116 protein-coding genes (1 of these 116 running past the window's edge) are annotated in these 115,343 nt (G+C 46.0%); 83 read left to right on the forward strand and 33 right to left on the reverse strand.

Features of this window, described 5'->3' with window-relative positions; all coding sequences use genetic code 11:
- The first annotated feature begins 537 nt into the window (after positions 1-537).
- Positions 538-1,587: a DNA polymerase IV gene (gene dinB, locus AK965_RS11165; protein ID WP_099079685.1), complete on the forward strand. Its 1,050-nt coding sequence runs from the start codon at positions 538-540 to the stop codon at positions 1,585-1,587.
- A gap of 183 nt (positions 1,588-1,770) precedes the next feature.
- On the forward strand, positions 1,771-2,772 hold the full coding sequence (dinB, locus tag AK965_RS11170; protein ID WP_172438129.1) for a DNA polymerase IV: 1,002 nt from the start codon (positions 1,771-1,773) through the stop codon (positions 2,770-2,772).
- Here the strand turns inward: dinB (AK965_RS11170) and AK965_RS11175 are convergent.
- Entirely contained in the window at positions 2,769-4,694 is a 1,926-nt protein-coding gene (locus tag AK965_RS11175; RefSeq protein ID WP_172438130.1) for an ATP-dependent DNA helicase RecQ, read from the reverse strand. The genes dinB (AK965_RS11170) and AK965_RS11175 overlap by 4 nt on opposite strands.
- Before the next feature lie 76 nt (positions 4,695-4,770).
- On the opposite strand from AK965_RS11175, the gene AK965_RS11180 reads away from it, so the two are divergent.
- The 3 genes from AK965_RS11180 to AK965_RS11190 all read left to right on the forward strand — a co-directional run bounded on the left by AK965_RS11180 (position 4,771) and on the right by AK965_RS11190 (position 7,652).
- On the forward strand, positions 4,771-5,250 hold the full coding sequence (locus tag AK965_RS11180; protein ID WP_172438133.1) for a GreA/GreB family elongation factor: 480 nt from the start codon (positions 4,771-4,773) through the stop codon (positions 5,248-5,250).
- Positions 5,251-5,310: 60 nt separating this feature from the next.
- Positions 5,311-6,054, forward strand: a complete 744-nt coding sequence (locus AK965_RS11185) for a YggN family protein (RefSeq protein ID WP_099079806.1) — start codon at positions 5,311-5,313, stop codon at positions 6,052-6,054.
- A gap of 233 nt (positions 6,055-6,287) precedes the next feature.
- Positions 6,288-7,652, forward strand: coding sequence for a sodium-dependent transporter (locus AK965_RS11190; protein WP_099079689.1), 1,365 nt, complete (start codon positions 6,288-6,290; stop codon positions 7,650-7,652).
- Between the two features lie 93 nt (positions 7,653-7,745).
- Here the strand turns inward: AK965_RS11190 and AK965_RS11195 are convergent, their stop codons facing one another.
- From AK965_RS11195 to tsaA, 5 genes are all read right to left on the reverse strand, one after another.
- A complete protein-coding gene (locus tag AK965_RS11195) occupies positions 7,746-7,937 on the reverse strand; it encodes a DUF4250 domain-containing protein (protein ID WP_099079690.1) in 192 nt (63 codons plus the stop codon).
- Positions 7,934-8,143: a YaeP family protein gene (locus tag AK965_RS11200; RefSeq protein WP_099079691.1), complete on the reverse strand. Its 210-nt coding sequence runs from the start codon at positions 8,141-8,143 to the stop codon at positions 7,934-7,936. Before AK965_RS11200 ends, AK965_RS11195 begins: the two co-directional genes overlap by 4 nt.
- 113 nt (positions 8,144-8,256) lie before the next feature.
- Positions 8,257-8,925 carry a tellurite resistance TerB family protein gene (locus AK965_RS11205; protein ID WP_099079692.1) on the reverse strand — a complete coding sequence of 223 codons (669 nt, stop codon included), beginning with the start codon at positions 8,923-8,925 and terminating at the stop codon, positions 8,257-8,259.
- A gap of 146 nt (positions 8,926-9,071) precedes the next feature.
- On the reverse strand, positions 9,072-10,787 hold the full coding sequence (locus tag AK965_RS11210; protein WP_099079693.1) for a proline--tRNA ligase: 1,716 nt from the start codon (positions 10,785-10,787) through the stop codon (positions 9,072-9,074).
- A gap of 111 nt (positions 10,788-10,898) precedes the next feature.
- Entirely contained in the window at positions 10,899-11,594 is a 696-nt protein-coding gene (gene tsaA / locus AK965_RS11215) for a tRNA (N6-threonylcarbamoyladenosine(37)-N6)-methyltransferase TrmO (RefSeq protein ID WP_099079694.1), read from the reverse strand.
- A gap of 424 nt (positions 11,595-12,018) precedes the next feature.
- Between tsaA and AK965_RS11220 the strand changes: the two genes are divergently transcribed.
- Positions 12,019-13,605, forward strand: coding sequence for an AbgT family transporter (locus AK965_RS11220; protein ID WP_099079695.1), 1,587 nt, complete (start codon positions 12,019-12,021; stop codon positions 13,603-13,605).
- Between the two features lie 65 nt (positions 13,606-13,670).
- On the opposite strand, the gene AK965_RS11225 is transcribed toward AK965_RS11220, so the two are convergent.
- A complete protein-coding gene (locus AK965_RS11225; RefSeq protein ID WP_099079807.1) occupies positions 13,671-14,114 on the reverse strand; it encodes a YaiI/YqxD family protein in 444 nt (147 codons plus the stop codon).
- A complete protein-coding gene (locus AK965_RS11230) occupies positions 14,111-14,404 on the reverse strand; it encodes a hypothetical protein (protein WP_099079696.1) in 294 nt (97 codons plus the stop codon). The genes AK965_RS11225 and AK965_RS11230 overlap by 4 nt, the downstream gene beginning before the upstream one ends.
- 902 nt (positions 14,405-15,306) lie before the next feature.
- Between AK965_RS11230 and AK965_RS11240 the strand changes: the two genes are divergently transcribed.
- A complete protein-coding gene (locus AK965_RS11240; RefSeq protein WP_172438134.1) occupies positions 15,307-15,792 on the forward strand; it encodes a GNAT family N-acetyltransferase in 486 nt (161 codons plus the stop codon).
- Here the strand turns inward: AK965_RS11240 and AK965_RS11245 are convergent.
- A complete protein-coding gene (locus AK965_RS11245; RefSeq protein ID WP_099079699.1) occupies positions 15,752-16,051 on the reverse strand; it encodes a DUF3301 domain-containing protein in 300 nt (99 codons plus the stop codon). The genes AK965_RS11240 and AK965_RS11245 overlap by 41 nt on opposite strands.
- 13 nt (positions 16,052-16,064) lie before the next feature.
- A complete protein-coding gene (locus AK965_RS11250) occupies positions 16,065-17,102 on the reverse strand; it encodes a DUF3549 family protein (RefSeq protein WP_099079700.1) in 1,038 nt (345 codons plus the stop codon).
- A gap of 76 nt (positions 17,103-17,178) precedes the next feature.
- Here AK965_RS11250 and AK965_RS11255 point away from each other — a divergent pair, with 76 nt between their 5' ends.
- Positions 17,179-17,493: a YqcC family protein gene (locus AK965_RS11255; protein ID WP_099079701.1), complete on the forward strand. Its 315-nt coding sequence runs from the start codon at positions 17,179-17,181 to the stop codon at positions 17,491-17,493.
- A gap of 5 nt (positions 17,494-17,498) precedes the next feature.
- Positions 17,499-18,263: a tRNA pseudouridine(65) synthase TruC gene (gene truC / locus AK965_RS11260; protein ID WP_099079702.1), complete on the forward strand. Its 765-nt coding sequence runs from the start codon at positions 17,499-17,501 to the stop codon at positions 18,261-18,263.
- A 92-nt stretch (positions 18,264-18,355) separates the two neighbouring features.
- On the opposite strand, the gene AK965_RS11265 is transcribed toward truC, so the two are convergent.
- From AK965_RS11265 to map, 3 genes are all read right to left on the reverse strand, one after another.
- A complete protein-coding gene (locus AK965_RS11265; RefSeq protein ID WP_099079703.1) occupies positions 18,356-18,739 on the reverse strand; it encodes a DUF3461 family protein in 384 nt (127 codons plus the stop codon).
- Positions 18,740-18,887: 148 nt separating this feature from the next.
- Positions 18,888-21,512 (reverse strand): bifunctional uridylyltransferase/uridylyl-removing protein GlnD, encoded by a 2,625-nt coding sequence (gene glnD, locus AK965_RS11270; RefSeq protein ID WP_099079704.1) that lies wholly within the window; start codon positions 21,510-21,512, stop codon positions 18,888-18,890.
- 100 nt (positions 21,513-21,612) lie between these two features.
- Positions 21,613-22,491 (reverse strand): type I methionyl aminopeptidase, encoded by an 879-nt coding sequence (map, locus tag AK965_RS11275; protein WP_099079705.1) that lies wholly within the window; start codon positions 22,489-22,491, stop codon positions 21,613-21,615.
- Positions 22,492-22,881: 390 nt separating this feature from the next.
- On the opposite strand from map, the gene rpsB reads away from it, so the two are divergent.
- From rpsB to AK965_RS11380, 21 genes are all read left to right on the forward strand, one after another.
- Positions 22,882-23,610: a 30S ribosomal protein S2 gene (rpsB, locus tag AK965_RS11280; RefSeq protein WP_099079706.1), complete on the forward strand. Its 729-nt coding sequence runs from the start codon at positions 22,882-22,884 to the stop codon at positions 23,608-23,610.
- Between the two features lie 131 nt (positions 23,611-23,741).
- A complete protein-coding gene (tsf, locus tag AK965_RS11285; RefSeq protein ID WP_099079707.1) occupies positions 23,742-24,587 on the forward strand; it encodes a translation elongation factor Ts in 846 nt (281 codons plus the stop codon).
- 149 nt (positions 24,588-24,736) lie between these two features.
- Positions 24,737-25,468, forward strand: coding sequence for a UMP kinase (pyrH, locus tag AK965_RS11290; RefSeq protein WP_099079708.1), 732 nt, complete (start codon positions 24,737-24,739; stop codon positions 25,466-25,468).
- Between the two features lie 97 nt (positions 25,469-25,565).
- A complete protein-coding gene (gene frr, locus AK965_RS11295) occupies positions 25,566-26,123 on the forward strand; it encodes a ribosome recycling factor (protein ID WP_099079709.1) in 558 nt (185 codons plus the stop codon).
- Between the two features lie 96 nt (positions 26,124-26,219).
- A complete protein-coding gene (locus AK965_RS11300; protein WP_099079710.1) occupies positions 26,220-26,975 on the forward strand; it encodes an isoprenyl transferase in 756 nt (251 codons plus the stop codon).
- A 12-nt stretch (positions 26,976-26,987) separates the two neighbouring features.
- Positions 26,988-27,830 (forward strand): phosphatidate cytidylyltransferase, encoded by an 843-nt coding sequence (locus AK965_RS11305; protein ID WP_099079711.1) that lies wholly within the window; start codon positions 26,988-26,990, stop codon positions 27,828-27,830.
- A 54-nt stretch (positions 27,831-27,884) separates the two neighbouring features.
- A complete protein-coding gene (gene ispC, locus AK965_RS11310; RefSeq protein ID WP_099079712.1) occupies positions 27,885-29,090 on the forward strand; it encodes a 1-deoxy-D-xylulose-5-phosphate reductoisomerase in 1,206 nt (401 codons plus the stop codon).
- The gene (gene rseP, locus AK965_RS11315; protein ID WP_099079713.1) at positions 29,090-30,448 is read left to right on the forward strand and encodes a sigma E protease regulator RseP; all 1,359 of its coding nucleotides are present in this window, start codon (positions 29,090-29,092) and stop codon (positions 30,446-30,448) included. Before ispC ends, rseP begins: the two co-directional genes overlap by 1 nt.
- Before the next feature lie 43 nt (positions 30,449-30,491).
- On the forward strand, positions 30,492-32,906 hold the full coding sequence (bamA, locus tag AK965_RS11320) for an outer membrane protein assembly factor BamA (protein WP_099079714.1): 2,415 nt from the start codon (positions 30,492-30,494) through the stop codon (positions 32,904-32,906).
- Positions 32,907-32,919: 13 nt separating this feature from the next.
- Positions 32,920-33,429: an OmpH family outer membrane protein gene (locus AK965_RS11325; protein ID WP_172438131.1), complete on the forward strand. Its 510-nt coding sequence runs from the start codon at positions 32,920-32,922 to the stop codon at positions 33,427-33,429.
- A 6-nt stretch (positions 33,430-33,435) separates the two neighbouring features.
- Positions 33,436-34,467, forward strand: coding sequence for a UDP-3-O-(3-hydroxymyristoyl)glucosamine N-acyltransferase (lpxD, locus tag AK965_RS11330; RefSeq protein ID WP_099079715.1), 1,032 nt, complete (start codon positions 33,436-33,438; stop codon positions 34,465-34,467).
- A gap of 173 nt (positions 34,468-34,640) precedes the next feature.
- Positions 34,641-35,093, forward strand: a complete 453-nt coding sequence (gene fabZ, locus AK965_RS11335) for a 3-hydroxyacyl-ACP dehydratase FabZ (RefSeq protein WP_009707417.1) — start codon at positions 34,641-34,643, stop codon at positions 35,091-35,093.
- 1 nt (position 35,094) lies between these two features.
- Entirely contained in the window at positions 35,095-35,883 is a 789-nt protein-coding gene (lpxA, locus tag AK965_RS11340; protein WP_099079716.1) for an acyl-ACP--UDP-N-acetylglucosamine O-acyltransferase, read from the forward strand.
- 118 nt (positions 35,884-36,001) lie between these two features.
- Positions 36,002-37,141 carry a lipid-A-disaccharide synthase gene (gene lpxB, locus AK965_RS11345; protein ID WP_099079717.1) on the forward strand — a complete coding sequence of 380 codons (1,140 nt, stop codon included), beginning with the start codon at positions 36,002-36,004 and terminating at the stop codon, positions 37,139-37,141.
- Between the two features lie 9 nt (positions 37,142-37,150).
- Positions 37,151-37,789 carry a ribonuclease HII gene (rnhB, locus tag AK965_RS11350; RefSeq protein ID WP_099079718.1) on the forward strand — a complete coding sequence of 213 codons (639 nt, stop codon included), beginning with the start codon at positions 37,151-37,153 and terminating at the stop codon, positions 37,787-37,789.
- 92 nt (positions 37,790-37,881) lie between these two features.
- The gene (gene dnaE, locus AK965_RS11355; RefSeq protein ID WP_099079719.1) at positions 37,882-41,361 is read left to right on the forward strand and encodes a DNA polymerase III subunit alpha; all 3,480 of its coding nucleotides are present in this window, start codon (positions 37,882-37,884) and stop codon (positions 41,359-41,361) included.
- A gap of 46 nt (positions 41,362-41,407) precedes the next feature.
- Positions 41,408-42,367, forward strand: coding sequence for an acetyl-CoA carboxylase carboxyl transferase subunit alpha (accA, locus tag AK965_RS11360; RefSeq protein WP_099079720.1), 960 nt, complete (start codon positions 41,408-41,410; stop codon positions 42,365-42,367).
- A gap of 76 nt (positions 42,368-42,443) precedes the next feature.
- On the forward strand, positions 42,444-43,760 hold the full coding sequence (tilS, locus tag AK965_RS11365; protein WP_099079721.1) for a tRNA lysidine(34) synthetase TilS: 1,317 nt from the start codon (positions 42,444-42,446) through the stop codon (positions 43,758-43,760).
- Positions 43,761-43,807: 47 nt separating this feature from the next.
- Positions 43,808-44,122: a cytochrome c gene (locus tag AK965_RS11370; RefSeq protein WP_099079722.1), complete on the forward strand. Its 315-nt coding sequence runs from the start codon at positions 43,808-43,810 to the stop codon at positions 44,120-44,122.
- Between the two features lie 139 nt (positions 44,123-44,261).
- Positions 44,262-44,600 carry a nitrogen regulatory protein P-II gene (gene glnB / locus AK965_RS11375; RefSeq protein ID WP_172438132.1) on the forward strand — a complete coding sequence of 113 codons (339 nt, stop codon included), beginning with the start codon at positions 44,262-44,264 and terminating at the stop codon, positions 44,598-44,600.
- 133 nt (positions 44,601-44,733) lie between these two features.
- Positions 44,734-45,579, forward strand: a complete 846-nt coding sequence (locus AK965_RS11380; RefSeq protein WP_099079724.1) for an endonuclease/exonuclease/phosphatase family protein — start codon at positions 44,734-44,736, stop codon at positions 45,577-45,579.
- An 18-nt stretch (positions 45,580-45,597) separates the two neighbouring features.
- Here AK965_RS11380 and AK965_RS11385 read toward each other — a convergent pair whose 3' ends face one another.
- The 3 genes from AK965_RS11385 to gloB form a co-directional block, all read right to left on the reverse strand.
- A complete protein-coding gene (locus tag AK965_RS11385; RefSeq protein ID WP_099079725.1) occupies positions 45,598-46,284 on the reverse strand; it encodes a YIP1 family protein in 687 nt (228 codons plus the stop codon).
- On the reverse strand, positions 46,281-47,867 hold the full coding sequence (locus AK965_RS11390) for a LysM peptidoglycan-binding domain-containing protein (RefSeq protein ID WP_099079726.1): 1,587 nt from the start codon (positions 47,865-47,867) through the stop codon (positions 46,281-46,283). The genes AK965_RS11385 and AK965_RS11390 overlap by 4 nt, the downstream gene beginning before the upstream one ends.
- 237 nt (positions 47,868-48,104) lie before the next feature.
- The gene (gene gloB / locus AK965_RS11395) at positions 48,105-48,863 is read right to left on the reverse strand and encodes a hydroxyacylglutathione hydrolase (protein ID WP_099079727.1); all 759 of its coding nucleotides are present in this window, start codon (positions 48,861-48,863) and stop codon (positions 48,105-48,107) included.
- A 35-nt stretch (positions 48,864-48,898) separates the two neighbouring features.
- Here gloB and AK965_RS11400 point away from each other — a divergent pair, with 35 nt between their 5' ends.
- The gene (locus AK965_RS11400; RefSeq protein ID WP_099079728.1) at positions 48,899-49,666 is read left to right on the forward strand and encodes a class I SAM-dependent methyltransferase; all 768 of its coding nucleotides are present in this window, start codon (positions 48,899-48,901) and stop codon (positions 49,664-49,666) included.
- Here AK965_RS11400 and rnhA read toward each other — a convergent pair.
- A complete protein-coding gene (gene rnhA / locus AK965_RS11405; protein ID WP_099079729.1) occupies positions 49,663-50,127 on the reverse strand; it encodes a ribonuclease HI in 465 nt (154 codons plus the stop codon). The genes AK965_RS11400 and rnhA overlap by 4 nt on opposite strands.
- A gap of 58 nt (positions 50,128-50,185) precedes the next feature.
- Between rnhA and dnaQ the strand changes: the two genes are divergently transcribed.
- From dnaQ to AK965_RS11420, 3 genes are all read left to right on the forward strand, one after another.
- Positions 50,186-50,908 carry a DNA polymerase III subunit epsilon gene (gene dnaQ, locus AK965_RS11410; protein WP_099079730.1) on the forward strand — a complete coding sequence of 241 codons (723 nt, stop codon included), beginning with the start codon at positions 50,186-50,188 and terminating at the stop codon, positions 50,906-50,908.
- Between the two features lie 8 nt (positions 50,909-50,916).
- Positions 50,917-52,167, forward strand: coding sequence for a TIGR03503 family protein (locus tag AK965_RS11415; RefSeq protein WP_099079731.1), 1,251 nt, complete (start codon positions 50,917-50,919; stop codon positions 52,165-52,167).
- Positions 52,168-52,957: 790 nt separating this feature from the next.
- Complete coding sequence (locus AK965_RS11420; RefSeq protein WP_099079732.1) at positions 52,958-53,221, forward strand: DNA polymerase III subunit epsilon; 264 nt, start codon at positions 52,958-52,960, stop codon at positions 53,219-53,221.
- A gap of 106 nt (positions 53,222-53,327) precedes the next feature.
- Here the strand turns inward: AK965_RS11420 and fadE are convergent, their stop codons facing one another.
- Entirely contained in the window at positions 53,328-55,772 is a 2,445-nt protein-coding gene (gene fadE / locus AK965_RS11425; protein ID WP_099079733.1) for an acyl-CoA dehydrogenase FadE, read from the reverse strand.
- Between the two features lie 358 nt (positions 55,773-56,130).
- On the opposite strand from fadE, the gene lpcA reads away from it, so the two are divergent.
- Positions 56,131-56,706, forward strand: a complete 576-nt coding sequence (lpcA, locus tag AK965_RS11430) for a D-sedoheptulose 7-phosphate isomerase (protein WP_005436835.1) — start codon at positions 56,131-56,133, stop codon at positions 56,704-56,706.
- Between the two features lie 62 nt (positions 56,707-56,768).
- The gene (locus tag AK965_RS11435; protein WP_099079734.1) at positions 56,769-57,614 is read left to right on the forward strand and encodes a class II glutamine amidotransferase; all 846 of its coding nucleotides are present in this window, start codon (positions 56,769-56,771) and stop codon (positions 57,612-57,614) included.
- 87 nt (positions 57,615-57,701) lie between these two features.
- Here the strand turns inward: AK965_RS11435 and purN are convergent, their stop codons facing one another.
- Positions 57,702-58,340 carry a phosphoribosylglycinamide formyltransferase gene (purN, locus tag AK965_RS11440; protein ID WP_099079735.1) on the reverse strand — a complete coding sequence of 213 codons (639 nt, stop codon included), beginning with the start codon at positions 58,338-58,340 and terminating at the stop codon, positions 57,702-57,704.
- Between the two features lie 142 nt (positions 58,341-58,482).
- Complete coding sequence (purM, locus tag AK965_RS11445; RefSeq protein WP_099079736.1) at positions 58,483-59,523, reverse strand: phosphoribosylformylglycinamidine cyclo-ligase; 1,041 nt, start codon at positions 59,521-59,523, stop codon at positions 58,483-58,485.
- 178 nt (positions 59,524-59,701) lie between these two features.
- Here purM and upp point away from each other — a divergent pair, with 178 nt between their 5' ends.
- Positions 59,702-60,328, forward strand: coding sequence for a uracil phosphoribosyltransferase (gene upp, locus AK965_RS11450; RefSeq protein ID WP_005445324.1), 627 nt, complete (start codon positions 59,702-59,704; stop codon positions 60,326-60,328).
- A 183-nt stretch (positions 60,329-60,511) separates the two neighbouring features.
- Here upp and AK965_RS11455 read toward each other — a convergent pair whose 3' ends face one another.
- A complete protein-coding gene (locus AK965_RS11455) occupies positions 60,512-61,765 on the reverse strand; it encodes a uracil-xanthine permease family protein (RefSeq protein ID WP_099079737.1) in 1,254 nt (417 codons plus the stop codon).
- A 234-nt stretch (positions 61,766-61,999) separates the two neighbouring features.
- Between AK965_RS11455 and AK965_RS11460 the strand changes: the two genes are divergently transcribed.
- Entirely contained in the window at positions 62,000-63,286 is a 1,287-nt protein-coding gene (locus AK965_RS11460) for a DUF2066 domain-containing protein (protein ID WP_099079809.1), read from the forward strand.
- A gap of 242 nt (positions 63,287-63,528) precedes the next feature.
- Here AK965_RS11460 and AK965_RS11465 read toward each other — a convergent pair whose 3' ends face one another.
- From AK965_RS11465 to AK965_RS11480, 4 genes are read right to left on the reverse strand one after another with little or no spacing between them, the layout of a single operon-like run.
- Positions 63,529-63,969, reverse strand: a complete 441-nt coding sequence (locus AK965_RS11465) for a DUF2069 domain-containing protein (RefSeq protein ID WP_099079738.1) — start codon at positions 63,967-63,969, stop codon at positions 63,529-63,531.
- A gap of 20 nt (positions 63,970-63,989) precedes the next feature.
- The gene (gene wrbA / locus AK965_RS11470; protein ID WP_099079739.1) at positions 63,990-64,562 is read right to left on the reverse strand and encodes an NAD(P)H:quinone oxidoreductase; all 573 of its coding nucleotides are present in this window, start codon (positions 64,560-64,562) and stop codon (positions 63,990-63,992) included.
- Complete coding sequence (gene arsC, locus AK965_RS11475; RefSeq protein ID WP_099079740.1) at positions 64,563-64,913, reverse strand: arsenate reductase (glutaredoxin); 351 nt, start codon at positions 64,911-64,913, stop codon at positions 64,563-64,565.
- A 16-nt stretch (positions 64,914-64,929) separates the two neighbouring features.
- On the reverse strand, positions 64,930-66,381 hold the full coding sequence (locus AK965_RS11480) for a M48 family metallopeptidase (protein WP_099079741.1): 1,452 nt from the start codon (positions 66,379-66,381) through the stop codon (positions 64,930-64,932).
- 277 nt (positions 66,382-66,658) lie between these two features.
- On the opposite strand from AK965_RS11480, the gene AK965_RS11485 reads away from it, so the two are divergent.
- Both AK965_RS11485 and AK965_RS11490 read left to right on the forward strand, forming a co-directional pair.
- Positions 66,659-66,895: a sulfurtransferase TusA family protein gene (locus tag AK965_RS11485; protein ID WP_172438135.1), complete on the forward strand. Its 237-nt coding sequence runs from the start codon at positions 66,659-66,661 to the stop codon at positions 66,893-66,895.
- A 1-nt stretch (position 66,896) separates the two neighbouring features.
- Positions 66,897-67,967 carry an AI-2E family transporter gene (locus tag AK965_RS11490; RefSeq protein ID WP_099079743.1) on the forward strand — a complete coding sequence of 357 codons (1,071 nt, stop codon included), beginning with the start codon at positions 66,897-66,899 and terminating at the stop codon, positions 67,965-67,967.
- 69 nt (positions 67,968-68,036) lie between these two features.
- On the opposite strand, the gene bcp is transcribed toward AK965_RS11490, so the two are convergent.
- Both bcp and AK965_RS11500 read right to left on the reverse strand, forming a co-directional pair.
- Complete coding sequence (gene bcp, locus AK965_RS11495) at positions 68,037-68,507, reverse strand: thioredoxin-dependent thiol peroxidase (protein ID WP_099079744.1); 471 nt, start codon at positions 68,505-68,507, stop codon at positions 68,037-68,039.
- Positions 68,508-68,522: 15 nt separating this feature from the next.
- Entirely contained in the window at positions 68,523-69,065 is a 543-nt protein-coding gene (locus AK965_RS11500) for a glycine cleavage system protein R (protein ID WP_099079745.1), read from the reverse strand.
- 409 nt (positions 69,066-69,474) lie between these two features.
- Here AK965_RS11500 and dapA point away from each other — a divergent pair, with 409 nt between their 5' ends.
- Both dapA and bamC read left to right on the forward strand, forming a co-directional pair.
- Positions 69,475-70,353 (forward strand): 4-hydroxy-tetrahydrodipicolinate synthase, encoded by an 879-nt coding sequence (gene dapA / locus AK965_RS11505; protein ID WP_099079746.1) that lies wholly within the window; start codon positions 69,475-69,477, stop codon positions 70,351-70,353.
- Positions 70,354-70,418: 65 nt separating this feature from the next.
- Positions 70,419-71,441, forward strand: coding sequence for an outer membrane protein assembly factor BamC (bamC, locus tag AK965_RS11510; RefSeq protein ID WP_099079747.1), 1,023 nt, complete (start codon positions 70,419-70,421; stop codon positions 71,439-71,441).
- Positions 71,442-71,590: 149 nt separating this feature from the next.
- On the opposite strand, the gene AK965_RS11515 is transcribed toward bamC, so the two are convergent.
- From AK965_RS11515 to AK965_RS11530, 4 genes are read right to left on the reverse strand one after another with little or no spacing between them, the layout of a single operon-like run.
- Positions 71,591-71,803: a DUF2897 family protein gene (locus AK965_RS11515; RefSeq protein WP_099079748.1), complete on the reverse strand. Its 213-nt coding sequence runs from the start codon at positions 71,801-71,803 to the stop codon at positions 71,591-71,593.
- Positions 71,797-72,498, reverse strand: a complete 702-nt coding sequence (locus AK965_RS11520; protein WP_099079749.1) for a M15 family metallopeptidase — start codon at positions 72,496-72,498, stop codon at positions 71,797-71,799. The genes AK965_RS11515 and AK965_RS11520 overlap by 7 nt, the downstream gene beginning before the upstream one ends.
- 35 nt (positions 72,499-72,533) lie before the next feature.
- Complete coding sequence (dapE, locus tag AK965_RS11525; RefSeq protein WP_099079750.1) at positions 72,534-73,670, reverse strand: succinyl-diaminopimelate desuccinylase; 1,137 nt, start codon at positions 73,668-73,670, stop codon at positions 72,534-72,536.
- Between the two features lie 18 nt (positions 73,671-73,688).
- Complete coding sequence (locus tag AK965_RS11530; RefSeq protein WP_099079751.1) at positions 73,689-74,039, reverse strand: ArsC family reductase; 351 nt, start codon at positions 74,037-74,039, stop codon at positions 73,689-73,691.
- Positions 74,040-74,340: 301 nt separating this feature from the next.
- Between AK965_RS11530 and AK965_RS11540 the strand changes: the two genes are divergently transcribed.
- A complete protein-coding gene (locus AK965_RS11540; protein ID WP_005445349.1) occupies positions 74,341-74,628 on the forward strand; it encodes a helix-turn-helix domain-containing protein in 288 nt (95 codons plus the stop codon).
- A gap of 37 nt (positions 74,629-74,665) precedes the next feature.
- Here the strand turns inward: AK965_RS11540 and AK965_RS11545 are convergent, their stop codons facing one another.
- A complete protein-coding gene (locus tag AK965_RS11545) occupies positions 74,666-74,998 on the reverse strand; it encodes a DUF4156 domain-containing protein (protein WP_099079752.1) in 333 nt (110 codons plus the stop codon).
- A 1-nt stretch (position 74,999) separates the two neighbouring features.
- Positions 75,000-75,353, reverse strand: a complete 354-nt coding sequence (locus tag AK965_RS11550) for a DUF2956 domain-containing protein (RefSeq protein WP_099079810.1) — start codon at positions 75,351-75,353, stop codon at positions 75,000-75,002.
- A gap of 144 nt (positions 75,354-75,497) precedes the next feature.
- On the opposite strand from AK965_RS11550, the gene AK965_RS11555 reads away from it, so the two are divergent.
- The 40 genes from AK965_RS11555 to ccmA form a co-directional block, all read left to right on the forward strand.
- Entirely contained in the window at positions 75,498-75,983 is a 486-nt protein-coding gene (locus AK965_RS11555; RefSeq protein WP_099079753.1) for a DUF2919 domain-containing protein, read from the forward strand.
- Positions 75,984-76,025: 42 nt separating this feature from the next.
- Positions 76,026-76,928: a Dyp-type peroxidase gene (locus AK965_RS11560; protein WP_099079754.1), complete on the forward strand. Its 903-nt coding sequence runs from the start codon at positions 76,026-76,028 to the stop codon at positions 76,926-76,928.
- 145 nt (positions 76,929-77,073) lie between these two features.
- Positions 77,074-78,207 carry a flagellin gene (locus tag AK965_RS11565; protein ID WP_099079755.1) on the forward strand — a complete coding sequence of 378 codons (1,134 nt, stop codon included), beginning with the start codon at positions 77,074-77,076 and terminating at the stop codon, positions 78,205-78,207.
- Between the two features lie 262 nt (positions 78,208-78,469).
- Positions 78,470-79,603 (forward strand): flagellin, encoded by a 1,134-nt coding sequence (locus tag AK965_RS11575; protein ID WP_099079756.1) that lies wholly within the window; start codon positions 78,470-78,472, stop codon positions 79,601-79,603.
- 289 nt (positions 79,604-79,892) lie between these two features.
- Complete coding sequence (locus AK965_RS11580) at positions 79,893-81,023, forward strand: flagellin (protein ID WP_099079757.1); 1,131 nt, start codon at positions 79,893-79,895, stop codon at positions 81,021-81,023.
- Between the two features lie 81 nt (positions 81,024-81,104).
- Positions 81,105-81,539, forward strand: coding sequence for a flagellar protein FlaG (flaG, locus tag AK965_RS11585; protein WP_099079758.1), 435 nt, complete (start codon positions 81,105-81,107; stop codon positions 81,537-81,539).
- A gap of 20 nt (positions 81,540-81,559) precedes the next feature.
- On the forward strand, positions 81,560-83,545 hold the full coding sequence (fliD, locus tag AK965_RS11590) for a flagellar filament capping protein FliD (protein ID WP_099079759.1): 1,986 nt from the start codon (positions 81,560-81,562) through the stop codon (positions 83,543-83,545).
- 3 nt (positions 83,546-83,548) lie between these two features.
- On the forward strand, positions 83,549-83,854 hold the full coding sequence (locus AK965_RS11595; protein WP_099079760.1) for a flagellar protein FliT: 306 nt from the start codon (positions 83,549-83,551) through the stop codon (positions 83,852-83,854).
- Between the two features lie 12 nt (positions 83,855-83,866).
- Entirely contained in the window at positions 83,867-84,277 is a 411-nt protein-coding gene (gene fliS, locus AK965_RS11600) for a flagellar export chaperone FliS (protein WP_099079761.1), read from the forward strand.
- Between the two features lie 270 nt (positions 84,278-84,547).
- Complete coding sequence (locus tag AK965_RS11605) at positions 84,548-86,014, forward strand: sigma-54 dependent transcriptional regulator (protein WP_099079762.1); 1,467 nt, start codon at positions 84,548-84,550, stop codon at positions 86,012-86,014.
- A gap of 192 nt (positions 86,015-86,206) precedes the next feature.
- The gene (locus AK965_RS11610; protein WP_099079763.1) at positions 86,207-87,244 is read left to right on the forward strand and encodes a PAS domain-containing sensor histidine kinase; all 1,038 of its coding nucleotides are present in this window, start codon (positions 86,207-86,209) and stop codon (positions 87,242-87,244) included.
- A complete protein-coding gene (locus AK965_RS11615; RefSeq protein ID WP_099079764.1) occupies positions 87,244-88,656 on the forward strand; it encodes a sigma-54 dependent transcriptional regulator in 1,413 nt (470 codons plus the stop codon). The genes AK965_RS11610 and AK965_RS11615 overlap by 1 nt, the downstream gene beginning before the upstream one ends.
- Positions 88,657-88,781: 125 nt before the next feature.
- Positions 88,782-89,093 carry a flagellar hook-basal body complex protein FliE gene (gene fliE, locus AK965_RS11620; protein ID WP_099079765.1) on the forward strand — a complete coding sequence of 104 codons (312 nt, stop codon included), beginning with the start codon at positions 88,782-88,784 and terminating at the stop codon, positions 89,091-89,093.
- A 14-nt stretch (positions 89,094-89,107) separates the two neighbouring features.
- Positions 89,108-90,850, forward strand: a complete 1,743-nt coding sequence (gene fliF, locus AK965_RS11625) for a flagellar basal-body MS-ring/collar protein FliF (protein WP_099079766.1) — start codon at positions 89,108-89,110, stop codon at positions 90,848-90,850.
- Positions 90,843-91,898 carry a flagellar motor switch protein FliG gene (fliG, locus tag AK965_RS11630; protein ID WP_099079767.1) on the forward strand — a complete coding sequence of 352 codons (1,056 nt, stop codon included), beginning with the start codon at positions 90,843-90,845 and terminating at the stop codon, positions 91,896-91,898. Before fliF ends, fliG begins: the two co-directional genes overlap by 8 nt.
- 75 nt (positions 91,899-91,973) lie before the next feature.
- The gene (fliH, locus tag AK965_RS11635; RefSeq protein ID WP_099079768.1) at positions 91,974-92,774 is read left to right on the forward strand and encodes a flagellar assembly protein FliH; all 801 of its coding nucleotides are present in this window, start codon (positions 91,974-91,976) and stop codon (positions 92,772-92,774) included.
- 3 nt (positions 92,775-92,777) lie between these two features.
- Positions 92,778-94,097 carry a flagellar protein export ATPase FliI gene (gene fliI / locus AK965_RS11640; RefSeq protein WP_099079769.1) on the forward strand — a complete coding sequence of 440 codons (1,320 nt, stop codon included), beginning with the start codon at positions 92,778-92,780 and terminating at the stop codon, positions 94,095-94,097.
- A 6-nt stretch (positions 94,098-94,103) separates the two neighbouring features.
- The gene (fliJ, locus tag AK965_RS11645; RefSeq protein ID WP_099079770.1) at positions 94,104-94,547 is read left to right on the forward strand and encodes a flagellar export protein FliJ; all 444 of its coding nucleotides are present in this window, start codon (positions 94,104-94,106) and stop codon (positions 94,545-94,547) included.
- A gap of 162 nt (positions 94,548-94,709) precedes the next feature.
- Positions 94,710-96,422, forward strand: coding sequence for a flagellar hook-length control protein FliK (locus AK965_RS11650; RefSeq protein ID WP_099079771.1), 1,713 nt, complete (start codon positions 94,710-94,712; stop codon positions 96,420-96,422).
- Positions 96,423-96,488: 66 nt separating this feature from the next.
- On the forward strand, positions 96,489-96,989 hold the full coding sequence (gene fliL / locus AK965_RS11655; RefSeq protein WP_099079772.1) for a flagellar basal body-associated protein FliL: 501 nt from the start codon (positions 96,489-96,491) through the stop codon (positions 96,987-96,989).
- A gap of 7 nt (positions 96,990-96,996) precedes the next feature.
- Positions 96,997-98,043 (forward strand): flagellar motor switch protein FliM, encoded by a 1,047-nt coding sequence (gene fliM, locus AK965_RS11660; protein ID WP_099079773.1) that lies wholly within the window; start codon positions 96,997-96,999, stop codon positions 98,041-98,043.
- 89 nt (positions 98,044-98,132) lie between these two features.
- Positions 98,133-98,543 (forward strand): flagellar motor switch protein FliN, encoded by a 411-nt coding sequence (gene fliN / locus AK965_RS11665; protein WP_099079774.1) that lies wholly within the window; start codon positions 98,133-98,135, stop codon positions 98,541-98,543.
- A 1-nt stretch (position 98,544) separates the two neighbouring features.
- Positions 98,545-98,958 (forward strand): flagellar biosynthetic protein FliO, encoded by a 414-nt coding sequence (fliO, locus tag AK965_RS11670; RefSeq protein ID WP_099079775.1) that lies wholly within the window; start codon positions 98,545-98,547, stop codon positions 98,956-98,958.
- Positions 98,945-99,814: a flagellar type III secretion system pore protein FliP gene (fliP, locus tag AK965_RS11675; protein WP_099079776.1), complete on the forward strand. Its 870-nt coding sequence runs from the start codon at positions 98,945-98,947 to the stop codon at positions 99,812-99,814. The genes fliO and fliP overlap by 14 nt, the downstream gene beginning before the upstream one ends.
- Positions 99,815-99,840: 26 nt before the next feature.
- Positions 99,841-100,110, forward strand: coding sequence for a flagellar biosynthesis protein FliQ (gene fliQ / locus AK965_RS11680; protein WP_099079777.1), 270 nt, complete (start codon positions 99,841-99,843; stop codon positions 100,108-100,110).
- An 8-nt stretch (positions 100,111-100,118) separates the two neighbouring features.
- On the forward strand, positions 100,119-100,901 hold the full coding sequence (gene fliR, locus AK965_RS11685; protein ID WP_099079778.1) for a flagellar biosynthetic protein FliR: 783 nt from the start codon (positions 100,119-100,121) through the stop codon (positions 100,899-100,901).
- A 9-nt stretch (positions 100,902-100,910) separates the two neighbouring features.
- Positions 100,911-102,041: a flagellar biosynthesis protein FlhB gene (gene flhB, locus AK965_RS11690; protein WP_099079779.1), complete on the forward strand. Its 1,131-nt coding sequence runs from the start codon at positions 100,911-100,913 to the stop codon at positions 102,039-102,041.
- Positions 102,042-102,286: 245 nt separating this feature from the next.
- Positions 102,287-104,386, forward strand: coding sequence for a flagellar biosynthesis protein FlhA (gene flhA / locus AK965_RS11695; protein WP_099079780.1), 2,100 nt, complete (start codon positions 102,287-102,289; stop codon positions 104,384-104,386).
- 28 nt (positions 104,387-104,414) lie between these two features.
- Positions 104,415-105,926, forward strand: coding sequence for a flagellar biosynthesis protein FlhF (gene flhF / locus AK965_RS11700; protein ID WP_099079781.1), 1,512 nt, complete (start codon positions 104,415-104,417; stop codon positions 105,924-105,926).
- Positions 105,927-105,940: 14 nt separating this feature from the next.
- A complete protein-coding gene (locus AK965_RS11705; protein WP_099079782.1) occupies positions 105,941-106,828 on the forward strand; it encodes a MinD/ParA family protein in 888 nt (295 codons plus the stop codon).
- Positions 106,821-107,555 (forward strand): RNA polymerase sigma factor FliA, encoded by a 735-nt coding sequence (locus AK965_RS11710; RefSeq protein WP_099079783.1) that lies wholly within the window; start codon positions 106,821-106,823, stop codon positions 107,553-107,555. Before AK965_RS11705 ends, AK965_RS11710 begins: the two co-directional genes overlap by 8 nt.
- A gap of 45 nt (positions 107,556-107,600) precedes the next feature.
- Positions 107,601-107,969, forward strand: a complete 369-nt coding sequence (cheY, locus tag AK965_RS11715; RefSeq protein WP_099079784.1) for a chemotaxis response regulator CheY — start codon at positions 107,601-107,603, stop codon at positions 107,967-107,969.
- 110 nt (positions 107,970-108,079) lie between these two features.
- The gene (locus tag AK965_RS11720; protein ID WP_099079785.1) at positions 108,080-108,820 is read left to right on the forward strand and encodes a protein phosphatase CheZ; all 741 of its coding nucleotides are present in this window, start codon (positions 108,080-108,082) and stop codon (positions 108,818-108,820) included.
- Positions 108,821-108,829: 9 nt separating this feature from the next.
- Entirely contained in the window at positions 108,830-111,052 is a 2,223-nt protein-coding gene (locus AK965_RS11725; RefSeq protein ID WP_099079786.1) for a chemotaxis protein CheA, read from the forward strand.
- 29 nt (positions 111,053-111,081) lie between these two features.
- Positions 111,082-112,209 (forward strand): chemotaxis response regulator protein-glutamate methylesterase, encoded by a 1,128-nt coding sequence (locus AK965_RS11730; RefSeq protein WP_099079787.1) that lies wholly within the window; start codon positions 111,082-111,084, stop codon positions 112,207-112,209.
- Positions 112,206-112,982, forward strand: coding sequence for a ParA family protein (locus tag AK965_RS11735; protein ID WP_099079788.1), 777 nt, complete (start codon positions 112,206-112,208; stop codon positions 112,980-112,982). The genes AK965_RS11730 and AK965_RS11735 overlap by 4 nt, the downstream gene beginning before the upstream one ends.
- Positions 112,975-114,012 (forward strand): chemotaxis protein CheW, encoded by a 1,038-nt coding sequence (locus AK965_RS11740; RefSeq protein ID WP_099079789.1) that lies wholly within the window; start codon positions 112,975-112,977, stop codon positions 114,010-114,012. Before AK965_RS11735 ends, AK965_RS11740 begins: the two co-directional genes overlap by 8 nt.
- Positions 114,013-114,046: 34 nt before the next feature.
- Positions 114,047-114,541, forward strand: a complete 495-nt coding sequence (locus AK965_RS11745; RefSeq protein ID WP_099079790.1) for a chemotaxis protein CheW — start codon at positions 114,047-114,049, stop codon at positions 114,539-114,541.
- A 14-nt stretch (positions 114,542-114,555) separates the two neighbouring features.
- A complete protein-coding gene (locus tag AK965_RS11750) occupies positions 114,556-115,047 on the forward strand; it encodes a DUF2802 domain-containing protein (RefSeq protein WP_099079791.1) in 492 nt (163 codons plus the stop codon).
- 200 nt (positions 115,048-115,247) lie between these two features.
- Positions 115,248-115,343 carry the 5' end (the start) of a cytochrome c biogenesis heme-transporting ATPase CcmA gene (gene ccmA, locus AK965_RS11755; protein WP_099079792.1) on the forward strand. 522 nt of this gene lie beyond the right edge of the window, so the window shows 96 of its 618 coding nt (coding positions 1-96); the start codon lies at positions 115,248-115,250; its stop codon lies beyond the right edge, outside the window.

Consider the following 115,343-nt stretch of genomic DNA (forward strand, 5'->3'; position numbering starts at 1 on the left):
CAGTGTTGTGGATGAGTTGATTTGGCCAAAGGATAAGAGGATTTGTCATATCTTTGATTATCCGTTAAATACTAATTTAGCAAAATCACTGACTCACTTTTGTCCAAAAGCTTGCTAGCACTCGGTTAATGAATATTGTGATCACCAAGCGATTCTGTCGTACCTTAATTACCAAGCGAGTAGGTCACAATTAATAAACTTCTATGGCCGCCGCAGGCGGTATAAGCAACCCACTGAATTAATTGGGATGATCAGAATTCAAATTGCGGAAACTGCTGAACTAAAGCGGGTCACTGACCCTCTTTTTCTTTCTTGCAAGACCAGGGGGCTTATAGCAGGTTCGGACGTCAGATCGGATTTGCGCAGCAAATCTAGCGGAGTCGTGCGATACTGAAGCGATCAATTTTAAATTTTGTAAGTGACTTGCAAAAAAAATCGAATGATATCAGGCGGTAACAGCTCAGTTTCAACACATGCAAATTTAACCAACTGGTTCAATCAATTTATAAATGACTAGCGAGTAGTGAGCTTTCGTTAATGAAAAAGATAATCCATATAGATCTCGACAGTTACTATGCTTCTGTTGAAGTCAGAGACAATCCTGAATTGCGAGGAATACCTCTTGCTGTTGGGGGGAAAAATGGACGTGGGGTGATTTCAACGTGTAGTTATGAAGCAAGGGCTTTTGGTGTTCGTTCTGCCATGTCTACCGCCAAAGCCTTACAGCTTTGCCCTCAACTAACGGTTGTTTCTGGAAATATGGAAAAATATCGCTCGGTTTCTAAACAAATTCATGAGATTTTTAGTCGCTATACCGACATAATAGAGCCACTATCTTTAGATGAAGCTTACCTAGATGTGACTGATTCCCCGTTATTTAAAGGTTCTGCAACTTTAATAGCTCAAGATATTAGGAAGTCCATTAAAACTGAGTTACATCTTACTGCTTCAGCAGGTGTTTCTCCGTTAAAGTTCGTTTCAAAAGTTGCATCGGATGTGAATAAGCCAAATGGTATTTGCGTTGTTACGCCTGATGAAGTTCAATCATTTATTGATAATTTGGATTTAGGCAAGATAAATGGTGTGGGCAAAGTTACTTTAGAAAAACTTAATAAGCTTGGTTTGTTTAAAGGTAAAGATGTCAAAGAAGCCGATAGGAATATTCTGATTAGTCATTTGGGTAAATTCGGTAATACTCTATGGGATAGGTGTCACGGAATAGATGATAGACCTGTTGTTGTTGAGAGGGTAAGAAAGTCAGTAGGGGTCGAAAGAACTTACTTAAATGATATTGATAACTTAGAGCAATGCCTTTTAGCAATTGATCCCTTGTTTTTAGAATTGGAAAAAAGATTGCAGAAAGCGCTTGAAGGGAAGTTTATTTCAAAGCTTGGTGTGAAGATTAAATTTAATGACTTTCAACAAACAACAGTTGAGCATAAGCATGATACTTTTGATAAGCAGTTTTTTATTAAGTTATGTGAAGAAGCATTTAATAGAAGAGAGGGCCGAAGTGTTCGTTTGCTTGGTCTAAGTGTTGGTGTTGAACCAAAACTATCTACAGGCCAGTTAGACCTCGCTTTGTGATTTTTTTGTAAGTGGATTTGTGGTTAAATCGCTACTCTTTTTTATGAAAAATCAAAATATTTATGTAAGGGGCTTTCGTTAGTGGGTTTTCCCTTGTAAGTCACTATATAAAAACGTTTTTTACTCACTCACTCACTCACACTTACATTTTTTACCTCAGAGTTGTAATCTGCCGCAGTGGAAATGCGCGACAACCCGAAATTCCGGGGAGTGCCACTTGCTGTGGGTGGTCATGAAAAGCAACGTGGAGTAATTAGTACCTGTAATTATGAAGCGCGAAAATTTGGCATTCGAAGTGCGATGCCAACGGCGCGTGCACTCCAACTTTGTCCTAATTTGCTCGTTGTTCCTGGGCGGATGCATGTATATAAGCAAGTCTCTCAACAAATCCGTGCTATTTTCGAGCGTTATACCCAGACCATAGAGCCATTGTCTCTCGACGAGGCGTATCTGGATGTGACCAACGCGACGGTATGTCGAGGCTCTGCGACCTTAATTGCAGAATCGATTCGTAATGATATCTACAATGAACTTGGCCTAACTGCCTCTGCAGGTATCGCGCCGATTAAGTTTCTTGCCAAAGTTGCGTCTGATATGAATAAGCCGAATGGCCAGTTTGTTATTCCACCTGATAAGGTTCAAGAGGTGGTGGATAAACTACCTTTAGAAAAGATACCGGGAGTGGGTAAGGTCAGTTTAGAGAAATTACACCAGGCTGGCTTTTATCTTTGCGAAGACATTAAGAATAGCGACTACCGCGAACTGTTACGCCAGTTCGGCCGCCAGGGCGCTTCGCTGTGGAAACGCAGCCACGGTATTGATGATCGAGAAGTTGTGGTTGAGCGAGAACGTAAGTCGGTGGGGGTCGAGCGTACCTTTAGCCAGAATATTTCAACTTATGATGAATGCTGGAAGGTGATTGAAGATAAGCTTTACCCTGAGCTAGAGAAACGTTTGGAGAAAGCCAGTCCGGATAAATCGATCATCAAGCAGGGCATCAAACTTAAGTTTGCCGATTTTCAGCTTACGACGATTGAGCATATCCACCCTCAGCTTGAGTTAGAAGACTTCAAAGAGCTTCTAAGAGATATCCTTAAACGACAAAATGGCAGAGAAATACGTTTACTGGGCCTGAGTGTGATGCTCAAGCCCGAACAGCAAGCGCGTCAATTAAGCTTCTTTTAGGCTCGCAGCGCTTCAACTTGTTTTAACACTTGCTCGAAAGAGACATTCGCCAGAGCGCCATACCCTCTTAGTTTACTTGCTTTCAGCTGAGTGATGATTGGCGTGCTGATCCCACATAGGAATCGTGCCACCGCAGCATTGCTAACGACAGTTGGTGAAAGTTGAACAAATTCATCAACCCAAGCGGATAAATGAGTGAACTCTGGTTGTTCATGTTGCGGGCGAGAGAAAGTGGCGATTTTCCCACGGCAAACCGAACAGTGGCCGCATTGAGTTGGAGCATTATGGTCTGCAAAGTAATGCGCCAGTTGATGGCTTAAGCAATCGGACGATTGGAACAGATTCAGCATCGTATGGATGCGCTCAATATCCTTGCGCTCTTTGGATTGGAACAGTTCAACCAAATGCTGAGAGAGATCCTCTTGGTTTTGAGTGGCAGGAAGAACCGAATACACATCTGTTAGCTGTTTGCTCTCTAATTCAATCCAACCGTTCTGGTGGAAGTAGTCAAGCGCCGCGACCACACGAGCACGCTCTGATTGATAGTTCATCCATAGTGCTTCTAAGTCCACTTGGCACCAAATTTTGGCTTTGGTTGAACACGTGAAAATTGCCTCGACAAACTGACGACGCTCACCTTGGAACTGGTTGAGGATAAACTGCTTATCTTGCAAAAACTTGAATCGATATTCAGCAAAGTAACTGTACTTAGCTTTAATCACGTTGGCTAATTCAAGATAAACGAGCAAGGTCTTGAGTGGTAACTGGCGAATATTACTGTCACGAGATAAACGCAGTGCCATCACTTCCCATTGCGGAGTGTTCTCGCGGATTTGTTCCAGTACATAATCGATAGAACTTGGCTCAGGTGTATCACCGTAAATAAAGTTCTCGAGTACAGTTAAGCCAGAAGTATTGCCTAGTAGAATACACTCCGAACGCTGACCATCTCGTCCGGCACGCCCAATTTCCTGTGCGTAGTTTTCGATAGATTTCGGCAAGTCGAAGTGAAGCACGCGGCGGATATCAGATTTGTCTACCCCCATGCCAAAGGCAATGGTTGCCACAATACAATCTATTTGGCTATCCATGAATTGCTGTTGAATTTGTTCGCGGATATCACTTTTTAAGCCCGCATGGTAAGCGTGCGCATTGACGCCAAGGTGGATCAGTGCCTTTGCGACCTGTACGGCAGTTTGTTGTTGTGTTACGTAGACAATGGTTGGAAGCTTTGGTGAAGCCGCAATGATGTCATTGAGTTGAGCCAATTTGTCTGGTTCTTCACATGGCATGACTGAAATGTCGAGGTTAGATCGGTAGAAACCGGTTACCGTAATATGTTCACTGGCGATGTTAAACTTGTGCTGCATGTCCTCAATAACCGGGGGCGTAGCTGTCGCAGTCAGTAGTAATGATTGGGGGATATTCAGTTCACGCTGGTATTGAGGCAGTTTAAGATAATCTGGTCGGAAGTTATGCCCCCATTCTGATATACAGTGCGCTTCATCGACCACCATCAAAGAGATTGGGATTTGACGGATGAATTCACGAAAGCGTTCATTCTTTAGTCTTTCTACCGAGATCATCAATATTTTTATCTGACCGTTCTTAACGCCAGCCATAACTTGTTGGGCGTCTTCTCGGCTTTGACTGCTATCAATCGAGGCGGCAGCAATGCCTTTGCTTTGTAAAAAGGTGAGCTGATCTTTCATCAGTGCAAGCAAGGGAGAGATCACCAAGGTAAGATTCGGTAATTGCGTTGCGGGAAGCTGATAACAGAGTGACTTTCCCGAGCCTGTAGGAAAGATTGCCGCTGCAGAGTAACCATTCATTACGGCCTCAATGACAGGTTGTTGACCGGCTCTTAAGCAATCAAAGCCAAACACGGATTGAAGGGTTTGCTGAAGTGGGCCACTTTGCATAATGGGGAAACCTTTCTTTGATGATAAACTAGAGCACATTACCATATCCTTAGTGCTCAATGCGCGCCTTAAAAGTATGAACAAAGCAGAGCTAGTCCAAATTATCATTACGCAATTGGAAGACAAACTTCACATTGCCCATGCATCGACTCAACGAGCTATCGATGCCGCCACCGATGAACAGACGGTGCCCGAGCACAAATATGACACCTTAGCGTTAGAAGCGTCTTATCTTGCTCATGGGCAGGCAATGCGAGTACAAGAGAGTGAAGAGGAGCTACGTCAATATCGTGCACTGGTTATTCGTGACTTTACTGAATCTCCGATTGCTGTCGGTGCATACGTTGAACTGCAGGATGAGAATGATATTGAGAGATCATTTTTCATCGGCCCATGTTCAGGTGGGTTAACGGTGGAGTGGCAAGATAAGGAAGTATTTGTTCTTACTTCCAAATCTCCGCTTGGTCGTGCTTTAATGGGCAAAGAAGATGGCGAAGAGATAGAAGTTAAAATTCACGATAAAACGAAGTGTTATGAGGTTGTGACGGTCTACTGACATCCAACCGATCATTCACTGTTATAGTTGATAGAAATCACCATGACAAAAGAGAAAGTAATGAAAAAACTGTTCACACTCTCATTGCTGATGGTCAGCGCAACTGGCTATGCAGCGCAATGTCGTGTCGACATCAATAATGAAGTTCGGATGGATGGTCAGAACTTAGAAATTTTACACGCCAACGGTGAAAAAGCGGTGGTGGATGAAGATAATAACCTTTTCATAAAAGGCGAATTGATCACTCTCAATGCGGATCAAAAGGCCGCGATTGAAGATTATCGTGAAAAGATGAATGCGTATATTCCGCAAGCAAAGCAATTGGCAAGCGACGGTCTGGCGCTAGCAAACGACATCATTGATGATATCGCAGTGAGCTTAGACGCGCCGGATTCATTTGATAATGTGAAAGTTGCCGTGAAAGCGTTCTTTGCGGATGTTGAGGCTCGTTACTACAAAGATGGCGATTTTATTCTACCTGCTGAGAGCTTCGAGTCTATGAGTGAATCTTGGACCGCGGACTTTGAAAAAGCCCAGGAGATTTTTAACAAAGAGTTCATCGCGAGCGCGTTTGATGCACTCTCAGCGAAGATGAAAGAAGAGGGTGGTTTAAATTTAACAGCATTGTCGGAAAGCATGACGGAATTGGCTGCGAAAGTAGAACAGCGTTTAGCTGAGCATTCAAAAGAGGTTGAGCAGCAAGCGGAAGGCTTGTGTGAGTCACTGGATGAAATGGCTGATCAAGAACAAGAACTATTGAAGAAGATCCCGGCACTAAGAGACTACCAAGTGTTTACGATCTAAATTGGTTTTTTTAGTTACGCCAAGATACAGGCCGTTGAGTGTTCTCAGCGGCCTTTATTATATCGATTTTCGAATGCATTCCTCGTCGGTGTGGGATGTATGCGGAAATTTACCAATTGAATGATGGCGAATGAATTTGATTGCCGAGTAATTAACCTAATTGCTCTTGTTTAATAGATGACATTGCTATAGTGTACTAGCTCACTAGTTCGTTGATATTTCGTGTGAGTAGTATGACACAACAAACCTCTTCTCAATCCCGTGAGCATTTTAGCTCTCGTCTTGGGTTCATTTTAGCGGCGGCAGGGGCGGCTGTGGGCCTAGGTAATATTTGGGGGTTTCCTACTCAAGCGGCAAGCAATGGCGGTGGTGCCTTTTTGCTGGTTTACTTAGTGATGATTCTTATCGTCGCTTTCCCTATGCTAGTGGTTGAGATGGCGATTGGTCGCCATGGCCAAGCTAACCCAGTAGATAGCATGCGTTCATTAACGGACAACCCAGTCGGCAAGAAGTTAGGTGGCATTGTTGGTTGGATTGGCTTGAGTGTGCCAAGTGCTGTACTGGCGTTTTACTCTATCGTTGGCGGTTGGTTGATCTGTTTTATGCTCGGTGCAATCAGCGACATCATGGGCATGGAAGCGGCGACACAATGGTTGAAGGGCTTCAGCGTTGAACGCAATCTTTTCGGTACGATTACCTTTTATGTATTAACTATTTTGATTGTACAAGGTGGCGTAAAACAAGGTATTGAGAAGTGGTCGACACGCCTAATGCCTGCATTGTTTGTTCTGTTTGGTTTGCTGTTCATCTACATCATGACACAAAATGGCGCGATGGAAGGTTTGAAGCACTACTTAGTACCGGACTTTGATAAAGTATGGGATCGCAAGCTTATCCTTGCAGCAATGGGACAGGGCTTCTTCTCACTGACCATTGGTGGCTGTTCGATGCTGATCTACGGCTCTTACTTAAGCAAGAAAGAGAATTTACCTAAGATGGCCATGAACGTAACCATGGTCGATACCGCCGTTGCCTTTATCGCAGGTTTGGTTGTCATGCCTGCTATGTTTGTTGCGATGCAAAAAGGTGTGCAAATCTACGCGGAAGATGGCTCGCTACTGAGCTCAGACACCTTGGTATTCACGGTACTACCGTTGATGTTTGATAGCCTTGGTTTGTTAGGACAGTTATTCTCAATTGCTTTTTTCTTATTGCTCACCATTGCTGCGTTGACGTCATCGATTTCTATGTTGGAGTGTCCAGTTGCGTTAGTTGGCGAGCGTTTTAATACTAAGCGCAGCACAACCAGTTGGGTGTTAGGTGGTTTGATAGCGCTATTTAGTGTGGTGATCGTATTTAACTTTGGTGCCTTATTTGGCATGGTCGCAACGCTTGCGACGCAATATCTACAACCAATGGCAGCGTTGTTGTTCTGTCTATTCGGTGGCTGGGTATGGAACCGCCACTCGAAAATTAAAGAACTTGAGCAAGGTTGCCCTGAGTTTACACAAGGCTGGTTTGGTAAGTTGTGGCCTGCGTATGTGAAGTTCGTTTGTCCGATTCTCGTGGCGACGGTTATCTGGGCTTCATTCGGTTAATGAGCTGACACAATGCAGAAATGAAAAGGGCTTGATGAATGCATCAAGCCCTTTTATCTATTCGTTGTTTACGTTGTCCGTCGTGATTAACGATTAACGGAACTGTCCGGCGTCAGGCAAAAAGTCAAAACCTGCAGACGCCAGCTTTGCTTCAAGCGCGGCACGGTCAATCTCAAAAAAAGCCACGAGTTTATCGAGATCACCACCGAAGTCGTCACGCAGCTTCATGTTGACGATGCTCATCAGCATTATTGGATCCATCGATTCAAAGTTCGCCAAGTTCATTGCTTATCCTCGAAATCAGAGATCAGTAGGTTTGCCGCAGCAAATGCCGCTTTTTCACGAACGTCTTTAGGTAGAGACTCGTCAGCCGCAACGTCGTTCAGTGCTCTTACTGCACATGAGATTGCTTGAGGGATGTAAGCTTGATCGCCACTACCAATTTGAGCGTAAAGCTCACGAACCAAATCACAACAGCCGTATACTTGCATGGCTAAATCCTTAATAAATGATAACTGCTCTCAAATATACACATAGCCGTTTTGAAACTCAAAGCAGAGAATTGTTTTGGCTCAAATTCACAGACAACTTGAGCAAATATTCATCACTGTAATTGTACTTCCAGTTGATGTGTGACCTCTGGAGAAAGGTTGAGCTGTTTCGCAAGCTCTTGTAAGTAAGCTTTTTCCATAAAGTTTTGCTCATCTGCCACAATCAGTGATGCGAGATAAATTTCTGATGCTTGCTGGGGTGATGTCGCAAGTCGCGCGATTTCGGCAGGATCGAGTGGCTTGTGCAGTTCTTGGTGAACTAATTGCCTTACTTGCTCGTCTGCGCCCATTTCAGTTAGTGCTTGTTCAATACGAACCATCTCTTCTTTGTCCACATGGCCATCAGCTTTTGCTGCGCCAATCATGGCTTTGAGAATCAGCTTTGCGTGCTTGTTGTCATTCGGGTCGAAAGTTTCATTAATGCCTTGCGCATCTTGTTTGGCTTGCCAATCGTTGTAGACTTTGTAAGCCAGTGCGCCTAGTGCAGCAGCACCGCCGACCTTAAGTGCACCTGTGCCCATTTTCTTCGCCATCTTTTTGCTTTTTTTCGAGCCCATTAGCATGCCAATGAGGCTGCCACCAATTGCGCCTGCGCCAAGTGTTTTCAGTTGGCTAGATCTGGATGATGATTTGATATTGCTCGTTTGTTTGCTGAGCGCATCGGTACCTTGTTTAAGTAGGTCTGATTTGAGTGCTTGGTTAAGAAGACTTTTTAGATCCATGAGTAACCTCCTTACTAGATTGAATCCAGTTTAAGGTGATAAATCTGAACCAAAGATTAACAACACAAATAATAGGGGGCTTTCTACAGACATAAAAAAGGGCTGACCGAAGCCAACCCTTTTTATCGCTATGTATTCAGAACAGATTATTGTAGCTGAGCTTTAATGTGCTCAACGATATCAGCCATCGCTACCGCTGTTTTCTCACCGCTACGACGGTTCTTGTATTCGAAGTTACCTTCGTCCATGCTGCGGTCACCAATCACGATAGTGTGAGGGATACCGATCAGTTCCATATCAGAGAACATAACACCTGGGCGTTCTTTACGGTCATCGAATAGCACTTCGATGCCCATATCTGTCAGTTCAGTGTATAGCTTCTCTGCTGCTTCTTGAACGCGTTCAGATTTGTGCATGTTCATTGGTACGATAGCAACTTGGAAAGGCGCGAGTGCGTCTGGCCAGATGATGCCGTACTTGTCGTGGTTCTGTTCAATAGCAGAAGCGACAACACGTGATACACCGATACCGTAACAACCCATCTCTAGGATCACGTTCTTACCGTTAGAATCTAGAACACCACAGTTCATCGCTTCAGAGTAAACATTACCTAGTTGGAAGATGTGACCGACTTCGATACCACGCTTAAGCATGATAGTACCTTGGCCACATGGGCTTGGATCGCCTTCTACCACGTTGCGTAGATCAGCGATTTGGCCTAGTTCAACATCACGGCCCCAGTTAATACCGAAGTAGTGTTTGCCGTCGATGTTTGCGCCCGCACCAAAGTCACTCATTACTGCGACTGAGCGGTCAACGATAAATGGTAGCTCAAGACCAACAGGGCCTAGTGAACCTGCGCCAGCGCCGATTAGCTCACGCATTTCTTCTTCGGTTGCCATCTCTAGAGGAGAAGCAACTTCAGCTAGGTTTTCTGCTTTGATTTCGTTCAGCTCGTGGTCACCACGGATGATCAGGGCAACGATAGGTGCATCGATTTCATCTGAAGCTTTCACGAACAGAGTTTTAACGGTTTTCTCGATTGATAGACCGTGTTGCTCAACCAATTCCGTGATAGTTTTCGCGTTAGGTGTATCAACTAGCGTCATTTCCTGAGTTGGCGCAGGACGTTCAATCGCAGGCGCAACCGCTTCTGCTTTTTCGATGTTTGCTGCGTAATCAGATTCAGTCGAGAAGGCGATCAAATCTTCGCCGCTTTCCGCTAGAACGTGGAATTCTTGAGAACCATTACCACCGATAGCACCAGAGTCAGCCAGTACAGGACGGTATTCTAGGCCCATGCGGTCAAACGCTTTACAGTAAGCGTCGTGCATTGCTTGATAAGATTTCTCTAGACCAGCTTTGTCGATATCAAAGCTGTATGCATCCATCATGCAGAATTCGCGTGCGCGCATTACGCCAAAGCGTGGACGACGCTCATCACGGAATTTAGTTTGGATCTGGTAAAGGTTGATCGGAAGTTGCTTGTAAGAGCTGACTTCGTTACGAACCAATGCAGTGATCACTTCTTCTGCTGTTGGGCTAAGTACAAACGGACGAATATGGCGGTCAGTAAAGCGAAGCAGTTCAGGACCCATTTTCTCAGAGCGACCTGTTTCTTCCCATAGTTCAAACGGCTGAACAACGGGCATCAAAGTTTCGATTGCACCTGCATTGTCGATTTCTTGACGAACGATGTTTTCGACTTTACGCAGTACACGTAGACCAGTAGGCAGCCAGGTGTAAAGACCTGAAGCCAGCTTACGGATCATACCCGCACGTAGCATGAGCTGATGGCTCACTACTTCTGCGTCGTTTGGAGTCTCCTTCAGAGTAGAAAGAAGATAATTACTGGTACGCATTAAATTTATCCGTTTATTAAAGTTAAATACTCTCGCCAAAGTGGGCTAGAGTACGAAGGCCCCATGATGGGAAAATGGTTAGCCACCTATAATATCAGCCAAATGACTTTGTCAAAAGCTTTCGATCGCAGTAACTGATATTAAGTTTTCGTTGACAGTAAACTTCACGTTTAGATCGAACAAATTTACCGCATATTCCTTGCTGTCAGGTTTATTTTTCTTATAAGCCGGGCGAGGATCCTGTGCGAGAACTTGTTCAATAACAGTGGTCACATATTCAGTATCGTTGCGTTTTTCTAACATCGCCAATGCATCGGATGAGAAGGCGACAGAAGATTTATCTGGTGCGCCTTCCGCATACCCACCAACCGCTTCTGGAATGGAATCTGAGTAGGGGATATAAGGTTTGATATCGATAATGGGCGTGCCATCGACTAAGTCTACGCTGCCTAGTTCCAAATAGTTTTGGTCGCCTTTCTTAGTGACGCCTTTTACTTCAACTGCTGACATCCCAATACCATTGGGTCTGAAGGTTGAGCGTGAAGCAAACACACCAATACGCTCGTTGCCACCTAAGCGCGGTGGCCTTACCGTAGGCTTCCATCCCGCTTCCAGATTTTGATCAAATAAAAACAGTAACCAGACATGAGAGAACTGATCTAAACCTCTTACGGCTTCAGGGCTGTTTGCGTCCCCCACGAGTTTGACTCGAGACCTTGCCGCAGGTACCAAACGAGGTTGACGTGGAACGGCAAACTTCTCTTTATATGGGCTTTCAATAATGCCTATTGGTTCAATGGAATACATAGATAGTGATTTCAATTAAGGTTTGAAACGAAAATACCATAAATTTGGTTGGTTTTTGTTGTGGTTTTTAAATCTTAAGGGAAGAACCTTGTAGAGGGCGTCTCATGCGAATTGCTGCATTATAAAAGTCGGTAATCCATCGAGCAGAAATTCCGGCTAAAAGGAATGTATAAGTTCAACACGTGATGAAGAAATAGCCACAAGTATCTTAGCGTTTATAGCTGTGGCTAATGCATAGTTCTGAGTTATTTTATCTATGTGGATGATGTAACTGCCTTCTGGGTAATTTATGGTTAAAATATCGGCCTTTATTTACAAATTGTAACGTATTGAACTTTAACTTAACTCTCGTGTCGAGTAACCTGCGCAAGCTTTGTGACATTTGTGTCACATATGCGCAGGAATAACTACAAGGAGGAAACAGATGAGTTCATCTGCTTCGATTAAACAAAACTCGCCAAAAAAGCCGTTATTTACGCGCTTCCTCGATACTGTTGAATATTTGGGGAACCTTTTACCCCACCCAATTACGCTTTTTGCTATCTTCTGTGTGGCCATTTTAGTGACGTCAGGCATCGCTGGATATTTCGAAGTATCTGTCATGGATCCCCGTCCAGAAGGAGCCAAAGGCCGTGCTGCTGATGGCATGATCTACGTAGTAAGCTTGCTCAATGCAGAAGGCTTGCAGCTCATTGTGACTAACTTAGTGAAGAACTTCGTTGGCTTCGCGCCGTTGGGTACGGTGCTTGTTGCAATGCTTGGTGTTGCGATTGCTGAACACTCAGGTCTATTGTCTGCAGCAATGCGTGGCATGGTGATGGGTGCATCTAAGCGTATGGTCACTTTTACCGTCGTGTTTGCTGGTATCATTTCAAATACAGCATCTGAACTTGGCTACGTGGTATTAATTCCACTGGCAGCGATGTTGTTCCACTCTTTAGGTCGTCACCCATTAGCTGGTCTTGCTGCGGCATTTGCTGGTGTCTCTGGTGGCTACTCAGCAAACCTTCTGATCGGTACGGTTGATCCACTGCTTTCAGGTATTACAGAAACAGCCGCGCAGATGATTGACCCAACTTACACCGTTGGTCCTGAAGTAAACTGGTACTTCATGTTTGTATCTACCTTCTTTATTGCGATTACCGGTGCATTCGTTACTGAGAAAATCGTTGAGCCAAAACTTGGCAAATACAACGATGAAGAAGCGTCAGAAGACCTATCAAATGACTCGATGGGTAAGCTAACAGATCTTGAGAAGAAAGGTCTTAAGCTAGCGGGTCTTGCCGTTCTTGCTGTATCAGCACTCCTTGCTTGGACGATTGTGCCAGCTGACGGTGTTCTGCGTTCGGCAACAGGTACCGTTGCAGGTTCTCCATTCCTGAAAAGTATCGTAGCGTTTATCTTCGTATTCTTCGCAATCCCGGGTTTCGTCTACGGTAAAGTGACAGGTTCAATGAAGACTGACCGCGACGTGATTGACGCAATGGCGAAGTCTATGTCTTCGATGGGCATGTACATTGTACTTGTATTCTTTGCTGCTCAGTTTGTTGCTTTCTTTAAATGGACGAACTTCGGTCAAGTATTCGCAGTAGCGGGTGCGAGCTTCCTACAAGAAATTGGTCTAACAGGTCCAATGTTGTTCTTCGCATTCATCCTAATGTGTGGCTTCATTAACCTAATGATTGGTTCAGCTTCTGCGCAGTGGGCGGTAACGGCACCTATCTTTGTACCAATGCTAATGCTTGTGGGTTACGCTCCGGAAACGATTCAGGCGGCGTACCGTATCGGTGACTCAACCACCAACATCATTACTCCAATGATGAGCTACTTCGGGTTAATTTTAGCGGTAGCGAGTCGTTACATGAAGAACTTAGGCATCGGTACGCTGATCGCAACAATGCTACCTTACTCGATCTGCTTCATCGTGGGTTGGAGTGTGTTGTTCTACCTATGGGTATTCGTATTTGGTCTACCTGTAGGCCCAGGAGCGGCAACGTATTACACGCCTTAGCGAGTACGCGTTTAGTCGTTCTATTGCAAAGCCTGCGATGTCGCAGGCTTTTTTGTTGCCTTCGCTTAGCGTTTTGCAAGGATTCTATCGAGGTGATTAGCGAACTCACGACGTTCAGTTTGTGACAGTGCCGCCGGACCACCAGTTTGGATGCCGCTTGAACGCATGGTATCCATAAAATCACGGATATTGAGACGTGCTTTAATGGTGTCTTTGGTGTAGAGCTCTCCGCGAGAACTCAGTGCTAACGCGCCTTTGCTGATCACTTCATCTGCAAGTGGGATATCAGAGGTAATCACTAAGTCATTGGCCTCCACGCGTCGAACGATTTCGTTGTCTGCAATATCAAATCCAGCAGGCACTTGAAGCGAATGAATATTGGCACGCTTTGGTACTGGCACGATATGGTTGGCGATAAATGTACAGTCAACGCCGGTGCGTTCTGCCGCGCGAACGATGGTTTCACGAATCACTTTCGGACATGCATCCGCATCTACCCATAGTCTCATGATGTTTTCTCGCATAATTTGGCTTCTAATTCTTTAATACGCACGACCAACTTCGCCACGGTATTTTCTAGGGCAGTGATGCGATCGTCTTCACTCGGTGTTTGTACTGCTACTTCCACCTTAGGAATTCGACTTGCGCTCTTCCAACTCTTGATGGCTGCGATCAGCGCAGGCATCGGTACAGGCGTTTTCATACGAGTTTTGACTAGTGCAACAGTTGGTTGTTTGCCTTGTTGTTGCAGTTGGTCCATCACGGCTTCCAGCTCTTTAGTGACGTCTTGAGTTAACATATTTTGTCCCTACTAAAATGACTTTTATCATCATACTTTGAGCTGCTGAATTTGGCGAATGGCAATTTCGGTAGTACCTTGTGCGAGATCTCTCACACGGCGTGTGAGAAAAAACGATTTCGTCATCATTAAACTAGACAGATATAATTTTAAGTATTTGAATGATAACAAGTTAACATATCATTAACGAGATTTTTTCAGCAAAAGATTTTTTAGGTGGATTGCGATTTTACGGGAAAAGCGTAAATTAAACCTTGTCAGCAGGAAGCAGACATGGAACAGGAAAGCACCAGGGATTTGGTTATCGTCAGGACGACGATTTGGTCATTCAGGATGTGTGATCAAGCATGGAGCGAAGGACATTGTAAGGACACAATCATCAATAGGATGTTGATGACTAAGGATAGGCAATGGACCCCTCATAGGATTGAGGTAAGGACAGCATCAGGACGATGCAAGGGACACCGCTCAAGGAACAAGTGATGTGCGCTAACGAGGAATGTTAGTTATCAGGATGATAAGGACACCGCTAGGACGGCGACGTAAGGATTAGGCGAACGGAATCAGCCACTATTATGGATGATGCATGGAGCACGAATAGTAGCCGGACTGCTGCGAGTAAGACCATGGCCCCGATACCTTTGTGTCGGGGCCTTTCTTATTTTTGCACTTTTACAACGTTAGGTAATTGAAAGTGTCAACATCACAGAATTTATAAAATCCGCGCGTCACCGAATAAAAAACAACCCAGATCAATATTCTTTCCACCCAGTTGGTTTAACTTTCGGCTTCTCAAATTAAAGGCGTTATGTACTGCAGATTCTTAGCCTATATGGTTTTTTCTGTAGATAAATTAAGTTTGTTGTAATCAAGGAATAGATGTGACCATAGTAACCAGAAGAATGCTTCTTCTACCCTACAATGAGTCGTTGCAACTAGAGTTCGTGATGTTGAATTGCTGTGCTCAAAATCGCGCAGAAATGAACGGGCCGTATACGGTATCTTCGGCAAAGCAATTGTTTGAAAAGATACTGGATGATGAGAATGTCTATAGCATGGCTGTGTTAGAAAGTACCAACCGTGACTACATGGGACACGTGTTCATTTCTCATCTTGATGACGAACCTGAGCTAGGGTTTATCTTTGATAAAGCTTATTGGGGTAAAGGGTTAGCGACAGAAGCGCTAAAGGCGTTTTTGCCGAAGGCATGTCGTGAACTAGGGCTGCACAAAGTAAAAGCAGGTGTGAATAGCCACCATGAAGCACCCATGGCTGTACTGGAAAAACTTGGATTTATAAAGAAAAGAGAAAGCAAGGACCTATACGGCCCTTACTTTGAGATGGAATTTACAAGCGATGTGGCGGTAGGTGAAAGTTCAGCGGCCTAAATCCTATCATCGTCAGTTGTCCTTGGTAGCAATCATCACCAAGAGATGAAAACTCAAACTCATACACGGTATGCCAACGCCAGACTCCCTCTGGCGTTTTCAGTTTATGGGCACCAAAAGCGATGCTGACTAATTGCAGGTCCAGTTGCTCGCATTTACGTGCAATAGCGACTTTCGCCAATTCCGATTGGCGTCGTTGTTGCCAAAATAGAAAGCAAAAAAAGCACAGTGCCAAAATTGCGATTAGGTCATCAATCATCCTTAACCCTTTCTTATCCTTTGGTAGCTTGCTGTAATTTAATCAGCGCCATTGCGAGCTCTTCCGATGGGCTCGAGTGTAGTAGGGGCAGCAGCACCATTCTTAGCTCCGGTAGCATAACCAAATCGGCAAACAATTGATTAAATAGTGCTTGGTTACCGGTTTGTGCGAGGCGCAGTAAAAATAGTTCTGCGGTATTTGCGTCAGCCAATAGGTGCCAAGTACGGCCAGCAATACCAATCAGTACCTCTTGATGGCTCAAACGTGGACTTTGCAAAATTGCTTGTAGCACTGGTAGAGATACTTCAGCTTGAGCACCAGATAGTGCTCGAATCAATGCTGATAGCAAGAATAGGTCTGGCTCATTGCTTTCCACCTCTTGTTGCGCTTTTACAGCGATACGCTCGGCTAAGCGTTGTTGAAGATCGACATGCTCTAGTGCCCCAAGTAGGGCGTAGAGTGGTTCGTTTGGGAGATGGTTAAGGGCTTTACGAAAGATCACGGCATTTTGTTCTTTACCTAGGCGAGCTGCCATATCGGTAATGCCTTGCAGGCCGACGGTTTGCCAGTTTTCCCAACCTAATCCCCCAGTGAAGTAGTGCTGAGTATGTTCGTAGTATTGGCTGGTGGGTAAATCCAAGTTTGCACGCACTTGGCTATGGAATACGGCCATCTTCTCTTCAGCAGGTTTGAAAGTGTATGGGTTATTGGCAAGCTTTTGTTGCTGCTCTTCAGACATTTCTTCACTTAGACGAGTGCCCATTGCTTCCACAACGTATTTAATGAAGTTGCCGATATCTGCTTGCTTTAACAAGCCTCTTTCGTCTAATTCAAACTTAAGGAACCAAATCCAAGGTTGCTTTTGTTCATTCCAGTAAGCGATCGCTAAATGCGCTTTGCGCTGCATTGGAAATGGGTAAGGGCATTGACCTTTCTCTACATCAGCAAACATTTGTGGATCGATAGTTTTAATACGACGGCCAAGGTCGAAAATTTGATATTCACAATTGCTGTTGCGAAGTAGCTGAGTGAGGGTTTGAATATTTTCCATTAAACACGACATCCTAACGTTCTTTTCACAAGAAATGGTATCATTCTTGGCTAATTCAAGGTTCGAGATGGAATTAATGGTAACAAACACACAATTGGTCGACTTACTTCACCAACTTGAAGCGCAACTCCAACAGCATGAACTGTGGCAGCAAACCATGCCATCGCCGCAAGCTTTGCAAAGTGTGGAACCATTTGCGATTGATACACTACATCCACATGAATGGCTGCAGTGGGTTTTTATTGCTCGAATGCGCGCTTTAGTGGAAAGTAACCAACCATTGCCTAGAGGCTTTTCTATTGAGCCGTACTTTGCCGAAGCGTGGAAACATGAGCCGCAGTATGCAGAGCTATTGGTTACCATCCGAACTATCGACCTACTATGTAAGTAATCTCAATGTCAGAACAAGAAACATCACAAGTTGTTGCTCCAGTGGAACTGGAGATCGTTTATCAGGACGAATACTTTGTCGCAGTGAACAAACCTGCGGGTATGTTAGTGCATCGTAGTTGGTTAGATAGACACGAAACTCAGTTCGTCATGCAAACCCTACGAGACCAAATTGGTCAGCATGTATTCCCGTTACACCGTTTGGATCGTCCGACATCAGGCGTATTAGTGTTTGCTTTGTCGAGTGAAATCGCATCACAAGTAATGCCGATGTTTGCTGAGCATAAGATGGAGAAAACCTATCATGCGATCGTGCGTGGCTGGATTGAAGAAGAGGGTATTTTGGATTATGCACTCAAAGTCGAGCTGGATAAGATTGCTGATAAGTTTGCGTCTCAAGAAAAGAATGCACAAGAGGCCGTTACCGCATACAAGCCTTTAGCTAAAGTAGAAGTGCCGTACTCGACCGGTAAGTTCCCTACGACGCGTTACTGTTTGATGGAAATGAAGCCGAAGACAGGGCGTAAGCACCAATTGCGTCGTCATATGGCGCACCTGCGTCATCCGATTGTGGGTGATACCACCCATGGTGACGGCAAGCATAACAAGTTGTATCGCACAGAATTTGACTCGCACCGTTTGTTACTGCATGCATCAGAGCTGAGTTTTGTACATCCGTTTACCGGCGATCATGTTGTGATGAAGGCAAGTATCGATGAGACTTGGCTGCAGTTGTTTACTCGATTTGAGTGGAATGAATCGCTCGTTTAATAAAGAATGACCTCTGTGAGTGCCAGAGCACTCGCTGAATTTAAAAGGGTTGGCATGCGCCAGTCCTTTTAAATTCTTATCAATTCATAGGGTTACTTAAGCTTCTCTAAATCCGCTTCGATCTCGGCGATCTTGCTGGAAACCACTTTTTCAAGATGGCGAAGGTCAGAAAGAATTTTTTCTTTTACATCCACATCAGCAATTTTTGCTGGCTTGGTTATTTTGTTTAACTCATCGATTACTAACGTAAGATTGCGATTGATTTCGGTGACTTCTTTGTATTTGTGGCTACCGCTATCGACCAGAACACTTTTTATTTGGCGTGGATACTTGAACTTAACGCTTTTTGCAAAGAACTCGCCTTTCTGTTTGTGGAAGTAGATTTTGAGGACGTCTTTGTGTGCTTCTTGGCGCAGGGAGTAACGTTCAATCTGTTTTGGGTCGTGAATGCCCAATCCAGTGAGGTGTGGATACATAGGCTACCTCTGTGTATTGAATGAAATATCAGTGTACTTGACTCACTGTAGCAGCCTATACGTGAGCTAGGTAGTTGATATTTAGTAAATTGCTCAACTTGTGGGCAAGATCGCTATCGTTCTTACCCACATGGATTATTAGCCTTGCTTAACTTGATGCGTTGTCAGACAACTTCTCAATGAGTTTTTCGCGCAACTCTTCTTGTTGCTCTTCACTTAGCCTGCCACCAGTTTCACTGGTGAGAATGAACAAGTCTTCCGCGCGTTCACCAATGGTGGTGATTTTTGCTGCGTGTAGGTTAATGCCTAAGTCAGCAAAGGTTCGACCAACTTTAGCCAGAAGCCCTGGTGTATCTAAAGCGACAAACTCCATCAACGTGCGTTTCTTGCTCTTAGTTGGTAAGAAGTCGACTTTGGTTTTCACGTTAAAGTGTTGAAGCTTATTCGGTGTACGACGTGTTTTAATCTTCGTCGGGCGGCCGTCTTCGAGCACGTGAGTAATGTGTTTGGTCACCGCTGCGTGGCGACCTTCTTCAATGGCTTTACCATGTTGGTCAAGCACCATAAAGGTATCGAGCACGAAGCCATCTTTACTGGTCATGATTTGAGCGTCGTGTACGTTGAAGTTACGACGGTCAAGCTCCGCAACAACGGTAGCAAATAACGCGGGTTGATCTGGACTATAAACGAACACTTCGGTACCGCCACGGGTGGCTTTTTTACTGATAAGCACCAACGGCTTAGTTGGGTCTTCCATGCGTAGTAAATTTTCACAGTGCCAAGCGATTTGTTTATGGGTGTGACGTAAGAAGTAATCGGCTTTAAAGCGTTGCCACAGCACTTCGATTTCACGGGCCGAAAAGCCTTCTTTACGTAACAATGCTGACGCCATTTGCTGGTTATGACGAATTCGTTCACGTACATCAACCGGATTCTCTAAACCACGGCGCAGCGCTCGTTGAGTGGAGTAGAAAAGCTCGGCAAGCAATGTACGTTTCCAGCTATTCCACAGCTCTGGATTGGTTGCACAAATATCGGCAACGGTCAGGCATACTAAGTACTCAAGACGTTCTTCATCGCGAACTTGCTTAGCAAACTCGGTAATAACATCAGGATCATAGATGTCACGGCGTTGGGCGGTGACGGACATCAGTAGGTGATGCCTGACCAGCCAACTGACTAATTTAGCCTCTGGGTTGGATAAGCCGTGTTCGATACAGAAGTCGTAGGCTTCACCCTCTCCAATGACGGAGTGATCACCGCCACGTCCCTTTCCGATGTCATGGAAAATTGCTGCGAGGATCAGCAATTCTTTTTTTTGAATCCGAGGGTAGACTTCACAACAAATAGGGTGCTTACTGTGGTTTTCTGCGTAGCTAAACGTGTTGATGTGTTTGAGCAAGCGGATACTGTGTTCATCTACTGTGTACACATGGAACAAGTCAAACTGCATTTGCCCAACAATGCGACTCCATTGTGGAAGGTACGCCGCTAAAACGCCGAGTTTGTGCATTAAACTGAATGCTTTGTGTAGTGCATTTGGGTGGCGACACAGCGCCATGAATTTTTCTCGCGCCTGAGGAATAGTATGCAGGAATTTATTCAATCGACGACGCGCAGTACGCAGTTGGCGCAATGTTGGAGGGCTGACTCCTTCAATACTGGAATCATTGGCAATATGTAAGAACATATCTAAGATTGTTTCTGGGCGAGCTTGGAATAATGCGGGTTTTCGCGCCTCAATTAATGCCCCACGGCGTTGGAAATCGTCATCTATGATCTCTGCATCTTCTGATGCACCACCGTTAATGATCGCTTGGTCAAACAATTTTAATAGCATTTTGTTCAACTCAGCGACGCGGCGAAGGGTACGGTAGAACTCCTTCATCATCATTTCTACGCCGCGATTACCTTCCCCGACATAGCCAAGGTGCTCGGCAACCTGAGCTTGATGAGCGAAGGTGAGTCGGTTGTCGTAACGGCGTAGTTCAATATGCAGAGCGAAACGCACACGCCATAAAAAATCTTGGCACTCGACAAGCTCACGGTACTCTGCATCCGTTAAGAACCCATAGCGGCTCATTTCGAGTAGGGAAGTTGCACCAAAATGTCGGCGTGCAACCCAGCTAAGGGTATGAATATCGCGCAATCCGCCTGGCGTGGATTTGATATCTGGTTCTAAGTTGTAGGTGGTATCGTGGTAGCGGGTATGGCGTTCGCGCTGCTCTTGGATTTTCGCGCGGTAGAAGGTTTCGCTCGGCCAGAAAGAGTCTGACAGCACCACCTTCTTCAGCGCTTGGAAAGTATTTTCACTACCGCATAGCAGACGAGCTTCTTGAAGGTTTGTTGCGACCGTTAAATCACTGCGGCCGATTTCCGCACACTCTTCGACACTACGTACCGCATGTCCAACTTCGAGCTTTAAATCCCAAAGTAAGGTAATAAACTCACTGATTTTTGCTTCGAGTGCGGTGGGTAGGCGATGGTTTGACAGAATGAGAATATCAATATCTGAAAGTGGGTGGAGTTCACCACGGCCGTAACCGCCTACGGCGATCAAAGAGATATTGTGGATATCATTGAAGCCAAAGTGTTGCCAGAGGCGGTTAAGGAATAAATCCATGTATTCAGCGCGTGACAAAACGAGATTGGTCACTGGGTGGTGACTAAAAAACTCTTGTTTTTGGTATGCGCTGAACTTCTCGAGTTCTTGTTTTAGTTCACTGATCTTGATTTGTTCGTCGGTAAACGTAAGAGGAGACTGAAGGGTCATATTTGCTATCCGTGCACCTATCTAATCAAAGCAATGTATCAAATTTGATGCTGATAAAAAATATCCCCGCAAGAGCAGGGATATGGAAAGTTATTTGGTGTTACGCATTTTTCATTAGACGAGGAATCGTATCGTCGTTACGAAGTGTTAACACTTCACAGCCATCATTGGTTACGACAATCGTGTGTTCCCATTGCGCTGAATTTTTGCCGTCACCCGTGTACACTGTCCAGTCATCTTGTGCGTCAACGGTACAACCGTACTTACCTGCATTGATCATTGGTTCAATGGTGAAACACATGCCTTCTCTTAGCACGCGGCGATCTTTGTTCTTATAGTGTACTACTTGTGGTTCTTCATGGAACTCATCACCGATGCCATGACCGCAGAAATCTTTAACAATAGAGAACTTGTTGCGTGGGTTATTCTTATTGTTGTCTTTGATGTATTTCTCGATAGCAGTACCGATATCACCAACCGTTGCTCCAGGCTTAACTTGACGCATACCGATGTAAAGCGCTTCTTGAGCGACCATACATAGGCGTTTGTTTGCAGGTGTTACGTCACCGACGAGGAACATCTTAGACGTATCACCATGGTAGCCCTGTGGGCGTACACTTAAGTCTGCGTTTTCATCGTTCGGGATGATCACGGTTATATCTACGTTGATGATGTCGCCATCTTTTAATACGGCTGGTTTGATTTGGCCGTTTGCACCTTTCTCGTCTTCAGTCGATGGGATGCCGTGACAAACAATGTGGTTGATAGACGTACAAATTGATTTAGGGAAACCATGGTAATCAAGTGGTGCAGAGTAGGCGCCTCTTTCAAGTGCGTAATCGTGACAGATTTGGTTTAGTTCTTCCGTTGTAGTACCAGCCTTAATATGTGGCTCGATCATTTCCAGAACTTCTGCGGCTAGCTTGCCCGCAATGCGCATGCGTTCGATTTCTTCAGCAGTTTTAATCTTGATTGACATTAGTTTTCTCTACTTATTCGTAAGCACGTAAACGTGCGAATGGACACATTCTATCAGACAACTTGCTATGAACCCAAGCCAGTTAAGAATATGAGTCATTCTTACTTGAATAGCTTGAATAATTCCGCGAATTCCCAAATCGCCTATTAGAAGTATCACGGGTTAGAAACAATTTTTTCTAGCCATGATGGGCTAAAATATGGTATAAAGCGCGCCGGAATCGGGGACTGTTCTCTTCACTTTTCGTAAGACGAGTGGCGAAGCAAGCTTCTTCCAAAAACTTTATATCTTTAAATCACACACATTCCGTCACGTATTCCGGGGTGCTGAGCAGAAGCTTGGTCGGAATTATGGGGGATGTGGAGGCCTAACCCCATAGAGGATTTTAAAATGGCAACTGTATCAATGCGCGATATGCTGAAAGCTGGTGTTCACTTCGGTCACCAAACTCGTTACTGGAACCCAAAAATGAAGCCATTCATCTTTGGTGCTCGTAACCGCGTTCACATCATCAACCTAGAAAAAACTGTACCAATGTTCAACGAAGCTCTAGCTGAACTAGCTAAAGTTGGCGAGAAGAAAGGTAAAGTTCTATTCGTAGGTACTAAGCGTGCTGCATCTGAAGCTGTTAAAGAAGCTGCTATCGCAAGCAACCAATACTACGTAAACAACCGTTGGTTGGGCGGCATGCTAACGAACTACAAAACAGTTCGTCAATCTATCAAGCGTCTAAAAGAATTCGAAGCACAGTCTCAAGACGGTACTTTCGACAAACTAACTAAGAAAGAAGCTCTAATGCGTACTCGTGAAATGGAGAAGCTAGAGAAATCTCTTGGTGGTATCAAAGATATGGGCGGCCTACCAGACGCTCTATTCGTAATCGACGCTGATCACGAGCACATTGCAATTAAAGAAGCTAACAACCTAGGTATTCCAGTATACGCTGTGGTAGATACTAACTCTAACCCAGACGGCGTTGACTACATCATCCCAGGTAACGACGACGCGATCCGCGCAGTACAACTATACCTAAACGCTGCAGCTTCTGCAGTGACTGAAGGTCGCAACAAAGACGTTGCAGCAGTTGCTGAAAAAGACGGTTTCGTAGAAGCTGAATAATAACGGCTCTGTGTCACACTTAGTCTATGCGCAACCTTTTTGTCGTATAGATTGAGTTATAGTTAGCATCAGGGGCCGATAATGTAGGCCCCTGTTTTTTACCTTATTTCGAATCAAACGAGGAATAGAGAATGGCAACTGTAACTGCTGCTCTAGTTAAAGAACTTCGCGAGCGCACTGGCGCTGGCATGATGGAATGTAAAAAAGCGCTTGTAGAAGCAAACGCTGACATCGAACTAGCAATTGAAAACATGCGTAAATCAGGCGCAGCGAAAGCAGCTAAGAAAGCTGGTAACGTTGCTGCTGAAGGCGCAATCATCATCAAAGAAGAAAACGGTGTTGCTGTTCTTCTTGAAGTTAACTGCCAAACTGACTTCGTTGCTAAAGACGGTAACTTCACTGCATTCGCAGAAGAAGTTGCAGCTGCAGCTCTAGCTTCTAAAGCTTCTGTTGAAGAACTACAAGCTCAATTCGAAGAAGCTCGCGTTACTCTAGTAGCTAAGATCGGTGAGAACATCACTATCCGTCGCGTACAGTACGTTGAAGGTGCATCTATCGCTTCTTACCGTCACGGCGAGAAAATCGGTGTAGTTGTTGCTGGTGAAGGCGACGCTGAAACGCTTAAGCACGTAGCAATGCACGTTGCTGCATCTCGTCCTGAGTACGTAAACCCAGAAGACGTACCTGCAGACGTAGTGGCGAAAGAGCGTGAAGTTCAAGTAGAAATCGCTATGAACGAAGGCAAGCCAAAAGAGATCGCAGAGAAAATGGTTGAAGGCCGCATGAAGAAATTCACTGGCGAAGTTTCTCTAACTGGTCAAGCTTTCATCATGGAACCTAAGAAATCTGTAGGCGAAATGCTGAAAGAAAAAGGTGCTTCAGTTTCAACATTCGTTCGCCTAGAAGTTGGTGAAGGTATCGAGAAAGCAGAAGGCCTAAGCTTCGCTGAAGAAGTAGCACTAGCGCAAAAAGGTTAATCCTTAGCGAACTGTGTAAATATTAGACCGTGGCCTAGGCTGCGGTCTTTTTATGAGCAGAGAACGATTTGCCGTGATTGATGTAGGTTTTACGTAAAGCCTTTATCCATGACTGTTAATCAACAACTCTCTTTTGGAAGGTAAACTCCATGACTACGAACCCTAAACCAGCGTATCAACGTATTCTATTAAAACTAAGTGGTGAAGCTCTTCAAGGCGAAGAAGGTTTTGGTATTGACCCTGCTGTTCTTGAACGTATGGCGCAAGAAGTAAAAGAGCTGGTTGAACTGGGTGTTCAAGTGGGTGTCGTTATCGGTGGTGGTAACTTGTTCCGCGGAGCTGGCCTAGCGGAAGCGGGCATGAACCGAGTAGTGGGCGATCACATGGGGATGCTTGCAACGGTAATGAATGGCCTAGCAATGCGTGACGCGCTTCACCGTGCATACGTAAACGCACGTGTAATGTCTGCAATTCCTCTTAACGGCGTATGTGACGACTATAATTGGGCAGATGCGATCCGTGAACTGCGCCAAGGTCGCGTGGTGATCTTCTCTGCAGGTACTGGCAACCCATTCTTTACAACGGATTCTGCTGCATGTCTACGCGGTATCGAAATTGAAGCTGATTTAGTTCTGAAAGCAACGAAAGTTGATGGTGTATTTACGGCTGACCCAGTAGCAAACCCAGACGCAGAGCTGTATGATAAGCTAACTTACGCAGAAGTTCTGGATAAAGAGCTGAAAGTGATGGATTTGGCAGCGTTTACATTGGCGCGTGACCACAAAATGCCAATTCGCGTATTTAACATGAACAAGCCAGGCGCACTACGCCGCGTGGTGATGGGCGAAACGGAAGGCACGCTAATCAGCGATAACGCTTAATTCCAAGACGCCATTCAATGCTTTTTGAATGGCGTTTCGCTTTACTCAATCCTTTTAAGCTTTCTTCAGGAAAGATGACATTTTTTAAGGTGAAATTGTGATTAACGAAATTAAAAAAGACGCTCAAGAGCGCATGGATAAAAGCGTAGAAGCGCTGAAAAACAACCTTTCTAAAGTTCGTACAGGTCGTGCGCACCCAAGCTTACTGTCTGGTATCTCAGTAGAATACTACGGAGCAGCAACACCTCTTAACCAGGTAGCAAACGTTGTTGCCGAAGATGCACGTACTCTAGCAATCACAGTTTTCGACAAAGAGTTAACTCAAAAAGTAGAAAAAGCGATCATGATGTCTGACCTTGGTCTAAACCCAATGTCTGCTGGCACGATCATCCGCGTTCCACTACCTCCGCTAACTGAAGAGCGTCGTAAAGACCTTGTTAAAATCGTTCGTGGTGAAGCAGAAGGTGCTCGTGTTGCGGTACGTAACATCCGTCGTGACGCAAACAGTGATCTTAAAGGTCTTCTCAAAGATAAAGAAATTTCTGAAGATGAAGATCGTAAAGCACAAGAAGAAATTCAAAAACTAACAGACGTTGCAGTGAAGAAAGTCGATGACGTTCTTGCTGCGAAAGAAAAAGAGTTGATGGAAGTTTAATTATCCCATCCACATCACTGTTGGAAAACGCTGTGCTCACAGCTCAGCGTTTTTTTATGTTAGTCTATCCAACTGATGGAACTCACTTAACACCCTATGCAAAATTCTCAAGCCTTCTCTGACTCCCTTCCTAAACATATCGCCATCATTATGGACGGTAATGGTCGCTGGGCTAAGTCCAAAGGAAAACCTCGCGTATTCGGCCATAAAAAAGGTGTGAATGCCGTTCGTAAGACCGTTGCTGCGGCTTCTAAACTTGGTATTCAAGCCGTGACTTTGTTTGCTTTCAGTAGCGAAAATTGGCGTCGTCCAGAAGAAGAAGTCGGCCTTTTAATGGAGCTGTTCATTTCTGTTCTATCGAGCGAAGTGAAAAAGCTACACAAAAATAACTTACGCCTACGTGTTATTGGTGATACCAGTCGTTTTAGTGAGCGCTTACAAGGTAAAATTGCAGAAGCAGAAACATTAACAGCGAACAATACAGGAATGGTGATCAACATTGCGGCTAACTATGGCGGCAAATGGGACATCACAGAGGCGGCAAAATCGTTGGCACTGAAAGCGCGTAACGGTGAGATCCGTATAGAGGATATCAATGAGCAGCTAATTACCCAGCATCTGACCATGGCTGATTTACCTGAGGTCGATCTTTTGATTCGTACCAGTGGTGAATGCCGGATCAGTAACTTTATGCTGTGGCAAATGGCTTATGCTGAAATGTACTTTACTGAAGAGTACTGGCCTGATTTTGATGAAGACAGTTTGGTTAACGCCGTGACTTGGTTTATTAACCGAGAGCGCCGTTTTGGCTGCACTGGCGAGCAAATTAAGGCATTAATGGCTGCTCAATAAGGACTAGTTAGTTTGAAACAGAGAATAATAACAGCACTAATTTTAGCTCCCCTGGTTATTTTAGGTATTTTTAAATTACCGCTGATGGGCTTTATCCTCGCATTGACGGCGATAACCCTGTTAGGTTTTTGGGAGTGGACGAAATTCACGGAAAGCACATCACGTATGGCTGCATTTATTCCAGCAGTTATGGCTACAGGACTTAGCTTTCTATTTATTTCGCCAGATGCGACCAGTCTTAACTTCCTTGCGACTCCGCACTACACCATTTTAGTACTTGGTTTCCTTTGGTGGATTGTCGCTAGCGCAATGGCGATTACTTACCCTAAAACGACGAAATTTTGGCAAAACAGCAAATTGCTTCGTCATGTGTTTGGTTTTCTGACGTTAATTCCTTTCCTTTGGAGTGTGATCATTCTTAGGGCATCGGATATTTCAGTCGATCCTTATCACGGTGCAAAACTTGTGCTCTTTGTGTGCTTCTTAGTATGGGCAGCAGATAGCGGCGCTTACTTTGCTGGAAAAAGTATGGGCAAACGAAAAATGGCACCGAATGTTAGCCCAAATAAGACCATAGAAGGCCTAATTGGTGGCATCATCGCGGCACTGATTGTTGGTTGGTTGTTTACTGGTTGGTTTGAGATTCAGTTTACTAGCCCAATTCATATGGTGCTCATCACACTCGTTACCGTGGTGATTTCTGTACTTGGTGACTTAGTAGAAAGCATGTTCAAGCGTGTCTCTGGTATCAAAGACAGCAGTAACATCATTCCAGGGCATGGTGGCATTCTTGATCGTATCGATAGTCTTACCGCCGCATTTCCAGTATTTGCCCTTCTTTACTACGTATTCTAATTTATCGGGAGCGCCATTGTTGTCGCTCCTGAGACTTTCAAACGGTCTTACATCATGCAAAAGTTAACGATTCTTGGTGCAACAGGCTCAATTGGTGCAAGCACATTAAAAGTGGTTGAACAAAACCCTGAGCTGTTTTCTGTGGTCGCCTTGGCGGCAAGCACGAACGTTGAAAAGATGGTCGCACTTTGCCATAAATGGCAACCTAAATATGCCGTTATGGCAGATAAGGTCGCGGCTTTAGCTGTGCAATCTGAGCTAGTTTCAATCTCACCTAACACTGAAGTGTTGGGTGGCGTTGATGCACTTTGCCATATTGCTTCTTTAGAAGAAGTAGACAGCGTGATGGCGGCGATTGTAGGGGCCGCGGGCTTGTTGCCAACCATGGCCGCAGTTAAGGCAGGTAAACGAGTTCTGCTAGCAAATAAAGAAGCATTGGTGATGTCAGGGCAACTGTTTATCGATGCCGTTGCAGAACATGGCGCAGAATTGCTTCCTGTCGACAGTGAGCACAACGCTATCTTCCAGTGTCTTCCACAGCAAGTTCAGACCAACTTAGGTCGTTGCAACCTTGAAGAGCATGGTGTTTCTTCTATTCTGCTTACTGGTTCGGGCGGTCCGTTCCGTTATGCCGACATCGCAGAATTAGACACAGTGACACCAGCACAAGCGATCGCCCATCCAAATTGGTCAATGGGGCCGAAAATTTCGGTTGATTCCGCGACCATGATGAATAAAGGCCTTGAGTACATTGAAGCTAAATGGCTATTCAATGCGGCTCGCGAGCAACTAAAGGTGATCATTCACCCACAATCTGTTATCCATTCGATGGTGCAATACCGTGATGGTTCAGTATTGGCACAGATGGGTGAGCCTGACATGGCAACACCGATTGCTCTTACGATGTCTTACCCTTCACGTGTCGATGCTGGTGTTAAGCCACTCGACTTTACCCAAGTAGGTGAGCTAACGTTTTTGCAACCGGATTTCGCTCGCTATCCATGTTTGAAGCTGGCAATTGATGCGTGTTATGAAGGACAGCATTTAACGACAGCACTCAACGCTGCAAATGAAATCGCGGTAGATGCCTTTTTGAATAACCGAGTAGGATTCACTGATATTGCTCGTATTAATGACTTCGTTGTGAATAAAATCGCAGCAAGCCATCGCGCGGAAACGGTGAATAGCTTGGAAAGCCTGCTAGAGCTAGATAGAATAGCACGAACTATCGCCTTAGAATTTTTACGCGAGCGTAGCTAATGACTGGTATCTTGTGGAATCTGGTTTCTTTTATCGTAGCATTGGGCATCTTGGTGGCCGTGCACGAATTTGGCCACTTTTGGGTTGCTCGCCGTTGTGGCGTCAAAGTTGAAAAGTTTTCGATCGGCTTTGGTCAGTCTATCTGGAGCAAGGTAGGTAAGGACGGCACCGAATACAGCATTTCGATGATCCCTCTAGGTGGCTACGTCAAGATGGTGGATAGCCGAGTCGACGAGGTGCCTGAAAATGAAAAGCACGTGGCATTTGATCAAAAGCCGCTATGGAAACGCACTTCCATTGTTGCCGCTGGCCCTATCTTTAACTTTCTATTTGCTATCTTTGCCTACTGGCTGGTTTTCCTTATTGGTGTACCAGCAGTCAAACCGGTAATTGGTGAAGTGACGCCCAATTCAATCATTGCTCAAGCAGGAATTGAATCAGGGATGGAACTAAAGTCTATCTCAGGTATCAAAACTCCGGATTGGGAGTCAGTCAACATGGGATTAATCTCTCATATTGGCGACGATTCAATGACAGTGACGCTTACTTCAGCGAATGAAGTCGGCTCTGAAGTGACAAAAACGCTTGATATCCGTAATTGGCATTTTGATCCAGAAACCCAATCTGCGATGCATTCATTAGGCTTTACGCCATTTACTCCAGAAATTTATACGGAGTTAGCGCAAGTTGGTGAAGGCTCTGCTGGTGAAAAAGCGGGTTTACGTGCGGGTGATAAAATTGTCGCCATGGGCGGTAAAAATATATCTAATTGGAATGAAGTGGTTGAAGCCATTCGTTCTAACCCAGAAACGCCAATTGAAATGACGGTGTTGCGTCAAGGTGATGAGCAATCATTAACATTGACTCCGAGTAGCCGTGAGCTAGCTAACAAACAAGTGGTCGGCTTTGCAGGTATTGCACCTGAAGTCGCAGAATGGCCAGAAAGTTATCGCTTCGAATTACAGTTTGGTGTATTCGATTCTGTAGGCAAGGCGATTGATAAAACGGGGCAAGTAATTGGGTTGACCATCAGTATGCTTAAGAAGCTGATTGTCGGAGATGTTGGTCTAAACAATCTGAGTGGACCAATTTCAATTGCAAAAGGTGCAGGGGCGACAGCGGACTACGGCCTGGTCTACTTTTTAGGTTTTCTGGCGTTAATTAGTGTTAACCTAGGTATTATTAACCTCGTTCCTTTACCAATGTTGGATGGTGGGCATCTGCTGTTTTTCGCAATCGAAGCGATCATCCGACGTCCAGTACCGGAAAAAGTACAGGAAATGGGCTATCGAATTGGAGGGGCGATTATCTTCTCGCTCATGGCGTTAGCGCTATTTAATGATTTTACTCGTCTGTGATGGTTCAGAGACAAAGCAGTAGCAAGGAATAATTAGAACAAGTATGGCGATTAAGCGAATTCTATTTGCAAGTTTACTGGCGACCAGTGTATCTGCAAATGGAGCAGAGAACTTTGTAGTTCAAGATATTGAAATCGATGGATTGCAGCGTGTTGCACTAGGTGCGGCGCTGCTGAAAATGCCCGTACGCGTTGGTGATACGGTTGATCAAGGTGATGTTGCAGAGATCATTCGTGCATTATACGCATCAGGTAACTTCGAAGACGTAAAAGTACTGCGTGACGGCGGTGTTCTGGTTGTTCAAGTTAAAGAACGTCCAACTATTGCTGGCATCTCGTTCTCGGGTAACAAAGCAATCAAGGATGAACAGCTACAAGAAAACCTGAATGCTTCTGGTGTTCGCGAAGGTGAAGCGCTTGACCGCACTACACTAAGTAATATTGAAAAAGGCTTGGAAGATTTTTACTACAGTGTTGGTAAATACAACGCGACAGTAAAAGCCGTTGTTACTCCATTGCCTCGTAACCGTTCTGATCTAAAGTTTGTCTTCACCGAAGGGGTATCGGCAAAGATTCAGCAGATCAACTTTATCGGTAATGAAGTCTTTTCTGACGAAGACCTTCTTTCTCGCTTCAACCTAAACGTCGATGTTCCATGGTGGAACTTCCTAGCGGACGAAAAATACCAAAAGCAAGTTCTTGCGGGTGATATTGAAGCACTGAAGTCTTACTACCTTGACCGTGGTTATCTTAAATTTAACGTTGATTCGACACAAGTGGCGATTTCTCCTGACAAAAAAGGCGTATACATTACGCTTGGCTTGGAAGAGGGGGATGTGTATACCGTTAAGGATGTGAAATTCCGCGGTAACTTGATTGGTGAAGAAGCAACATTCGAAAAACTCATTCCATTTGAAGACAATGAGACCTATAACGGCTCTCGCGTGACGTCGATGGAAGAAGGCATCAAGCGTGTGCTTGGTGAATCGGGTTACGCTTATCCACAAGTAAATACCATACCTGAGTTTGACGACGAGAATAAACAAGTTTCTCTTGTTGTTAGCGTAGACCCTGGCAGCCGTATCTATGTCCGTGATATCCGCTTTACGGGTAACAACTCGACTAAAGATGAAGTCTTGCGCCGTGAAATGCGTCAGATGGAAGGCAGTTGGTTGAACTCGAAATCCATCGAAACGGGTAAAACGCGCTTAAACCGTCTTGGCTATTTTGAGAATGTTGAAGTCCAAACTGTACGTGTACCGGGTAGTGACGATCAAGTTGACCTTGTCTACACTGTGAAGGAGGCCAACTCCGGTAGCGTTAACTTTGGTGTTGGCTACGGAACAGAATCAGGTATTAGCTTCCAAGTTGGTTTACAACAGGATAACTTCCTAGGTAGTGGTAATCGCGTAGGTATTAACGCGATGATGAATGACTACCAGAAAAACGTAAGTTTGGATTACCGTGACCCTTACTGGAACCTTGATGGAGTTAGCTTAGGCGGTAGAATATTTTACGATGAGTTTGAAGCCTCTGAAGCGGGTATCGTTGACTATACCAATGAAAGCTATGGTGCGAGCCTGACATGGGGCTTCCCATTCGACGAACTCAACCGTTTTGAGTTCGGCGTTGGATTTACCCACAACCGAATTGGTAACTTGTCACCTTACCTACAGGTAGAACAGTTCCTACAAGCGCAAGCAGACAATATTGATTCTAGCGGAGCGTTGAATACTAATGACTTTGATTTCAACATGTCTTGGACGCGCAATAATCTAAACCGCGGTTACTTCCCAACAGCAGGTAACCACCAACGCGCGTTCTACAAGATGACCGTACCTGGCTCAGACGTACAGTACTTCAAAATGCAGTACGATGTTCGTCAATATATTCCACTAACGAAGAAGCATGAATTCACGCTCCTATTCCGTGGTCGCCTAGGCTATGGTAATGGTTACGGTCAAACGGATGGTAACGATAACTTGTTCCCATTCTACGAAAACTACTACGCGGGTGGTTTTACAACACTACGTGGATTTGGCTCGAACTCTGTGGGTCCAAAAGCGGTTTACCGTGATTACTCAGGCTCAAACAATGGTGCAGATACCGCAACGAATGATTCGGTTGGTGGTAACGCAGTTGCACTGGCAAGTCTTGAGCTGATTGTACCGACTCCATTTGCGTCGGATGAAGTCCGTAACCAAATTCGTACCAGTATCTTCTTCGACATGGCAAGTATTTGGGATACCGAGTTTGACTACCGTAGCTCAGGCGCTGAATATGGCGATAAGTACTACTACGATTACTCAGATCCAACGAACTACCGTTCATCGTATGGTGCTGCGTTGCAATGGATGTCTCCAATGGGGCCACTAGTATTCTCACTAGCGAAACCAATTAAGAAATTTGATGGCGATGATGAAGAGTTCTTCACATTCACTATCGGTAGAACCTTCTAAAGAGGAAAATATTTTGAATAAAATGATCAAAGCGGCTGGGATTGGCCTTGTTGTACTGAGTTCTTCAATGTTCGCCAATGCGGCAGAAGCGGCTCAAAAAATCGCGTACGTTAACACAGCTCAGGTATTCCAAGCGCTTCCTCAGCGTGAAGTCGTTCTACAGAAAATGCAGAAAGACTTCAAAAGCAAAGCAGATGAGCTGAAATCGATTCAAGCTCAAGCGAAAACGAAAATCGAGAAGCTACAGCGTGATGGCGAGCTACTAGGTCAAGACGAAGTGGAGAAACTACGTATTGACATCGGCAAGCTAGACAGTGAATACAAAGTGAAAGCACAAGCACTAGAGAAAGCAAGTGCTCGCCGCGAAGCGGAAGAAAAAGCGAAGCTATTCAAAACGATTCAAGATGCAGTGAAAAAAGTGGCAGATAAAAAAGGTTACGACCTAGTTATCGACATCTCTTCACTTCAATACGGTAAGCCAGAGTACAACATCTCTGAAGACGTAATTAAAGCTCTAAAATAAGAAGTTATGAAGACATTGACATTAGCCGAGTTGGCAACAATTACCGGGGGTGAGCTATTTGGTGACGAGTCACTCGTTGTTAGCCGCGTAGCTCCAATGGATAAAGCACAAGAGGGTGATGTGACCTTCTTGTCTAACCCAAAATACGCAAAGCACCTTTCTGAGTGTCAAGCGACTGTAGTTATGGTTAAGCCCGAGCATAAAGACCAATGCACTGGTCATGCGCTCGTGGTGGCAGATCCTTACGTTGCGTTTGCTCGTGTGGTTCAAGCGCTAGATACGACCCCAAAACCAGCTGAAAATGTTGCACCAAGTGCGGTTATCGCAGCTGACGTTAAGATGGGGGCAAACGTAGCAGTCGGTGCAAATGCAGTGATTGAGACGGGTGTAGAGCTTGGTGACAACGTGATCGTTGGCGCAGGTTGCTTTATTGGTAAAAATGCAAAGTTAGGTAATAACACCAAGCTTTGGGCTAATGTTACGATCTATCATGAAGTATCACTGGGCGATGACTGTCTGATTCAATCGGGTACAGTCATTGGCTCTGACGGTTTCGGCTACGCAAATGAAAAAGGCGAGTGGATTAAGATCCCTCAACTTGGCTCCGTGCGCATTGGGAACCGTGTTGAGATTGGTGCATGTACCACCATCGACCGTGGTGCGTTAGACGATACCATCATCGAAGACAACGTGATTCTTGATAACCAGCTTCAAATCGCTCATAACGTGCAGATCGGATATGGTACGGTGATGCCAGGTGGTACTATTGTTGCTGGCAGTACGACAATTGGTAAATACTGCCAGATTGGCGGCGCGTCGGTTCTTAATGGGCACATCACTATCGCAGATGGTGTTGCTATCACCGGTATGAGCATGGTCATGCGCAGTATCGAAGAGAAAGGTTTATATTCATCGGGAATTCCCCTGCAGACGAATCGAGAGTGGCGTAAAACCGCAACTCGAGTTCATCGCATCGATGAGATGAACAAACGCCTGAAAGCGGTTGAAAAACGGCTGGAACCGAAAGAAGAATCTTAGTTCCATATTCTGAACAAAGACTCGCGAAATGCGAGTCTTTTTCTTATATAATAACGCGCTATAAGTAGATTTATCACCGAGCTGGTATACACTTCGCGGGCATTATTTAAAATGCGGCCTTTTGCCGCTGCCTTGCCAACTTGGTTGTTGAGAATTGATATAGGAATACGACTTTGACTACTGAAAAGAAAACGATGAACATCTCTGAAATTCAAGAGCTACTTCCTCATCGCTACCCATTCTTATTGATCGACCGAGTGATTGATTTCCAAGAAGAGAAGTATCTTCACGCTATCAAAAATGTGTCGGTTAACGAACCTCAGTTCACAGGTCACTTTCCACAATTGCCAGTATTTCCAGGCGTTTTGATCCTGGAAGCGATGGCACAGGCTACAGGCCTACTTGCTTTTAAATCGTTTGGTGCGCCAACAGAAAACGAACTGTACTACTTCGCAAGCGTTGATGGAGCTAAGTTCCGTAAACCTGTAGTACCAGGTGACCAAATGATTATTGAAGTGGAATTTTTGAAAGAACGTCGCGGCATTGCTGCATTCAAAGGTGTAGCGAAAGTTGACGGTGAAGTAGTATGTTCAGCTGAGCTAAAATGTGCTCGTCGAGAGTTTTAATATGATTCATGAAACCGCTAAAATCCACCCAGCGGCGGTGGTAGAAGAAGGCGCAAAAATTGGCGCTAACGTGACCGTTGGTCCATTCACTTATATCACCTCAACGGTAGAGATCGGTGAAGGCACGGAAGTGATGTCGCATGTCGTGATCAAAGGTCATACCAAAATTGGTAAAGACAACCGCATTTTTCCACACGCTGTGATTGGTGAAGAAAACCAAGATAAAAAGTATGGTGGCGAAGAGACAACGGTGGTTATCGGTGATCGTAACGTGATTCGCGAAGCGGTTCAGGTTCACCGTGGGACGGTTCAAGACAAAGCAACCACAGTGATTGGCGACGACAACCTTCTGTGTGTAAACGCACACATCGCACACGATGTTATCGTTGGAAACCACACTCATATTGGCAACAATTCGATTCTTGGTGGCCACGTAACGGTCGAAGATCATGCAGGCGTGATGGCGCTTTCTGCGATTCACCCATTCTGTACCGTTGGTGCTTACGCCTATGTTGGCGGTTGTTCTGCGGTTGTTCAGGACGTTCCTGCTTATGTACTTGCACAAGGTAACCACGCGACACCATTTGGTTTGAACTTGGTTGGCTTAAAGCGCAATGGTTTTGAAAAACCAGAAATTCGCGCATTACAAAAAGCGTACAAAGAAATCTACCGTTCAGGTAAGACTCTAGAAGAAGTGAAACCTATCTTGGCTGAAATGGCGCAAGAGTGGCCAGCTGTGAAACGTTTCAGTGATATTCTGGAAGCGACGGAACGTGGCATCATTCGTTAATTGACGAGTGAATGAGTTATTTATAAAAGATCGCGCCTAGATTAGGCTGCGATCTTTTTGTGTTTTATGGATAAGGTGCTCCCTTATCCATAGTGCATAGGACACAATCGGAATGAACATGGAAAAACCATTACGTATTGGCATCATTGCCGGAGAACTATCAGGCGATACGCTTGGTGAAGGTTTTATCAAAGCGGTGAAAGAGCAGTACCCAAATGCGGAATTTGTTGGTATTGGCGGACCGAAAATGATCGCCCAAGGCTGTGAATCTCTTTTTGATATGGAAGAGCTCGCCGTCATGGGGTTGGTTGAGGTCTTAGGCCGTTTGCCAAGATTGCTAAAGGTTAAAGCTGAGTTGGTTAAGTACTTCACTCAAAATCCGCCAGATGTTTTTGTTGGTATTGATGCGCCGGATTTTAATTTACGTGTTGAGCTAGATTTGAAGAAAGCGGGTATCAAAACCGTGCATTACGTTAGCCCTTCCGTTTGGGCTTGGCGTCAAAAGCGTATCTTTAAGATTGAAGCAGCGACCAACTTAGTATTGGCTTTTCTACCATTTGAAAAAGCGTTTTACGACAAATTCAATGTGCCTTGTGAGTTTATTGGCCACACGTTGGCAGATGCGATTCCATTGCAGTCAGAAAAAGCGCCCGCTCGTGAATTATTGGGCTTAGAGCAAGATAAAAAATGGCTGGCCGTGTTACCTGGCAGTCGTGGTAGTGAACTGAAAATGTTGTCTGAGCCATTTATCGAAACTTGTCGACGACTGCATCAGACATTTCCCGAACTGGGGTTTGTGGTTGCGCTTGTTAACCCAAAACGTCGTGAGCAGTTTGAGCAAGCCTGGAAAGTTCTCGCACCAGAGCTAGATTTCAGACTGGTGGATGATACGGCCCGTAACGTGATTACGGCTTCTGATGTCGTCATGTTGGCGTCAGGCACGGTTGCGCTAGAATGTATGTTGCTGAAGCGTCCGATGGTGGTTGGCTACCGTGTGAATGCTGTTACTGCTTTCCTCGCCAAACGTCTGCTAAAAACAAAATACGTATCGTTACCTAACATCTTGTCTGATAGCGAACTGGTAAAAGAGTATTTGCAAGAAGACTGCACACCAGAAAACTTATTCAACGAAGTGTCTCGTTTACTAGAGAGCGATAACCAAAGAATGTTGGATAAGTTCACCGAAATGCACCACTGGATCCAAAAAAATGCGGATCAACAAGCCGCAAATGCGGTATTAACACTGATAGAGAAATAGAGATTTACCATGGCTGTGAAGGCAAAAACCACAAAAGCGAAAGTTGAGCTCCCACCGTTTGAATACCCACAAGGTTACCAATTGGTTGCTGGTGTGGATGAAGTAGGGCGTGGCCCTCTGGTTGGTGATGTGGTTACCGCTGCGGTCATTTTGGACCCGAATAATCCAATTGAAGGATTGAACGATTCAAAAAAACTCAGTGAGAAAAAGCGCTTGGCTTTGCTTCCAGAAATCAAAGAGAAGGCATTAGCCTGGTCTGTTGGCCGTTGTTCACCTGAAGAGATTGATGAACTGAACATCCTACAAGCGACCATGGTGGCGATGCAGCGTGCGATTGCCGGTTTGAAAGTTCAGCCAGATTTGGCGCTTATCGATGGAAACCGCTGTCCTGCGCTGCCAATGGACGCTCAAGCAGTGGTGAAAGGCGACTTACGCGTGGCAGAAATCAGTGCAGCATCCATCATTGCTAAAGTCGTACGTGACCAAGAAATGGAAGAGCTGGATAAACAATACCCGCAATTTGGCTTTGCGAAGCACAAAGGTTACCCAACCAAAGCGCACTTTGAAGCCATCGAACAGCACGGTGTGATCAACGAACATCGCAAGAGCTTTAAGCCAGTAAAGAAAGCCCTGGGCATCGAAGAGTAGACCAAATTCGGGATTGGCGTATAACGAGGTTATAATCCACGTCCCCTTTAGGTTAGAATTCCATAAAAGATTTAGTTACACGGTACCTGCTAATGTCAGATCCCAAGTTCATTCACCTTCGTGTCCATAGTGATTACTCGATGGTGGATGGTATCAACAAAGTTCCACCGCTAGTTAAGAAAGTCGCCGAGCTCGGCATGCCAGCAATGGCACTGACCGATTTCACCAACTTATGTGGTTTGGTGAAATACTACGGCACAGCACACGGTTGCGGTGTGAAGCCGATCATTGGTGCAGATTTCAAAATGCAGTCCGATGAATTTGGTGAGGAGCTGACACAATTAACCGTACTCGCAGCAGACAACACGGGTTATAAGCACTTAACGCTGCTGATCTCGAAAGCGTACTTACGTGGTCATGTCCAACATCAACCTGTCATTGATAAAGCTTGGCTTGCTGAGCTATCAGAAGGGCTTATTGTCCTTTCTGGTGCAAAAAACGGTGAGATAGGTAAAGCATTACTTAAAGGCAACCGCAAGCTTGTCCAGGATTGTGTTGAGTTTTATCGACAACACTTCGCCGATCGCTTTTATCTGGAGTTGGTTCGTACTGGCCGTCCAGATGAAGAGACCTATTTGCACTTTGCTGTTGAACTGGCAGAGCAAGAAGACCTGCCAGTGGTAGCAACCAACGAAGTGGTGTTCATCAGCGAAGATCTGTTTGATGCGCACGAAATTCGCGTGGCGATCCATGATGGCTATACCTTAGAAGATCCACGTCGTCCAAAAAATTACAGCCCAGAGCAGTACTTACGCACTGAAGAAGAAATGTGTGAGCTGTTTGCGGACATTCCAGAAGCATTGGAAAACAGTGTTGAGATTGCCAAGCGTTGTAACGTCACCGTACGTTTAGGTGAATACTTCCTGCCAGCCTTCCCAACAGAAGGGATGAAAGAGACCGAATTTTTGGTCATGAAGTCACGCGAAGGTTTGGAAGAACGTTTAGAATTCCTATTCCCAGATGAGAAAGAGCGCTTAACGCGTCGTCCAGAATATGACGAGCGCTTACAAATCGAACTCGACGTAATCAACCAAATGGGCTTCCCGGGTTATTTCCTGATCGTAATGGAGTTCATTCAATGGTCAAAAGACAATGATATTCCAGTAGGTCCGGGGCGTGGTTCTGGTGCGGGCTCGTTAGTGGCATATGCCCTGAAAATCACCGATCTTGATCCGTTGGAATACGATCTGCTCTTCGAACGTTTTTTGAACCCAGAGCGTGTCTCCATGCCCGATTTCGACGTCGATTTCTGTATGGATAAACGTGATCAAGTTATAGACCACGTAGCCGAAATGTATGGCCGTGACGCGGTGTCGCAGATCATCACCTTTGGTACCATGGCAGCGAAAGCGGTTATCCGCGACGTAGGCCGTGTACTTGGTCACCCATTTGGTTTCGTTGACCGCATCTCGAAGTTGATCCCGCCTGATCCGGGCATGACGTTGGAGAAAGCGTTCAAAGCTGAACCGGCGTTACCTGAGTTGTATGACGCGGATGAAGAAGTCAAAGAGCTCATCGATAAGTGTCGTATTCTAGAAGGTTGTACCCGAAATGCCGGTAAGCATGCGGGTGGTGTGGTTATTTCACCAACGACCATTACGGATTTTGCACCGATCTATGCGGACTCGGAAGGTCACTTCCCAGTGACTCAATTTGATAAAAATGACGTTGAAACCGCTGGCTTGGTTAAGTTCGACTTCTTGGGTTTACGAACTCTAACCATCATCGATTGGGCGCTTGGTCTGATTAATCCGCGCCTAGAGCAAGAGGGTAAAGAGCCCGTTCGTATCGAGTCAATACCTCTTGCGGATCCAGCCTCTTTCCGTTTGTTACAGAACTCAGAAACCACCGCGGTATTCCAGCTGGAATCGCGTGGTATGAAAGAACTGATCAAACGTCTTCAGCCTGACTGTTTCGAAGACATCATCGCACTGGTAGCACTGTTCCGTCCAGGACCGCTGCAATCAGGCATGGTAGATAACTTTATCGACCGTAAACATGGCCGAGAAGCGATCTCTTACCCAGATGAAAAGTGGCAACACGAATCACTAAAAGAGATCCTCGATCCGACTTACGGCATCATTCTGTACCAAGAGCAGGTTATGCAGATCGCGCAGGTTCTGTCCGGTTACACCCTTGGTGGTGCGGATATGCTTCGCCGAGCAATGGGTAAGAAAAAGCCAGAAGAGATGGCTAAGCAGCGTGCGACTTTTGAAGACGGTGCGATAAAGAATGGCGTCGACGGCGAGTTGGCGATGAAAATCTTCGACTTGGTAGAAAAGTTTGCGGGTTACGGCTTTAACAAATCGCACTCGGCCGCTTATGCACTGGTTTCTTATCAGACGCTTTGGCTGAAGACCCACTATCCGGCAGAATTCATGGCGGCGGTAATGACGGCCGATATGGATAACACGGAAAAAGTCGTTGGCTTAGTAGACGAATGTTTGCGAATGAAGCTCACCGTTCTACCGCCAGATATTAACTCAGGGTTGTACCGTTTTAACGTGGATGAAAACGGCGCGATTGTTTACGGTATTGGCGCGATTAAAGGGGTGGGTGAAGGTCCGATTGATGCGATTTTAGCTGCTCGCAAAAAAGGCGGATACTTTAAAGATCTGTTCGATTTCTGTGCGCGTATTGATCTGAAGAAAGTTAATAAGCGTGTGATTGAAAAATTGATTTACGCGGGCGCACTGGATCGATTAGGCCCTCATCGCGCCGCACTCATGGCCTCTTTGGATGATGCCGTAAAAGCGGCGAGTCAACACCATCAAGCCGAAGCGTTTGGTCAGGCCGATATGTTTGGCGTGCTGACGGATGCACCAGAAGAAGTGGAGCATAAGTACACACAAGTGCCAGCTTGGCCTGAAAAAATATGGCTAGAGGGTGAGCGTGAAACGCTCGGTTTATATTTGACCGGGCACCCAATTAACGCCTATCTGAAGGAACTGAACAAATACACCAGTTGTCGACTTAAAGACGCAACGCCGACACGTCGTGATCAATCGGTGACCATTGCTGGTCTCGTGATTGCCGCGCGTGTGATGACCACAAAGCGCGGAACCCGCATCGGTATCATGACGCTGGATGATCGAAGTGGTCGAATGGAGGTGATGCTATTTTCAGATGCACTTGATCGGTATGCAGAACTTCTCGAAAAAGATAAAATTTTGGTCGTATCGGGACAGGTCAGCTTTGATGATTTCAACGGTGGGCTTAAAATGTCAGCGCGTGAAGTGATGGATCTCGGCAGTGCACGTGAAAAATACGCCCGTGGTTTGTCAGTATCGATTGATGCAAACCAAATCAATGACAAGTTCTTCGAGCAATTTAGTCGTATTTTAGAACCGCATAAAGCCGGAACTGTCCCTATCAATGTATACTACCAACGTGCCGACGCCAGAGCGCGGTTAACATTGGGCACAGAATGGCGCGTGACGCCAAGTGATACATTACTAGAAGATTTACAACAGTTACTTGGTAAAGGCCAGGTAGAACTCGAATTTAACTAAAAAATTCAGCGCGATACGTAAGACGCTGAGTCAAAAGGATTCATAGATGAGCCTAAACTTTCTTGAATTTGAAAAGCCAATCGCAGAGCTAGAAGCAAAAATCGAAGCGCTACGCGATGTTTCCCGCCACGGTGGGGATTCTGCGATTGACCTGGATAAAGAAATCGAACAGCTTGAGAAAAAGAGCCTAGAACTGAAGAAAAAAACATTCAGTAATTTAGGTGCATGGGAAACAGCTCAACTGGCTCGTCACCCTCTACGTCCATACACGCTTGATTACATTCAGCATGTATTTGAAGAATTTGACGAGCTTGCGGGTGATCGCGCATTCGCTGATGATAAAGCGATTGTTGGCGGTATTGCTCGTCTTGAAGGTCGCCCTGTGATGATCATCGGTCATCAGAAAGGCCGTGAAACCAAAGAGAAGGTAAAACGTAACTTCGGTATGCCAAAACCAGAAGGTTACCGTAAAGCACTACGTCTAATGGAAATGGCAGAACGCTTCAAGATGCCAATCATCACCTTTATCGATACGGCGGGGGCATACCCTGGCGTTGGTGCAGAAGAGCGTGGCCAATCTGAAGCCATCGCAAAAAACCTTAAAGTAATGTCTGGTCTTAAAGTGCCAGTGATCTGTAACGTGGTGGGAGAAGGTGGTTCTGGTGGTGCATTGGCCATCGGCGTCGGCGACTACGTGAACATGCTTCAGTACTCTACGTACTCAGTCATCTCTCCAGAAGGTTGTGCATCAATTCTATGGCGTGATTCAGATAAAGCACCACAAGCAGCGGAAGCGATGGGCTTAACTGCCCCTCGTCTAAAAGAGCTGGGCCTTATTGATGAAATCATCGATGAACCACTAGGCGGTGCGCACCGTGACCACGTTCAAATGGCAGCTAACATGAAAGCAAACCTGCTTCGACAGCTTGAAGATCTTGAGCAGCTTGATCAAGAAACACTACTTGAGCGTCGTTATCAGCGTCTAATGAACTACGGTTACTGCTGATATCTCGCAAGAGAACGGATAAAATAGAAAGGGTTGGGCAAACGTCCAGCCCTTTTTTGTACCTATCGGATCGCTTATGGAATCGCTTTACCCACATGTTGCTCATGTACTAGACGCACATTACCAGCCTAAAACTAAGATCGTCTTGGCCTTCAGTGGTGGGGTGGATTCGCGTTTATTACTTGAACTGCTCAGCCGCTATCAACGAGCTCGCTCAGTGACTTGCCACGCAGTGTATGTTCATCATGGCCTGAGTGCCAATGCCGATGACTGGGCAGAGAAATGCGTCTTGTGGGCGAAGCAAGCCGGTATATCATGCACCATTGAGTGTGTCAGTTTAGACATCCATAGTGGTGAGAGCATTGAACTGCTGGCTCGTGAAGCGCGCTATCACGCATTAGCCAAGCATGTTCAAGACGGTGACTTACTCCTGACAGGTCAGCATGCGGATGACCAAGTAGAGACTTTCCTGCTTGCTCTTAAACGTGGAAGTGGCCCAAAAGGGTTGTCCTCAATGGCAGAAAGCATGCCTTTTTCGGGGGGCATGTTAGTTCGTCCGATTCTTTCAGTTCGTCGTGAGCAAATTGAACGTATCGCGCATCGCCTTGGTCTTGAATGGGTTGAGGACGAGAGCAACCAAGATACGCGCTATGATCGAAACTTCTTACGCCATCGTATTGTTCCAGAACTCGCTGCTCGTTGGCCGAATATTCATCAAGCCGTTCAACGCAGTGCTAGCTTATGTGCCCAACAAGAAGCACTGCTTGATGAGTTGTTAGGCGCCACTTTTGAACAAACGCTACACCCTGATTTTAGCTTGAGGATTGGCGGCCTAACCTCACACAGTGATCTTGCTCGTGCGCATTTGATTCGTATGTGGTTAGCAAAATTAAACGTCAATATGCCCAGTCAGACACAATTGAGTTTGATTTGGAATGAAGTCGCGTTAGCTCAGCAAGATGCGAATCCAAAGCTAAAGTTGAAACAAGGTGAAGTGCGACGTTTTCAACATCGACTTTATTGGGTCACCGAAACGGTAGACGTGAGTGCGTGGCAAAGTTCGCTTCAATTGGACGTTGCGTTACCGCTTCCTGAGCGGTTGGGAGAATTAACGCTGACTACGACATCGAATCAAGCCAATATTGCCTTACCACCCTATCCAGAGCGTCTAAGAGTGACTTTTAATCCTGAGGGACTCACTGCGCACCCAACCACACGGGGTCACAGTCGCAAGCTGAAAAAGCTGTTTCAGGAATACAACGTGCCAAGTTGGCTTCGTCGGAAAATGCCGATCTTGATGTATCAAGATCAAGTGGTGGCTGTGGCGGATTTGTTCGTTGATCAAGCCTTTGGCGGTCAGGATTGTGAGCTAGTGTGGCGCAAGTTATTGTAACTTATGACACAATGCTGGCTATAAATACAACAAATTCAGGTGAAGTAATGAAGAAAGTGATCATGGTCGCAGTGGTAGCGTTAACGATGATGAGTGGTCAAGCATTGGCATCCGGTGATGCAGCAGCTGGGCAAGCGAAAGCTGCGGTATGTGCCGCTTGTCATGGCCCAGACGGTATTGCCGTGATTCCGGGTTACCCAAATATAAAAGGTCAGAATGAGCAATATATCGTGAGCTCAATTAAGTCTTATAAAGATGGTCAACGCACGGGTGGCTTAGCGGCAGTTATGCAGGCACAAGCATCATTACTGTCTGACGCGGATATCGCCAACTTAGCGGCTTACTATTCAAGCCTTAAGTAATCGCAACACATTATAGAGACAAGGGCAGGGCAATGCTCTGGCTTTTTCAGTATTTTTACCTCGGAATTATGACAGGCATTGAATGTTGTGAGATGCTAACCGATAATATGCGCAAACGATTGAAGCTTAAGGGATGAACATGAAAAAGATTGAAGCGATTATTAAGCCATTCAAATTGGATGATGTCCGAGAAGCATTGGCTGAAGTAGGCATTACAGGGATGACTGTCTCTGAAGTCAAAGGCTTTGGTCGTCAGAAAGGTCACACAGAGCTGTACCGCGGTGCAGAATACATGGTGGATTTCCTTCCTAAAGTGAAGCTAGAAATCGTTGTGACTGAAGACGTAGCAGATAAGTGCGTAGACACCATCATCGAAACGGCACAAACTGGTAAGATCGGTGATGGTAAGATCTTCGTAACAGACATTGAGCGTGTGGTTCGTATCCGTACGGGTGAAGAAGACGAAGACGCGATCTAATCTCTATTCAGATAGATATTCGATTTCACTACGATATGTGATGAATATTTGATTAAGCTAAAAGGGAGCCTATGTATGGCTCCTTTTTCATTGGTTATCCCAAGCTCAGATTATTAATTGTTTAGGTTGGATTATGTTTAAGCGCTTTTTTCTTTCTCTCGCTTTTCTTAGTTTGGCGGCTGTGACTGCTTTTCATTTGGTGTTCATTGTGCCAGAGCAGCCACAAATCATTACTCAGACAGGCACGAAGATTATTCAAGAGATTCGCTGCATGGAGTTTGACGCGCCACAAGTGTTGGACAAGCACGGTGAACTGAATGTACTGGTGTGGAATATTTACAAGCAAAACAAAGAGAATTGGCAACAAGTGTTGAACTCACTCTCCGCTAATAAGCAGTTATTGTTACTGCAAGAAGCCAGCTTAACCGATGAGTTTAAAACTTGGCTGATAGAAGGGCATTGGGTCAGCAATCAAGTGAGTGCATTTAAGGCGTTAGGTAATGGCGCTGGCGTAATCACTATCGCCCAGGACGAACCTATTCGAGCCTGCGCTTACACTTCAAAAGAGCCGTGGCTACGATTGCCTAAGTCCGCGTTGTATAGTAAGTATCTGTTGAGTAATGGTCAAACCTTAGCGGTGATCAACATTCACGCTATTAACTTCACGGTGGGGACAGAAGAGTACACGTCTCAACTTACAACGCTTGAAAAGGTGCTTAAAGAGCACAAAGGTCCGGTTTTGTTTGCGGGAGACTTTAACAGCTGGAGTGGGGAGCGTATTGCTGCGATGAAGAAAGTCCTACACAAAGCTAACTTGCAAGAAGTCCAGTTTAGCCCGGATAACCGAACCCAGTTCATTAATGGCTTACCGCTTGATCATATTTTTTATCGAGGGCTGATGTTCAAAAATGCGAAAGCGCCGCAGAGCGACGCTTCCGATCATAACCCATTATTGGTATCGTTTACGCTTAACGACTAGTCATTGTATTTCAAACGCTTAAGCAATAACGATGTACAATGCCCAAATCACGTAGAACGCCATCCATGGCAGGCTAGCAATAACAAGAGCCTGTCCGCGTTCGAACTCAGTCCAAGTCAGTACGATACCGTAGCCCAATACTATGTACCAAGGCAGAAGCAGTGGTAGTGAGCTAGCAAAGTGAGACCATTCGCTGGTTAGCGGTAGCTTTAGTAGACCATTTAAGCTGTTTAAATCGGCAGCGTATGTCATCACCTGACCGTGTTTAAGCAGCAGACTCGCATAGCTTGCAATATCTCCCAAAACGGCAGGAAACAGAATTGCACACGATGCAGCAAACCATTTCCAGTAACCGTATTGTTGTTTACTTGCTTTCGTTGCTAAGAAGAACCAAAGCGCCAGCAGTAGCAATGTCGCAAAGCGGTTAAATACATCATTAATGATCGCCGTGGCCATCAAGGTGTTTGGTTCCAACAGCTCAATCTGCTTTGGATCGATCTGTTGGAACTGAGCGGTGAGCTGCTCACTCAACCAAGTAAAATCGACATTCGAGAAATAGGCCCCCCAAAATAGAAATGGACTGATCACCAACACGATGAAAGGTTGCCATCCCCAGCCTCCACGCTGATACAGCGCTAAGAAGCAAGATGTTGGAGAACGGAAAATATCCAACAACATTACAAGAGGGTTACTCGATGGGTTCATACACTTACCTTGGTTACGTCAACATACAACTTAAGCTTCTGACCTGGTTTCAGGTACTGCTGCTTTTGAAGAGAATTCCATTTCACGATGTCGTTGCTCTTCACCTTAAACTTGCTCGCAATGCCGCTGATGGTGTCGCCAGAACGCACATTGTAGAACACAGTGCGAATGACTGCGCCTTTGTCGGAGTTCTTCCAGATCACCATTTTTTGGCCAACGCGTAAGGTGTCTTTTGGCCCCATGCCGTTCCATTTCGCCAGAGACTGATGAGAAACTTTGTTCTCTTTTGCAATGGACCACAAGCTCTCACCAGATTGAACAACGTGAGTCAGCTTAAATTGACCACGAGCTTGAGATTGCGTTTTGTTTAAGCGATTCTCGGCACTTAACGCATACTTAGAGTCGTCTTTGGTTGAGGTTGGGATCAGCAGGTACTGACCAATGCGGATATTATTGTTCGATAGGCCGTTTGCACGACGAATCACTTTGGTTGTTGTACCGTATTTGTTGGCTAGCATGCTCAGAGAGTCACCTGACTTCACTTTGTAGCGCGCCACTTTTACACCCTTACCACGATTTTTATTCACTTGAGCAAGGAATTGATCCTTTTTCTCTACTGGAATGAGAAGCTGGTGTGGACCATCCGGTGCGGTAGACCATTGGTTGTAAGCTGGGTTGTAACTTTGCAATTCTTTAACCCCAATACCGGCATAATCTGCGGCAATAGCCAGATCGAGCTGTTCTTTTGGATCAATAAGCGTGAGCACTGGCTTGTTAGGAATCGCAGGAATATCGATACCATATTTCTCTTGGTTCGCGACAATGTCCGCTAAGGCAAGGAGTTTAGGTACGTAGCTACTGGTCTCTTTTGGTAGATCCAAAGAGAAGAAATCGGTTGGCTTACCTAGTTTCTTGTTTTTACGAATCGCACTGGATACACGACCGCCGCCACTATTGTAGGCTGCAATGGCGTGCTGCCAGTTGCCATCAAAACGCTTACTTTGCTGTTCTAGGTAGCTAAGAGCAGCATCAGTAGACGCGGAAACATCACGGCGGCCGTCGTACCAATAGTTTTGCTCAAGCCCCATCATTTTGCCGGTACCAGGAACGAATTGCCACAGGCCTGCGGCACTACCGTGCGAGTAGGCAAAGGCATCAAATGAGCTTTCTACGACCGGTAAAAGCGCCAGTTCCATGGGTAGACCACGTTCTTCGATTCGTTTGGTAATCATGTACAAAAACGGCTCTGCGCGTTTAGATACAGTGCGAAGGTGGCTTGGGTGCTTTAAATACCAAGTGCGGTAATACGCAACTTTTTTGTTGTCTGGGATGTCCATGTCCAATTGCATAGCGATACGTTGCCATACATCCTCTTGATCCTGAGGAGCAATCACTTTTGGCGTCGGTTTTGCCGTTTCCTTCGCGACAGGTTGCTTTTTAGAGGAATCAGCCTGAGCTTTGTCTTGTTTTACAATTTGCTCAGGGTTATTGGTTTCTTGGGTTGGAGAGTTGGTCGAATCTGGTTGAGCTAATTGACAGCCAGATAGCAGTAACGTCAACGCCAAAGTGTACTTTAAACGCATGGATTAAACCTATTGAGGACCTATTATCGACACTTACCCATTGTTAAGCGAGGTAGCCGTCAGATATTAGGCATCTTCTAACACTAAAGGACGAGGGCAATGCCTCAATTATGCGCTTGGGTATAATGCAATCAGGTTTACATTACCCCAAACACAATAGAAGCGCCGGAGGCGCTTCTATAAAAAATTAAGCTGAAGATAATACTTGTGTCCGATAAAGTTACAAGTAAAAAATGGTTAAAATTCGTTCTTCCATTCACGCAGAGCCGCAAAAACCGAGCATGGATCGCTATTTTCGATGCGGTTCGCGACCGATTTTACTATTTCTGGCTGAGTGGTACGTAGGAATGGGTTAATCCATTTCTCTTTGCGTAGTGTGGTTGGAATCGTTGGAATGTTCTGTGCGCGCAGACGGTTCACATCATCGCGATATTGGCGTAAGTGGTCATTGTCGGGCTCTACAGCAAGGGCAAAGGCGACGTTGCTCGCGGTATATTCATGTGCACAGAAAACTTCGGTCTCTTCTGGTAGTGCTGCAATTTTACTCAGGGATTCGAACATTTGCTCGTGCGTTCCTTCAAACACACGACCACACCCTGCAGAGAACAGCACATCACCACAGAACAGCTTACCGTCACCCACATAGCCAATGTGACCTAACGTGTGACCAGGCAGCCCTAGCACCATAAAGATTTCACCGAATAGCTCAAGCTTATCGCCTTCTTCCATCGCATTGGTTAAGGTTGGGATTGGCTCTGCCTTTGGTCCTACAACCGAAACGTGAGGAAACGCACGAACCAAATCTGGAACGCCGCCGATGTGATCGTTGTGGTGGTGTGTAATTAGGATTGCTTCTAAAGTTAACTCGTTAGCCTGTAGATATGCCAATACTGGTTTTGCATCGCCTGGGTCGACCACGGCACAACGTTTCTGGCTATTTTGTATCAGCCAGATGTAATTATCATTAAATGCAGGTATGCTTTTGATCTGTAACACGATTCGTTCTCCGTCACCCTATTAGCAGGTGGTAAATGAAACCAGCACTCAGCAACAAAACTATCCAGCACCCATCGACTTGGTCAGACATGAACAATGGCCCTTGGGTATATGAGTCAATCCAAACCCGACTTGACGAATGGTGCCCGAAATTGTTCGGCTACCACATGTTAAAATTGGGCGGGTTGAGCTGCGAGTTAACCAGTTGTAATTGTAACATTCAACACCAAGTTAACGTAGATATCCAGAACCCGTTGCATAATGTCATCGCAGATGGTTACGAATTACCCTTTTTAGAGAAAAGCTTTGATGTTGTCCTGCTAGCTCATCAGCTTGACTATGCAAGTGACCCCCACCGACTGTTGCGAGAAGTGGATCGCGTGATGATGGATGACGGTTACCTTATTATTACCGGATTCAATCCGTTCAGCTTCACGGGCGTTGCGAGCTTATTACCTTGGCGTAAAAATAACTTGCCATGGAGTAGTCGTATGTTCACCTCTAACCGCATTAAGGATTGGTTGGGCGTGCTGAACTATCAGGTGATCCATTGCGATCGCTATGCATTGTTTCCAATGATGCGTTATAAAACGTTATGGACGTGGTTAGAAAACAGTTTGGGAGATTGGGCTTCATCAGCAGGAAGCTTGTATTACATCGTTGCTCGTAAGCGAACTTACCCTCTTCAACCTATCAAGCCACATTGGCGTATGAAAAGAAAGCTTGCGCCATTGGGAGTCATGAATCGAGAGGGTAATACGGTTAGGAAAGTATCTAACGAGAAATTTAGGTCAGCAGTCTAAGATGGCTGATAACCGGTGTCTTCTTCGGTTGGATTTTCAGCGGCTGTACGTGCAAGTTCATCACAGATTTCATTTTCTCGATGACCTGCATGGCCTTTTACCCAGCGCCAATCGACGTGATGGCGAGCGGTTTCTTTGTCTAGCGCTTGCCACAAGTCGGCATTCTTTACCGGTTTTTTATCTGCGGTTTTCCAACCACGTTTCTTCCAGTTGTGAATCCACTGCGTAATGCCTTGGCGCACATATTGGCTATCGGTGGTTAATGTAACTTGGCAAGGCTCTTTAAGCGTTTGGAGTGCGACCACTGCGGCCAACATTTCCATGCGGTTATTGGTGGTCAGGGTGTAACCTTTAGCGAGGGTCTTTTCCGTTTGCTTGTAACGTAAAACGATGCCGTATCCACCTGGGCCAGGATTTCCTAAACAAGATCCGTCTGTGAAAATCTCAACGTGTTTGGTCATATTTTTGGTACTATTAGCCGAATCATTTAATAAAGCATAGTCTGACACACATAACCTTATGAATACCAGCAGCAATTCTGAACATAATCGTATTGTCGTTCTCGATACCGAAACCACGGGTATGAATTTAGAAGGTGGTCCACACTACATGGGCCATCGCATCGTTGAAATCGGTGCCGTGGAGATCATCAACCGTAAGCTGACTGGTCGTCACTTCCATGTCTACCTCAAGCCGGATCGTGAAATTCAGCCAGAAGCAATAGGCGTTCACGGTATTACCGACGAGTTTTTGGTCGACAAGCCCGACTATGCAAGCGTTCACCAAGAGTTCTTAGACTTCATTAAAGGTGCCGAACTGGTTGCCCACAACGCGCCCTTCGATACCGGTTTTATGGATTACGAGTTTGAAATGCTCGATCCAAATATCGGTAAAACGGATGATTATTGTAAGGTGACCGATACCCTTGCCATGGCGAAGAAAATCTTCCCGGGCAAGCGAAACAACCTCGATGTATTGTGTGAACGTTATGGCATTGATAACTCACACCGTACTCTCCACGGGGCATTGCTCGATGCGGAGATTCTAGCCGACGTTTACCTCCTAATGACGGGTGGTCAAACGAGTCTAGAATTCAATGCCAACAAAAAAGAGGGTGAAGCAGAAGGCATTCGTCGCGTAGAAGGAAGAAAAGGGCTAAAGGTTTTGCGTGCAAGTGCCGATGAACTAGATGCACACCAGAAAAGATTAGAGCTGGTGGATAACTGTATCTGGCACTTATAGGAGAAGCTATGTTGAGGGCTTTGTCGATCGCTGTTTTAGCGATCTGGAGTTGTTTTGCGTTTGCTGCGAGCGAGTCCGCCATGTCTTTGTTAGATAACCGCTTTCGAGTTGACCCAAGCATCGAGCAAATCACCTTTTTGGTTTATCGTGAACAAAGCTCTCAGCCAGTTGTATTAGTACGCCCGGATGGTAAAAAGTATTATGCATGGGGTACTTACGATAACGTACGCTGGTATCAGGAGTCCTCTTTAGACATTATTTCTATAGACAGCCCAATGCCAGGTCCATGGCAAGCGGTGGGCAAAGTGACCCCGAAAAATAACATTCGCTTGATTTCACACCTTAAGCTCAGCACGGATGTATTCCCAACCCGTCTTTATAAAAGCGAAGCGCTGAAGTTCACCTCACGTTTAACCTCCGATGGTATGCCGCTGGTACTGCGTGATTTTTTGGATCGCGTTAACCTGCGTGTGACCTTTACCAAATTTGTTGAGAACGAAGATCAACTGATTAAGGAAGCGCGACCAATCCCGATGGTGATTGGTGAGTTCTCCGATGATGGCCGAGGTTTGGATGAAAGAGCCGGCGATGGCGTATTTACGGTTCAGTTACCCATTGATGCAGAGCCGGGCAAATACCGCGCGCGTATCACTTCCGGCAACGGAGTATTTCTACGAGCGCAAGAGCAAGTCGTTTTGGTGTATCCAACGCCAGTTACACGTACTTTTATCCAATCACGCCACCCAGACCAACCTCATCAGCTGGTGGTCAGCGGTGAGCAGGGGATGATCACTCCCGGCTCAATTGCCGTTAACATTGAGCAAGAAGCACCGGATGGTTTCATCAGTTACAGCCAAGGTCAAGTGTCGGCTGACGGCACGAAAACCACGCTTAAAATGGATAACGACCCGGAATTAGGTAAATACGCCTGGAAAGGGGAAATCTTTGCCACCGATTTAGCCACCAAACGTTCACTGGTCTTCCCAATTGAGGAGCAAGGTTTTAGTGTTGTGGATGAAATTAACCTAGAAGTTGCTCGTAAAGCCAAAGAAGCCGAACTGGCAGAACAGCACCGTATTGAGATGGAGAAACGTATCCTCGCCGAGCGCGAAGCGGAACGTAAGCGCAGCATGATCATCATTGCGGTTGGTAACGTCATCGTTTTGATACTGGTGGTATTGCTGTGGGTAGTATGGTCTAAACTGCGAGCAAGGCGTGAATCCATCCCAGAGATGCAATTGGAAGTCCCGAAGAAATAATATTGAAGATTTAGACTGAAAAGCGGAGCTGATGAGCTCCGCTTTTTTGCTTGATATCCAAATCAACTTAGGGAGTGTTTTTCGTACTAAACACCCTAGATAACATCTCTATTTCATCTTGGTTTAATATTGGATGAATGTTATTGTTAGATTTGTTAATTCTTTGTAATTCTTCATTTAAAGCCAGTTTTTGCGTCTTACTTAGCCGAGAAATCTCTTTAAGTAAGAGCTTAAAGTTTTCTTCTGTCATACGATTACGATTTGTAATAACAGGACCATCAGGTAGTGGTCTGTTGTTTTTTTGGTTACACAGCAATCAATTAGCCAACTGAGTTGCTTTTATTAGGGAACCGAGAAGATAAGTCACCAGCAACTTCTAAATGTAGATTAATTGTTATTGATGCGTAATAGAAGATATATTGCTCCCATTTCACAGTGCAACTGAGTGTAAACATGAGTGATTCTGTGAATTTGTTGTTGGAGTGAGATGGTTATAAATAATTGGGGATACTTTTGAGCCCCCCTGTGCGTACAGAAGTTTGATAACTGGAAGTGAGTCGTCATTCTAGCGAGCTCCAGCGAGACTAAGAATCTGCCATCAACGTACTGGGATGTTTGAGGCTTCATTCAATAGAGCCGCTTGAGAATAAACTCTAAATCACGAAAGCAATCACTCCACTATTCATGCCATTATCTATGTTAAACTCACGCCATCAGCTATATGAATGACTTCTCATTTGTTTACCTGAGGGCAGCAATTGGGCTGCTGTTTATTATTAAAGGCATAAAAATGAGCAAATTAAGTTCAGCTGAACGTAAAGCACGTGACAACGAACGTTTCTCGCAACGCGTGAGTGAACGTCGTGAAAAAGGTGAAGATGTCGTCGCGTACGCATTGGCGAATAAAAAAGCGGTGAAGTTCTTGAGCAAGTCAGAAAAGAAAGTACTGAACGAACGTAAAGCGACGCTTCAAGAAGAACTTAAGCTGAAAGAGCAGGAAGAACTGCGCAGAATTGAACAGTCGTTTATTGTTGAAGAAGATAACAAAGAATAAACGCTTCTCTAGCTAAGACCATGCTCTGTTTTGCTGAGATTCAATACAAAACGGGAGCCTCTGCTCCCGTTTTACGTTCCTATTGATCGTTTAGGCCATTAACCACTTAAGCGACGTGCTCCATCTGTGGGTAAAGCGGCTTTGCGGCCAAGACCTCTGGCTCAAAGTCGTCTACGTTGATGGTGTCAAGGCGATGCTGCTCTGCTTCTCTCAGTAGATCCGCTTCTTCTTGCGTGATCAAACTTTGGTCAAGACCTTCTTGAGCAATCATATCCAAACGTAGGAATGGACGACGTTTGCCTTGTGCTTTACATACCTTGTCGAACACAGGTTCAGCTTGAAGAATCACAGATAGCGCAAGCTCAATCTTACCCGCAGCGTTGTGCTCTGTTGGTTCTAGGTACTGACCTCGACCAATGCGTGAACGTGTTGCACTTGGCGTTTGTAAAATACGTGCTACTTTGCTGTCTAGCTTATCGTTTGGTGCTTTACGAACGCGACCAAATGGCATGATCAACACGCGCAGTGCTCGGCCAATCACCTTGTTCGGGAAGTTCGCCAGGAACTCATCAATCGCTACTTCTGTCTGCTTCAAGCTGTCTTGCAAGCCCCAATGCACCAGTGGCAAATCTTCGACAGGACGACCATCTTGTTCGAAGCGTTTTAGCGTTGCAGAGCTTAGGTATACCTGGCTAAGAATATCACCAAGACGTGCAGACAGACGCTCTTTACGCTTCAATGAACCGCCTAGGACAGCCATAGAGATATCGGATAGCAAGGCAAGGTTGGCGCTGTAGCGGTTCAATTGTTGGTAGTAACGTTTAGTTGCATCCTTGGTTGGTGATGAAGAACCCAGACCGTCACTTAGGCCGAACCAGATGCTTCGTACTAGGTTACTCATGGTAAAGCTCACGTGACCCGCTAGCGCTTTATCGAATTTCTCAACGGCATCGCCTGCGTCTGAGTACGCTGCGTTCATTTCTTCTAGAACATAAGGATGGCAACGGATCGCACCTTGGCCATAAATAATCATTGAACGAGTCAGGATGTTAGCACCTTCTACCGTTACCGCAATCGGGGCACCTTGGTAGCCACGCGCTAGGAAGTTAGAAGGACCCATGCAAACCCCTTTACCACCGACAATATCCATCGCATCGATGATGCTTTGCTGACCACGGTGTGTACAGTGGTACTTCACGATAGCCGAGATAACCGATGGTTTCTCACCTAGGTCGATACCTGCCACGGTGAGGTTACTCGCAGCGTCCATCACGTAGGCGTTACCACCAAGACGTGCTAATGGCTCTTCAACGCCTTCCATGTGGCCGATAGGCTGTTTGAACTGACGACGAATACGCGAGTAAGCACCCGTTGCCAATGCTGCCGTTTTGATGCCGCCAGTTGAGTTAGAAGGCAGCGTAATACCACGACCGACTGATAGACACTCAACCAGCATACGCCAGCCTTGGCCTGCCATTTTCTCGCCACCGATGATGAAGTCCATCGGTACAAAGATGTCTTTACCGCGTGTTGGACCATTTTGGAATGGCACGTTAAGCGGGAAGTGACGGTTACCTATCTCAACGCCTTTTAGATCCGTTGGGATAAGCGCACAAGTGATACCGAGATCTTCCTGGTCACCTAATAGACCATCTGGGTCACGCAGTTTAAACGCCAGACCAAGTACGGTTGCGACTGGCGCAAGCGTAATGTAGCGCTTGTTCCAAGTTAGGCGCATGCCCAATACTTCTTCGCCTTCCCATTCGCCTTTACATACCACACCGAAATCTGGAATTGCGCCCGCATCGGAGCCAGCCTCTGGGCTGGTTAGGGCGAAACATGGGATCTCTTTACCTTCGGCGAGGCGAGGTAGGTAGTGATTCTTTTGCTCTTCTGTACCGTAGTGTTGCAGTAGCTCACCAGGGCCTAATGAGTTGGGAACACCAACAGTTGATGACAGAACGCCAGACACACCGGTTAGTTTTTGCAGGACCAAAGATTGCGCATACGCTGAGAATTCTAGGCCACCGTATTTCTTCTTGATGATCATGGCGAAGAATTTGTTGTCTTTCAGGTATTGCCATACTTCTGGTGGCAAATCAGCCAGTTCATGCGTTACTTGGAAGTCACTCACCATGGCACAAACTTCGTTGACGGGACCGTCTAGGAAGGCTTGCTCTTCTTTGCTTAGTTTAGGCGCCTTGATGGCGTGAAGTTTATGCCAATCCGGTTTGCCTTTGAACAGTTCTGCTTCCCACCAGACCGTACCGGCATCTAATGCTTCTTTTTCGGTTTGAGACATGGCAGGCAGCACTTTCTTAAATAGTGCTAGTGCTTTGCGGCTAATAAGGGATTGGCGAATGCCTGAAACGGTGAACACGGCAATCGCAGACACGTAAACTGCCCAGCCTATGAGGCCTACAGAGCCCGCGATGGTCAGCGCTAACATGACGGCAGTAAGCAGGCTAACGGATTTTACGAGCGACATTCTATGGTAAAGCGTAATGCCTAACACAATTGTCAGCGCTACGATTGAGAGCAAGATATCCATATGTTTATTTCCTTTTCAGACTTTATTAATGTTGTACGTCCGCATCCTGGAAAGAGGTCTAACCAGTTCTTGTAAGTGTAATCAAAATATTAAAGAAATGTAAAACACGATATTGGGTAAAAAGTGATCTAGGTAGAGCTAAAATTCTAAAGTTGAGATTTGAATGGTGATTTCGTAAGCAGGTTGGCAAGTTTATTACCATGATGAATCCAAATCTGCCGGTTCGCTATCGACACTAATTCTCGTTTGTGGGTAAACTCTGACTAATGAAATGTTCGGTGCGAGGTTCGCATCAGTTCAAATGCCGAGTGGGAATGCCATTTCACCACTGAGGCCGAAATAATAAAGAGAACGTCCTATGTACCAAGATCTGATTAGAAGTGAATTAAACGAAGCTGCTGAAGTCCTGAATAAGTTTTTAAGTGATGATCACAACATCGCACAAATCGAAGCAGCAGCGAAAATGATTGCGGACTCATTTAAGCAAGATGGTAAAGTATTGTCATGCGGTAACGGTGGCTCACACTGTGACTCGATGCACTTCGCTGAAGAGCTAACAGGTCGTTACCGTGAGAACCGCCCAGGTTACGCGGGGATTGCGATTTCAGATCCAAGCCACCTTTCTTGTGTGAGTAATGACTTCGGTTATGATTTCGTATTCTCCCGTTACGTAGAAGCGGTTGGCCGCAAAGGCGATGTGCTATTTGGTCTATCAACGTCTGGTAACTCAGGCAACATCCTAAAAGCGATTGAAGCTGCACAAGCGAAAGGCATGAAGACCATCGCACTAACAGGCAAAGATGGCGGTAAGATGGCTGGTCTTGCAGACATCGAAATTCGCGTACCACACTTTGGATACGCAGACCGTATTCAAGAAGTACACATCAAAATCATTCACATCATCATTCAGTTGATTGAAAAAGAGATGGAATAAAAAGGATGCTAACGTCGAAGGTGCGGTGTTGGCGTGTTTTAAGGTAAGGAGTTCGTTTAACCATGTGTGAATTGCTCGGCATGAGCGCAAATGTTCCAACCGATATTTGTTTCAGTTTTACAGGATTGATGCAGCGCGGTGGCCGTACAGGGCCGCATCGTGATGGTTGGGGGATCACTTTCTATGAGGGAAAGGGGTTTCGCACTTTCAAAGATCCAAACCCAAGTTGTGACTCTAAAATTGCTGAATTAGTGCAGAATTACCCGATCAAAAGTCGTGCGGTGATCAGTCACATCCGCCAAGCGAACCGAGGTGGGGTAAATTTAGAAAACACCCATCCGTTTACTCGAGAACTTTGGGGGCGTTATTGGACGTTTGCACACAATGGCCAACTTACGGATTACCACGAATTAGATTCTGGCCGGCACCGTCCTGTTGGGCAAACTGACAGTGAAATGGCGTTTTGCTGGCTATTAAAGCAAATGGAAGACAAGTTCCCTGAACCACCTCAGGATATGGAAGCGGTCTTTATCTATGTCGCAAAGTGCTGCGATAAGCTGAAAGAGAAGGGCGTGTTTAACATGCTGCTCAGCGACGGTGAGTTTGTGATGACTTACTGTACCAACCATTTGTATTGGATCACTCGTCGTGCACCATTTGGTAAAGCAGCCCTGTTGGATGAAGATGTAGAAATCAATTTCCAAGAAGAGACGACGCCAAATGATGTGGTTTCTGTGATTGCGACTCAGCCGCTAACTGGCAATGAGACATGGCATCGAATGAAGCCAGGTGAGTACGGTTTATTCCATGTTGGTGAATTGGTATTGAACAATGCTAAGGCACTAGAAGATGTGCCATTTGCTGCACCGAAGCCGGGCAACCAAGCGCCGACGGAGCCCTTGGAGTGATGGTTTTCTCGCAGTAGAGCATTCGAATAAAACAAAAGGCAGCCTGTGATGGCTGCCTTTTTTGTGTTTGTCGTTTGGAGTTAATAACTACTCGTCGGCATAGCCGTGTTCACCAAGCTCGAAACCATCGAGATACGCTTTGCCATCTCTCATCGATAGTCTTTCATCGACTAACCACTTAGTGACCATTGGGTAGATGTTGTGCTCTTGAGTTTGCACACGGGCAGCGAGGGCATCTGCATTATCATCTACAAACACTGGTACTTTTGCTTGCAGTATAACCGGGCCGCCATCGAGTTCTTCTGTCACAAAGTGAACACTGGTGCCGTGCTCTTTATCACCCGCATCAATCGCGCGCTGGTGGGTGTGTAAACCAGGATACTTTGGCAGAAGAGAAGGGTGGATGTTGATCATTTTACCCATATAGTGGGAAACAAACGCGCTGCTCAGAATGCGCATGTAACCTGCGAGAACAATCACGTCCGGTTGGTATTCATCGATTCGCTTCATCAGTTCAGCATCAAAGTCTTCACGTGAGTCGAATGCTTTTGGATCGATAAAGTGACCGTTCACATCAAACTGTTTCGCTCGTTCCAAACCATAAGCGTCAGCTTTGTTGGAGAACACCGCTGCGACTTGTGCATTTGGTCTACTGTCTTCGCAAGCTTCCAAGATGGCTTGCAGGTTACTGCCGTTACCCGAAATGAGGACCACAATGTTTTTCATGATGTTGAGACTGCCTTGGTATTGTAGGTTTGAAGCGCGTATCCGCTAAATTACCTACTATTAGAATGGTTTTCGATGTTCCAGATAGCAGAATGAGGACGTGGCGTCCTCATTCATATCTTTATGTAGCGCAACTCACAAGTTATTGGATTTCAACTTGCTCTTCATTGGCTTCAGCTTGAGCGATTTCACCAATCACCCATGCCTTTTCGCCTTCTTCTTTTAGAAGTGCAACGGCTGCGTCTGCTTGGTCTTTAGGTAGTGCAACGACTAGACCAACACCACAGTTGAACGTACGGTACATTTCGTGCGTTTCAACGTTGCCTTTCTCTTGTAGCCATTTGAAGATGATTGGCCATTCCCAGCTGTTACCGTCGATCACGGCTTTTGTGCCTTCAGGCAGTACGCGTGGGATGTTTTCCCAGAAACCACCACCAGTGATGTGAGAGATCGCGTGGATGTCGTGCTGCTCAATCATCTTAAGTGCTGATTTGATGTAAATCTTAGTTGGTTCTAGTAAGTATTCACCAATAGTACGGCCTTCTAGCTCTTCGTTCTTGTCTGCGCCAGACACTTCTAGAATCTTACGGATCAGAGAGTAACCGTTTGAGTGTGGACCGCTTGAGCCAACGGCGATAAGAGCATCGCCAGCAGCTACTTTCGTGCCGTCAATCACGTCTTCTTTTTCTACTACTCCAACACAGAAGCCAGCAACGTCGTAGTCTTCGCCTTCGTACATGCCCGGCATTTCAGCGGTTTCACCACCGATAAGTGCACACCCTGCTTGAACACAGCCATCAGCGATACCAGACACCACGTCTGCCGCTGTGTCTACGTCTAGCTTGCCTGTTGCGTAGTAATCTAGGAAGAACAGTGGCTCAGCACCTTGCACGATTAGGTCGTTGACACACATAGCCACAAGATCGATACCGATAGTGTCGTGCTTGTTCATATCCAGTGCTAGGCGAAGTTTTGTGCCTACACCGTCGGTACCAGAAACCAGTACAGGCTGTTTGTATTTAGTTGGTAATTCGCACAATGCGCCAAAACCGCCGATACCACCCATTACTTCAGGGCGACGAGTACGTTTTACCGCACCCTTAATACGATCTACAAGTGCGTTGCCCGCATCAATATCTACACCAGCGTCTTTATAGCTAAGAGAAGAGTTATTACCACTCACAGTGAAGTCCTCGGGTTGAAGTTGGATATGAAAACGGCGCTATTCTAACAGTGCTTAAATACAGATAGCAAACGTTTGCGTTAGTTTTTTTCTTCAGCGATCTATCCTTATAACACTGCAAAAATAGTGTATAATCTGAAGGTTTATTTAAATATTGCCATAAAAGCCGGAGATGGAAATGAAAGTTGTTGAAGTAAAACACCCTCTAGTAAAACACAAAATTGGTCTAATGCGAGAAGGTGACATCAGCACGAAGCGTTTTCGTGAGTTAGCGACAGAAGTCGGTAGCCTTCTTACTTACGAAGCGACAGCAGACTTTGAAACAGAAAAAGTAACCATTGAAGGTTGGAACGGTCCTGTAGAAGTTGATCAAATCAAGGGCAAGAAAGTAACCGTAGTGCCAATCCTGCGTGCAGGTCTAGGTATGATGGATGGCGTTCTTGAGCACATGCCAAGCGCACGTATCAGTGTTGTAGGTATCTACCGTGATGAAGAAACGCTAGAGCCAGTGCCATACTTTAACAAACTTGCTTCTAACATCGATGAGCGTATTGCTCTCGTTGTTGATCCAATGCTTGCAACGGGCGGTTCTATGATCGCAACTATCGATCTTCTAAAAGAGAAAGGGTGTCAGGCAATCAAAGTACTTGTTCTTGTAGCAGCTCCTGAAGGCATTGAAGCACTAGAAAAAGCACACCCTGACGTTGAGCTGTACACGGCGGCAATCGATGAGAAGCTAAACGACAAAGGTTACATTGTTCCTGGACTTGGTGACGCAGGTGACAAGATCTTCGGTACTAAGTAATTATTACTGAATAGAAAAAACAAAGGCTTGGTTTTCACCAAGCTTTTTTGTATTTGTTCGTTTCGAATGGAGAGAGCACCGTTTTATGACCAATCACAGTAAGTAATCAGAGTTATCGAGTGTTATAACAAGCTAGAATGATCAGCTATTTACTGCGATTGGTATAATTACAGCGCAGACGAATTACTTCGCGTTCTCTTCTTCCATTTGAGCATTATCGACCACGTGGTTTTCACCTAGGTCGTGTGGCAATACTAGGTTAAGAATAATTGCCACGATACCACATAAACTGATGCCTTGTAGGCTGAAGTCACCGATACCAAATGCCATGCCACCGATACCGAACACAAGTGTCACTGCAACAATCACAAGGTTGCGGGACTTGTGCAGATCAACGTTGTTTTTGATCAGCGTGTTTAGACCCACGGTTGCGATAGAGCCGAACAGCAGAATCATGATGCCGCCCATTACAGGCACAGGGATCGTTTGCAGCATTGCGCCTAACTTCCCTACGAAAGCAAGCACGATTGCCGTGATCGCTGCCCACGTCATGATCGCAGGGTTGAATGCTTTGGTTAGCATTACTGCACCCGTTACTTCACTGTAAGTTGTGTTTGGTGGCGCGCCAACCATAGAAGCGGCAATAGTCGCAACCCCGTCACCTGCAATTGTGCGATGCAGGCCTGGTTTCTTCAGGTAGTTTTTACCCGTTACGTTTGAGATAGCCAACATGTCGCCAACGTGCTCAACCGCTGGTGCGATAGCCACTGGGATCATGAACAAGATAGCGTTGATGTTGAACTCTGGTGCTGTGAAATTAGGCATTGCTAGCCATGCAGCTTGAGCGACAGGAGTAAAATCCACTACGCCGTACATGAGTGATACAGCGTAACCCGCTAAGATGCCGCCCACAATAGGAACCAGCTTAAGGAAGCCTTTTGCAAATACACTCAGCGTGATGGTTGTTAGGAGTGAGATGGCTGAAATCATAATGGCAGCATCACCATTCACAAGTTGAATCGCACCGTCACCAGATTTACCTACAGCCATGTTGACTGCCGTAGGCGCTAAGCCTAGGCCGATAACCATGATCACAGGGCCTACAACGACAGGTGGTAGGATTTTGTGAATAAAGCCTACACCGCGCACTTTAATCATTGCGCCAAGGCCAACGTAAACCAGACCTGCAGTCATTAAGCCGCCCATCGTCGCACCAATACCCCAAGTTTGGATACCGAACATGATTGGAGCAATAAAAGCAAAAGAAGATGCTAGAAAAATTGGAACTGAACGTTTTGTAATCAGTTGGAAAAGAAGAGTACCGACACCAGCGCCAAAAAGAGCAACGTTTGGATCAAGGCCAGTAAGAAGTGGCACTAGTACGAGAGCACCAAAAGCGACAAAGAGCATTTGAGCGCCTTGTAACGCATTATTCATAATAATTCCCTATTCAAAGATACGCAGACAAATCCGGCGAATATTAGCATTCTGCAAACGTTTGCAGTATTGCCTAGATCAAACTTTTGTATGGAGTGATAAGAAAGATGAATGTTTTGTTGCCTCAATGGGCGTCAACTTGGTCGGATCCGGATAATTCACTCCGTACTTTTCTTGCTCAGAAATTGATAGTTGCTTATCATGCGGGTTCTTGTTTAGAGGATTATGAAAACTATGCGCTATTTAGCTCTCTTACTGATAGGTTGGTTGTCCCTGCCTGCTTACGCTCTTACTCAGGTAGATGTCTACCGCGCAGAAGTCGTGATAGACAGTAATCAGAAAGATGGTGAGTCTTTAGCTCGTCAACAAGGTATGCAAGATGTAATAGTACGCGCGACAGGCACTGACGCTTCTCTTAGCAATCCAGTCATTCAGAAGGCGCTTGGTTCCAGCTCTCGCTATATTTCTCAACTTGGTTACGGTCAGGTTGACGGTCAAAACGGTCTGAAAATGCTATTTAATAGCGGGCAGATCCGTTCATTATTGACCCAAGCACAGCTGCCATTTTGGTCACCAAACCGTGCTAACATTTTGGTGTGGTTGGTCGAAGAGCAAGGCTACGATCGTGCAATTACTTGGGAGCACTCTGATTCTCAGAGTGCTGTGGCACTACGTAATGCTGCCCAAGTGCGTGGTTTACCCCTTACTATCCCAGTGGGTGACTTTGACGACGTTACGGGGGTGAATGTCTCTGATATTTGGGGTGGGTTTATTGATCCTATCCGTCAAGCGAGCGTTCGTTATCCTGCTGATGCCGTGCTAATTGTACGAGTACAAGGGGACAAGATTCGTTGGACACTTTACGATCAATCACCAGTGCAACTGTCTGAATCGCAACCCACTCCACGTAGCGGTTCTACGTCGGGCAGCGGTGCTATCGCAGCAATGGTTGGTGACATCGCAGATTACTACGCGAAGAAGAGTGCGGTGGTCGTGTCGAGCAAATCTTCAGAATCGATTGACGTGAAAGTACTTAATATTGCTTCAGCGGTGGATTTTTTCGGTTTAGAGAAAGCGTTAACTAAGCTGAATTCTGTGGCAGGCACAGAAATCAAACGTGTACAAGGTAATGAGGTGACATTGACGATCCATCTGCTTGCGTCACAACAAGCGTTTGAGCAAGAAGCATCTTCGATTTCGCAACTGATGGTATTTGAAGATCCGTTAGGTGGTTTCTATGAACAGGCTGTTCCTGTTCAGCTTCCTGTCGAGTCTGTGGAGCCAATACAATTGCCAATTGAAACGTCGGCAGATAAGGTAGCGAGTGTGGTTGAACAAGGTGCGGCTGCTGAAGACGTACAACTTTCAGTACCTGCTCAACCTATCAATATTGAGTCAGTGCCAGAACAATACGATCTGATTTACCAATGGAAAGCACTTGTTCGTTCTAAAGTCACACCAGAACCAGAGTCAGAACTTGCCCCAACACTTGAGACAGATACTGTGTCAAACCTCGGTTGAGGTCTACCCTGAATAAAAAAGAGTCGCAGCGAGCGACTCTTTTTTTGTGTGGAATTTGGCTCAGGTTATAGCAATCACAGTAAATATCCTCAGCTCGGGATAATCTAAGCCACTCAGCACAGCGCTTTTAGCGCCTAACGTCGTTAAAATGACCGCAATAGGACTAGCTATTGACTTGCTATTTTGCCTCGTTATCGAGCATCTACCAAACTAGAATGAACCAATATTTATTACGATTGGCACTATTTATTAAATTTGGCCTTTTCGTCTTTTTCTACTTGAGACAGGCGTTTGAGCCTCAAACCTAACTCTTTTCCGCGTGCACGAGCAAACAGTATATTACCAACGAAGCCAAGCGACGTGAGCACGAGTTCAACCACGGCCAGCCAACGCTCACCATCATCGACGTAAAGAATGGTCAATGCATGGAGGAAGTAGAGCATTAATACAAAATTTGCCCAAGCATGGGTGTAAGGTTTACCCGCTAAAATCCCCGGAAGAGGCAGCAATAAAGGAATACACCAAGCGATGGCTAAGGTTGTGCTGCTTAAGTGCGGATGAGGAGAGAGCGCAAGTTGCCAAATGGCGACCCAAGCTAACAGCGCTAGGTTACTAACTAGAGCCATGTAGCGATAGGCTTGAGTTTGTTTACTAAGAGGTGGTTGGTCGATAGAGTCAGTCATCGATTTACTTATCCTTGATCTTACTGGCGGCCAGTCAGCTTTTGTGCTGTGGTCGCCAGTCGTTTTCCTAATTGTTGTGCAAGGCGAATCTCTTCTGCCGTCAGGCTGGGGTCTTGTCCTACGCTGCTTGCGCCATAAGGTGTCCCACCGGATTGCGTTGAATGCAGATCTGGCTGTGAATAGGGAATGCCTAATACCATCATGCCGTGATGCAGCAGCGGGGTCATCATGCTTTGTTGCGTTGTTTCTTGGCCGCCGTGCATTGAGGATGATGAGGTAAACACACAAGCCGGTTTGTCGATTAGGTCACCATTTACCCACAGGGGGGTGGTTTGATCCCAAAAATGTTTTAACGGCGCCGCCATGTTGCCAAACCAAACTGGGCTACCAAGTGCAAGGCCGTCGCACTTTTTCAATTCGTCTAGAGTAACAATTGGGTCTGAAGGGGAGTGTGAGTGAGGTGACAATTCTTCAACGGTACGCAAAATAGCTTCGCAATGAGGAGTCGATTCGACTCCTCGTGCTATCTGTCTTGCCAGCTGTTTTGTTGAGCCGTGGCGGCTAAAGTACAAAATGAGGATCTGGCAATCCATTTATAGGATATCCAACACTTGCTCAGGTGGGCGGCCAATTTTTGCTTTGCCGTTAGCCACCACAACAGGACGCTCAAACAATTTTGGGTTTTGTGCCATTGCTTCGAACAGTTGCGCATCCGTTACTGACGCTTCACCAAGTGCAAGTTCTTTGTAGATGTCTTCTTTGGTACGCATCATATCGCGCACTGAAGAGAAACCGAGTTGCGCGTAAAGTACTTTTAGTTGCTCAACATTCAGCGGCGTATCAAGGTATTTAACCACTTCCGGTGTAACACCATTCTGTTCTAGTAGTTCAAGGGTTTGACGGCTCTTTGAGCAACGAGGATTGTGATAAATCACGACTGACATGGTTTTCTCCATTTCGTTATTGTAATGCCATGAATCGATCTCTTTGGATCATTAGTTGGTCGATACGAGCATCGTATCGAGCTTGTTCTAAGCTGCCCAGTTCGGCAATTTTACTTGCTTCACTATAATATTGAATTGCTTTATTCCAGTTTGCTTGCAATGCCAAAATTTCAGCACGTGCAGCTAGCTCTTCATCATTGTGTCCTAACGCTTGGTTACTTTTCGATAATAAGAACCAACCGTTAGTGTCTTCAGGGTTATCGTGGGTATAACGTTGCAGAACGCGAATAGCCTTTTCATTCTTATTGGCTTCAATGAGTGCATTCGCGTAGTTGATGGTAAGAACCGCATTTTGCGGGTTACGCTTGAGCGCTTTATTTAGCATGTCTAACGCTTTTTGTGGCTGTTTCTTCTCGATGTATAGGTCGCTCATGGCATCAAGATAGAACGGGTTGCCGGGATCGTGCTTTAGCAGTTTATTCAATATGGGTTCTGCTTGATCGAGACGTTTATTATCGAGATGAACCAGTGCGCGTCCATAGTCAAACGATGGCATGATCTCTGACGAGGCTTTTTTCTGGGTACGCTCAAACCACCCCAAAGCGGCTTGACCATCTATGTTGGCATAACGGGCAACAATGCGAGCTCGGGTTAGGTGATAATCAATCGAAGGAATGACCCGCATCGGAGGGTAAGCTTGAGCGCGCTGTCGGGTATCGGTAATCCGGTCCTCTGGCAGAGGGTGCGTCAGCAACATCGGTGGTGGTTTGCTTGCATAGCGGTATTGGTCGGCTAGGCGTCCAAAAAAGCGTGGCATGGCTTGCGCCTCAAAACCCGCTTTTGCGAGTGTTGCAATACCAAAGCGATCGGCTTCTTTTTCGTTTGAACGAGTGTAGTTGATTTGGCTCTGCATGTTGCCCGCCGTGGTGGCGGTAATGGCGGCCATGCCTGCTTGTGGTGAGGCAATGGAAAGTAACAGAGCGCCTGCCAAAGCTGCCATTGTTGCTGGAGAGCGGCGAGCCTGTTCTTCCATGCTTCGCGCTAGGTGTCTCTGTGTTACGTGTGCGATTTCGTGGGCAACCACGGAGGCGAGTTCGCTTTCAGTGCGAGCATGCAGGAATAGACCTGAGTGCAGCGCAACATAACCACCAAAGAAGGCAAATGCGTTAATATTTCTGTCACGGATCATGAAGAAATGGAATGGCGTTTTTACGTCATTCGCATTGGCGACCAAACGGTGACCGAGAGAATCAATATACGCATTGATCACTGGATCGTTAACAATAGGACTGCTGGCTCTGAGCATACGCATATAGGCATCGCCGTAGAGCAACTCTTGGTCTATTGTCAAAGTGCTACCTGCAGCCGTGCCAATATCAGGAAGCTCTAGAGTATTAGCATAAGTTGTTGGGGTGCTAAGTGCAGCAGCAAGGCAGATACAAACTAGCGAGCGAGTGCGTTTTAACATACGGTGCAAAGGTTCTCCAAAATACCGAAGCACGGGGAGAAGAGAGCGCCTCTTCCTTCCATTATCATGCTTTATGATCATCCCAATGAGATGAATATGCTAGCAATAAGACCAACAATAAACGAATTGGTTTCGTAAATAGTGATACCAAAGGTTTTGAATTATGACCTGTAAAGCGTTATTTCTGTACTTAAATCGTACGAGAAACGCTAGCACCAACTCAAAAAGCCGTTACAATACCACCCTATCATAAGTGCAGAGCAATACAATGGAATCCATGTTACTTGATTTGCGCGAGCAACGCTGCCCAATGGCACTGTTACTTGCTAAACGTCACGCTGCTGATGTGTTTCAGGGAGAAACTCAGCAGTATCAACAGCTTGTTATTCAAGTCGTGGACAGCAGCTCTAAACGAGACATTGTGAAGTATTTGTCTACTCAAGGGTATATCGTAGATTGTCAATCTACATTGGAACACTTTACTCTGACTGTATTGAATAAGGAATCATCATAAGATGCTAGAGATGGTAAGTCGTTGGTATAAGCGACGCTTTTCAGACCCACACGCAGTGAGCCTCGTTGCGATCTTGCTGTTCGGCTTTATCACTATTTACTTCTTTGGCCATTTGATTGCACCATTATTGGTTGCGATCGTACTGGCGTACTTACTGGAATGGCCTGTGGCTCAAATGTTCCGTTTAGGCGTTCCTCGTACTTTCTCTGTGATTACCGTTATTCTGATTTTCATCGGCTTGATGCTGATAGCCGTGTTTGGATTAGTACCAACTATCTGGACTCAGGTGGGCAACTTAATCAACGATATTCCGAATATGTATTCAGGGTTGCAAAAATACATCGCAACCTTGCCACAGCGTTACCCTGAATTGGCGAACCTGCAGATTGTAGAAACGGTCGTTACCAATGCGAAAAACCAGGCGATAGGCTTGGGTGAAAGTGTCGTAAAAGGCTCGTTGGCATCGCTGGTGAGTTTGGCAACGCTGGCGGTTTACTTAATTCTAGTGCCTTTATTGGTATTTTTCTTACTCAAAGACAAAGAAGAAATGCTCAGTATGGCAAGCGGCATTCTGCCGAAAAACCGGAAACTAGCAAATAAAGTGTGGCACGAGATGAATGAGCAAATCTCGAATTACATTCGCGGTAAGGTGCTAGAGATTCTTATCGTTGGTGGTGTGAGTTACGTGACGTTTGCAGTGCTCGATCTGCGTTATTCAGCGTTGCTTGCCGTTGCTGTCGGTTTGTCTGTTCTTATTCCATACATTGGTGCGGCAGCGGTTACAGTACCTGTCGCGATTGTGGGTTTATTTCAATGGGGCCTATCACCACAGTTCTACTGGCTGCTGGTGGCTTACGGGATCATTCAGGCACTAGATGGTAACGTGTTGGTTCCGGTGTTGTTCTCTGAAGCGGTAAACCTTCACCCTGTGGCGATTATCGTTGCGGTATTGGTGTTTGGTGGGTTATGGGGATTTTGGGGCGTCTTTTTCGCTATCCCACTAGCAACGTTGGTGAAAGCCGTATGGAATGCACTACCTAGTTCGGAAGAGAGTAAACCGATACAAGAGTGATCTGCATAACCGCCCCAATAAAAAGCCCAGCGATTGCTGGGCTTTTTTGATGTTTGTATAAGATGATGGTTACGCGTTTTCTTTCAGGTAGCTCACAACCACGTCGTGATGGTCTTTAGTTTTGAATTTGTTGAACACGTGCTCAATTACACCTTCTTCGTTGATCAGAAAGCTGATGCGGTGAAGGCCGTCGTAGACTTTACCCATAAATTTCTTCTCGCCCCACACGCCGAATTGCTCCGCTACCGTGTGGTCTTCGTCGGAAAGTAGGGTGAAGTTAAGTTCATCACGCTCAATGAATTTACCAAGACGTTTTACTGGATCGATACTGACGCCCAATACCACAACGTTGTGGGCATCGAGTTCCGCTTTAACGTCACGTAGACCTTTTGCTTGAGTTGTACAGCCCGGCGTCATCGCTTTCGGGTAGAAGTAAAACAGGACTTTTTTACCTTTAAAATCACTGAGAGATACGGTATTGCCATCTTGGTCGAGCAAAGAGAAGGCTGGTGCTGGCGTGCCTGCTGTCAGCGTGTTCATTATTATTTCCTTTATTTATTGTGTGTTTTTAATGAAATTGAGTGAACCTTGTACATTGAGTGACTGGCAAAGTTCATCGAAGTCCTCTTGTAATTGCATGAGGTTGCAATCTGCGCTGACAGAAGCAGTAATCGCAATGTGGAATTGATCCGCATCGAGCTGAACTTTTGATTTACTGATGGTTTGTGCGCTGAGGGAGTCGAGGCCAATCTGTTTATCGGCAAAAAATTGGGTGAACTTCTCGGTTAACCCCATGCGATCCTCTGACTCAATGAAAACTTCAATGGTGTAGCTATTATCGATGAACTCGTGCGTAGAGGTTCGCTTCATTATTGTGATCAAGTCATGTTCTTGCCCAAGCAGTGGCAATTGAGTTTCGACTCGAGTGACGTTACTTGCATTACCAGTGAGTAACATGATTAGGGTAAATTCATTCCCAAAGATAGCAATACGGCTATCGATAATATTACAGCCAGCTTGTGTGACGAGCTTAACCACTTGGTTACAAATGCCCGGACGATCCGTTCCAACCGCTGTAATTACCAGATGTTGCTTCATAAATCAGCTTCTTGTCCTTTTTTCGATAGACAGATGTTAGCACAGATATCGTCGAGAAATATCGAGTCAGTTCTTTTTTTAAGCTAGTGGAAATACTCGGTTGATGAAATGGGTATCTTGGTTGTAAGGCGGGGAAACAAATTCACTCGACGCTGACTTAGACAAGATAGTGAGAGAGTATATTCCGCGCCTTATTGTACTAGGGAAGTAAAGTGATAATGTGGCTTTCCTAGTGACGGCACGATTATCAGAGTTGCTGCGAATCAAACCAAATTGAGTAATTAAGTTGCTAGACCTCTAACAACTGATAATTATTCATTCATTTGTACTTTGTAAGCGAGCGTTCGCTCTTGTGTTTTTCAATCGCATTACAGTACCATGCATAAAGAGTAAAATGAGGGAGATAAACATGTTTTCAGGAAGTATCGTAGCGCTGATTACACCATTTAAGCCAGATGGTGAGGTGGACCTCGAAGGTCTACAAAAGCTGGTTGAATACCATATTGAAGCAGGTACAGACGGTATTGTGGCAGTTGGCACGACTGGTGAGTCTGCGACCCTGACCGTTGAAGAGCATGTAAAGGTCGTTAATAAAATCGTTGAATTTACCGGCGGTCGTATCCCAGTGATTGCGGGTACGGGGGCAAATGCAACCCACGAAGCAGTGACATTTAGCAAATTACTTGCAGATTCTGGTATCGCTGGTTATCTGAGTGTGACGCCTTACTACAACAAGCCAACACAAGAAGGTTTGTTCCAACACTACAAAGCAATTGCAGAAGCGAGTGATGTACCTCTCATTTTGTACAATGTACCAGGCCGTACAGCCGTTGATCTGTTGCCAGAGACAGTGGCACGCTTGTCAAAGCTTGATAATATTGTGGCGCTTAAAGATGCAACGGGTGATTTGAGCCGAGTTGCACTTCATCGTGAACTTTGTGGCGAAGATTTTATCTTACTAAGTGGCGATGATGCGAGTTGCCTAGAGTTTGTTAAACTTGGCGGCCATGGCGTTATCTCGGTGACCAATAATATCGCAGCGAAAGATATGGCTGATATGTTCCATTTGGCAAGTGAAGGTAAGTACGAAGAAGCAGAAATCATAAATCAACGTTTGATGACTCTGCACAAAAATTTATTCGTAGAATCAAGCCCTATACCTGTAAAATGGGCGGCTCAAAAACTTGGTTTGATTGAAGATGGTGGTCTGCGCCTTCCTTTGACCCCTCTTTCTGAAAAAGCGCAGCTGATCGTGGAACAGGCGCTAACAGACGCCGGTATTTATTAAGATTGAGTGACTAGGATTGAAGTTCATGCTGAGGGTAATAAGCCCTCAGTGTTTTAGGAGTATAAATGAAGCTTTCAAGCCAGTTAGTGTTAAGCTCACTAGCTGTATTCGTATTGACTGCCTGCTCAGGTGGTGCCAACCAACGTCGTCAAGCAAAGGATGATTTCGAGTATCTGAACACCCCAGCTTTGGATGAGTGGAGTGTACCAGTAGATGCGCAACCGCAGTTCTACCCAAATTATCAGATCCCTCAAGGGAATTATGTGGGTGGTGTTGGTAAATCGGTTGATATTCGTCCTCCACAGCAAGTGTTAGAGTTGATCCCAGGAGCTCGTCTTGAGCGCAGTGATAATGGTGAGGTAACACTTTGGCTGCTGCGAAAAGACGAGTTAGATAAAGTGTGGCAAACCGTGCAAGATATGGTTGCCGAAAATAAGATCCCGGTTGAAAACCAAACAGATTTTCGCATTGAGACGGGGTGGGTGACGTGGAACTCTCCGGATGAAGATGTGGAAATTGGTAGCCGATACGAAATCACGCGAGCAGATGCGGCGAATGGTCGCCATGGTTTTAAAGTCAGCTTGATTGACTGGCGTGAGGGTAACCAAGAGAAAGAAGTAACACATACTAACCGTGAGCGTTACAACGTGTTTATGACGAACTTGGTAACGGCGCGTTACGATCAGCACGTTCGTGAAGAGGCACAACGTAAAGCTCAAGAACTTGTTAAGCACATTCCAATTACCATGGGTAAAGATCGCAGCGGTCTGCCAGTGATTATTGCTCGTGCGCAATACAATGTATTATGGCAGCGTGTGCCTGATATTTTGCCGAAGCTTGGTTTTGATATTGAAGAGCGCAGCCAGTCACAAGGTACGGTTACGGCTCGATATGCTTCGCCAGATGATGAGTTCTGGAATGAAATTGGTGTTAAACCGATTGATTTAAGCCCGGGTAAATACATCTTCCTACTTGGTGATTTAGGTAACCGAACTTCAATCAACATTACGGATTCTTCTGGTAAGCCAGTAGAGGCAGAGTTCTTGAAGTCACTAACACCAGTATTGGCAGCGGTTGTGGAAGAGTGATCGAGTCGTTTTAACAGCAACAAACGGCTAGAAATATTGATATAAAAGGGACCAACCGGTCCTTTTTAATTATTCAACTTGGTGGAATTATACCTAAGTAACCTCAAAGTGCTTGGTTCAGCGAGAATGACTTGGCTTACTCAACGGCATTAACGAGATTTGTCCTTTTTCTCGTCTGTTTGGTCATCGTGACCATAGCGTTCTTTATCGAGCTTATTCAGTTTGTCTAAGTCGTTTTTTCGACTTTTGTCCATTTGACCTAACTTCATGTTCGCGGTGTATTTCAGCGCGGCAATATTACCAAAGACCACACTCAACACCACGATGATGATCACCCAAGGGTTGGTAAGCAGTTCTAACATAGTGCCTCCGACGATGTGATATTGTGAATAAATCGAGCTATGATCTTATCCAAATTATTCATGATGACTTCAATCCCTGCAATGGGGTCGATCTGATTCTGCTGGATTAACTGATTTTTCAGTAGATCTGACGTCATACCTGTTAAGCATTGCTGTGCTACTGTTTTATGGCTGATGTGCCAAGGCTCAATAGCGACGCCCCCCAAATCTTGCTGGTAGGGGAAGTAGAAGCCAAACCGCTCTAGATTTGCTGCTAACCATTGATAAAAAGTGAGCTGGTGGCCTTCCAAGAACTCCCAGGGTTCCAGTTGTAACGTGGTGTTTGGTGGCAACAAGTTACGAGCATAAACATCAAAATCACAGCCCCAATGATGTCGGCTGCCACCGGGTAGGGCAGACCAGCGAAGAATTGCCATCAGCTTTTCTTCATCACTGAGTTCCGCCTTGTTTAAAGGCTGGGAATTGGAATCTAGGATCGTTAACTCACCAGCAAACTTACCGTTCCAGATGCTTTTTTGACGGTTGAAGTCGCGAAAGCCGCTGGCAATTTCCATCTTAAAACCGGCTTTGGTTGCAGCTTCAATCATTTTGAGCAAATCATCCACTACTTCTGGGTGCAGCAAAAATGCCTTTTGGCCCACCAGTATGGATGTAAGGTGAGAATCTGTTGTTCCGGTAAGTTGCGCTGGTGTCATGGTGTTCTCGTTAATTGTGTCACTTCATTGCTTAGCTACTTTGCGAGCAAGTGCTTGAGCGTTTTCTCATACATGTCAGTCAACTTCTCTAGATCGTCAACTCTCACGCACTCGTTCACTTTGTGAATCGTGGCATTCACGGGACCAAGTTCAACGACTTGGCCGCCCATGCGCGCGATAAAACGACCGTCCGAAGTGCCGCCAGTGGTGAGCAGTGCTGGTTTGGTGTAGTTCACTTCATCGACGGCGGCAACCACCGCATCAAGTAGTGCGCCAGTGTCGGTTAGGAATGGGTCGCCATTGAATGTCCATTTTAGATCGTAGTTCAAGTCATGTTTGTTCAAGGTATCAGTCACGCGTTGAACAATCACTTCGTTGTTCAGTTCGGTGCTAAAGCGTAGGTTGAACTGAACGTTAAACTCACCTGGGATCACGTTAGATGCGCCCGTACCAGCCGAAACGTTCGGGATCTGGAAGCTTGTTGGTGGGAAGTAATCATTACCTTGATCCCACTCTGTTGTCGCGAGTTCATGAATTGCCATCAGAGATTGGTGAACAGGGTTGTTTGCTAGGTGAGGGTAGGCTACGTGGCCTTGTGTTCCATTGACAGTAAGATCGCCAGTGATAGACCCTCGGCGACCATTTTTTACCACATCACCCACGATTTCTGTACTAGAAGGTTCGCCAACGATACACATGTCGATGTTCTCACCACGTTCCATCAGAGTTTCAACCACTCGAACCGTACCGTTGATGAAAGGGCCTTCTTCATCTGATGTGATCAAAAAACCGATAGAGCCCTTGTGGTCTGGGTTTTCTGTTATAAAGCGTTCCACAGCCACAACCATGCAAGCCAATGAGCCTTTCATGTCTGCTGCGCCGCGCCCATGAAGGTAACCATCGATAATGGTTGGTTCGAATGGCGGTGTACCCCACTGTTCTAATTTGCCCGCAGGGACTACGTCAGTGTGGCCTGCGAAAGCGAACAATGGTGCTTCTGTACCACGGCGAGCCCAGAAGTTTGTGGTGTCTTCGAATACCATGACCTCGATTTCAAAACCAAGCGCTTTTAGGCGTTCGATCATTACATCCTGACAGCCTGCATCTTCAGGCGTTACGGACTGGCGGCTGATCAGGTCTTTAGCAAGTGCCAATACTGGACTGTCTGTCATCCTTGAGTATTCCTTACATTAAGAGTTAAAAATGGTCGCGTATTGGTCTGCTTTGAAACCGATATGGAGTTGGTCTGCCACTTTCAAGATAGGGCGCTTAATCATTGCTGGGTTTTCTACCAAAAGCGCAATTGCGTTTTCTTGGTTAAGTGTATTTTTTTGTTCTTGAGTCAGTTGACGGTAAGTTGTGCCACGTTTGTTTAGAACTTGTTCCCAACCTAAAGTGTTGCAGAACGCCGTCACCATTGCGGCATCGACACCTTGTTTGCGGTAGTCGTGAAAATCAAATGCTAGATCTTGTGCTTCTAGCCATTTTTTGGCTTTTTTAATCGTGTCGCAGTTTGGGATGCCGAACATGGTGATCGTCATATTATTTCCTTTCTCTGAATTCTTCATACATAGATGGCTGTTATGTGTCGCCACTTTTGCATGATTTTGGGCTGTTGCAGCATCCTACCAAGAAGCAACCAAACAGACAAAATCAAGCGGTGAATAATGCTGTCTTATATAGTGCAGAATGAATAGATTTTGTTCAAACCCTCGTCGTTAAGCAAGGTGTCGAATAAAAATGCGGCTTTAAAGGGGATGGAAAAGTCGAGTTATTGATCAAACGCAACATCTCCCTGAGCAAAAAGGAAATAATGAATCGGCACAATTTTAGGAGGTTTAAATGGAATTGAGTCCTGTTTTTGCAAGGCGGCTATATTTGGCCTTGTTGGTGGAAAACCTAGAAAGACCAAATGTACCAAAATTGATCGAAAGAACGGGGTGGCCTCGTCGTACTATTCAAGATGTACTCAAGGCATTACCGGGGATCGGCATCGAACTTATCTTCGTTCAAGATGGCCGACGTCATAATGATGGCTATTACCAGCTTTCAGATTGGGGGCCTTTTGATAGTCAATGGGTTCTTGAGCGGGAAGGTGATATCGCTAGCAGTCTTGGATTTCGTGCGTAAGCCAGCAATTGCTGGCTTTTTTACTTTTTAGATAGGTTTATTGGCAGCGGTAGGCGGTGCCTAGCACGCTAAATGAAGTGACAAAATCTTGCGGTGAGAGCATAAACACAGTATCGGCTTGAATGGATGCCGCATTGTTTTTCAAATCGTTCATCGCACCTTGCATCATGGCGTCATTGGTAAAAAATAGGTAGCTGTACCAATGACCCTCACTGCCAGTGATCTCGCCTAAATACTCGCATTGTTTAGGATTAAACTGGCTGTCGATGCGAATCTCAACGTCTTGGCTTTGCTCATAAGGCTGGTTTTTTGGGGTGCTGCAGCCAAGAAGCGTTAAAATGATACCCCCAATCATAACAGTACGAAACACATTATCTCCCTATCAAGATGTAAGTTGCGAAACCAATCCAACTCAGAACCAACAGAGCCCAAGGTAACACGGAGGGTTTGTGTTGTGGCATATTGGTAACCACTTCCTCTTGCGCTGTTACCTGTTCACGTCGACGCTGCTTCTCTTTCTGCTGCATCTTCTTTGCTCTGTCGGCTTGTCGATTGCGTTCTTTTTGTTGTTTTTTGTAAAGTGCGATGCCCTTCTCAATACCCTGTGCGATCAGTTTGGTCTGTTCTTTGGTTTGACCTGGCTTTTGCGTCGCCTTAGCCACTTTCATCGCTTCGGCTTGCGTTTCTTGGGAAGGGGCTGGCGCTGCTGTATTTCTCTTTTTCATGGCTTTTTCTACGTCACTTGTCATTTGAAGTCAGTTTACCTGCCAAATAGGATGAAATGAACTTTCGTTCTCGAAATTGGAATGTTGAAGTTCTAAGCCGATCGGTTAAAGTGACGCTTTTCCGAAAGCAAAGAAGACAATATTGTGCGTTACTCATTTGATCAATACGATGCTCATGGATTTTTGAAAGCGCCAATTCTGTTATGGCTGGGTTGGATGTTCCTAGCGCGCTCTTGGGTGGTGTTTGCCTTGGCAGGAGTGAGCAGAGATAGTGGTAGCAAAATATTAGCGATTGTTTACCCTGACTCTAATACGTTATATCTCGGGCTATTGATGGGTATTCCTAGCTTGTTATTGATGTGGTTGATGGGTTTGCGCTATCCAGACCGAGGTTGGGTGAATCAAATTACACAACATGGTCGTGCTATGACTTTGATCTTGTGCGGTATTCAATTGGCTCAGACCATGTATCATGTCTACCTCGAACACGGTGTATTTAATTGGGCGAATGCGCTCACGATTACCTTGTTAACTTGGTTTGTGATCTATCTACTAAATGGAAGATGGGTGAAAGACTGCTTCTATGTGCCACAATTTGAGCACAATGAAGGACAGCCATCAAAAAATTAAGAACAAAAATTTCCCGTACGGGGCAATAAAGAGGATATCTCAATGCCACAAGCTCAAACGGCGATTGTGCCTGAAGCAGGACCATTTGCACTTTACACTCAGTTAAAGGTGAACCAAAACCGTGAAAATGTTTTGGCAAAACTAAAAGCGCTACCTGAGTTAGTCAACGAGCTCAATGCGAATCAACCAGGTGCAGATCTAACGATTTCTATCGCATTCACTAAGGCTTTCTGGCAGCACCTAAACATGCAAATGCCAGACGAGTTGATTGATTTCCGTCAGTTAGGAGAAGGCGACATCATCGCACCAGCCACAGACGTCGATGTTCTGATCCACTGTCACTCCACACGTCACGACTTGCACTTCTACGTTCTGCGTAAGTTCCTAGTTGATACTGCCGAAGACGTAACCGTTGTTGATGAGACATACGGCTACCGTTACCTAGATGCTCGTGACATGACAGACTTTATCGACGGAACAGAAAACCCGAAAGGCGACGCTCGTGCAGATGTTGCCTTGATCAAAGATGGCGCGTTCGCTGGCGGTAGTTACGTGATGGTGCAGCGCTTTGAACACAATCTTCCAGCATGGAACCGTCTGAGTGTCTCTGCTCAAGAGAAAGTGATTGGTCGTACTAAACCAGATTCTGTTGAACTAGAAGACGTACCAGCGGCATCACACGTTGGTCGTGTAGACATTAAAGAAGAAGGCAAGGGCCTTAAGATTGTTCGTCACAGCTTGCCATACGGTACCGCGACTGGCGCACATGGTCTTCTGTTCATCTCTTACTGCAACACTATCCACAACATCAAAGTGATGCTTGAAAGCATGTACGGTGTGACGGATGGTAAGACTGACCAACTGCTTCGTTTTACTAAAGCGGTAACAGGTGCTTACTTCTTCGCTCCTTCACAAGTAATGCTAGCGGAATTGGCAGTTAAGTAATACTCTTCAACGCTTTTCAAGCCCTCCATCTCGGAGGGCTTTTGTTTTCCATTTTTCTTTGTTCTATTTACTTTTAAAAAATCACTAAACCTTTGCTGAATGTGGTCGATAAACATACAAAGCCTTAATTTTGGACCCTTTATTCGTGGTGATCACTGTTAATACCAATGTGGCAGCGCTTGTCGCACAGCGTCATTTGACCAGTGCAACGGACATGCTGAACCAATCCATGGAGCGTTTGTCTTCAGGGAGGCGTATTAACAGCGCAAAAGATGACGCTGCGGGTCTACAAATTTCTAACCGCTTGCAATCACAAATGCGCGGTATAGATGTCGCGGTGCGTAATGCGAACGATGGCATCTCCATCATGCAAACTGCGGAAGGCGCGATGAATGAAGTGACCAACATCATGCAACGTATGCGTGATTTGTCGCTTCAGTCGGCCAATGGCTCAAACAGCCAGGCGGAGCGTACTGCGCTGCAAGAAGAAGTCACCGCATTGAACGATGAGTTAAACCGCATTGCAGAAACGACATCCTTTGGTGGGCGCAAACTACTTAATGGCAGTTTCGGTCAATCATCGTTTCAAATTGGCGCTGCTTCTGGTGAGGCGGTTCAGGTTGAATTGAAGTCGATGCGTACCGATGGTATCGAGATGGGCGGCTTTAGTTACGTCGCGAATGGGCGTACAAGTTCTGATTGGAAGGTAAAAGACGGTGCTATTGAACTGAGCATGTCATTCACTAACCGCTTGGGTGAAACAGAATCCATTCAAATCAATGCGAAAGCAGGCGATGATATTGAAGAGCTTGCTACGTATATTAATGGTCAAACGGATAAAGTCACAGCATCCGTGAATGAACAAGGGCAGTTGCAACTCTTTATGGCAGGTGCAGAAACGTCGGGCACAATTGCTTTTTCTGGTGATTTAGCAAGTGAACTGGGTTTGCAGCTAAAAAGTTACGACGCGGTCGATAGTCTCGACATTACTTCTGTAGGGGGAGCACAACAGGCGGTTGCGGTGTTAGATACGGCTATGAAGTATGTAGACACCAATCGCGCAGAGTTAGGTGCGTATCAAAACCGCTTTATTCATGCGATCAGTAATCTGGATAACATTCACGAGAATCTCGCCACCTCGAACAGCCGCATTCAAGATACCGACTACGCCAAAGAAACCACGCACATGGTGAAGCAGCAGATCTTGCAACAAGTCAGCACCACGATTCTTGCACAAGCAAAACAGGCGCCAAACCTAGCACTTACGCTACTGGGTTAATAAATTACGTGACGTGATTTCTACGCGAAACAGCCTGTATCGACAATTCCAAACGAAGCTTTAGCAAAAAAAGAACGTTTCTTTGCTTTTTTATCCGCTTCATCACGATTTGCCTGCCAAACAAATTATTTTCAAAAAAATCTTAAACTTTTCCTAAAGAAACCATGAACTGCGCCGTTAATAAAAATAACTTTGAGAGAACTACTTGGTTTTCCGAGACGTCGGAAACCGCACCATCGGAAAATCAATTGGAGAAATCACCATGGCAGTGAATGTAAACACAAACGTATCAGCAATGACCGCTCAGCGTTACCTAAATAGCGCAAACTCAGCACAACAAACGTCAATGGAACGTTTGTCTTCAGGTTCAAAAATCAACAGCGCAAAAGATGACGCTGCGGGTCTTCAAATTTCGAACCGCTTGAATGTACAAAGTCGTGGTCTTGATGTGGCGGTTCGTAACGCGAACGACGGCATCTCTATTGCACAAACGGCTGAAGGTGCAATGAATGAGACAACCAACATTCTGCAACGCATGCGTGATCTTTCTCTACAATCGGCAAACGGCTCAAACTCAAAAGCAGAGCGTGTTGCGATTCAAGAAGAAGTAACGGCACTAAACGACGAGCTCAACCGTATCGCTGAAACTACTTCTTTTGGTGGCAACAAGCTACTAAACGGCACGCATGGTTCTAAGTCTTTCCAAATCGGTGCAGACAACGGCGAAGCAGTGATGCTTGAGCTGAAAGACATGCGTTCAGACAACAAAATGATGGGTGGCTTGAGCTACCAAGCAGAAAACGGTAAAGACAAAAACTGGAATGTAGCTGAGGGTAAAAACGACCTTAAAATCAGCCTAAAAGACAGCTTTGGTCAAGAGCAAGAAATCAACATCAACGCGAAAGCGGGCGATGACATCGAAGAGCTAGCAACCTACATCAACGGCCAAACTGACCTAGTAAAAGCATCAGTAGACCAAGACGGTAAACTGCAATTTTTTGCGGGTAACAACAAAGTTGACGGTGAAGTGTCTTTCTCTGGCGCCCTATCTGGTGAGCTAGGCTTCGGTGAAGCGAAGAACGTAACAGTAGATACGATTGACGTAACATCCGTTGGTGGTGCGCAGGAATCTGTGGCTATCATTGATGCGGCACTAAAATACGTAGACAGCCACCGTGCAGAGCTAGGTGCTTTCCAAAACCGTTTCAATCACGCAATCAACAACCTAGACAACATCAATGAGAACGTGAATGCGTCGAAGAGCCGTATCAAAGATACCGACTTCGCAAAAGAAACGACTCAAATGACTAAGTCACAAATTTTATCGCAAGCGTCAAGCTCTATCCTTGCGCAAGCGAAACAAGCGCCAAACTCAGCGTTAAGTCTACTAGGCTAATTTGCCCAGTAAGAGAACCCCATTCGCTCGTGGTGAGAGATGAGCGAGTAAACCCAGCTTCGGCTGGGTATTTTCTGCTTGAACACAGAGTGAGTATTTCTTTTGTGAGCTAGGGCTGTTTGAGCTGCATCACACTTCAGTAAGTGACAGAAAATAATCACAAAAAAATAAATTTTTTGTCTAAAGGATATGGATTGATCGCCGTTAAAGGGATTGAGAGAAATAAGATGTACCTAAGTGAGGTGAGAGACACGACGGTGCATCAATCAAAGCCTTAAGGAGATCAACTATGGCGATTAACGTTAATACTAACGTTTCTGCGATGACCGCACAGCGTTACCTAAACCAAGCGGCTGAAGGTCAACAAAAATCAATGGAGCGTTTGTCTTCGGGTTATAAAATCAATAGCGCGAAAGATGATGCTGCAGGTCTACAAATTTCTAACCGTTTGAACGCGCAAAGCCGTGGCCTAGACATGGCGGTAAAAAATGCGAACGACGGCATTTCTATTGCACAAGTAGCTGAAGGTGCAATGAATGAGTCTACCAACATCCTACAACGTATGCGTGACCTATCGCTGCAATCTGCGAACGGTTCAAACTCAAAATCAGAACGCGTAGCGATTCAAGAAGAAGTCACAGCGCTTAATGATGAATTAAACCGTATCGCTGAAACCACCTCTTTTGGTGGTAACAAACTTCTTAACGGTACTTACGGTACTCAATCTTTCCAAATCGGTGCGGACTCAGGTGAAGCAGTCATGCTGACTATGGGTAACTTGCGTTCTGATACTTCTACAATGGGTGGTAAGAGCTACGCAGCAGAAGAGGGTAAAGATGCGTCTTGGACAGTTGGTGAAAAAACTGAACTAAGCATGAAGTACACCACTAAGCTTGGTGAAGAGAAAGAACTGACGATCAACGCAAAGCAAGGCGATGATATCGAACAGCTAGCGACTTACATCAACGGTCAAAGCGAAGACGTAAAAGCGTCTGTTGGTGAAGACGGTAAGCTACAAGTATTTGCTGCTTCTCAAAAAGTAACGGGTGACGTTGAGTTCTCTGGCAACCTAGCGGGTGAAATTGGTTTTGGCAAAGCAAAAGACGTTACGGTTAAAGATATCGATGTTACCACTGTAGCGGGTTCTCAAGAAGCGGTTGCTATCATCGATGGCGCACTAAAATCAGTAGACAGCCAACGTGCGTCTCTTGGTGCGTTCCAAAATCGTTTTGACCATGCAATCAGTAACTTAGACAACATTAACGAGAACGTTAATGCATCTAACAGCCGTATTAAAGATACTGATTACGCGAAGGAAACGACAGCAATGACTAAGTCACAAATTCTTCAGCAAGCAAGTACTTCAATCTTGGCTCAAGCAAAGCAGTCTCCATCTGCAGCGCTAAGCTTGTTGGGTTAATCGGGTCGACTCCTGCTTAGTGATTAATTCACCAAAGTGATAGACCTATTCGTTAGCCCATAAGGTGGAAGGGAGACTGTGATGGAAATATCCTCTTATGCATCGAACATCCAGCCTTACGCTACGCCGAATGGCACAAAAGTTGCAATTAAAAATGGCAATGGCATAGACACGCCTAGCACAGCAAATTCGAATGGCCATCTTTCGCCGGATAAAGCGAAGAGGGCCGCACATGATCTCTCTGTTCAAGCTGCATTAGAAATGGCGGGAAGTCGCCAAGAGCTGAACAGAGAAGAACGTGAAAAAATGGTCGCACAGATGAATGAATTTGTGAGTTCCATGAATAAAGGAGTCTCTTTTCGTGTGGATGAAGAATCTGGGCGAGACGTAGTGACGATTTACGAAGCCACAACGGGTGATGTGATACGTCAAATTCCTGATGAAGAAATGCTCGTGGTATTGCGTCGTCTAGCTGAGCACACAGCTAACAGCGGATTGTTAGTTGAAAAGGTGTAAGTCGTTTTTGAGGTGATTTGATGAGTTTAAGCCCTTTGGGGATGTCTGGTGGCATGGATATCAATTCCATGGTCAGCAAAATTGTGGATGCAGAGCGTGTACCAAAACAGCAAAGTATTAACAATGAGCGTACAAGTATTGACGCCAGCATCAGCGCTTATGGCAGACTCAGAGAATCGTTAGATACGATGAAAAGTCTCATGATGAATTTTCGTCAGGAGAAAGCCTTCGCCGCTCGCACGGTAGAGACTACAAATGACAACATCGTATCCGCCACTGCAACTACTGATGCTATCGCTGGTAAGTATGCTATCGATGTGTTGCAGCTTGCACAGAGCCACAAAGTCGCTTCTGACGTTTTGCCAGAAGACGCAAAGTTTGGACCTGGTAAGCTGCAGATTTCTCTTGGCGATGACGCCTTCGACGTTAATGTCCGCTCTAGCTATAAGCTCGTCGAGGTCGTGCGTGGAATTAACAGTGCCAAAGATAACCCTGGTGTTCGTGCTTCCCTAATTAACGATGTAGAAGGGCCGCGCCTGATCCTTACTTCAAACCTGCCAGGCAAGGACAACCAACTTAAAGTCAGTGTCGATGCCGAAGTTGGTAATCCTCTGAAACGTTTCGAATACAAGACACTGGAAGACCGCGTGAATGCGCTTGAAGAAGCTCGTGAAGCGGCAGAAGCAGTGTTAGGGCCTCTCAAAGAACCAGAACAACCAACCGATGCAGACGGCAATTCTATACCTCCTGAAGAACAAAAAGCGGCAGAGAATGCACAAGATGATGTAACGGATGAACCGATCTCTGCAGCCGGTGCCGCCGCGGCAAAAGCGGGGCAAGAAGCCATCGACAAAGCCAATCAACGCGCAAGCATGCGTTCACAAGACAGCATCCCGGGGTGGACCGAAACGGCATCAGGCACATTGCTTGATTCTTATCGCCCACCAGAGTTAGAACTGGATGAAGCGGCGATTGCTAAAGCGCCAGATGTGCCAGGTTGGAACAATACCGCATCTGGTACATTGACCGATTCTTACGTTACCACGAAAGAAGCTCAACAGCAGCTCGTACAAGAAAAAGCAGAAATCGAGCAGAAAATTGCCGCTGAAAAGCAACAGCTGGATCAAAAGGTTGAGCGCGGTGAGTTAACCGAAGAACAAGCCAAAGAGATTCATCGTTCCAAGCTAAAACCAGAAGAACGTGAACGCTTAGAAAAAATCGATGTCGCAGAAGCAAAAATTGCACAAGCACAGAAATCATTTGAAGCTTATTCAGGCATGACGCAAGTTCAAGCAGGTCAGGATTCTCTGGTGATGCTAGATGGTATTGCCCAGCTTTCTAGCCACAACAACGTGATTGAAAATGCGATTGAAGGGGTGAACTTAACTCTGAAAGGCAAATCCGAAGTTGGTAAGCCGCCATCAGAAATTGGGGTGGAATATGATCGCCAAAGTGTGCGAAGCGATATTGAAACTTTCGTTGCAGCTTACAACAACTTCTATCAGACTTCGAAAGCCTTAGCGAGTGTCGATCCGACAACGGGTCAGCGAGGCCCGTTGGCTGGGGACAGTACGGTCCGCAGTGCTGATGCAAGGTTGAAGTCGGTATTCTCCACCGCGATCGATAAAGCGCCGGAAAATTTAAAGTCATTGACGGAGTTTGGTATCACCACCACACGTCAGGGCACGCTTGAAATCAACTATGACATGCTGGATCGCCAGTTGAATAACAACTTTAACGAGCTTGAGAAGTTTTTCGGTGGTAATTCCGGCTTTGCAAAACAAGTGGAAGAAGCCATTCATGGTATTACGGGCATCACCGGTAGTATCCGCACTCGAGAAAAGAGCCTAACCGAGCTGAACTACCGGCTGAATGATGACCAAGCGGCATTGGATCGCCGTATGGAAGGTTTAGAAAAACGCACCCATGCTAAGTTTGCCGCTATGCAAGATGCCACTGGCAAAATGCAAGGCCAGATCGGGGCATTGATGAACGTGCTGGGTTAATAGATGCAAAATGAACTTAGAGAAATTGCTGACATCGATCAACTAATTACGCAAGAGCTAGAAAAAGTTGACTTTAATGCTGAAGAAATTCTTCGTTTGGTCGATATCAGAGAACGCTTATTACAAGACCTGTTAGTAATGGTTCAGAGCAACCCATTAGAGAAGCAGGGACTCGAGTGGCAAGACTTGCTGACTCGCACTAAAAAAATTGTTGAGCAGATGCAATCGGAAACCTCAAATGTCGGTAAAGAGCTTTATAAGTTCCGTTATGGTCAACGTTCGCTTCAGCAGTACAAAAAATTTATTTAAAAGAGGAATACTATGCGCGGTTCTTTGCAAGCATACAAAAAGGTATCAGTCGACAGCCAGCTGAGTGCGGCTTCTCCGCACAAAGTCATCCAAATGCTGATGGCAGGTGCGATTGAACGCCTTATTCAAGGCAAAGCGGCAATGCTGGCTGGTAACATTCCAGCAAAAGGCGAGCGCCTTGGTAAAGCCTTGGATATTATTATTTCTCTTCGTAGCTGTCTTTCAATGCAAGATGGCGGCGAGATTGCATCTAACTTGGACGCACTTTATGAGTTTATGATCACGCAGATTTCTGCGGCGAACCATAAAAATGACCCTCAACCCATTGATGATGTCATTGATATCATTCGTGAAATTAAATCAGCTTGGGATCAAATTCCGGCGGAATACCACAACTTGACCGCCGCTGAGGTGGGTATTTAGCCATCTCGAATAAAGCGTTGTTTTTGACGGATGGCAAAGTCATGTAGTGAATAAAGTTACAACCAAGCTCACACCTCGATATTGCTTGGTTGCCTTATTTTTTTATTCAAATAAAATAGAAATCATTAATGGCCCTAATGGCTTTTTTTTGTTGCTAATTTCCCTATTTATCTATCGTTAATTGAGCGCAGTCCCTCCTTTCTGTTTATCAATTACGCAAATCAAGGTTTGGCCGCAACGTACCTGATACAAAGGCAATCATTCTTACTTATGCAAGGTTTGGCAAAGCTGCTTATCATTGATGACGATGTTCAGAATCGTTTAGCAATAAGCAATATATTGGAATTTGTTGGAGAAAGTTGCGAAGCTGTTAGCTCGGAGCAGTTAGGCGAACTCGATTGGTCTGGTGTTTGGGCTGGTTGTATTGTTAGCAATATTTCTGCTGGTTGGGCTTCGACAACATTAATGTCCTACCTCAAACAAGCGCACCATATTCCACTTCTTGTCATGGACTCTTTCTCCTTCCCCGTCGATGACTTACCAAACTTTGTTGGTGAATTAGAGCAACCTCTTAACTACCCGCAACTGAGCGAAGCATTACGTCACTGTAAGGACTTCCTTGGCCGCAAAGGGGAGAGTCTGGTTGCTTGCACGCGCAAGAATACCCTTTTCCGTAGCCTTGTCGGTCAAAGCCGCGGTATTCAAGAAGTCCGTCATTTGATTGAACAGGTGTCAGGGACTGATGCGAGTGTATTGATCTTAGGTGAGTCTGGCACGGGTAAAGAAGTGGTTGCACGTAACATTCATTACCATTCTAAGTATCGTAATGGTCCGTTTGTTCCAATTAACTGTGGTGCGATTCCGGCAGAGCTATTAGAAAGTGAGCTGTTTGGCCATGAGAAAGGGGCCTTTACTGGGGCGTTAACTTCTCGTAAAGGGCGTTTTGAACTCGCTGAAGGCGGCACTATTTTCTTAGATGAGATTGGCGACATGCCAATGCCTATGCAAGTCAAATTGCTGCGTGTACTGCAAGAGCGATGCTTTGAGCGCGTTGGTGGTAATACGACGATTAAAGTCAATGTTCGTGTTGTGGCCGCGACGCACCGTAATCTAGAAAACATGATCGAAGACGGTATATTTAGAGAAGATCTCTTCTACCGCCTTAATGTTTTTCCAATTGAGATGCCAGCGCTGAAAGAGCGTAAGCAAGACATTCCGTTATTACTCCAAGAGCTGATGACTCGTCTGGAAGCGGAAGGCGGTCAACCAATATGTTTTACACCTCGTGCAATCAACTCTTTAATGGAACACCATTGGCCGGGTAATGTGCGCGAGCTTGCTAATCTGGTTGAGCGTATGGTTATCTTGTACCCAAATAGTTTAGTAGATGTGAATCACCTGCCCACCAAATATCGTTACAGTGATATTCCGGAATTCCAACCAGAAAGTAACCCGTTTATTTCAGTTGAAGAGCAAGAGCGTGATGTCTTCCAAGATATTTTTTCTGAAAACTTCAGTTTTGACGATCAGAATGATCTTGACCACAACGTGAATGCGCCTCAAGGTTTACCGCCAGAAGGGGTGAACTTGAAAGAGTTATTGGCCGATCTAGAAGTGAACATGATCAGCCAAGCACTAGAAGCACAAGGTGGTGTGGTAGCAAGAGCCGCTGACATGTTGGGCATGCGACGCACAACGTTGGTTGAGAAAATGCGCAAATATAATCTGCAGCGCTAGCGCTCTCATTTCTATTTCAAGCCCGCCAATTAAGCGGGCTTTGTCATTTTTACTGACAATAAAAGGACGCTTTTCTTAGTGTCAACTTCTTGTCTGTACCCTAACTCTATGATAAATATTAAAAATAGCTTGGTACGCTAATTGCTTGCCAAGCTGTTTGTTTTTTAATGGCGACATTTCGATAGGCAGTTAATGGACAATAACACCAACCAATCCCATTTAGATTCAGTAGAGAGTCAAGTAGAGCGTTACAAGCAAGTCTTGGATGTGATGCCTGCTGGTGTGATTTTGCTTGATACGCATGGTGTTGTGCGTGAAGCGAATCCAGAAGCGCATCGAATTCTTGAGATTCCACTGGTCAACGAGAAATGGTTCACCATTATTCAAGCGGCTTTTGATCCGCGTGAGGATGACGGCCACGAAGTTTCACTGCGCAATGGTCGCAAAGTGCGTTTGGCGATATCCGCGTCGACAACGGGCCAGCTTATCCTCATCACGGATTTAACGGAAACGCGTCTATTGCAAGCACGAGTCAGTGACTTGCAACGTTTGTCCTCATTGGGGCGTATGGTGGCATCATTGGCTCACCAAGTAAGAACGCCACTATCGAGTGCAATGCTTTATGCCTCTAATTTAGGCGCGCCAAATCTTCCACCGACAACAAAAGATCGATTTCAAAGCAAATTAATGGATCGACTGCACGATTTGGAAAAGCAGGTGAATGATATGCTGCTTTTTGCCAAAGGTGGTGATAATAAAGTCATTAAACCATTTAACATTGCCCAGCTTGTGGCGGAATATCAGCCAATGGTAGAAGCCGCGCTGAAGAACAACCACATCGATTACTGCCTAGAAGTTGAAGAAGAGCAAACTGAATTGTTGGGCAACGCCAACGCCATTGCTTCAGCGCTGAGCAACTTAGTGATGAACGCGATTCAGATGTCTGGCAAAGAATCTCAAATTGATGTCTTTTTCCGTCCGGTAAATGATGAGTTGCGTATTTCTGTACAAGACAGCGGCCCGGGCGTACCAAAAGAACTGCAAGCCAAAATTATGGAGCCATTTTTTACCACCCGTTCTCAAGGTACTGGATTGGGACTCGCTGTGGTTCAAATGGTCTGCCGTGCCCATGACGGTCGATTGGAACTTATTTCAGAGCAGGGCGATGGAGCCTGCTTTACCATGTGCATTCCGCTAGAGCGAGTGCAAGCAGATACTGGAGAATCATAATGGCGCAAAGCAAAGTGCTGATCGTAGAAGACGATGAAGGTCTTCGTGAAGCCCTAGTGGATACTCTGGCTCTGGCAGGGTATGAGTGGTTAGAAGCGGATTGTGCCGAAGACGCTTTGGTGAAACTGAAGTCGAACACGGTGGACATCGTCGTTTCTGATGTACAAATGGCAGGGATGGGCGGCTTAGCGCTGTTACGTAATATCAAACAGAATTGGCCAAATCTGCCCGTGTTGCTGATGACGGCATACGCCAATATCGAAGATGCGGTTTCGGCCATGAAAGAAGGTGCGATTGATTACATGGCGAAACCATTTGCACCAGAAGTGTTGCTGAACATGGTAAGCCGTTATGCACCAATTAAGAGTGACGATAATGGTGATGCCATCGTGGCCGATGAAAAAAGCCTGCGCTTGCTTGCTCTGGCAGATAAAGTCGCACGTACTGATGCTAACGTGATGATCTTGGGACCGAGCGGCTCGGGTAAAGAGGTAATGTCGCGTTATATCCACAACGCTTCTAACCGTAAAGGTGGCCCGTTCGTTGCCATCAACTGTGCTGCGATTCCTGACAACATGTTGGAAGCGACCTTATTTGGTTATGAAAAAGGGGCATTTACTGGCGCGGTACAAGCGTGTCCGGGTAAATTTGAGCAAGCTCAGGGCGGCACGATCTTGTTGGATGAAATCAGTGAAATGGATCTTAGCCTACAAGCGAAGCTTCTACGCGTATTGCAAGAACGTGAAGTGGAGCGCCTTGGTAGTCGCAAGAGCATCAAACTGGATGTACGCGTGTTAGCGACCAGTAACCGCGATCTTAAGCAATATGTCTCGCAAGGTAATTTCCGAGAGGACTTGTACTATCGTCTGAATGTTTTCCCAATCTCATGGCCAGCGTTGTGTGAGCGTAAAGGCGACATCACGCCGCTTGCCAAACATCTCGCTGAGCGTCATTGCAGCAAGATGGGAATGCCAGTACCTCAGTTCTCAGCGATTGCGTTAGATAAGCTGCTGCAATACACATGGCCGGGTAACGTCCGTGAACTGGATAACGTGGTTCAGCGTGCATTGATTTTAAGTGAAAACGGTGACATTGATGCAGAACACATTTTGCTAGAAGGTGTAGATTGGCAAGACGCAAACAGCCTGCAATACGTTGTACAGAATGCTGAGACACTGGTGCCTGATGTCAAACCCGTGGCAATGGTGGAGTCATCAGTTAGCCGTGTTGCAGCGGGCAGTGAAGGGCTTGGTGGTGAACTGCGTGATCAAGAGTACGCCATCATTCTTGAAACGCTGATCGAATGTAATGGCCGTCGCAAAGAGATGGCGGAGAAGCTAGGGATCAGTCCGCGAACACTGCGTTATAAACTGGCCAAAATGCGTGACGCCGGTGTCGATATTCCAGCGTAGTAGCCACACGCATAGCCATAAGACAAAAGTGTGGGTACACTATAACACTATTGTCTTATGGCACAGTAATTGCTGTGTCAAAATTAGGTTTTATTTATAGTCAAACATTTGGCTTAGAGGTGATAATGAAAGTTGATGGTATTCAAGCAGAAATGCGCGCCATGATGGTAGATGCGGCGAGTACCGCTCCTACTGCAACCGGTGCAAAAGTTGGCGAAGATTTTGGTGATCTCCTAACTAAAGCTATCAATAACGTTAACTCACTGCAAAAATCATCGGGCGATCTCCAAACGCGCTTTGACCGAGGCGATGCCGATGTTTCCCTGTCTGATGTGATGATCGCACGTAACAAATCTAGTGTTGCTTTCGAAGCCACTGTTCAAATCCGCAATAAGCTCGTCGAGGCCTACAAAGACCTCATGAACATGCCGGTGTAATTTAGGTAATAAGAGTGGCAGACAAGTCTACAGATTTAACCGTCACCGGTGGTGGCTCTGACGGTACATTGATTGCGAATTCCGATCTGGATATGGAGAGCCAAAATCCAGATCTTGAAGAACGCAGTGCATCAAAATTTGATATGGCCGTGGGTGATCTCGACTTACTTCGACAAGTCGTACTCGTGTTGTCTATCTCTATTTGTGTTGCATTAATCGTGATGTTGTTCTTCTGGGTTAAAGAGCCTGAAATGCGCCCTCTTGGCGTATACGAGACCGAAGAACTGATCCCCGTGCTAGATTATCTCGATCAGCAAAAAATCAACTACAAGCTTGACGGTAATAATGTGTCAGTTGAGTCGAGTGAATACAACTCGATCAAGCTTGGCATGGTGCGCGCAGGCGTCAATAAAGCGACCGAAGCGGGCGATGACATTCTGCTACAAGACATGGGCTTTGGCGTGTCGCAGCGCCTGGAGCAAGAGCGACTTAAGCTGAGTCGTGAGCGACAACTTGCTCAGGCCATCGAAGAGATGAAACAAGTGCGGAAAGCACGAGTGTTACTGGCTTTGCCAAAACACAGTGTTTTCGTACGTCACAACCAAGAAGCATCGGCGTCGGTATTCTTAACCTTGTCTACTGGGGCAAACCTAAAGCAACAAGAAGTGGATTCGATTGTTGATATGGTGGCCAGTGCCGTCCCGGGCATGAAGACATCACGTATCACCGTGACAGATCAACACGGCCGTTTGCTTAGCTCAGGTTCGCAAGATCCTGCTTCTGCCGCTCGTCGTAAAGAGCAAGAGCTAGAACGCAGCCAAGAACAGGCGCTACGTGAAAAAATTGATTCCGTTCTTTTGCCTATTCTTGGTTTTGGTAACTACACTGCGCAAGTCGATATTCAGATGGATTTCAGTGCGGTAGAGCAAACGCGTAAGCGCTTCGATCCAAATACACCAGCAACGCGAAGTGAATACGCGCTAGAAGATTACAACAACGGCAATATGGTTGCGGGCATCCCTGGCGCGTTGAGCAACCAACCGCCTGCGGATGCATCGATTCCACAAGATGTGGCACAGATGAAAGATGGCTCGGTTTTGGGGCAAGGCTCGGTGCGTAAAGAATCCACACGCAATTTTGAACTCGATACCACCATTAGCCATGAACGCAAACAGACGGGAACCGTGGCGCGCCAAACCGTATCTGTTGCGATAAAAGAGCATCGTCAAGTGAACCCTGATACGGGGGAAGTGACGCATACAGCAATGTCAGAGTCTGAAATTAATGCGATTCGTCAGGTGCTTATTGGTGCGGTTGGCTTTGATCAAACCCGTGGCGATTTGCTTAACGTATTGAGTGTGAAATTTGCTGAACCTGAAATGGAGCAGATGATCGACCCACCAATTTGGGAGCACCCGAACTTCAATGACTGGGTTCGCTGGTTTGCGAGTGCGTTGGTGATCATCGTCGTCGTTCTTGTTCTGGTTCGTCCGGCGCTGAAAAAACTGCTTAACCCAGCAAGTGGCGATGAAGACGAAATCTACGGGCCAGATGGTCTGCCAATTGGTGCGAATGGTGAAACCAGCTTAATTGGTAGTGACATTGAAAGTAGTGAATTGTTTGAATTTGGCTCAAGCATTGATCTGCCGAACCTTCATAAAGATGAAGATGTATTGAAAGCGGTGCGAGCGCTTGTTGCCAATGAGCCTGAACTTGCCGCACAAGTAGTGAAAAACTGGATGAATGACAATGGCTAACGATATCGTAGCGCAAAATGATAACGGCGTGGGTCTGCCGGTAGACTTTGATGCATCAACCATTACGGGAGACGAGAAAGCGGCGATTTTGCTATTGAGTCTGAATGAGCAAGATGCGGCAGGTATCATACGCCATCTAGAGCCCAAACAGGTTCAGCGTGTGGGTAGCGCAATGGCAAAGGCGAAAGATCTTAGCCAAGACAAAGTTTCGGCGGTGCATCGTGCATTTTTGGAAGACATCCAGAAATACACTAACATTGGTATGGGCAGCGAAGACTTTATGCGTAATACACTTATCGCAGCCCTAGGTGAAGACAAAGCAAATAACTTAGTTGACCAAATTCTATTGGGTACCGGTTCCAAAGGCCTAGACTCATTAAAATGGATGGACCCACGTCAAGTGGCGAGCATCATTGTTAACGAACACCCGCAAATTCAGACCATTGTCTTGTCCTATTTGGAGGCCGACCAGTCGGCAGAAATCCTTTCTCAGTTTCCGGAGCGTGTGCGTCTGGATTTGATGATGCGTATTGCCAACCTAGAAGAAGTTCAGCCATCTGCTCTAGCAGAGCTGAACGAAATCATGGAAAAACAGTTTGCTGGTCAAGCGGGGGCTCAAGCGGCTAAGATTGGCGGCCTGAAGGCAGCAGCAGAAATTATGAATTACCTAGACAACAACGTCGAAGGTATCTTGATGGATCAAATCCGCGATCAAGACGAAGACATGGCGACACAAATTCAAGATTTGATGTTTGTCTTCGATAACTTGATCGAAGTGGACGATCAGGGTATTCAGAAGTTGCTGCGTGACGTGCCACAAGACATTCTACAACGTGCACTTAAAGGTGCGGATGAATCACTACGTGAGAAAGTCTTGAGGAACATGTCTAAGCGTGCTGCTGAGATGATGCGCGACGATATCGAAGCGATGCCACCAGTTCGTGTGGCCGATGTAGAAGCGGCTCAGAAAGAAATTCTAGCCATTGCTCGTCGTATGGCAGACGCTGGCGACCTCATGTTGTCTGGCGGCGCAGACGAATTCTTATAATCCTCCTTAGCGCTTTTCATTGTATTGAAGAGCGCTGATTTCCCTCTGTTATAACAAGCAAACGGTAGACTAATCATGGTTGGCGATAGAAAACGTGGATTTATCCGTCCTGATGAAGATGATGCGATGATCGAACCGCAACGCTGGGGTTTGCCAGATTACGGTGAGCCAAAAGCGAAACAAGCCAAAGAAACTGCGTTTAACTACGACCCTGGTTGGGTGCCGAATTTCGATGAACCGGAAGAAGAACAACCTCTTGAACTCACGGAAGAGCAAATCGAACTGATTAAGCAAGGCGCTTATCAAGAAGGCTTATATCAAGGGCAAGAAGCGGGGTTCAAGCAGGGATACGACAAAGGCAAAGAAGAAGGCATACAGGCCGGTCACGCTGAAGGTTTAGAGCAGGGTAAGACAGAAGGAGTAACAGCGGGGCAAGAGTATATCCAGCAGCAAGTAGAGACATTTTTGAATCTTGCTAACCAGTTTGCACAACCTTTGGAGCTGATGAATGCTCAGGTAGAAAAGCAACTGGTGGACATGGTGCTCTGTCTCGTTAAAGAAGTCGTGCATGTCGAAGTGCAGACCAACCCTCAGATTATTCTCGATACGGTGAAGCAATCGGTCGAAGCGTTGCCAATCTCTGGCCACCCAATTACGCTGCATTTAAATCCAGATGATGTTGCGATTATCCGTTCGGCTTATGGTCAAGAAGAGCTTGATTGTCGTAACTGGACATTGGTTGCAGAGCCAGCACTGAATCGTGGCGATTTACAAATTTCGGCCGGTGAATCGAGTATTAACTATCGCATGGAAGAGCGCGTGAAAAGCGTGCTAAACAGCTTCTGTGGCGCAAACCGCCATCAAGGGAGCGAGTAACCGATGCAAGCCTTAGCCGACCGTTTAAAAAACTACAAAGTAGAAGGCTTAACCACGCGTCCCGTTGCGTCTGGCAAGCTAGTGCGTGTAGTCGGCTTGACGCTAGAGGCGACGGGCTGTCGCGCACCGATTGGCAGTTTGTGTTTAGTTGAAACTATGTCCGGTCATATGGAAGCGGAAGTGGTGGGCTTTTCCGGTGATAACCTATTCTTGATGCCGAGTGAACAGATCACGGGCATTCTCCCAGGTGCAAAAGTGACACCTTTGACCAGCGAAGCGGGATTGCCCGTTGGGATGGAACTGCTTGGCCGCGTCATTGATGGTGTAGGGAATCCACTCGATGGCCTCGGCCCCATCTACACTGAGCATCGCGCGTCTTTTAACGCAGACCCGATAAATCCGTTGTCGCGTAAACCGATTTCTGAACCTTTGGATGTGGGGTTAAAAGCGATCAACGGTTTGCTCACGGTGGGTAAAGGCCAGCGTATCGGCCTTTTTGCCGGCTCTGGTGTGGGTAAATCGGTCACATTAGGCATGATGACTCGAGGCACTACCGCGCAGGTGGTCGTGGTGGGCTTGATTGGTGAACGTGGACGAGAAGTTAAAGAGTTCATTGAAGATATTTTGGGTGAAGATGGACGTCGTCGTTCCGTTGTTGTCGCCGCACCAGCAGATGCTTCCCCTTTGATGCGTTTAAAAGGTTGCCAGACAGCACTGACCATCGCTGAGTATTTCCGTGACCAAGGCTTAGATGTTTTATTATTGATGGATTCACTCACCCGCTTTGCTCAAGCGCAACGTGAAATTGCCTTATCAGTGGGTGAACCGCCTGCAACGAAAGGTTATCCGCCATCGGTATTTGCTAAGTTACCAGCGCTGGTGGAGCGTGCGGGTAACGGCAGTCCAGAGCAAGGCTCGATCACGGCATTTTTCACCGTACTAACCGAGGGTGACGATCTTCAGGACCCGATTGCGGATGCATCCCGCGCGATTCTCGACGGTCACATCGTGTTGTCGCGTGAAATGGCTGATGCAGGTCATTACCCCGCGATTGATGTTGAAAAGTCGGTCAGTCGTGTTATGCCGCAAATCACCACAGAAGAGCACGTGTTAATGTCGAAAGCGGTGCGTCAGGTATTGTCGATTTGTCGTAAAAACCAAGATTTGGTCTCGATTGGAGCCTATAAGCCAGGTACCGATCCGGCTATCGACAGTGCATTTACGTTAAAACCGAGGTTAGACGATTACTTGCAACAGCGCATGAAAGAATCGGTGCCATACGACATGTGTGTCAACATGCTAAAAAGCATTTTGGGTGGGTAATAGCGTATGGAAAACGCCATGGAGTTTCTGCTTGAGCAGTCGAAAGAACGAGAAGACCAAGCGGTATTAGCCCTTAACAAAGCGCGAACCGAACTAGAGGATTACTACCGTCAAGTTGAGCAGATCGAAAAATACCGCCTTGATTACTGCCATCAATTGGTTGACCGAGGAATGGCGGGATTAACGGCAAGCCAATATGGTCATTTAAATCGGTTTCTTACTCAGTTAGATGAAACACTTTCTAAGCAGAAACAAGCCGAAAGCCATTTCAAAAACCAAGTCCAAAACTGTCAAGACTATTGGTTGAATATGCGTAAAGAGCGCATGTCTTACGAATGGATGATAGAAAAGCGCGCCAAAGAGAAGCAGCAAGCCGAAGCAAAAAAAGAGCAAAAGCAGATGGATGAATTCTCGACGCTGCTCTATAGTCGCCAAAAAATCCAGTTTTAATCCCATTGCTCTGGCCTGAGCACACCATGATTAGTGGCGGTCGTCAGAAAAGTCACGCTTCACATTGGCGTGATTTTTGCATTTTTACCTCATAAACTCAATCTTGCCACTGATGCGGAATTCGACAGTGCAACGTAACACGCTGACGACGAGAGCTTCTATATGAATGTGAATTTGCCAAATATTTCAGCGACCAATAAGGCTTCGACAGTTGAGTCGGCTACCATGGCGGCGACAGACAACCCGGCAAACAACGGTTTTTTGGAAACTTTAGCCGGAGCGTTTACGGATTCGCAACAAACAGAAAAGCCTGCTGAGCTAGAAAGCGAGAGCCAAGAAAAAGTCACGACGGATGAGTTATTGACTCAAGGGGAAGTGAAGGCCACGTCGGCTGAAGACTCACTTGAAGAAGCGGTTGTTTCCAATTCACCAACCAGCATGAAACCGGTCACCGAAACCGACATTGCCTCTGTGAAGGGGCGCGAGGTTGAAAGCGCGATGGATGAAGGTCAGCAGTTATTGGGGCGAATCCAAACGGCCAACCAAACATTGAATTCGAATAGCACTTCGTTAGAAGGCGGCAAAGGATTGCCTGGGCAAGTTGATGCAATCGCCAACGGCATTTCTGCCGCTCAGTCTGGTAACGAAGAACAAGCATTGAACCAGCATCCAGTCACCGAATTGCCCGTTCAGACAGATGTTAAGGCGCAAGATGTTCAGCAGGGTATTGCAGGTTCTGAAAATGAGGCATCTTCAGCCAAGTCGGTTGACCTAGGTGAAGGGGTTAGTGAAACAAAAGCTAACGTGACAGCCCATATTGATTGGAATTCATCAAGTACACAAGCTGCACAGACCCAAGCAATGACGGAAGCGGGCGCTGTGACACGTATCTCTTTAGATACGCTAGAAGTCATTGATAATAAATTAGCTCAAGGCCAGCCGCTTTCTCAGCAGGAGCTTGAAGTGATTGATGGTTTGCGATCGGGCTTGGTCGTCGCGGATATACCAGAGCAAGATTTGGCACAGCTTGTTGCCTTGCCTAGTGACGGAAAAGTGGCGCTGTCTGAGCAGCATGCAGCTCAAGTGAACACGGCACGACAAGGGGTTTCAATGTCGATGGCACAGCAGGCTAACCATTCAGAAGTGAAGCCAACGGCAGCGCAAGTCCCACTCAATTCAGATAAAGTAGCGGTGTCATCTACACCGGATGCGCTACTGACCGCAAATACGAATCCTACGGCTCAGGCTAATGCTGAATTAAGCAAGACGGTGATGAATGCCGGTTTAACGGCGAGCGCACTTAAAGCCGCTGTGAATAAGCAAGATAAGAATGAGCCACAGCATGGTTTTGCTGGGCAAATTCAAGCGGCAGCGAGCCATCAAGGTGTGAATGCGACTCAACAAGCTCGCATTGATGCGGCGCAGCAAGCACAGCTCCCATTACAGTTGACCAAAGAGTTGGCCAATGAACAAATGGCGGAAAAAGTGCAGATGATGATGTCAAAGAATTTGAAAAATCTCGATATCCGTCTTGATCCGCCGGAACTTGGGCGTATGCAGATCCGCATGACCATGAATAATGATTTGGCTAACGTGCACTTTACGGTGACAAACCCTCAAGCTCGCGAGATCATTGAACAAACCATGCCACGTCTGAGAGAAATGCTTGCTCAGCAGGGGATGCAGTTAGCAGAGTCTTCCGTTCAGCAGCAAAGCAGTGGTCAGCAACAAGAACGACATACGACGTCTGAGCAGAACGGTCAGGGGGCATTAAGTCGAGAGCTTTCGCAAACGTCAGATGATAACGTTGATGGTGATGTGAATCTTGATTTGAATGTGGCGTCAAAGCGTGATGGAATTAGTTTCTACGCATAGAATAGCAGCCTGAAATGATAATAAATAACCTCAACTTAGGTTAAGTAGTAAGAAAAAGAGGCAGGAATGGCAGAAGAACAGCGACAAGGAGCCGATGCTCCTAAAGGAAAAAGTAAGCTACTGATCATCATTATCGCAGTGGTCGTATTGCTTGTTGGCGGTGGTGCAGCGGCATTCTTTTTCATGGGTTCTGACGAGCTAGCGCAAAGAGAATATGCCCAGCAAGCACAAGCTGCAACGGCAGCTGCCCCCATTGCTTATGTGAATATTCCACAGCCCTTTATTTTCAATGTGACGGGTGACCGTCGTGATAGACTAGTGCAAATCCAAGCACAGCTAATGGTGCGTGGTAGTGAGAATGAGCAGCTTGCTCGTTACCACTCTCCTCTTATCGAAAGTTCATTGCTGTCAACCTTTGCCTCGGCCACTGTTGAGCAACTACGCTCTCCTTCTGGCCGTGTTGAGCTGCGTGACCGTGCGTCTGACGACATTAAAGCGGCGCTGAACGTGGCCGTAGGCAAGCCAGTCATTGAAAAAGTGCTGTTTACAGATTTTGTAATTCAATAGGTATAACGTGACCGATCTATTAAGCCAAGACGAGATTGATGCGCTGCTACACGGGGTTGATGATGTTGATGACATTGACGACTCCATAGATAACGACATCGAAGGTGCTGTCAGCTTCGATTTCTCGTCTCAAGACAGGATTGTACGTGGCCGCATGCCAACGCTCGAACTTATTAACGAGCGTTTTGCACGACATTTGCGTATTAGCCTGTTTAACATGTTACGCAAAACGGCTGAAGTGTCGATTAACGGCGTACAGATGATGAAATTTGGTGAATACCAAAACACCCTATACGTTCCAACGAGTTTGAACATGGTGCGTTTCCGTCCGCTTAAAGGCACGACGTTAATCACCATGGAAGCGCGTTTGGTTTTTATTCTGGTAGAGAACTTCTTTGGGGGCGATGGCCGATTCCACGCCAAGATTGAAGGGCGTGAATTTACCCCAACCGAACGACGCATTATTCAGTTACTGCTGAAGATTGTTTTTGAAGATTATAAAGAAGCGTGGTCTCCAGTAATGGGGGTTGAGTTCGAGTACTTAGATTCAGAAGTGAACCCAAGTATGGCAAACATCGTGAGCCCGACAGAGGTGATCGTTGTGAGTTCGTTCCATATTGAAGTGGATGGCGGCGGCGGCGATTTCCACGTGGTGATGCCGTACTCAATGGTGGAACCCATCCGTGAACTGCTTGATGCGGGTGTACAGTCGGACAAGATGGAAACCGATGTGCGCTGGAGCTCAGCACTGCGTGAAGAAATCATGGATTGCCCAGTAAACTTCCGTGTGAATTTGCTAGAGAAAAACATCTCTCTTCGTGATTTGATGGAGTTGCAACCGGGCGATGTGATCCCGATTGAGATGCCTGAACACGCAACCATGTTCATTGAGGATTTACCGACATACCGAGTGAAAATGGGTCGCTCTGAAGACAAAATGGCAGTACAGATTTCTCAAGAAATCGAACGCCCGAATGTAGTAAAAACCGATTTAGCGTTTTTGAATAAAGACATCATGTCTGAACTTGAGAACGACGACGATACTGACGACTAAAAATACTTTACTGAAGTTACGCGCCTCCGGGTTCAATGGTTTGAAACTGGACTATAACGGCGCGAATAGGTTTAACACAGGACATTAAAATGGAACTAAGTGACGATCAAAAGCTTGCAGACGAATGGGCAGCCGCTCTTGGAGAAGACCCGTCAGCGCCTTCTATTAACGTAGATGAAGTATTGGCAGCGCCACTGGAAGAGCTAAAAGATACCTCAAGTCCAATCACTGATGATGAGCGTCGTAAACTCGACACCATTATGGATATCCCAGTAACCATCTCTATGGAAGTGGGCCGTTCACAAATTAGCATTCGTAACTTACTGCAATTGAACCAAGGTTCAGTCGTGGAGTTAGATCGTTTAGCGGGTGAATCATTGGACGTATTGGTTAACGGCACGTTGATCGCGCACGGCGAAGTGGTTGTCGTCAACGATAAATTTGGTATTCGTCTAACCGACGTGATCAGCCAAACTGAACGCATCAAAAAGTTGCGTTAATATGAGCCGTTCAATTAAACCGAGATTGAAGCAAATCACAGGAGCACTGAGCTTAATGCTAAGTGCTCCTTATGCATTTGCGGCCGCACCAAGTAATCTAGATCTCGCGACGACTCTTGGCTCATTAGTACTGGTGATTGGTGTGATCTTATTGCTGGCTTGGCTGCTTAAACGCATGCAAGTACCGACAATGGGACAGCAAAAAGGTTTGCGTATTGTCAGTCAATTGCCTGTGGGTACTAAAGAACGTATTGCGGTTGTCCAAGTGGGCGAGGAGCAGTTTTTGGTGGGGATTACCAGTCAATCTATCCAAACCCTAGCTAAGCTTGAAACGCCACTAAAAGAGGAAGCGTTAGCAAGCAGCGCTTTCGCCAGTCACTTTAGCCAACTGATAAAAAAACATGATCAAGGATAATTCGATCCGTCGGCTTTTCACCAGCTTGATACTGCTGGTAGGCATGCTGCTGTCATCTCTTTCGTTTGCTCAGGCAGAAGAACCGACGTTGCCTTCAAACTTGGCAGCAGGTGATAGTGTGACTGTACAGGCAATGCAGAGTGACAAAGGCGCAAGCCGTTCGATGTCTGTCAGCAATGGTAGTGGTATCCCAGCCTTTACCATGACCACCAATCCAGATGGCAGTGAAGATTATTCGGTGACGCTACAGATCTTAGCGTTAATGACCATGCTAGGTTTCTTGCCTGCGATGGTGATTTTGATGACTTCGTTCACGCGCATCGTCGTGGTGATGTCGATTTTACGTCAGGCGATGGGTCTGCAGCAAACGCCGTCAAATCAGGTGATCATTGGCATTGCACTTTTCTTGACTTTTTTCGTCATGTCACCGGTTCTAAACGAGATAAATGAGCAAGCGGTTGAGCCGTACTTAAATGAGCAAGTGACGGCACGCCAGGCTTTTGATGCAGCACAAGCGCCGATGAAAGCGTTCATGCTGAAACAAACGCGTATTAAAGATTTGGAAACCTTTGTCAATATGTCGGGCGAGCAGGTGAGCAACCCAGAAGATGTGTCGATGGCAGTGCTGATCCCGGCCTTTATTACTTCTGAGTTGAAAACCGCGTTTCAGATTGGCTTTATGCTATTTCTGCCATTTTTAATCATCGACTTAGTGGTCGCTTCAGTATTGATGGCAATGGGTATGATGATGCTGTCTCCGATGATCGTATCGCTACCATTTAAACTCATGCTGTTTGTACTAGTGGATGGTTGGAATCTAATATTGTCGACACTCGCCGGCAGTTTTGCCCTTTAGATGGCACAGAGAGAAGAGGGTAGGACATGACTCCTGAAATGTTTGTCGATCTTTTCCGTGAGGCACTGTGGATGGTGCTTATCATGGTTTGTGCCATTATTATCCCAAGTTTGCTTATTGGTCTTATTGTGGCCGTATTTCAAGCGGCGACCTCTATTAATGAACAAACGCTGAGCTTTTTACCGCGTTTGATCGTGACCTTACTCGCGTTGATGCTGTTTGGCCATATGATGACGCAAATGATGATGGACTACTTCTATGGCTTGATTGAGCGTCTGCCTCAAGTGCTGTACTAGGGGCGATAATGGAGTATCCAACCGGGGTTGTCTTAGACTGGATCGCCAACTATTTCTGGCCTTATGCGCGCATCTCCGCGATGTTGATGGTGATGACGGTAACCGGAGCGCGTTTTGTCTCGCCTCGAATTCGCCTCTATCTTGGTCTTGCGATCACGTTTGCCGTGATGCCTGCCATTCCTGCTGTTCCACAAGATATTGAATTGCTCTCGTTTCGTGGCTTTATGACCATCGCCGAGCAAATTATCATTGGTGTTGCCATGGGAATGGTGACGCAGTTCATGATCCAAACCTTTGTATTGCTAGGTCAAATCCTCGGTATGCAGTCAAGTATCGGTTTTGCGTCAATGGTTGATCCTGCGAATGGTCAAAGTACGCCGGTACTGGGCCAGTTGTTTATGTTCCTAGCCACCATGTTCTTCCTAGCGACCGATGGGCACCTTAAGATGCTGCAATTGGTGGTGTTCAGTTTTAAAACCCTACCAATAGGCTCTGGTTCGTTAAATTCGGTCGATTTTCGTGAAATGGCGGGGTGGTTAGGCATCATGTTTAAAACGGCATTGAGTATGTCGTTGTCGGGTATTATTGCGCTACTGACCATTAACTTGTCATTTGGTGTCATGACCCGTGCAGCTCCTCAGTTGAACATCTTTTCTCTCGGTTTTGCATTTGCTCTGATGGTGGGTTTATTACTTTGTTGGTACATTCTGGCTGGTTTATACAGTCATTATGAAATGTTTTGGTCAGTGGGTGAGGCGCAGATTTGCCGGCTCATTCGCTTAGATTGTTAGGAGGCTGGTTTGGCAGAGTCAGACGGTCAGGAACGCACCGAAGAAGCCACACCCAGACGGTTACAACAGGCAAGAGAGAAGGGGCAAGTTGCTCGCTCAAAAGAGCTCGCATCCGCATCAGTATTGATTGTAGGGGCTGTCGCGTTAATGTGGTTTGGCGAGTCACTAGCACGCGCGTTGTTCTCTATCATGAGCCGTCTATTTGATCTGCAAAGGGATGAGATATTCGATACCTATAAGCTGTTCGATATTGCTAGTGGCGCGTTGCTTGACTTGTTATTTCCGTTATTCTTAATTCTTGTCACTTTGTTTGTCGCTGCTATTGTTGGTGCGGCAGGGTTAGGTGGGATCAGCTTTTCAGTCGAAGCGGCGATGCCTAAATTGTCGAAGATGAATCCTCTCAGTGGATTAAAGCGTATGGTAGGCATGCAGAGTTGGGTTGAACTTGTAAAGTCAATTTTAAAAGTGGCACTGGTCACTGGTGTGGCCATTTACCTGATCCAAGCATCGCAGGCCGATTTATTTCAGCTTAGTATGGATGTGTACCCACAAAACATCTTTCACGCCCTCGATATTCTGCTTAACTTCATTTTGCTGATCAGCTGTTCGCTATTGATTGTCGTCGCGATCGATATTCCCTTTCAGATCTGGCAACACGCTGATCAGTTAAAAATGACCAAGCAAGAGATCAAAGATGAATACAAGGAAACCGAAGGTAAGCCGGAGGTGAAAGGTCGTATTCGTATGTTGCAAAGAGAAGCCGCTCAGCGTCGCATGATGGCCGACGTCCCGCAAGCCGATGTTATCGTCACCAACCCTGAGCACTTCTCAGTGGCGTTACGCTATAAACAGAAAACCGATCGCGCGCCCATCGTCATTGCCAAAGGGACCGACCATATGGCAATGAAGATTCGAGAGGTAGCACGGGAACATGACATCACGATTGTCCCTGCTCCTCCATTGGCTCGTGCGCTTTATTACACCACAGATCTCGAACAGCAAATTCCCGATGGGCTATTCACCGCCGTCGCGCAAGTATTAGCGTTTGTTTTTCAGCTTAAACAATATCGTAAACGGGGTGGTCAGCGACCAAAAATCCAGGACTATGAATTTCCCATTCCTCCTGAGCACCGTCACTAATGAACGCGACGACGATGACAGTGGTTCCGAGCGAAAAAAAATGTATAAGCTCATAGGGTTGAGGGGTATTTGAGTGATTAGTCATTATTTTGGCGTTGAATGTGGTACACAGATTGCTTAAACAACAGGAATCAATAACAATAGCTAAATTTGACTAAAGCCGTTGCGTAGTATTTATGCCAGCATGTAGAAAGATCATCAGCATGTTGAAAGACGCTTCCTGACCGATTGAGACACCCCGCAGTATGAAGTTAAGCCTGCCATTTGCAGATAAATTACCAAAAATTCCTCAGCGCTCCATGCCGGCGATTGGTGCGCCTGTTATGGTTTTGGCCACCCTTGCGATGGTGGTTCTGCCTATACCTGCATTTCTGCTCGATCTGTTTTTCACCTTCAACATCGCACTCGCCATGGTCGTGTTGTTGGTCACGGTTTACACTCGTCGTCCGCTCGACTTTGCGGCTTTCCCGACTGTCCTTCTGATCGCGACATTGTTGCGTCTGGCGCTAAACGTGGCGTCGACACGTGTGGTATTACTTCACGGTCATGAAGGGGGCAACGCTGCGGGTAACGTTATTGAAGCGTTTGGTAGCGTCGTTATTGGCGGTAACTACGCTGTCGGTCTGGTGGTGTTCCTTATCTTGATGATCATTAACTTCATGGTCGTTACCAAAGGTGCGGGTCGTATTTCTGAGGTAAGTGCTCGCTTTACCTTGGACGCCTTACCGGGTAAGCAGATGGCGATCGACGCGGATTTGAACGCTGGTTTGATCGACCAAGAGCAAGCGCGTTTACGTCGTTTTGAAGTGACTAAAGAAGCAGACTTTTACGGCTCCATGGATGGTGCGTCCAAATTCGTAAAAGGTGACGCTATCGCCGGTATCTTGATCCTGTTTATTAACATCATCGGTGGCTTGTCTATCGGTATGGTTCAATATGGTTTGGGTTTTTCTGAAGCGATGCAAATCTACACCTTGTTGACCATCGGTGACGGTTTGGTGGCACAAATCCCATCATTATTGCTCTCTATTGCTGCGGCAATGATGGTAACGCGCCAAAATACTGATGAAGACATGGGTGAACAGCTGATTTTCCAGATGTTCGACAACCCGAAAGCGCTAATGATCACCGCCATTATTCTTGGTGTAATGGGCATCGTACCGGGCATGCCACATTTTTCTTTCTTATCGCTCGCTGCCGTTGCGGGTGGCGCTGCTTATTGGTTAGACAAAAAACGGAAGCAGAGAGCAAAAGAGCCGGCACTGCCCGCTAAGGCAGAAGATGGCAGTGAGCCGATTTCTCAACGTGAACTCTCATGGGATGATGTTCAACCGGTTGATATTATCGGCCTAGAAGTGGGTTATCGTTTGATTCCTTTGGTGGATCGAGATCAAGGTGGCGAATTGCTTGAGCGCGTAAAAGGTGTGCGTAAAAAACTGTCGCAAGACTTTGGTTTCCTGATCCCAGCTGTTCATATTCGTGACAACCTAGAACTTACACCAAACAGTTATCGAATCACCTTGATGGGGGTGGCAGTGGGTGAGGCGGAAATCCGCCCAGACCAAGAGCTTGCGATTAACCCAGGCCAGGTGTACGGGATGATTGAAGGTGAGCCAACCATAGACCCTGCGTTTGGACTCGAAGCCGTTTGGATTCGTGAGGAGCAGCGTGAGCATGCGCAGGCACTGGGTTATACCGTCGTGGACTCTTCTACGGTATTGGCCACTCATTTGAGCCAGTTACTGACCAATAATGCTTCCCAATTACTAGGTCATGAAGAAGTACAAAATCTAATGGAAATGTTAGGCCGTAGTGCGCCAAAACTGGTGGAGAGCTTCATTCCTGATCAGTTGCCTCTTGGTGTGGTCGTTAAAGTACTACAGAATTTGCTTAACGAAGCGATCCCAATTCGCGATATTCGAACTATCGTGCAGACGTTGGCTGAATATTCAAGCAAGAGTCAAGAAGCTGACATTCTCACCGCTGCGGCGCGTATCAGTTTGAAACGCTTAATTGTTCAGGAAATCAATGGCATAGAGCCTGAGTTGCCAGTGATTACGCTTATCCCTGAGCTGGAACAAATATTGCATCAGACTATGCAGGCGTCAGGGGGGGAGTCCGCGGGGATTGAGCCGGGACTGGCAGAGCGACTTCAGTCCTCTCTGAGCCAAGCAACACAGGAACAAGAATTGAGAGGTGAACCTGCTGTTCTGCTAACCTCTGGTGTATTGCGTTCCACACTGGCGAAGTTTGTTAAGAACACAATACCTAACCTCCGCGTACTGTCTTATCAAGAAATACCGGACGAAAAACAGATCAGAATTGTGCAAGCCGTGGGCAATTAGCTCCGTGCATTATTAATGGATTAATAGTTTGAAAATAAAACGATTTTTTGCCAAAGACATGCGAGCCGCGTTACTTCAAGTGAAAGAAGAACTCGGCGCGGACGCAGTGATCATGTCGAACAAGAAGGTGGCAGGTGGAGTAGAGATCGTTGCCGCGATTGATGGCGAGTTGAATGCTTCTCCCTCTGCAAGCGCACCATTACTATCAAGCCGCACCACCGTTCAGCCGAATCGTTATAGTGAACATCGCCAGATGTCTTCATCCGTCGCCGACCGTTTCCAACATCGTCGTTTGGATGAAGACAAAATCAGCCTAAATGCAAACAATGAAAAATCAGGCTCGATGACGCAACGCTTCGCGAACATGCTCAAGCAATATAGCAGCGGCGCCTCAGACTCTGACGAGCATGTTGCTGAAAACGAAGATTCGCTATCGGCGCTGTTACAACGCCAAAACAAGCACCGTGAAAGTTATGACCAAGAAAAGCCTGCACCGTATCAGGCAGACTCTCCTTTGGCAAAACTGATTGCTCAAGACAGTCGTTTTGAACGCCCAACCCCAAAGTTGGATCCAACGCGATATGACCGTCGTCGACCTACGGAAGATCGCGATGAGGCGGCGAGTGAGCTTGAGAACATGCGTGAAGAGATGACCTCGATTCGTCGCCTTCTTGAGCACCAAGTGTCGGGTTTGATGTGGCAAGAAGTCGAACGCCGTGAACCGCTGAGAGCGATGTTGATCAAACGCCTAGAGAGAATGGGCGTGTCTCCTGAGCTTGCTGATCAAATGGCGTGTTACATTCCAGAAGACACCAAACCGGCGCGAGCGTGGAAGGCTCTACTTTCTCTCGTGGCGGATCAAATCAATATTCCAAAGCAAGATATCCTTAAGCGTGGCGGAGTGGTTGCACTGCTCGGCCCAACGGGAGTGGGCAAAACCACCACCGTCGCTAAGCTTGCTGCGCGTGCTGCGATGGAATACGGTGCCGACAATGTCGCTTTGGTGACAACGGACACTTATCGTATCGGTGCACATGAGCAGCTCTCCATTTACGGAAGAATTATGGGATGTCCTGTAAGAGTTGCTAAAGATTCTAACGAGTTAGCCGATGTTATATATCAGCTAAGGAATAGAAGACTAATTTTGGTTGATACAGCCGGCATGGGGCAGCGAGATGTCAGACTCTCTGAGCAACTCGATACCCTGATGCAAGAGAGTGGTGAAGTGATTCATAGCTACCTTGTATTACCCGCGACTGCTCAACGTCGAGTGTTGCAAGAAACTCTGGACCATTTCCGACGCATTCCATTGTCGGGCTGTATTTTGACTAAGCTCGATGAGTCATTGAGCTTAGGTGAATTCATCAGTGTAGTGATTCAGAATGCAATACCAGTTGCTTATATTGCCAATGGTCAACGCGTGCCAGAAGACATTGTGATAGCACAACCAAAATACATGATCGCGAAAGCAAATGAACTGTTAGAGAAGTCGACAGAGAACGAACCTCACTTTTGGAACAGTGACAATGAAGAACTCTAGGGCGGCGGACTACTATGACTGAGAATATGATATACGATCAAGCAAGCGGCCTCCGTCGCTTAACGCAGCCATCATTGACCCAAGTAATCGCGGTTACCGGCGGAAAAGGTGGTGTGGGTAAATCAAACGTGACATTGGGTTTGGCGATTTGTATGGCTCGTCAAGGCAAGAAGGTGATGGTTCTTGATGCTGACCTAGGTTTGGCTAATGTTGACGTTATGCTCGGAATTCGCTCAAAACGTAATCTTGGGCATGTCCTAGCAGGAGAATGCGAGCTAAAAGATGCGATTGTTGAAGGCCCTTATGGTATAAAGATTGTCCCTGCAACGTCGGGCACACAAAGCATGACGGAACTCTCACATGCTCAACATGCCGGACTGATTCGCGCATTTGGTAGCCTTGAAGATGAGATGGATGTACTGCTGATCGATACCGCTGCGGGTATTTCAGACATGGTCATCAGCTTTTCTCGTGCAGCTCAAGAAGTGGTGGTTGTGGTTTGTGATGAACCGACTTCCATCACCGATGCTTACGCTTTAATTAAGCTATTGAGTAAAGAACATCAGGTGCAACGCTTCAAAGTTGTTGCAAATATGGTCAGAAGCTACCGTGAAGGTCGAGAATTGTTTGCAAAGTTGACGCTAGTCACAGAGCGGTTCTTGAATGTTAGCCTTGAACTCGTAGCATGTATTCCATTGGATGATAAAGTACGCCAGGCTGTTAAAAGGCAGAAGATAGTGGTGGATGCATTCCCTCGCTCTCCTGCGGCTTTAGCGATCAGCTCATTGGCGAACAAAGCTCTTACGTGGCCAATACCTAAAACACCAAGTGGTCACCTTGAGTTTTTTGTTGAAAGATTACTAAATCGTACCGAATTCACAGAGGACCCTTTTGGTGAATAACGCGATAACCTATAACCAACATGGCAGATTTAATAGTCAGCAAGCGTTCATCGAGCGCTACTCAGTGTTGGTTAAGCGTATTGCTCACCACCTGTTAGGCCGCTTACCGCCGAGTGTTCAGGTAGAAGATTTAATTCAGGCTGGAATGATCGGTCTTATCGAAGCTCAGCAGAATTATGATGGTTCTAAAGGTGCGAGCTTTGAAACTTATGCTGGTATCCGTATTCGCGGAGCAATGTTAGATGACATTCGCAAAGGCGATTGGGTACCACGTTCTGTTCATAAAAATAATCGAGAGATTAACCAAGCGGTTGCAGAACTGGAAGGCATTCTAAACCGTGATCCTTCAGACTCAGAAGTGGCAGCGCATCTCGGTATGACACTAACTCAATATCATAGTGCGCTTACCGACATAAACTGTTCAAGGTTAGTGGGGATTGAGGACTTAGGTGTCTCTGATGATGTGATTTCTCCAGCGGATGAAACCGATGATAGCAACCCGTTCAAAGGTGTGGCTGATGAATCGTTTCGAAAAGCACTGGTTGAATCAATAAAACAGCTCCCAGAGCGTGAAGCTTTGGTTCTTTCGCTTTATTATGACGAAGAACTTAACTTGAAAGAGATTGGCGATGTGTTGGGCGTAAGCGAATCTCGCGTAAGCCAAATACTGAGTCAATCTATGCAACGTTTACGCACCAAGCTCAGTGCGTGGACACAAAATGACTAAACACACTGATTTTACGATTCAGTGGAGGCAATTTTGAATAAAAACATGAAGATCCTTATTGTTGATGATTTCTCAACAATGCGCCGTATTGTTAAAAACCTACTTCGTGACTTGGGTTTCAATAACACTCAAGAAGCGGATGATGGTTTAACTGCATTACCAATGCTGAAAAAAGGTGACTTCGACTTTGTTGTGACTGATTGGAATATGCCGGGAATGCAGGGCATTGATTTGCTTAAACACATCCGTTCAGATGCAGAATTAAAGCACCTTCCTGTTCTTATGATCACTGCAGAAGCAAAGCGTGAACAGATCATCGAAGCCGCTCAAGCAGGTGTAAACGGTTACATCGTGAAGCCATTTACCGCAGCAACACTAAAAGAAAAATTAGATAAAATTTTCGAACGTTTATAACCCTTACTTTCTCTTTGTTAACCGAGTCATTACTCCTAATACTAAAGGATGGCTCGTTTGACACTTAAAAAGTGATAAGAAAGAACGAAACGTAAAAGGGTCTATTCAGGATGATCTCACTAGAGCAGGCGAAGTCGCTCGTTCAGATGCTAGAAAATGGGGAACAAGACCAAGCGAATGAGCTTGTTGCCTCGATATATGAAGGTGATGGAAATCCGATGCTTCAAGAAATCGGAACATTAACCCGTGACCTTCATGATTCACTTAATCAGTTCAATCTCGAACAACGCATGACTGAAATCGCGAAAGCGGAAATCCCAGACGCTAGGGATCGCCTGCAATACGTGATTGATAAAACCGAACTAGCGGCAAACAAAACCATGGATGCGGTTGAATGCTGCTTGCCTATCGCTGATAACCTGCACGAGTGCCTTCAACAAGTTCGCCCTCAGTGGAACGAACTCATGCATGGCCGCATAGAATTAAGCGAATTTAAAACGCTTTGTTACCGCATTGATGAACTTTTAGTTCAAGTCGAGGGTGACAGCACCGAGCTGCGTGGTCAATTGACCGAGATTCTAATGGCACAAGATTTCCAGGACTTAACTGGCCAAATCATTCGTCGCGTGATTACGCTTTCCAATGAAGTGGAAGATCGCCTGGTTGAGATCTTGACCGTCTTTTCTGGTAGTAAAGCCGCAGAACCGACTCAAGTTTTTGCAAAACCGACAGATAAAAAGAATAAACCATCAAGTGAAGCAGAAGGCCCTATTCTTCATCCAGAGCTAAGGGAAGATGCGGTTTCATCGCAGGACGAAGTCGATGACTTATTGTCCAGTCTTGGATTTTAAAGGTAACGTATGAGCTACGATTTAGACGAAGATATTCTTCAGGACTTTCTCATTGAGGCTGGAGAAATCCTGGAACTGCTGTCTGAGCAGTTGGTAGAGCTGGAAAATAACCCAGAAGATAGGGACTTACTTAACGCGATTTTCCGCGGCTTCCACACGGTTAAAGGTGGTGCTGGCTTCTTGTCTTTAACTGAACTGGTGGACACTTGTCACGGTGCAGAGAACGTGTTCGACGTGTTGCGAAATGGCCAACGCTCAGTCACGCAAGGTCTAATGGATACCATGTTGAAAGCGTTGGATACAGTGAATACTCAGTTCCAAGCGGTTCAAGATCATGAGCCTTTAGACGCGGCAGATCCCGCATTGCTTGATGAACTTCACCGTCTTTGCAAACCAGAATCTGAAGACGAAATCGCGGCAGTGGTTGATGCGCCTATTGTAACGCCTGAGCCTGTTGTCGAGCAGCCAGTTGTACCCGCACAGTCAAACTCTGCGTCAGCAAGTGTTGGCTCTGTTGATGAAATCACTCAAGACGAGTTCGAAAGGCTGCTTGATGAGCTGCACGGTAAAGGTACGGCTCCGGGGGCATCCACGCAAACGCCAGATGTGCCAGAAGAGCAGCTTCAAGTGAATACCCCTGTGGCAGACAGTGGTGACATTACCGACGATGAGTTCGAGAGACTTCTAGATGAGCTGCATGGCATCGGTAAGAGCCCGTCTGCATCAGACGCTGTCTCAGTTGAGCCGCCAAAAGCGCAAGAGCCAGTTGCTCTAGCTGCATCTTCGTTTTCAAGTGATAGTGACCTGATGACAGATGAAGAGTTCGAAAAGCTGCTTGATGAATTGCATGGTGCAGGTAAAGGCCCATCAATTGAAGAGCTCGAGTTTGCAACAAAACCTGCATCGGAAAATGTTGTATCTGAAACGCCAAAAGCGAAATCAGCACCTCAGCCTGAACCTGTCACCGTGGTGCCCGAATCTAAGCCGGAAGTAAAACCGATTGCGATAAAAAAAGAAGCTAAAGCAGTAGCGCCTGCGGCTAAAAAACCGCAAACGGAAGCCACGGTTCGTGTTGATACTTCAACCTTAGACACCATCATGAATATGGTGGGGGAATTGGTGTTGGTTCGTAATCGTCTACTCAGTCTTGGCTTGAACAGCAACGATGAGGAAATGTCGAAAGCGGTATCCAACTTGGATGTTGTGACTGCCGATCTTCAAGGCGCAGTAATGAAAACCCGCATGCAGCCAATCAAAAAAGTATTTGGCCGTTTCCCTCGCGTGGTTCGCGACTTAGCGCGTAATCTGAATAAAGACATTGTGCTGGAAATACGCGGTGAAGAGACCGACCTAGATAAAAACCTAGTAGAAGCATTAGCGGATCCATTGATTCACTTGGTGCGTAACTCGGTTGACCACGGCATTGAGATGCCCGATGACCGCGTAAATGCGGGCAAATCACGCACTGGTAAAGTGATTCTTTCTGCATCTCAAGAAGGTGACCATATTGAACTGGCTATCGTCGATGATGGTGGCGGTATGGATCCAGATAAACTTCGTGGTATCGCAGTGAAACGTGGCATGATGGACGATGACGCAGCGGCTCGCCTTACCGATAAAGAATGCTTTAATCTGATCTTTGCACCAGGCTTCTCAAGTAAAGAAAAAATTTCTGATATCTCCGGTCGTGGCGTGGGCATGGATGTGGTTAAGACGGCAATCAATACCCTAAATGGCTCTATTGATATCGACTCTGAGCTTGGCAAAGGAACGAAGATTACTATCAAAGTACCATTAACACTGGCAATCTTGCCGACGTTGATGGTTGGCGTTGGAGGCCACCCGTTTGCGTTGCCGTTAGCGTCTGTGAATGAAATTTTCCATTTAGATCTTAGCCGTACCAATGTTGTCGATGGTCAATTAACCATTATTGTTCGCGATAAGTCTATTCCTTTGTTCTACCTACAGAATTGGCTAGCACCGAAGTCTCCTCGCATTCAAGAACGTACTGGGCATGGTCACGTGGTGATTGTTCAAATTGGCAGCCAGCGCGTAGGGTTTGTGGTTGATACTCTAATTGGCCAAGAAGAAGTGGTTATCAAGCCACTAGACAACTTATTGCAAGGTACGCCAGGAATGGCTGGTGCGACGATCACGAGTGATGGTCACATTGCATTGATTCTTGATGTACCAGATCTACTTAAGCAGTATGCTGCAGCTTCACGTATTTAAGTGAAGCTGAAGTTTATAAAAGGAATAAAATGGCGATTAAAGTACTAGTCGTTGATGATTCAAGTTTTTTCCGTCGTCGCGTAAGTGAAATCATCAACTCAGAATCGCGCCTAGAAGTGATAGACGTTGCTGTTAATGGTCGAGAAGCGGTAGAAAAAGCCAAATCACTGAAGCCAGATGTCATCACGATGGATATTGAAATGCCAGTCATGGACGGTATCACTGCCGTTCGTGAAATCATGGCTACGTCTCCTACGCCAATCCTGATGTTTTCATCCCTGACTCACGATGGGGCGAAAGCCACACTTGACGCACTAGATGCTGGTGCGCTGGATTTTTTACCGAAAAAATTCGAAGACATTGCACGTAATCGTGATGAAGCGGTGTCGCTACTTCAGCAGCGTGTGATTCAAATTGCTTCTAAGCGTGCCTTTCTGCGTCGCCCAATCGCAAAACCGGCTGCGATGCCTGCCAGTTCGATTAGTCGTCCATTGGCATCTCGTATGGCAGCGCCAACCGCATCGACGCTAAGTCGTCCATTGGCAGCAAAATTCCGCGCTTCGGGCAAAAAATATCAGTTAACCGCAATCGGTACTTCAACCGGTGGCCCTGTTGCACTGCAGAAGATACTGACCCGCCTGCCAGTCAATTTTCCGCACCCCATTGTGCTGATCCAACATATGCCAGCAACCTTTACCGCAGCGTTTGCTAGTCGCTTGAATACACTATGTAAGATTCAAGTTAAAGAGGCACAAGATGGTGATGTGTTACAGGCTGGCGTTGCTTACCTAGCACCAGGCGGCAAACAAATGATGGTGGATGGTCGCGCGGGTGCGGCTCGCCTTCGAATTATCGATGGTGGCGATCGTATGAACTACAAACCATGCGTTGATGTGACTTTTGGTTCGGCGGCGAAAGTATACGGCGACAAAGTACTGTCCATGGTGCTGACAGGCATGGGTGCAGATGGTCGTGAAGGTGCACGCATGTTGAAAACGGCAGGCTCAACCATTTGGGCGCAAGACGAAGAAAGTTGTGTCGTATATGGCATGCCGCAAGCCGTCGCGAAAGCGGGCATCTCTACTGAAGATTTACCTCTTGACCGTATCGCAGAGCGAATGTTGGTAGAAGTCGGTTTAGCGCAGGAAACATCATGATCGTTTGGAGTGTAGCGAACCAAAAAGGTGGAGTGGGTAAAACCACGTCGACGGTGACATTAGCGGGTCTGCTAAGTCAGAAGGGACATCGTGTGCTGATGGTCGATACCGATCCACATGCGTCGCTGACCACTTACCTTGGGTATGACTCAGACACCGTTGCTTCAAGTCTGTTTGACTTATTCCAGCTTAAGACGTTTTCGCGAGATACGGTAAAGCCGTTGATCTTGCAAACCGAGTTGGAAGGGATGGACATTATTCCTGCGCATATGTCATTGGCAACGTTGGATCGTGTTATGGGTAACCGCAGTGGTATGGGGTTAATCTTAAAACGAGCCCTTCAGGCGGTTGCTCAAGATTACGACTATGTGTTGATCGATTGTCCACCAATCTTAGGTGTGATGATGGTAAATGCACTGGCAGCGAGCGATCGAATTTTGATTCCCGTACAAACTGAGTTCTTAGCAATGAAGGGCCTAGAGCGAATGATTCGTACGTTAACTATCATGCAGAAATCGCGTCCTGATGGTTTCAAGGTTACCATTGTGCCAACCATGTACGATAAGCGCACGAAGGCGTCATTACAGACGTTAATGCAGCTGAAGAAAGATTACCCAAATCAAGTTTGGACGTCAGCAGTACCGATTGATACTAAGTTCCGAGATGCAAGTTTAAAGCATCTGCCAGTATCGCATTTTGCTTCTGGTAGCCGCGGCGTATTCGCATATAAGCAGTTATTGCTTTACTTGGAGAGGTTAATGTTCGATGAGTAGTCACGACATACTTTCCAGTGAACAAGCACTTGATGATTACTTTAGCGCGTTGCTTGGTGACGAGCCTGGTGCATCTGAGTTAGAAGATGAGTTTGACTTGCTGGCGAAGGAAGTATTGTCTACAGAGCCAGAGCCCAAATTACAACTGCAATACGCAGAACCGGAGTCGTATCAATACAGCGAAATGCATTCTCCAGAGTTAGAAGCGCCTAATTTGGAAGACGTTCAGCGATTGCTTAGCCAACTTGAGTCCACCAATGTGGTGGCAGAGTTGGACATCGACGACATTCTGGAGCAAAACACCATTGATATTGCAACTGAAGCAAAAGTCGTGGTGCCAGAAGTTGAAGTCAAAACAGCGTTGGAACCCGTTGAAGAAATTCAAGAGTGGGTGATCGACGAAGAGCCGATGCCGACTGTTGAGGTTGAACAACCTGAGCCAGTTTGGGAGCAACCAGAAATTGAAATGGTTGAACCGAATGTTGATGTTGAAGTGGAAATTGAACAACACACTGAGACAGAAACAGAACTGGAAACCGAAGCGGGTGCACAGTTACCCAATACTTGGAAAAGTACGCAGCGAAGCGCTGACTTTCAAGTGCTGTACTTTGATGTGAATGGCGTTACATTTGCCGTTCCATTGGATGAGTTGGGTGGTATTCACAATATTACAGAGCTGAACCACTTGATTGGTCGCCCTGCTTGGTACTTAGGTTTACAAACCAGTCGCGAGCAGCAGTTTGATGTTGTTGATACTGCAAAGTGGGTGATGGCTGATAAGCTTCGCAATGACGAATACAAAGATAAATATCAATATGTTGTTATGCTTGGCGATAGCATGTGGGGGCTAGCAAGTAACCAGTTAATGGGCACTGAAACTCTCAATGCTGATAAAGTCCGCTGGCGAGAACAGGCCGCCAAACGCCCGTGGCTCGCTGGAATGGTGAAAGAAAAAATGTGTGCTTTAATTCATGTCCAAGCACTTATAGGCATGCTAAACGACGGTTTAGATGTAAAATCAATGAATTAGATTTGGTCGGGAACGACATTAATGAGGATTAATTATGTCTCAAGCTTTTGAAGTTGAAGTGAAGAAAGATACATCGAATGACGAAGTTCTTCAGTGGGTGACGTTCCAATTAGAAGAAGAGACGTATGGCATCAACGTGATGCAAGTTCGTGAAGTCCTTCGCTATACAGAAATCGCTCCAGTCCCAGGCGCGCCAGATTACGTGTTAGGTATTATCAACCTACGTGGTAACGTTGTTACGGTTATTGATACACGCTCTCGTTTTGGCTTGATGGAAGGCGAAGTAACGGACAACACTCGCATAATCGTAATCGAGTCTGAACGTCAAGTGATCGGTATTCTTGTCGACAGTGTGGCGGAAGTGGTTTACTTACGTTCTTCTGAAATTGATACAACACCGTCTGTTGGTACCGATGAGAGTGCGAAGTTCATCCAAGGCGTAAGCAACCGTGACGGTAAACTGCTTATCCTTGTGGATTTGAACAAGTTACTTTCCGATGATGAATGGGATGAGATGGCTTACCTGTAACTGGTTGAAGAATCATGGCTGAAGAAACCTTTTTATCTTTGCCACTCTTAGTCGGTGGTGCGGCTTTTGTTATCCTAGCTTTGCTTTTGGTGCCGTTACGTATACGTGCAGGCTTAAGCAAGCAAATGGATCACCAGCGTGCGCAAGCTCGAAATGCCGAAAAAGAACGACAAAAGTTAAATAAGCAATTATTGGAAGTTCGCTCGGTGGTTGTTGGCTTAGGTCAGAAAGTCACTGAGCAAGAAGATGTTATTCGACATTTAAATGAGCGTGTTCGTGAGCTTGAACATGCTGATACAGACGGTCGCATGTACAGTCGCGCTTCAAAAATGGTTCAACTTGGTGCTGATATTAATGAGCTGATTGAAGAGTGTGAATTGCCAAAAGCTGAAGCGGAATTAATGCTTTCTTTGCAGAAAAAACTGGCTGGCAAAGAGAAGATCCCACCGTTGAGTAGTCAACCCTCTGATGAGCCGAGCTATCCACCGTTTGGAAGGCATCGATAAATGTATAAAAAAAGAAGCTACGGCTTCTTTTTTTATTTTTAAAATAAAAGCTTATAACCAAATATGATTAATTTCATTAAAGTGTGACTACAAGTTAACAAAAACTCACGAACTTACATACATCATCGCTTTCTTATCCTGTTTTGTCATATCTAAGCTGTGGTAATATAGCGACTCATTCATAATTTAGTTGAAGCTCTATGTTAGAAGTCTCTAACCTAACAGCGATCCGTGATGAGAGGATCCTGTTTGAAAACCTGCAGTTTGAAATTAAGCCTGGTGAATTAGTTCAAATA

The sequence above is a fragment of the Vibrio sp. PID17_43 genome, from assembly GCF_002608565.1.
Classification (GTDB): domain Bacteria; phylum Pseudomonadota; class Gammaproteobacteria; order Enterobacterales; family Vibrionaceae; genus Vibrio.

Bases quoted from the DNA above. Each gene is read 5' to 3' on its own strand.
- dinB (WP_099079685.1), top strand. From the start codon at position 538: ATGAAAAAGATAATCCATATAGATCTCGACAGTTACTATGCTTCTGTT.
- dinB (WP_172438129.1), top strand. From the start codon at position 1,771: ATGCGCGACAACCCGAAATTCCGGGGAGTGCCACTTGCTGTGGGTGGT.
- AK965_RS11175 (WP_172438130.1), bottom strand. From the start codon at position 4,694: ATGCAAAGTGGCCCACTTCAGCAAACCCTTCAATCCGTGTTTGGCTTT.
- AK965_RS11180 (WP_172438133.1), top strand. From the start codon at position 4,771: ATGAACAAAGCAGAGCTAGTCCAAATTATCATTACGCAATTGGAAGAC.
- AK965_RS11185 (WP_099079806.1), top strand. From the start codon at position 5,311: ATGAAAAAACTGTTCACACTCTCATTGCTGATGGTCAGCGCAACTGGC.
- AK965_RS11190 (WP_099079689.1), top strand. From the start codon at position 6,288: ATGACACAACAAACCTCTTCTCAATCCCGTGAGCATTTTAGCTCTCGT.
- AK965_RS11195 (WP_099079690.1), bottom strand. From the start codon at position 7,937: ATGAACTTGGCGAACTTTGAATCGATGGATCCAATAATGCTGATGAGC.
- AK965_RS11200 (WP_099079691.1), bottom strand. From the start codon at position 8,143: ATGCAAGTATACGGCTGTTGTGATTTGGTTCGTGAGCTTTACGCTCAA.
- AK965_RS11205 (WP_099079692.1), bottom strand. From the start codon at position 8,925: ATGGATCTAAAAAGTCTTCTTAACCAAGCACTCAAATCAGACCTACTT.
- AK965_RS11210 (WP_099079693.1), bottom strand. From the start codon at position 10,787: ATGCGTACCAGTAATTATCTTCTTTCTACTCTGAAGGAGACTCCAAAC.
- tsaA (WP_099079694.1), bottom strand. From the start codon at position 11,594: ATGTATTCCATTGAACCAATAGGCATTATTGAAAGCCCATATAAAGAG.
- AK965_RS11220 (WP_099079695.1), top strand. From the start codon at position 12,019: ATGAGTTCATCTGCTTCGATTAAACAAAACTCGCCAAAAAAGCCGTTA.
- AK965_RS11225 (WP_099079807.1), bottom strand. From the start codon at position 14,114: ATGAGACTATGGGTAGATGCGGATGCATGTCCGAAAGTGATTCGTGAA.
- AK965_RS11230 (WP_099079696.1), bottom strand. From the start codon at position 14,404: ATGTTAACTCAAGACGTCACTAAAGAGCTGGAAGCCGTGATGGACCAA.
- AK965_RS11240 (WP_172438134.1), top strand. From the start codon at position 15,307: ATGCTTCTTCTACCCTACAATGAGTCGTTGCAACTAGAGTTCGTGATG.
- AK965_RS11245 (WP_099079699.1), bottom strand. From the start codon at position 16,051: ATGATTGATGACCTAATCGCAATTTTGGCACTGTGCTTTTTTTGCTTT.
- AK965_RS11250 (WP_099079700.1), bottom strand. From the start codon at position 17,102: ATGGAAAATATTCAAACCCTCACTCAGCTACTTCGCAACAGCAATTGT.
- AK965_RS11255 (WP_099079701.1), top strand. From the start codon at position 17,179: ATGGTAACAAACACACAATTGGTCGACTTACTTCACCAACTTGAAGCG.
- truC (WP_099079702.1), top strand. From the start codon at position 17,499: ATGTCAGAACAAGAAACATCACAAGTTGTTGCTCCAGTGGAACTGGAG.
- AK965_RS11265 (WP_099079703.1), bottom strand. From the start codon at position 18,739: ATGTATCCACACCTCACTGGATTGGGCATTCACGACCCAAAACAGATT.
- glnD (WP_099079704.1), bottom strand. From the start codon at position 21,512: ATGACCCTTCAGTCTCCTCTTACGTTTACCGACGAACAAATCAAGATC.
- map (WP_099079705.1), bottom strand. From the start codon at position 22,491: ATGTCAATCAAGATTAAAACTGCTGAAGAAATCGAACGCATGCGCATT.
- rpsB (WP_099079706.1), top strand. From the start codon at position 22,882: ATGGCAACTGTATCAATGCGCGATATGCTGAAAGCTGGTGTTCACTTC.
- tsf (WP_099079707.1), top strand. From the start codon at position 23,742: ATGGCAACTGTAACTGCTGCTCTAGTTAAAGAACTTCGCGAGCGCACT.
- pyrH (WP_099079708.1), top strand. From the start codon at position 24,737: ATGACTACGAACCCTAAACCAGCGTATCAACGTATTCTATTAAAACTA.
- AK965_RS11300 (WP_099079710.1), top strand. From the start codon at position 26,220: ATGCAAAATTCTCAAGCCTTCTCTGACTCCCTTCCTAAACATATCGCC.
- ispC (WP_099079712.1), top strand. From the start codon at position 27,885: ATGCAAAAGTTAACGATTCTTGGTGCAACAGGCTCAATTGGTGCAAGC.
- rseP (WP_099079713.1), top strand. From the start codon at position 29,090: ATGACTGGTATCTTGTGGAATCTGGTTTCTTTTATCGTAGCATTGGGC.
- bamA (WP_099079714.1), top strand. From the start codon at position 30,492: ATGGCGATTAAGCGAATTCTATTTGCAAGTTTACTGGCGACCAGTGTA.
- lpxD (WP_099079715.1), top strand. From the start codon at position 33,436: ATGAAGACATTGACATTAGCCGAGTTGGCAACAATTACCGGGGGTGAG.
- lpxA (WP_099079716.1), top strand. From the start codon at position 35,095: ATGATTCATGAAACCGCTAAAATCCACCCAGCGGCGGTGGTAGAAGAA.
- lpxB (WP_099079717.1), top strand. From the start codon at position 36,002: ATGGAAAAACCATTACGTATTGGCATCATTGCCGGAGAACTATCAGGC.
- rnhB (WP_099079718.1), top strand. From the start codon at position 37,151: ATGGCTGTGAAGGCAAAAACCACAAAAGCGAAAGTTGAGCTCCCACCG.
- dnaE (WP_099079719.1), top strand. From the start codon at position 37,882: ATGTCAGATCCCAAGTTCATTCACCTTCGTGTCCATAGTGATTACTCG.
- accA (WP_099079720.1), top strand. From the start codon at position 41,408: ATGAGCCTAAACTTTCTTGAATTTGAAAAGCCAATCGCAGAGCTAGAA.
- tilS (WP_099079721.1), top strand. From the start codon at position 42,444: ATGGAATCGCTTTACCCACATGTTGCTCATGTACTAGACGCACATTAC.
- AK965_RS11370 (WP_099079722.1), top strand. From the start codon at position 43,808: ATGAAGAAAGTGATCATGGTCGCAGTGGTAGCGTTAACGATGATGAGT.
- glnB (WP_172438132.1), top strand. From the start codon at position 44,262: ATGAAAAAGATTGAAGCGATTATTAAGCCATTCAAATTGGATGATGTC.
- AK965_RS11380 (WP_099079724.1), top strand. From the start codon at position 44,734: ATGTTTAAGCGCTTTTTTCTTTCTCTCGCTTTTCTTAGTTTGGCGGCT.
- AK965_RS11385 (WP_099079725.1), bottom strand. From the start codon at position 46,284: ATGAACCCATCGAGTAACCCTCTTGTAATGTTGTTGGATATTTTCCGT.
- AK965_RS11390 (WP_099079726.1), bottom strand. From the start codon at position 47,867: ATGCGTTTAAAGTACACTTTGGCGTTGACGTTACTGCTATCTGGCTGT.
- AK965_RS11400 (WP_099079728.1), top strand. From the start codon at position 48,899: ATGAAACCAGCACTCAGCAACAAAACTATCCAGCACCCATCGACTTGG.
- rnhA (WP_099079729.1), bottom strand. From the start codon at position 50,127: ATGACCAAACACGTTGAGATTTTCACAGACGGATCTTGTTTAGGAAAT.
- dnaQ (WP_099079730.1), top strand. From the start codon at position 50,186: ATGAATACCAGCAGCAATTCTGAACATAATCGTATTGTCGTTCTCGAT.
- AK965_RS11415 (WP_099079731.1), top strand. From the start codon at position 50,917: ATGTTGAGGGCTTTGTCGATCGCTGTTTTAGCGATCTGGAGTTGTTTT.
- AK965_RS11420 (WP_099079732.1), top strand. From the start codon at position 52,958: ATGAGCAAATTAAGTTCAGCTGAACGTAAAGCACGTGACAACGAACGT.
- fadE (WP_099079733.1), bottom strand. From the start codon at position 55,772: ATGGATATCTTGCTCTCAATCGTAGCGCTGACAATTGTGTTAGGCATT.
- lpcA (WP_005436835.1), top strand. From the start codon at position 56,131: ATGTACCAAGATCTGATTAGAAGTGAATTAAACGAAGCTGCTGAAGTC.
- AK965_RS11435 (WP_099079734.1), top strand. From the start codon at position 56,769: ATGTGTGAATTGCTCGGCATGAGCGCAAATGTTCCAACCGATATTTGT.
- purN (WP_099079735.1), bottom strand. From the start codon at position 58,340: ATGAAAAACATTGTGGTCCTCATTTCGGGTAACGGCAGTAACCTGCAA.
- upp (WP_005445324.1), top strand. From the start codon at position 59,702: ATGAAAGTTGTTGAAGTAAAACACCCTCTAGTAAAACACAAAATTGGT.
- AK965_RS11455 (WP_099079737.1), bottom strand. From the start codon at position 61,765: ATGAATAATGCGTTACAAGGCGCTCAAATGCTCTTTGTCGCTTTTGGT.
- AK965_RS11460 (WP_099079809.1), top strand. From the start codon at position 62,000: ATGCGCTATTTAGCTCTCTTACTGATAGGTTGGTTGTCCCTGCCTGCT.
- AK965_RS11465 (WP_099079738.1), bottom strand. From the start codon at position 63,969: ATGACTGACTCTATCGACCAACCACCTCTTAGTAAACAAACTCAAGCC.
- wrbA (WP_099079739.1), bottom strand. From the start codon at position 64,562: ATGGATTGCCAGATCCTCATTTTGTACTTTAGCCGCCACGGCTCAACA.
- arsC (WP_099079740.1), bottom strand. From the start codon at position 64,913: ATGTCAGTCGTGATTTATCACAATCCTCGTTGCTCAAAGAGCCGTCAA.
- AK965_RS11480 (WP_099079741.1), bottom strand. From the start codon at position 66,381: ATGTTAAAACGCACTCGCTCGCTAGTTTGTATCTGCCTTGCTGCTGCA.
- AK965_RS11485 (WP_172438135.1), top strand. From the start codon at position 66,659: ATGTTACTTGATTTGCGCGAGCAACGCTGCCCAATGGCACTGTTACTT.
- AK965_RS11490 (WP_099079743.1), top strand. From the start codon at position 66,897: ATGCTAGAGATGGTAAGTCGTTGGTATAAGCGACGCTTTTCAGACCCA.
- bcp (WP_099079744.1), bottom strand. From the start codon at position 68,507: ATGAACACGCTGACAGCAGGCACGCCAGCACCAGCCTTCTCTTTGCTC.
- AK965_RS11500 (WP_099079745.1), bottom strand. From the start codon at position 69,065: ATGAAGCAACATCTGGTAATTACAGCGGTTGGAACGGATCGTCCGGGC.
- dapA (WP_099079746.1), top strand. From the start codon at position 69,475: ATGTTTTCAGGAAGTATCGTAGCGCTGATTACACCATTTAAGCCAGAT.
- bamC (WP_099079747.1), top strand. From the start codon at position 70,419: ATGAAGCTTTCAAGCCAGTTAGTGTTAAGCTCACTAGCTGTATTCGTA.
- AK965_RS11515 (WP_099079748.1), bottom strand. From the start codon at position 71,803: ATGTTAGAACTGCTTACCAACCCTTGGGTGATCATCATCGTGGTGTTG.
- AK965_RS11520 (WP_099079749.1), bottom strand. From the start codon at position 72,498: ATGACACCAGCGCAACTTACCGGAACAACAGATTCTCACCTTACATCC.
- dapE (WP_099079750.1), bottom strand. From the start codon at position 73,670: ATGACAGACAGTCCAGTATTGGCACTTGCTAAAGACCTGATCAGCCGC.
- AK965_RS11530 (WP_099079751.1), bottom strand. From the start codon at position 74,039: ATGACGATCACCATGTTCGGCATCCCAAACTGCGACACGATTAAAAAA.
- AK965_RS11540 (WP_005445349.1), top strand. From the start codon at position 74,341: ATGGAATTGAGTCCTGTTTTTGCAAGGCGGCTATATTTGGCCTTGTTG.
- AK965_RS11550 (WP_099079810.1), bottom strand. From the start codon at position 75,353: ATGAAAAAGAGAAATACAGCAGCGCCAGCCCCTTCCCAAGAAACGCAA.
- AK965_RS11560 (WP_099079754.1), top strand. From the start codon at position 76,026: ATGCCACAAGCTCAAACGGCGATTGTGCCTGAAGCAGGACCATTTGCA.
- AK965_RS11575 (WP_099079756.1), top strand. From the start codon at position 78,470: ATGGCAGTGAATGTAAACACAAACGTATCAGCAATGACCGCTCAGCGT.
- AK965_RS11580 (WP_099079757.1), top strand. From the start codon at position 79,893: ATGGCGATTAACGTTAATACTAACGTTTCTGCGATGACCGCACAGCGT.
- flaG (WP_099079758.1), top strand. From the start codon at position 81,105: ATGGAAATATCCTCTTATGCATCGAACATCCAGCCTTACGCTACGCCG.
- fliD (WP_099079759.1), top strand. From the start codon at position 81,560: ATGAGTTTAAGCCCTTTGGGGATGTCTGGTGGCATGGATATCAATTCC.
- AK965_RS11595 (WP_099079760.1), top strand. From the start codon at position 83,549: ATGCAAAATGAACTTAGAGAAATTGCTGACATCGATCAACTAATTACG.
- fliS (WP_099079761.1), top strand. From the start codon at position 83,867: ATGCGCGGTTCTTTGCAAGCATACAAAAAGGTATCAGTCGACAGCCAG.
- AK965_RS11605 (WP_099079762.1), top strand. From the start codon at position 84,548: ATGCAAGGTTTGGCAAAGCTGCTTATCATTGATGACGATGTTCAGAAT.
- AK965_RS11610 (WP_099079763.1), top strand. From the start codon at position 86,207: ATGGACAATAACACCAACCAATCCCATTTAGATTCAGTAGAGAGTCAA.
- AK965_RS11615 (WP_099079764.1), top strand. From the start codon at position 87,244: ATGGCGCAAAGCAAAGTGCTGATCGTAGAAGACGATGAAGGTCTTCGT.
- fliE (WP_099079765.1), top strand. From the start codon at position 88,782: ATGAAAGTTGATGGTATTCAAGCAGAAATGCGCGCCATGATGGTAGAT.
- fliG (WP_099079767.1), top strand. From the start codon at position 90,843: ATGGCTAACGATATCGTAGCGCAAAATGATAACGGCGTGGGTCTGCCG.
- fliH (WP_099079768.1), top strand. From the start codon at position 91,974: ATGGTTGGCGATAGAAAACGTGGATTTATCCGTCCTGATGAAGATGAT.
- fliI (WP_099079769.1), top strand. From the start codon at position 92,778: ATGCAAGCCTTAGCCGACCGTTTAAAAAACTACAAAGTAGAAGGCTTA.
- fliJ (WP_099079770.1), top strand. From the start codon at position 94,104: ATGGAAAACGCCATGGAGTTTCTGCTTGAGCAGTCGAAAGAACGAGAA.
- AK965_RS11650 (WP_099079771.1), top strand. From the start codon at position 94,710: ATGAATGTGAATTTGCCAAATATTTCAGCGACCAATAAGGCTTCGACA.
- fliL (WP_099079772.1), top strand. From the start codon at position 96,489: ATGGCAGAAGAACAGCGACAAGGAGCCGATGCTCCTAAAGGAAAAAGT.
- fliN (WP_099079774.1), top strand. From the start codon at position 98,133: ATGGAACTAAGTGACGATCAAAAGCTTGCAGACGAATGGGCAGCCGCT.
- fliO (WP_099079775.1), top strand. From the start codon at position 98,545: ATGAGCCGTTCAATTAAACCGAGATTGAAGCAAATCACAGGAGCACTG.
- fliP (WP_099079776.1), top strand. From the start codon at position 98,945: ATGATCAAGGATAATTCGATCCGTCGGCTTTTCACCAGCTTGATACTG.
- fliQ (WP_099079777.1), top strand. From the start codon at position 99,841: ATGACTCCTGAAATGTTTGTCGATCTTTTCCGTGAGGCACTGTGGATG.
- fliR (WP_099079778.1), top strand. From the start codon at position 100,119: ATGGAGTATCCAACCGGGGTTGTCTTAGACTGGATCGCCAACTATTTC.
- flhA (WP_099079780.1), top strand. From the start codon at position 102,287: ATGAAGTTAAGCCTGCCATTTGCAGATAAATTACCAAAAATTCCTCAG.
- AK965_RS11705 (WP_099079782.1), top strand. From the start codon at position 105,941: ATGACTGAGAATATGATATACGATCAAGCAAGCGGCCTCCGTCGCTTA.
- cheY (WP_099079784.1), top strand. From the start codon at position 107,601: ATGAAGATCCTTATTGTTGATGATTTCTCAACAATGCGCCGTATTGTT.
- AK965_RS11720 (WP_099079785.1), top strand. From the start codon at position 108,080: ATGATCTCACTAGAGCAGGCGAAGTCGCTCGTTCAGATGCTAGAAAAT.
- AK965_RS11725 (WP_099079786.1), top strand. From the start codon at position 108,830: ATGAGCTACGATTTAGACGAAGATATTCTTCAGGACTTTCTCATTGAG.
- AK965_RS11730 (WP_099079787.1), top strand. From the start codon at position 111,082: ATGGCGATTAAAGTACTAGTCGTTGATGATTCAAGTTTTTTCCGTCGT.
- AK965_RS11735 (WP_099079788.1), top strand. From the start codon at position 112,206: ATGATCGTTTGGAGTGTAGCGAACCAAAAAGGTGGAGTGGGTAAAACC.
- AK965_RS11740 (WP_099079789.1), top strand. From the start codon at position 112,975: ATGAGTAGTCACGACATACTTTCCAGTGAACAAGCACTTGATGATTAC.
- AK965_RS11745 (WP_099079790.1), top strand. From the start codon at position 114,047: ATGTCTCAAGCTTTTGAAGTTGAAGTGAAGAAAGATACATCGAATGAC.
- AK965_RS11750 (WP_099079791.1), top strand. From the start codon at position 114,556: ATGGCTGAAGAAACCTTTTTATCTTTGCCACTCTTAGTCGGTGGTGCG.